Here is a 90,737-nt window from a genome sequence, read left to right as displayed (position 1 = left end):
TCGATGAATGACAACGAGTCTACACCACCGGGAACGATTCCGCCAAGACACGCCCCTCGGTCGGCCTCGCCGACGGCTCCCCTACCCCAGCATCGCGCGGACGATGTTGTTCGCCATCATATTGGCGCCGAGGTCGTTGGGATGCAGGCCGTCGGCGAGGAACGCATCGTCATGGCCGACCAGCGCGAGGCCGTCGACCACGTCGAACCGCCGGCGCATCGCCTGGTTGGCGATCGTCGCACGCACACGGTCCAGCAGCGCACGGTCCTCGTCGGTGGAGCATCCGGCGGAACGCCACAGCGGCGTGACCACCCTGACGGGCGTCCCCTCGCCGACGACGAGACGCAGCGTCGTCATGTATTGCGCGACCGTGGCCTCGAACCGTTCGAGCGTCATCTCCCCCTCGCGGATCTTCGTGTAGTCGTTGGTGCCGTAGGCCACCACGATCGAGTCGGCGCCGACGCCGGCCACGTCGTCGAGCGTGCGCGCGTCGAACACGTAGGAGCCCACGCCCCAGTTGAGCGGCCGGAACCCCAACGTGCGGGCGAGCAGGTACGCGTATCCCTGCGAGGGACGCAGCGAGGTCATGCCCTGAGTGATGGAGTCGCCGAGGAACAGCATGAGCGGCCGGCCGTCGTCCGCGGCGTTCACCGGCCGCGCGTCGGCGCCGAAGTCGCAGTGGGAGATGCGCACGTCGGTCGTATACGGCAGCACGAAGGTCAGCCGCGCGGCGCCGGGATTGCGCTTGGCATACGCCACCGTGCCACACGGCGATTCGTCGGGTTCGCGGATCGTGGCCATGAACACGTCGTTCTCGTAGACGTCGAACGTGACGAACGGACGGCAGAACCGGCCCGTGGCGTAGTCGAACCGCACCGTGTCGGCCGACGTGACGAAATCCATGGTGATGCCGGCGGTCGAATTGGCGCGGATGTCGGTCATCTCGCCGCGTTCGCGGTAGAGGTCGAGCAGCCGGTCGGGGAACCTCACCGGACGCAGCCCGTCCGGTTCGGTCTTCACGCCTACGCAGTTATGGAATACATCCTCGATGTTCATTCATGCTCCTTACGCGGAATCACGGCGTCAACGCCGCCTCACATCGACGCCGCCTCACGGGACCAGCGTATACGAGGCCGGACCGCGGCGACGACGCCTTGCCGGTCGTTGCCGGAATACAAAAAAATCCCGCCGAATCGGCGAGATCACAAGTCCATAATCATCAAATCCAAAGGTCGTGCATTTCAGGCATTCCCCCACCGGGGATATGTCGATGGCTGGTACGGACGCCATTGGCCGTATCGCATCCTGGTCGGCGAGCAAGTCGCGTCAGCGATCGTTCTCGACCTCGCGGGCCACCTCGTAGGCCGTGTGTGCCATCTCGTCAGACATGAAGGACATGCCGGCGAAACCGGCGAGGGCCATGCCGCGCATCAGGTTCTTCTTGAATCCCATCGTTCGTTCACCTCCTTTTTCCATCGTTTTTCGTTGACAGTTAGTAATATATGCGGTTTTTCCCGACAATATGGCGCAATAAATATCAAATGATGTTCGTTATCTATCGTTTGTTGACATCGCTGATATCAGGCCGGCAAACGGCCGAAACGACGATGGCGGCATGACCCCGTACGGGAATCATGCCGCCATCATGGCCACACGCCGGCCCACGTCGATCCGCCCGTCGGACGTAGGCGCGGGCGGTCATGCCGGCCGCGGAAACGGCCGGCGGACGTCGGCGGCCCGACGGGGCATCAGGCCTTGGTGGTCTCGGCCTCGAGCTTGGCGCGGTCCTCGGCGAGGATGCGTTCGGTCTCGGCGATCTCCTTCTTGCCCAGCGGGTACCAGAAGGCGAGGATCAGCGCGGCGACGCCGAGGCAGACGACGGGCAGCAGCGTGGTGAGCGCGTACACGCCCTCGACGGTGCCGGCGGACTGCGTCACGGCGTGGCCGGCGGCGGACCGGTAGCCGATGAATCCGAGCAGCAGGCCGCTGATGCCGTTCGATGCGGCCTGGCCCATCTTGCGGGCCCACGAGTTGAGTCCGTAGATGGTGCCGTCCTCGCGGATCTTGGTGATGGCCTGGTGGTGGTCGATGACGTCGGTGATGAACGCCCACACCATGAGGTTGAAGTAGCCCGCGCCGATGGCCCCGAAGAACATGAGCACGAGGTACACGCGCCAGTCGGTCAGGTGCGCGAAGTACATGATGCCGTAGATGACCACGGCGAAGGCGAGCGTGGCCACGGAGGTCTCGCGCTTGCCGAAGCGGCGGGCGATGCCGGTGGCGAACGGCGCGAGCACGAGCACGGTGATGAAGTTGAACATCACGGCGATGGCCATGCCGGTCTTGCTGTGGAAGTACGTGTCGAACAGGAAGGTCTGGTTGATGGACGCGAGCTGCTGGTTGATGACGACGAAGAAGTCGGCGACGATCAGGGCGAGCAGGGCGCGGTCCTGGAACATGGAGGTGACCATCTTCTTCGCGTCGAGCTTGCGGCCGGTCTGCACGTTGGTGCGCTCGGTGGTCAGGCGCACGGTGATCTCGTAGGAGAGGTACGCGAGCGCGCCGCAGACGATGGCGATGAGGAAGAAGCGCGGGGCGGAGACGGCGAGGTTGCCGTTCGCGTCGGTCTCGTACATGAACATCGGGATCATGTAGCCGGTGGCGACGTTGGCGACGGCGGCGCCGGTGGAGCGGTAGGTGGACAGCGACGCGCGCTCGTCGGACCTGGAGCTCAGCGCGGAGGCGAGGGCGCCGTACGGGATGTTCACGGTCGACAGGAACACGTTGAACAGCACGTAGGTGACGGCGATGTACGCCACCTTGGCCGGCAGCGCCCACGAGGCCACCATCGGCAGGAACAGCAGGATGGAGACGAGGATGAACGGGTAGCGGAAGCGGCGGATCCACGGGCGGAATCGGCCCTCGCCGGGCTTGGCGTGGCTTTCGTCGGCCTTGTTGCCCACGTAGACGTCGACGAACGCGTCGAACACCTTGGTGAGCATCATGGTCACGCCGACGATGGCGGCGGGGATGCCGAGGCCGTCGGTGTAGAACTTCAGCACGAAGCCGTTGACCAGGCTCAGGATGAAGCAGTTGCCGACGTCGCCGAACATGTAGCCGATCTTGTCCCTGATGCCGAACGGCGCGGCCGTCGCGGCCGGGCCGCCGTCGTGGTTCCGTGCGGACGGTGTGCGCGACACCACCCTTGGTGCTGTTGCCGAAGCCATGTCTTTCCCCTTTCGTCCCACGGCCGGAGTCTCCATAGACATTCGGTTTGGAACATAAAATGATTGATTCTGTTCGCTTTTGTTTGCACTGCGAACACGCTTACGTAATGTAATCGATATCAATTCGATAAACATCGGCAAGAAATATCAAAAGACGTCGAGCAGCTATGTAAAATTGCTTTCCTCGCCCAAACGTCGATTTTCGGCAATCCGGCATAGTCTTCATCGGGGAACCTATCGCCACTCGCACGACTTTGTTCAATTTTTCATAGTTCACAGTCAAAAACTGCAATTATTTCAATGGATGTCACAGAACCAAACACCATACGATGGAGGCATCCACCCAACCCGCATCAACGGCGATGACAGAAAAGAGGAACGCCACAGCAATGACCACCAACGACAAGACCACCAACGATCGGCCGAGCCGCGAACTCATCCAGAGCAAGATCGACCTCATGATCGAGAACCTCACCACGATCGACGATCCCGAAGGCAAGTTCCTCCTGCACTTCGGCGACATCGTGGTCGACGACAAGAGCTGGAAGGTCTGGAACTGGCCCCAGGGCGTCGGACTCTACGGCATCTACAAGAACTACAAGCTCACCGGCAACAAGAAGGCCCTCAAGGTCGTCACCGACTGGTTCGACAACGCGCTCGCCGAGGGCTCCCCCTCCAAGAACGTCAACTCCATGGCGCCGCTGCTCGCCATGGCCTGCCTCTACGAGGACACCGGCGACACCCGCTTCTACCCCTACCTCGACCAGTGGGCCAAGTGGGCCATGGAGGACATGCCCCGCACCACCGGCGGCGGCATGGCGCACGCCACCATCCAGGACCCGCACCTCGAACAGCTGTGGGACGACACCCTCATGATGACGGTCATGCCGCTCACCAAGATCGGCCGCCTGCTCGACCACCCCGACTACGTGGAGGAGGCCAAGTACCAGTTCCTCATCCACGCCGAATACCTCATGAACCGCGCCAACGGCCTGTGGTACCACGGCTGGAACTTCAACCGCCGCGACCACTACGCCGGAGCCCTGTGGGCGCGCGGCAACTGCTGGATCACCATCGGCATCCCCGAGTTCATCGAGACCGCCGGCCTCAAGAAGGGCGACCTCGTGCGCGAATGGCTCATCACCCTGCTCAACCGGCAGGTCGAGACGCTCGCCGAGCTCCAGGACGAGTCCGGCATGTGGCACACCCTGCTCGACGACCCGAACTCCTACGTGGAGTCCTCCGCCACCGCCGGCATCGCCTACGGCATCCTCAAGGCCGTGCACCGCCGCTACATCGACCCCAAGTACGCCGCCGTCGCCGAAAAGGCCATCAAGGCGCTGCTCGGCCAGATCGACGACAAGGGCGAGGTGCAGAACGTCTCCGTCGGCACCGGCCTCGAGGACAGCCTCGACTACTACCGCAACATCGACCGCACGGCCATGCCCTACGGACAGTCGCTCACCGTGCTCGCCTTCACCGAATACCTCGTCTCGTTCTGCTGAGCGCGACGACGGCGCGCATCCGGCACAGGACGCGACTATAGCTATAGACAGAACGCAACCAACCATCATCAACCCAACCGATAGAAAGAAGGAATCATGGCAGAAGGATTCTCCATGGACAGCTTCTCCCTCAAGGGCAAGCTCGCCCTCGTGACCGGCGCCACCTACGGCATCGGCTTCGCCATCGCCTCGGCGTTCGCCCAGGCCGGCGCCAAGATCGTGTTCAACGACCGCGACCAGGCCAAGATCGACCAGGCCGAAAAGGACTACGCCGCCCTCGGCTACGAGGCCCACGGCTACAAGTGCGACGTCACCGACGAGGACGCCGTGCAGGCCATGGTCAAGGACATCAACGAGAAGTACGGCGTCATCGACATCCTCGTCAACAACGCCGGCATCATCAAGCGCATCCCCATGACCGAGATGAGCGCCGCCGACTTCCGCCAGGTCGTCGACATCGACCTCAACGGACCGTTCATCGTCTCCAAGGCCGTCATCCCCGGCATGGTCGAGAAGGGCCACGGCAAGATCATCAACATCTGCTCCATGATGAGCGAGCTCGGCCGCGAAACCGTCTCCGCCTACGCCGCCGCCAAGGGCGGACTCAAGATGCTCACCCGCAACATCTGTTCCGAATACGGCGAGGCCAACATCCAGTGCAACGGCATCGGCCCCGGCTACATCGCCACCCCGCAGACCGCGCCGCTGCGCGAACGCCAGGCCGACGGCTCCCGCCACCCCTTCGACCAGTTCATCATCGCCAAGACCCCGGCCGCCCGCTGGGGCACCCCCGACGACCTCAAGGGACCGGCCGTGTTCCTCGCCTCCGACGCCAGCGACTTCGTCAACGGCCATGTGCTGTATGTTGACGGCGGCATCCTCGCCTACATCGGCAAGCAGCCGTGAAAATGACGGCGGGGCGTTTTCGCCCTTACGGCGGGCTCGACGTACCATTCGTACGCCTTCGCCCGGCGACGGCCGAAACCACACACGCCGGCATTTTCACTTCATAGCTGCCTGATGCATCCGCGTGCTTCGTCGCCCACGCCTTGAAGTCGCACGCATCAGGCAACAATCACCCTCAGGAGGTGGTTTCGGTCTTCGCCCGGCGACGGCCGAAACCACACGCCGCCGTTTTACCCATACATGCACCAGACATTCGACGGCTCCCCTCTTGGAAAGAGCTGCCAACGGAGCTGACTGGAGGGGAGGCAGGCACCGCCCCTCCAGTCATCCCACACCTCACGAAAGGAAAACACCAATGCGTATCGCACTCATCAACGAGAACTCGCAGGCCGCCAAGAACGGCCTCATCTACGGCGCCCTGAAGAAGGTCGCCGACGAGAAGGGCTTCGACGTCGACAACTACGGCATGTACGCCGCCGATGACGCCGCCCAGCTCACCTACGTGCAGAACGGCATCCTCGCCGCCGCCATCCTCAACACCGGCGCCGCCGACTTCGTCGTCACCGGCTGCGGCACCGGCGAGGGCGCCATGCTGGCCCTCAACTCCTTCCCCGGCGTCATCTGCGGCCACGTCGAGGACCCGCTCGACGCCTACACCTTCGCCCAGATCAATGACGGCAACGCCATGGCCATCCCGTTCGCGCTGAAGAACGGCTGGGGCCAGGAGCTGCACTCAAGTACATCTTCGAGCAGATGTGGCTTGAGGAGCCGGGTTCCGGCTACCCGAAGGAGCGCGTCGTCCCCGAGCAGCGCAACAAGAAGATCCTCGACGGCGTGCGCGCCGCCGCCTACAAGCCGCTGGTCGACATCTACAAGGCCCTCGATCCCGAACTCGTCAAGGGCGCCTTCGCCGGCGAGCACTTCAAGGAGCTCTTCACCGCCAACGCCGAGGACGGCGAGATCAAGGACTACGTCCTGGGCCTCCTCGACTAGTCCCCGGCTCCTGCACGATTCCGTGACCGTCGGCTCGGGCAAATCTCCTCCTCACGCCCAATCCGATGGTCACGGGACCATTCCTTTCCTTCTCCTCGGTTATTTTCCGCTCGCCGGTTCCTCCCCGGCGAGCGTTTTTCATATGCACGCGTTCACTCTTTCTCACGTGCCGCAAGGAATGTGATCCATCCCAGGTCGCCGGCGCACGAACGGGCCACGGAATCCAAAAACAGGCAAGGTTCCTCTTCCCTACCAAGTTGTTCCGGCACGCAGTGCATCAATATCAATCTCACACGTTCCGTACCGCAATCCTCGTGCCTTGAGAAAATCCATTCGTTGCAATTCCAATGATTCCTTGACTGCCGTGTCAAACAATCCTGCCACGGAATCACCATCCGCCCATATCATGTACTCCTTGTCATGAAATCGCGGCAGGGAACGCAATATTCATCAATTTCAACGTTCCATGTCCGTATCCCTGGCAGGGAATAAGGACAACGCGAATCTCACCATTCCATGCCTCACCATATCGGACCGTTCCTCTTGGCCAAGGTCGACAACGACATGGCCTCTACGGAAAAATCGAACCGCGCGCCACGCTTGGCGAGATATCGCGCCACCCTGAACGCCAGTGCGGCGCGGGCATCGGCATCACGCAGGTCGTCGGCCGTCACTATCACCACGATCCAACCGCGGCTACGCAACAGTTCGCGTTTCTCCTGGTCCCTGCGCCATTGCATCTTATCGGTACGATGTTGGTCACCGTCATACTCGACCGCCACTTTCTGCTCCGCCCATGCCAGGTCAACGGTCATCGGCACATTCGAACGGAACATCACCCCGGGAACTACGGCATTAATCTGCGGAACCGGCAAACCATGGCTCATCAACGTCAGATACGTCCTCGACTCCATCGGCGATCGAATGCCGCCAAGACAGAGCCTCAACGCCAGTCTGCAGTTCCGGATTCCGGTGAACCGCACGGGCAGTTCCAGAAAATCGGTCATTCTCGCATACACGTCCGCCGCGTCATCGCCACTGTTCCCCGAAAGCGCGGTGATGACGGAATTCGTCAACACGATCAGTTCCTCGAATGGAACATGCGGCGAAAGCTGAGCCCATACATGAACGGCATCCAGCGCATACACGTATTGGTTGACGCGCACGAACGCCCCGCGTTCATACCGTTTCCATACATGCGCCTGCAAATCCCTGCCACGGATGCGCTTCCCCTCCGGCCGCACCACGGTATGAAGAACCGAATCCCTCAGATCGCAACGAAACGGAACGGGGATTGACTGCAGCATAAGCGACGTCTGCATGCCGAACAGCACTCCTCTTCCGACCCGTTTGGCGGTCTCCGTGCATAATCGGACGATCTCCTTGCGGCGCATGGCCAGCGTCGTCTCCATGGATTGCGGGGACGGGAACCATCCCGATTGTGGCGTCTGCGATACTTCCATATGCAGAACATACGTCGCCGACGCGTGGAGCCGCCGGCTCGGAGAGGAATGTGGACGAATGGACCACCCTCGGCTGGGGTATGGGGACAACCTCCCCGTATGCGACTGGTTTTGTGGACAGAGAGCATCATAATCCACATGCACGGCGTTCCGTGCCATGATTACGTGGCAGGGAACGAGAGAATTCGCAAAATCCTGATTCCGCGGCAAGAATCACAGTCGCCGAGCCATCATCCGTATTGCAATTCCAACGATTCCGAGGTGACGACCGCTGGGACTGCCGGCAGGGAACGCGATATCCTCCAATATCTCCGTTCCCCGCCGGTCGGACACCGATACGACGGTGTCGCTCCCTACCGTCAGACGTAAACCATGCGTTCACAGGCTGCCGTATTTGCGCACGGTGCGGGCGATGGCCTCGTCGCGGGTCTCCTCGAGGATCACGGGGATGTACGGGCGGGCCGCGGAGACGGCCTCGAGGATGCCACGCACGTCCATCACGCCCTCGTCCACGTTGCAGCGGTGCAATCCGCCGCCGTCCGGGTCCACGGTGAAGTCGTCGATGTGCACGGCCACGATGCGGTCGCCGAACGCCTCGAGCGCCTTGCGGGTGATCTCCACCTGGTCGCCGTCGCGCACGGTCCGGCCGCTCGGCGTGGTATATGCGGTCGGGTGGTTCGCTCCGGGCTCCACGCCCACGATGGCGCCGAACCGCTCCCCCACGGCCACGAGCCGCCGCACCGACGCCAGCGAGCGCTGGTACATCTCCTCGGTGAAGTTCTCCTCGGTGAACCGGCCGGGGTCGGCGTCGACGGAGCCGGTCTCGCTGGCGACCACGGGCGCGCCGAAGAAGCGCGCGTTCGCCAGGTACGCCTCGAACCGGCGCAGCAGCGTCTCGCGCGTGGCGTCGTCGGGATGCGTCATGTTGATGTAGCAGCCGAGCACGGCGATGTCGACGCCGCACTCCCCCAGTACGCGGCGGAAGTAGGATCCCATGCCGGGGTTGATCCTCTCCGCGCCGGCGAGGTCGGGGAACTGGCGGGGCAACGCCAGCTGCACGTTGTGCACGCCGTATTCGGCGAGTCCTCGGGCGAGTTTCTCCGGTGTGTCGGCGTCGGTCACGTCATGTCCGCGCGCTCCGAAATTGATCATGGCACCTCCATTGTGTCCGTCTATCACTTGTTGAGTGTAGGGGGCGCCAACCATGCATATATATGAATGAGTGCGTATGTTTTGCTTAATTGCTATCCATTCTTGATTCCGCAGGTACCATGAAATCAACAACGGATATATACGGCGGCATCGCCGCAACAGCCGTCATCCCGCACCCCTCTCGCTACGGGATGACGGGCACAGACACAGGAGCATAAGTGCAATGACGCATCAGGATCAGCCGCGCGCTGTCATCGTGAATTCCATGATCTCCGACCGTTTCGAGATCTATCATGTCGATTCGCAGGTCGTGGAGCACGCCCAGCTGCATTACCACGACTTCCATGAGATCAACTGCGTGCTGCGGGGCACGGGCGTCTTCCATCTCGGCGGCAAGGAGTACACGACCGGGCCGGGCACGGTCACGTTCGCGCACAGCAACGACCTGCACAACATCGTGCGCCAGTCGAGCGACTACTATGAGCGCGCGTACATCTACGTGCGCGATGACTTCCTGGCCTCGCGGTCGACCTCGAACACGAATCTCGCCGCCTGCTTCTCCAACAACGGCAAGCCGGCGAGCCGTGTGATCACCATGGAGCCGGATGCGCTGCGCCGCGAGTTCGCCACGCTCGACGAGAAGCCGGGCAACGGCTACGGCGAGGACCTGGAGTACGAGCAGCGGTTCCTGAACTTCATGGTGACGCTGAACAAGGCGGTCGCCGATTCGAGCACCGACGTGGCGCCGGTGAACAAGCCGGTCTCCTCGCTCATCACGAACGTGATGGAGTACGTGAGCGAGAATCTTGACGGCGACTGCTCGCTGGACCATATCGCGGGCCGGTTCTTCATCAACAAGTACTATCTTTCCCGCCAGTTCAAGAAGAGCACGGGGCTGAACCTGCACGAGTTCATCCTCAAGCGCCGTCTGCTGCGGTCGAAGGAGCTGCTGCGCGAATACGGCAGCGCGCAGAACGTGTACCGACAGTGCGGCTTCGCCTCGTACACGCATTTCCTGCGCTGCTTCAAGCAGGAGTTCCATATGACGACGAAGGAGTTCCTGAGCCGCAACGACAGCACGGACGTCGTGTACTTCACCGCGCACGAATAGTCGGCCGGCCGGTAAGCCGAAAGGCCGGCGCCGCCGCGTACCGCCTTCGGCTCGCGGCGGCGTCGGCCTTCGCCGCAACATCGGCAAGCCCGGAGTCAATTCCCGACATGTTTTGCGTGTCATATGCCGCCGTCGTGCTGCCTACGATGCGTATGAATGATTACGCGCAGTCCAAAGGAGGACCGATGATCCGCAAGACGTTCAAGATGCATCTGTACCCCGGCATGGTGGAGGAGTACGCCAGGCGCCACAACGAGCTGTGGCCGGAGATGAAGGCGATGATCCATGAATACGGCGGTCACAACTACACGATTTCGTTCGACGCCGAGACGAACACGCTGTTCGGATACATCGAGGTGGAGGACGAGGCGCGCTGGGCCGAGTCGGCCGATACGCCCATCAACCGCAAGTGGTGGGATTTCATGGCGCCGGTCATGGAGACGAACCCCGACAACTCCCCCGTATGCGAGGACCTGCGCGAGGTGTTCCACCTCGACTAACGCCAGCGCAAACGCCTTGACTAGCGCCAGCACCGCTCGTATGGCACGCCGGTGAGTCGTTCGACCGTCTCTCGTACCTCGGGCTCGACATCATCCTTCGAGCCGCCGGACTTGAGACGGTCGATTTCGTGCAGCAGCATGAGATCGCCGCGCTGGTCGAGCGCGAAACGACGCGAGATGACGAATGCGATCAGGAATCCGATGGCGGACCATCCGAGGCAGACGAAGGCGATGCCCATCTGAGCGCCGGCGCTCTGGCCGCCCGCATGATTGGGCTGGAAGCCCGTGGCGGCGAGGAACGCGCCGCAGGCGATGGATGCCACGCCGGTGCAGATGAACCGCAGGAACGTGGTGATGCCCGAGAAGATCGACGCACGGTTGCGTTTGGTCACGATCATGTCGACGTCGGGGATGAACGGGAAGATGAGCCACGGCAGCGTGCCGGAAAGCGAACGGAACACGCACCAGACCAGGAACGCGGCGACGGCGAGCGCGGTCCACGCCGCGCCGGGGAGCACGCCGACCGTGCGCCATGCGAGGAACAGCAGCGCCAGTCCGGTGAGCGCGCCCGCATAGCATACGGCGTACAGGTTCTTCGGCCCGATATGGATGAACAGCCAGCCCCACAGGGGCTTGAACACTTCGGCCACGATGGCCAGCGACAGCAGCAGCGAGGCGAAGGCGGCCGTCCTGTTCCAGTCGTAGAGCACGAAGAACACGAACGTCTGGGTGAACATGTCCTGCAGTGTGAGGCAGATGAGATACAGCGTGATGTGGATGCGGAACGTGGCGATGCGGAACGTGGATGCGTATTCGCGAATCACGCGTCCGGCCGCGGAGAGCATCTCGCGTGGTGTGCGGCGGTGTGCGGCCGCGCGGCGCCGGGCGAGCTCGGCCTCGCCGAATCCGGCCTCCTCGGGCGTGAGCTCCCAGGTGAGACGGGAGCTGGCGAACGTGACGCAGGCGAACACCACGGTGACCACGGTGGCGAACAGCTGGTACGAGTAGGCGTTGGTCTCGCCGAGATGCGAGAGCACCCAGCTGGCGAACATGGGGATGACCGCCGTGGAGATGCCGCTGAGCAGCAACCGCACCGTGGAGAGCATGGATCGGCCGGCGAAGTCGGTGGTCATCTCGCCGGGCAGGGCCGCATAGCAGACGCCGAACATCTGCAGCAGCACGATGTAGAGCACGTAGAGCGCGAAGTACAGCGGCTGCGGCAGTCCCGGCACCCACATGAGCAGGGTGACCAGCACGAGCGGCGAGCACAGCATGATGAAGAAGCGGCGCCGACCGAACCGGCGGCCGAGACGGTACAGGTAGAATCGTTCGGACAATAGCCCGAACAGGATGGCACATACGGCGCTGACGACGGCCGCGCCGCCGATGATGCCCTGGGCGGTGGAGATGTCGAATCCGCAGAAGTGTGTCCAGAACACGGCGAGGTAGGTGCCGGCGAGCGTCGGCCCGCCGCCGCCGTAGACGTCGCCCATCGCATAGCTCAATGCGTTGCCGATGGTGATCTTGCCGTGCCTCTTGGATTGCGGCCTGCCCTGCTGCGGTTCTGATTGCATCCGGGTTGTCAACGCCCGTCCCTTTCTCGGCACACGCGCTTTAGTACGGCTGGTTGCCGTGGATGATGATGCCGCGCTCGTGCTTCAGGAAGTTGCGGGCGGACTCGCGGTCGATGTCGTGGCCGCGCTCCAGGCTGCGGTAGACCACGATGGTCTGCGCGCCGGGCGTGAGCTCCTTGAACGCCTTGTGGGAGTCCCAGCCGTCCTGCGCGACGCCGAGCGTCGGCTCCTGCACGTAGCCGTAGCCGGCGGCGTTGGCGTAGCCGTTGAACGGCAGACCCCAGGCGTGGTGTTCGTCGAGCAGCGCGCCGTAGGCGTCGGCGATCGGGAAGTCGGCGTCCTGCGCACCGGCCCTGCGTGCAAGGTCGTCGGCGGTGGCGCGGTCGTATCCGGAGTCCTCCGGCGGTGTGGGCAGCGGCATGTCAGTCCCCTATCATGGTTGGTTCAAACGTTTTTCCAACCATCATGTTTACACCCACTACCGGTCAATGGGCGGCCGGCGAGGAATGCGGATCACGCCACGTATGGCGCCGTGCTTTCGCGCACGACCAGCCGTGTGGGCGTGCTCTGCACGGAGGTGTCGGCCGTACCGGACGAGAACCGCTGAAGCAGCGTCTGCGCGGCCTGCGCGCCCACCAGTCTGGTCGACCGGTGGATGGTGGTCAGCGGCGGCACGGCGAGCCTGCCGGCCATATCGTCGTCGATGCCGATGACGGAGAAGTCACGCGGGCATTCGTAGCCGCTCTGACGCATCGCGCTGAGGAAACCCACGGCCATCAGGTCGTTGTAGGCGATCACGGCTCCCGTGGGGTTCTTCAGATACTCCTTCGCCGCCTGGAAGCCGCCCTCGACCGTCGGCACGCCCGGCCACTGACGCTTGATCTTCATGCCCTCCTCGGCGCAGGCGCGCGTCAGCGCGTTCCAGCACATGCCGGCCGACCATGAATGCGCCGGACCGTCGAGATACGTGACCCTGCCGAATCCCATCTCCTTGAGATGACGGACGGCCTGCCGCATGCCCGGCGCCACGTCGGTGATGACGCACGGCACACCGCGGATGATGCGGTTGGTGACCACGACCGGCTTGACCTGCGCGCATTTGCGGATCATGGAATCGGGCATGCGGCTGGAGGCGAGTACGACGCCGTCGGCATAGTAGACGGCACGGTCGAACGCCACACGTTCCATGGACGCCGACTCGCGCGATTCGCTCACCAGCAGGCCGACGCCATGGTTGGCGCATTCGCGCTGCACGCTGCGGATGATGTCGGTGAAGAACTGGTTGGTCATGTCGGGGACGATGATGGCGACCAGTCCCTTGTATCCCACGCTCGGACGGGATTCGATGGGCACGCCGTGGTAACCGAGCTCGTCGGCCACCTGGAAAATACGTTTCGTCGTTTCGGGGCTGACCCTGCCGGGCATGGAAAACGCCCTGGATACGGTCGAGGGAGACACCCCTGCGGCTTTCGCAACATCGCGAATCGTCACCTTGCTCATTACTTCTCCATCAAAACAAGACTTCTTCTCCTGCTGAGTTTACGCAACGGATGCCCGGAAACGGCTTATTTCGCGCAAGATATCGTTTTCTTTCGTCGTCTGCGACGCGGTGCGGCGTCTTCAATGGACATGTAAGCGCTCACATGTCGTATCGCATAGGGCCGCGTATATGCAGCCGCATATGAGAATGTCCCGAAGACGACATGACGTCTTCGGGACATTGACAAACCGATCACAGGAAAGAAGAGATGGAAACGAAGGCCGCTCCTTTATTGGGTATGGACATTACGGAATAGATATACGAATATGTGATTTCCCCTCGTTTTCGGAGGGAGCCATCGGCCAAGCCGACCGAGGGAATTCCGCCTGCAAACGGCAGAGGCACCTGCAGGCGGAATGCGACACGACGGGCGATTGCGACCAGACGATGCCGGACGCCGGACGTCCGACTATTCGGTGATGCCGTCCTTGAAGATGGCGATCTCGTGCATGCCGTATTCTTCGTTGCGCGTGCTGCGCTCGCCGTTGACGGTGGCCATCACGCTGGCGATGAAGTCGGGCAGGACGTCCTCCATGTGCTCGCTGAGCAGACGGCCGGCGTTGAAGTCGATCCAGCGCGAATGCTTGGTGGCGAGCGGCACGTTCGTGGCGACCTTGTACGTGGGCACGTAGGTGCCGTACGGGTTGCCGCGACCGGTGGTGAACAGCACGATGTTGCAGCCGGCGCTGGCCAGCGCGGACGAGGAGACCAGATCGTTGCCGGGAGCCTGCAGCAGGGTCAGGCCCGGTTCGGAGGCCTGGTGGCCGTAGGCGATCACGTCGGTGACCTCGCACTTGCCGCCCTTGCGGATGCAGCCGAGTGACTTGTCCTCGAGCGTGGTGATGCCGCCGGCCTTGTTGCCCGGCGACGGGTTCTCGCCGATCGGCTGGTTGTACTTGCGGAAGTAGTCCTTGAAGTTCTTGATCAGGTGGACGATGTCCTCGAAGGTCTTCTCGTCCTTGGCCTGGCTCATGAGCACCTGCTCGGCGCCGAACATCTCGGGCACCTCGGTGAGCACGACCTTGCCGCCCTGCGAGGCCAGCCACTCGGCGAACTTGCCGACGAGCGGGTTGGCGGTCACGCCGGACAGGCCGTCGGAGCCGCCGCACTTGACGCCCACGGTCAGCTCGCTGATCGGGATGGGCTCGCGGTGGTCGTTCAGCGCCGCCTCGTTGAGCTCCTCGAGCAGCTTGGCGGCGGTCTCGTACTCGTCGTCCTCAAGCTGGCAGATCATGAACTTCACGCGATGCGGGTCGTAGACGAGGCCGTCCTGCAGGTCCTTGACGACGGCGTCGCTCGGCTCGGCGTCCGTGCCGCAGCAGCCCATGAGCGGGGTCATCTCCGACTTGAACTGCGGAATCTGGTTGTTCTCGCAGCCGAGGCCCACCACGAGCACGCCGCCGGCGTTCGGATGCATGGCGATGTCCTGCAGGATGCGCTTGGTCATCTCATGGTCGCCGCCCAGCTGGGAGCAGCCGTACGGATGATGCGCGATGATGATGGAGTCGAAGGCGCCGCAGTCGGGATGCAGGGCCTCGAACTGCTTGGCGATGTTGTCGCACAGCGAGTTGATGCAGCCGACGGCCGGCACGATGTACAGGTCGTTGCGGATGCCGACCTTGCCGGTGGAACGGCGGTAGCCCTGGAACGTCAGGTCGCTGGGCTTGCTGCCCGGCTTGACGACGTCCGGCACCGGATCGTACGTGTACTGCAGGTCCGGGCCGAGGTTCGACTTCGTGTTGTGCGTATGCACCCACGAGCCCTTGGCGATGTCGCACCTGGCATGGCCGATGGAGTAGCCGTACTTGATGATCTGCTCGCCCTCGGGAATGTCCTCGATGGCGATCTTGTGGCCGCGTCCGACGTCCTCGAGCGCGACGACCGGTTCGGCAAGACCCTCGACCTTGACGGCCTCGCCCTTCTTCAGGTCGCGTGCGGCGACGGCGACCTTGTCATGCGGATCGAGATGAATCGTATCCATGATGAAAGCCCTTCCTATACACGAATGAATGCATGGGATGGCTCCCCTCAGTCATGCTGCGCATGACAGCTCCCCTCCGCGGGGAGGGGAGCCAATCACAGGCGGACCGAGGAGAGCTATTCACTCCCATGAGCAAATGACTCAGGCGAGCGCCTTGATGAGCGGACGCATGCCCTCGGCCTTGATGGCCTCGAGGTTGGCGGCCACGGCGTCGACCAGGCCCTCGACCTCGGTGAGGTCCTGACCCCACACGGAGGCGTCGGCGAGGATGGTGGCCGCGTAGTTCTCGCTCTTGGCGGCCTCCTCGAACTTGGCGACGACGGCCGGATCATCGGAGATGTTGACCTTGCCCTCGGCCAGACCGCCGTAGGTGTAGATGAGGCCGGAGAGGGCCAGCACCAGACGCTTGGGCAGGCCGTGGCCGCCTTCCACGTTGTTGAGCAGCACCGGCAGGCAGCGGGTGACGTACTTGGCGGCGGAGTTCAGGCCGATGGCGTCGAGCGCGTGCTTGACGAACGGGTTGGCGTAGCGCTCCAGCACGGCCTCGGCGAACTTGTTGAGCTCGTCCTCGGGCAGGGACAGCACCGGGATGATCTCCTCGTGCATCTCCTTCTCGATGAACGGACGCACGTCGGCGTCGTTCATGGCCTCGCCCACGGTGGCGACGCCGGCCAGACGGGCCACGGAGGCGAGCGTGGTGTGCGGGCAGTTCAGCAGGAACACCTTGCGCTCGCGGTACGGCTTGACGGATTCGGGGGTGACCAGGTCGATGCCGAGCTTCTTGGCCGGCAGGGCCTCGTCGATGGCCTCGGCGTCGCCGGAGACGACCCACAGCAGGAACGGCTCGGCCTTGACCATGTTGTTGTCGACGTAGCCGAGCTCGTTCCACAGCTCCTCGGCGCGGTCGCGCGGGTAGCCGGGGACGATGCGGTCGACGAGCGTGTTGAAGAACTTGTTGTCGTTCTCGAGCCAGGCCTTGAAGTCCTCGCCGTAGCCGAACTTGTCGGCCAGCTCGAGCAGGTACTTCTTGAGGGTGTCGCCGTTGTCGGCGATCAGCTCGCAGGGGATGATGAGGAAGCCGGGCAGGCCGTTGTCGAAGCGGCGCTTGAGCAGGTGGACGAGCTTGGCCGGGTAGCTCTTCGGCGGCACGGTCTCGGCGGTGTCGGAGTCGTCGAGGGCGATGCCGGCCTCGGTGGTGTTGGAGATGATGATCTTGGCTTCCGGCTCGTCGGCCAGGGCGAGGAACTCCTCCCAGTCACCGACGGCGGAGAGGGACTTGCCGATGGAGTCGATGAGCTCGCGGGACTGCACCTGCTCGCCGTTCTTGAGGCCTTCGAGGACGACGGTGTAGAGGTTGTCCTGGGCGGCGAGCTCCTTGGCACGGCCCTGGGAGATCGGCTGCACGATGGCGACGTTGCCGCCGAACAGGCCGTTGTTGTTGAGCTGCTGGATGGTCCAGTCGACGAATGCGCGCAGGAAGTTGCCCTCACCGAACTGAATGACCTTGATGGGACGCTTGGCGGCATCCGCAGTGGTCAGACCCTTCTCGATGGCGACTTCGGCATTGAGAACCGGAAGATTGTTGTCTGTCATTTTTCCCTGCTTTCTGCTCGGTGAAATGCGATGATCCAGCTTGGCGAAACGCCGTTACAGCTTCGTATTCCAGCACTTCGTTTGGCTGATTTCAGCGTATGTGCATGCGGCTTCGCGCAGGGAAATTGTTGCCAATCGTTGCCTTGTTTTGCCCATATCGCGTTGTCAAGTCTTGACATTGCCGCGATATGGGCGTAAGCAACGCCGAGATTCGTCGCCGAGGCAGGAAAACGCGGCATGGAGCATACGATTTCTGCATTCATTCGAGTCATTGTCACACGAATGCGACGCGGAGTACACGATTTGATATCCATCATGTGTTTATGTGTTCCGTTGCCGGAAAATCGTGGCACGGCATGCATAATGCCGCGCATTTGACGTCCCATGCCAGCGAATCGCCGCACGAAACCCATAAGCGCAGGATATCCACCATCCCGTGATAAAAATCGTGGCATGGATGCACATCACAGCGCCGCAGGTGCACATCGCAATGCCATGCATGATAACGGTGTTTGGCAACGTCTGCGGTTCCGCGGCGAGTTCCGTGATTATCAGCAACGCGTGCTCGACGCCTCTGAACGTCATGCCGCCGACGGGCATATCCATGTCGTCGCACCGCCCGGCAGCGGCAAGACCATTCTCGGCCTCGAGCTCATCCGCCGATACGGGAGCCGATACGAAGGCCGGTATGAAAGTCGATACGAAAGTTCTTCTGGCAACGAGAAGGACGTCAACGCGTTGGTGCTCTCCCCCACCGTCGCCATCGCCGACCAATGGCGCAGACGGTTCGTCGAGAATTTCCGGATTATCGATGATGCCAATGGCACTGACGGGAACGACAATCTCCTCCGTTCCCTGGTCTCCGACGATCTTCGTCATCCCAAGGCCCTGACCTCGGTGACGTATCAGGCGTTGCATGCGGCAGTCAGCGAACGCGGCGGCAAAGTCGACAGTATCAAAGCCGACAGCACCAGAGCCGACGACGGCAGCAGCGCCAACGGCATCGCTGACACTGCTGCCAACACCGACACCAAAAACACCGACGGCGCCAACGCAACTGCCAACACCAAAACCAAAGCCGCCGCCGAATCCCCGGAGGACCGAGAGCGCCGTCTGCTCGCCGCGTTGGTCGATCGTCTCGTGGCCGCCGGCGTGCGCATCATCTGCCTTGACGAGGCGCATCATCTGCGTCGCGAGTGGCAGCGAATCCTCGAATCATTCGTCGCGATGTTGCGTGCCGATCCGCGCGTCGGGAACGACATCCTCATCATCGCTCTGACGGCGACACCGCCATATGATGCGAACGCCAACGAATGGAAGCGTTATACCGCGCTGTGCGGCGACATTGACAAGGAGATCTTCACGCCGGAACTGGTCAAACACGGCGACCTGTGCCCGCATCAGGATTTCGTGATGCTCAGCTATCCGACACCGGCCGAGGCGGCGGAGATCCATCGGTTTCGCATCAAGGCCGGCGATGCCGTGCGGCGAATCGTCAACGACGATATGTTCGCACAGGCCATTGTCGCCGCAGGCATCGCGACCGACGGACGGCAGACGCAGATACCGCCCGCATTGTATGAGCATCCCGACGATTATCTGGCGTTGCTGGTGATGATGAGTCGCCGCGATGGCATGACACCGCCGAAACGGCTGATTCGTCTGGTCACGGCGAAACACATGCTGCCCGCGTACCGCATGTCGTATGCGCAGCGGGCGTTCCGATTCATCGTCGGCGCGCCCGAACTGTTCGGCAAGTCGTTGTCGGAACAGCTCAAGCGCGAACTGACCCGCCTTGGCATGACCGACCGTGGCCGCGTTTGCCTGTTGGACAACGACAAACTGACTCGGCGATTGATGTCATCCTCCGGAAAGCTCGAGTCGATAGGTCGCATCGTCCGGCATGAGAGCGCGGTGATGGGCGAACGGCTGCGCATGCTGGTGCTGACCGACTATATTCGCGCCGACGAGAAGCGCCGCATCGGCGACGACAGGCCGATCACATCGATGGGATTGGTGCCGATTTTCGAGACGATTCGCCGAACGATGAACCTCATGAGGGCAAGCGCCCGCGCAAAGGCAATGGCTCCGGACACGGCAACCCCAGATGCGAAGACTTCGAAGGAGCCGATTGCAGACGTAAGAATCGGCCCGACTGATCCGGCGAATGATTTCATATCTTTCATACCGCTGGTCGGCGCCGTCTCCGGCAGTCTGACCATCATGCCGACGAGTCTGACCGACGACATCGACCGTCTTGCCGCCGCACATCGAATAACACCCACATACCGCCCGCTGCCGGACGAACGGTATTGCGAGGTCGACCTGGGGCCATCGAATGGCGCGAAAATCGCCGTCGTCACCGAACTGGTCGAGGCCGGGCTGCTGCATGTGCTGATTGGTACGAAGTCGCTGCTGGGCGAGGGTTGGGATTCGCCGAGCGTCAATACGCTGGTGCTGGCGAGCACGGTCGGGTCGTTCATGCTGACGAATCAGATGCGTGGCCGTGCGATTCGCAGTCTGGCCGCCGACCCGCACAAGGTCGCGAACATCTGGCATCTGGCGGCCGTGGAACCCGAGCATCTGACGTTCAGCGACGTCGGCGAACAGACGATGCAATGGCTTGACCCGCCGGATGATTCGACGATTCGTGGCGATGATTTCGCGATGCTGCGTCGTCGGTTCGACTGTTTTCTCGGGCCGTCGTATATGTCGCGCAGTGTGGAAAGCGGCATCGACCGGCTGGGCGTGTTCACGCCGCCATACGACCGCGACGGCATCGCGCGCATCAATACGGTGATGCTGCGACGAAGCGCGAATCGTGCACGGACCGCCGAACTATGGCATGACGCAATCGATGATGCGGATGACCGGGTTTCGCAGGCCGTGCAATTGGACCGTCCAATCGTGCCGCCGAAGGCGTTGCTGTTGCTGCCGTTGGGGGAGATTCTGGCGTATGCCATGTTGTCGCAGGTTGTGGGGTTGATGGTGAACGTTGCGACGGGCATGGTGCGTTCCTCGGCCCGTTCCGGCGCGAATTTCGGATTCTGGCCGACGATGCTCGTATGCGGCGCGATGGCGCTGGTGCCGATAGGGCGGACGGTCATGCGTTGGCGGGCCGTCATGGTGCCGAGGCAATCGTTGTTCGCATTGTCGTGCGCGGTGCTTGACGCCCTGCGCGGCATCGGCGCGATATCGTCCGGCAATCGAGGAGTTCCTTACGACCGAGCTGCGTCCAACGACCGATTCGCATCGAACGGCCGATTCGATGAATCACCGGATTCTCGCATGTTCGTGACCATCGAGGATGTGCCGGCCCCCGGCACAGGCGGGGAATCGGCTCTGCGATGCATGCTGGTCGGCGGCACACGGCGCGAGCAGGTCGTGTTTGCCGAAACCATGGCGGAGCTGCTCTCCCCCATCGACAATCCGCACTACGTCATCGTCGGACGGGAGTGGGGCGTGCGCGAGTATGGCGTGAGCCTGCCCTGCCCAGCCATGTTCGCCCGACGTAGGCGGGATGTGGAAGTCCTGCGTGCCAGTCTGCAACGGCATTGGACCGGCTGCACGATGATCGACACCCATACCGAGGAGGGTCGGCGAATCCTGTTGCGCTGCCGCACGAGGTCGTTTCTCAATCGCGGCGGCAAGATGCCGAACACTGTGACGACGCTGGTGCGCTGATGTCTCGGCTCACACCTCGATGGCCCAGAAGAGGACGGCGTTGGCGGGGTCGAGGCTTGGCATGCGCAGTCCGTACGACGACAATTGCGCGCCGGAGAGCGTGATGCCGTCGGCGTTCCACCATCCGAGCGGCGTCTGGCCGTTGGATATCGCCGAAATGTCCACGTTCACGGGCACGGGCTGGAGCAGGTAGTTCTTCGCGGGGTCGAGGCCGGGTACATGCATCGGCGCGACGGGATACGTGGCCGACGTGGTCAGCTGCGCGAACCGGTAGATGGCGGCTGAACGGTCGGGCTTGACCACGCCGTCGAGCCGCACGGCCGGGTCTGCGCTGTCGGCGTGCACCATGGTGTCGATGGCGAACCATTCGCGGTGCTTCTTGAATTCGGCTATCCATTCGGCCAGCAGGTCGAGGTCCTGTTGCGGCTGGTCGAGCAGGTTCCATTCGACGCCGAGGTGGCCGAGGAACGCCATGGCCATGCGCATGGTCTGCGTTGTGGCGCGGCCTGTGGAGTGTGCGGGGCTGGCGCCCACGTGCGCGCCGATCATCTCGGGCGGCACGAGCAGCGACGTGTAGCGTTGGATGTCGGCGCGTTCGACCGGGTCCACGCAGTCGGACGCCCAGATGCGGTCCGCGTATTCGAGGATGCCGAGGTCCACGCGGCCGCCGCCCGACGAGCAGCTTTCGATCTCCAAACCGGGATGGCGTTCCTTGAGTGTGCGCCAGATGTCATATACCGCAAGGGTCTGCGCGTGCACGGCGGGACGATGGCCGTGCACCGGGCTTGCGGCTTCGGTGACGAGTTTGTTGTGGTCCCATTTGATGTAGTCGATGCCAAGCTCGTCAATCAGCGTATCGATGCTGCCGAGAATATAGTCGAACGCGGCCGGGTTGGTCAGGTCGAGCACCTGCTGGCTGCGGCCTTCCATGGGCAGACGGTTCGGCGTGGGCGCGAGGATCCAGTCGGGGTGTTCGCGGGCAACGTCGGAGTTGGGGTTGACCATCTCCGGTTCGAACCACAGGCCGAATTCCATGCCGAGGCCGTGCACATGGTCGGCGAGCGCCTTGAGACTTTTCTCGCCGTCGGGCCAGACCGATTTCGCGATATGCCAGTCGCCGAGGCCGGACGTGTCGTCGCGTCGGGAGCCGAACCAGCCGTCGTCGACGACGAATCGTTCCACGCCGATTTCCGCGGCCTTGTCGGCGAGCGCGGCCAGGGTGTCGTAGTTCTGGCCAAAGTACACGGCCTCCCAGGTGTTGAGGATCACCGGGCGTGGCTTGGCGCTGAGGTTCGGGTGCAGCGAACGCAGATGATGGTGGAATCGTGCGGCAATCTCGTTAAGCCCGTCGCCGTATGAGCCGTAGACCCATGGCGTGGTGTAGGTGTCGGGGTTGGTGCCGTCCGGATTGGCGGTGAGCGTGACTTCGCCGCCGGAGAGGAGCTCGCCGCCGCCGATAACGCCGGTGGTGTAGGGCAGGCGTTCGGCGGCGAGGGTGGAGTTGCCGCTCCATCCGACGTGCACGGCGTACGCTTCGCCGTGTTCGAAGCCGAAGCCGGGCGTACCGGCGGTGAGCAGCAGGGAGGCGTCGAAGTCGGGCCGGCCGGCGAGGGAGTTCTTCTCGAATCGGCCGATGGTGAACGGCTGGCGTTGCGGCGAGCGTTCGCGCAGGTGATGGCCGGTGGTGGTGAGGATTTCGGAGGCGGTTTCGGGGATGGGGAATCCGAGTTCGACGCCGCCGACCTCCAGCGGCGCGCGCCGACTGACGGCGGCGCAGCCGGCCGTATCTCGCCCGGCCGTATCACGCCCGCCGGCTTCGTGTTCGCAGACGCCGTCCTCGTCAGAGAGATTACGCACTTCGGCACGCTGTCGAACGAGTCCGCTGGGTTCGAGTTCGGCCCGCCAGACGACCTGCACGCCCTGTTCGACATCCTGCATGGTGACGTTCACCGCCGCGGTGTCGCCGTCTGCCGTTGCCGACAGGTCGGTGACGGCGAATCGGCAGAAAAGTTCCACGCCGTCTCGTCGGACGACGATTCGTGGTTTGCCCAGCCATGATTCGGCCTGCGTGGGCAGGATGCTCGGCCACGACGTCTCGCTCAATGCACCGGAGACACGCTGCGGTTTCAATGCGTCGTAGGCACCGAGCAGCACGGCCTTGCGTCCGACGCCCGGCAACGGTCGCCCCCAGTGCACGATGCGCGGCGGCTCCATGCTCTCCGCACTATCACCGGCTTCACCGATACTGCCGCCACTGATGTTGCCGGCATCGTCGCGACCGGCATCGTCATGCCGGCGATCGGGGAACACGAGCGCGAACGCCACGTTCGCCGCCGTCTGCTCCATGTAGATGACGTGCGCCCGCGTACCGTCCGATGACGTGCCGTCGTATCGTTCGACGATGGGCCTAGCTGGATTTGGCGTGAACTGCGGCATCGTTACCTCGTTTCGTGTCGCTGCAAGAGGATTCACGCCCATCATATTTCGTTTTCCATATCCGGTTTCTCTGGCACGCCGGACGACTTCACGGTACAGTGTCAATGACACGAATACGACGGATACGACCTGCAACGATTGCGACCTACGACGATTGGCGATCGGGATTGGCTATCGGCGGATGAAAGGACGATATGGCGGCTGCGAACCAGGTGGGAATGACCGATGTGATCGAACGGAACGTGCATGACCGGCTGAGCCGCGTCATCGATCCGGAGCTGGGCAAGTCCATCACCGACCTCGGCATGATCGTCGGGATCGAGGCGGTGCCGCGCGACGTCATCGATTCGGGCCGTTCCATCGTGGATGTGACGGTGAAGGTGGAGCTCACCGTGGAGGGCTGCCCGCTCACGCAGACCATCATCGACAAGATCAACGAGGCGGTGACGTCGTATCCGGCGGCGAAGCTGGTGCCGCACATCGACGTGGCGTCGATGAGCCAGTCGAAGCTGACCGGCCTGGTCAACGACCTGAAGGCCGAACGCAAGCAGAACCCGTTCACCAAGCCGGGCACGAAGACCCGCATCTTCGCCATCGCCTCCGGCAAGGGCGGCGTGGGCAAGTCGTCGGTGACGGCGAATCTGGCGGCCACGTTCGCGGCGCTCGGCTACGACACGGCGGCCATCGACGCGGACATCTACGGCTTCTCCCTGCCCACCCTGTTCGGCGCACACGACCATCCGACGAATCTCAACGGCATGCTCATGCCGGTTACGGCGTGGGGCGTGAAGCTCATCTCCATCGGCATGTTCGCCGGCGCCGACCGTGCGATCCTGTGGCGCGGCCCGAGGCTCCAGCGTTCGCTCGAACAGTTCCTCTCCGACGTGTGGTGGGGCGAGCCGGACGTGCTGCTGCTCGACCTGGCGCCCGGTACCGGAGACATGGCGATCTCGGTGGCGCAGGCGCTGCCGAACGCGGAGCTCGTGGTGGTGACCACGCCGCAGCCGAGCGCCTCCGACGTGGCGGTGCGCGCCGGCCTCGTGGCCCTGCAGGTGCCGATGAAGGTGCGCGGCGTCATCGAGAACATGAGCTACTACGAGCACAACGGCGAGAAGCTGCGCATCTTCGGCGAGGGCGGCGGCCGGCGCGTCTCCGAACAGCTCACCAAGGACCTGAAGCATGATGTGCCGCTGCTGGGCACGCTGCCGCTCGAACCCGAGGTGCGCATCGACGGCGAGGCCGGCCGCCCCGTGGTGCTGAACGACGACGGCACGCTCACCGACACCCCGCTCGCCGCCGAATTCAAATCCATCGCCGAACAGCTGATGCGCTAGTCTCCCTTCCGCGCCGGCGGTCGCAGATCAGGCGGCCGTTTCGGACTCCGTCCTCTCCCCCGGTTCGCCGGTCTCCAGCAGCCGGACGAACTGGGCCTCGTCGAGCATGGGAACGCCCAGCGTCTCGGCCTTGGCGGCCTTGGAGCCGGCGTTGGCGCCGACCACCACATACGTGGTCTTCTTGCTCACCGAGCCGGCCGCCTTGCCGCCATGCGCGATGATGGCCTCCTTCGCGGAGTCACGGCTGAAGCCCTCCAACGAGCCGGTGACGACGACGGTCATGCCGTCGAGCGTCTGCGGCGTATCATTCGTTTCGGCCACCATGCCCACGCCGGCGGCCTTCCACGCGTCGAGGATTCTTCCACGCCAGTCGCCGCTCTGACGGGCCGCCGCAAACCATTGCACGATGGATTCCGCGATCTCCGGTCCGATGCCGTCGATTTCGGCAAGCTCCTCCGCGCTCGCCGCCTCGATGGCGTCCAACGAGCCGAACTGGTTGGCGATGAGCCTGGCGGTGGGCGGGCCGAGACGGCGGATGGACAACGCCACGAGCACACGCCACAGGTCCGTGTGCTTGGCCTTCTCGATCTCGTCGAGCATCTTGCGCGTGTTCTCGCCGGGGCGCACGTACACCGGCTGTTCGCTTGTGCCGCCGCCACGAACCTTGCGGGTCCTATGGTCCACGATCACCGCGTCGGCGGGCACGGCGTAGTCCGGATAGTCGGCGCGAATCTCCTCTACCGGGGTCTTGTCGCCGGCCTTCTTCGCATCGGTGGGGGCTGTCCAGAACGCCGGCGTGCGATACCACAGGCCGGAGCCGCCGAGACGCTTGCGCACCTTGGTCTTGCGGCCGGTCTTCGCACTCACGCCCTCACGCACCTCGATGATGGGAATCTCACGCCACACGTACACGTCGCGCAACGTGTCGACGGCAAGGTCGAACACGCCGGCCTCGCTGGTCAATACCGGCTGCTGGCGTTCGGGCAGACGCAGTCCCGCCGGCGGCTCGTACGGCTGGGGCTCCTCCCCCGGTCCGACGAGAATCTCGTGACGGGTCGGGTCATACGTCTCCACCGTGTCGGGTCGGTTCTCCTCGGGATTGGTCAGGGCGATGGCGCTCTGGTCGCCGAGATGCTCGATGTCGAACGCCTTGCGCGAGGCGAGGTTGATGATGCGTTCGGTAAGCTGCGCCGGACACGCCATGTTGAGGCAGCGGATGTCCTTGTCGCCCTCCTTGGCGGGGGCGAGCCTCGACCCGCAGCTCGGGCAGTGTTCGGGCATCACGAACTCGCGCAGCTCGCTTTCGCGCCCCTTGCGGCGTTCCAGCACGGGCCCGACGAGTTCGGGGATCACGTCGCCGGCCTTGCGCACGATCACGGTGTCGCCGATGAGCACGCCCTTGCGCTTGACCTCGAACGGATTATGCAACGTGGTGCGTGCCACGGTGGAGCCGGCCACGTACACGGGCTTGAGCACGGCCACGGGGGTCACGCGGCCGGTGCGCCCCACCTGCACGGTGATGTCGAGCAGTTCGGTGTTGACCTCCTCGGGCGGGTACTTGTAGGCGATGGCCCAGCGCGGCGCACGCGAGGTGGCGCCGAGGCGCCGCTGCAATCCCAGGTCGTCGACCTTGACGACGATGCCGTCGAGCGCGTGCTCGATGTCGTCGCGGTGCTCGCCGTAGTAGTCGATCATGTCGAGAATCTGGTCGAACGACGTGACCTCGCGGTTGTGCGGCGAGACGGGCACGCCCCATTTCGTATACAGTTCGTATGCCTCGGACTGGTTGTGCACCACGTCGTGGGTGCCGCGCGGGTGGTCGGCACCCCAGTCGAGCGTGCCGATGCCGTGCGCGTAGAACGTGAGCCGCCGCGTGGCGGTGATGCGCGGGTCCTTCTGGCGAAGCGAGCCGGCGGCGGCGTTGCGCGGGTTGGCGAACGGCGGTCGCCCCGCCTCCTCCTGACGTTCGTTGAGCGCCTTGAAGTCGTCGAAGCGCATGAACACCTCGCCGCGCACCTCCACCATGTCGGGGATGTCGTCGGCGGGGCCGCCGAGGTTCTGCGGGATGTTGGCGATGGTGCGCGCGTTCATGGTGATGTCCTCGCCGGTCACGCCGTCGCCGCGCGTCAGACCCTGTTCGAGCACGCCGTTGCGGTAGATGATGTTCAGCGCGAGGCCGTCGATCTTGACCTCGCAGGTCATGGGCAGCGGCTCGCCTTCCGGCCAGTCGAGGTCGCGGATCACGGAATCGTACCAGTCGCGCAGCTCCTCGATGCTGAACACGTCGTCGAGGCTCATCATGCGCGAGGGATGCCGCACCGACGCGAAGTCGTTGGAGAACGTGCCGCCGACGCGATGGGTGGGCGACTGCGGCGAGTCGAGCGTGGGGAACGCGGCCTCGAGCCGCTGCAGGCAGCGCAGGCGCGCATCGTAGGCGGCGTCCGACGAGGTCGGCGCGTCATCGATGTAGTAGGCGATCTGGTCGGATTCCACCCATGCGGCCACCTTGGTCCACAGGCGTGCGGCGTCATCCGAACGCATGGCGGCAACGTCAAGGCCGTCGAGCCTCAGGGCGTCGGCGTCCGTGGCGCCCAATGCGGCCACCCACTGCGCGGAGCCGGGCTCGTAGGCGGCGATCGTCGTGTCTTCTGTCACGTCGCCGTCGCCGTCGAAATCCCAGGCCAACTGTTCGGTGGCGGCGTTGGTCTTGTGCTGTGCGTTTGCCATGGGCGTTGTCTTCTCTCCCTTGGTTATTCGGCGGGCTCAGTTATTCGGCGGGCTCAGTTGTTCAGCGAACGGAGGAACTGGATCTGTATGGCGTCGAGCCCGTCGTGCTCGTCCATGCGGGCCGCCGCCATCGACAGCGTACGGGCGGGCACGAACAGTGCGTTGTCCACGCACATGCGGGCCGCGTCGCGCACGATCGACAGCGTCTCCGGAGCAGGCCATACGGGCAGGTCGTGCTCGGCCAGCACCCGTTTGGCGTCGTCCACGTTCTGCGGCACGGGTATGCACTGCGAGCGGGCTCGGGCCATGAGCTCGTTGAATTCGCCTTCCAGTGCGGGAACGGCGCCGGAACTGATGTAGTCGCTCATCAGGTAGGCGGCCGCCGCCACGTCGAATTCGTCGCGCATCCATTCCGCGTAGGCGAGCCGGTAGTAGGCGAACGCGGCGTCGTCGCGGTCGAGCGCCACACGCAGCGCGTTGAGGCATGCGGCGCGCGCCGAATCCCAGTCCTGCGCCCGCGCGAGCTGGATGGAGAGCCTCAGATGCGACAGCGGATAGGCCGGCGCATACGACACCATGGCGTTGAGATGCGGCAGCGCCTGTTCCGGCCCCTCGAGCTGGGCGCGCACGTCGGCGAGCTCCATATGCGCGTAGAACAGGTTGTCGGGGATGAGCAGCGTGCGTTCGTCGGGCGTGGCGAACAGACGGTTGTAGACCACGCGTTCGGCGTACGAGTTGAAGTAGCGCGGCACGGCGCCGGAGCCGGCGAACTTCGAGTCCAGGTCGGCGACGGCGGCCTCGGCCACCTCCATGGCCTTCTGCGGCTGTCCGCCGAACAGCAGGTCGCGGGCCTTCACGCGTTCGGCGTCCAGCCGGTCGGTGAGCGTGAACTTGGCGTCGGGGGTGTCACGGCCGTCGATCAGCGCGCTGGTCACGTCGGAGGCGATGTCGAACAGTTCGGGGTCGGCGATGCGCTGGATCACCTCCATCGCATGCCGCGCCTTGTCCACCGAGGAGCCCGGATCGTCGGCGAGCCGGTGGAATTCGTTGACGGCGTGCTGCAGCACGTCGGCCCTTTGGATGGAGAGGCCGAGCGCGTCCTTGGCGCCCAGCACGGTCGACAACGGCCGGCTGAAGTGCTGGTCGCTCAGTTCGGGCTCCTCCTGGGAGCCGAGCGGCGAGTACTTGTTGTCGCGGATGTCGAACTCCGCGTTGATGGGCTGCAGCGCGCCGGCGCCGTCGATGTCCATCACGGCGCGGAAGTCGCGGTACACCTTGCGCGGTTCGCTCAGGCCGAGCAAGCGCACATGGTCGAGGAACGCCTCGCGGTCGAACGTCACGGTGACGAGGTTGCGCACGGTGGGGTTGCGTCGCAATGCGGCGATGGGGTCGTCCTGCGCCACGTCGCCGTCGGCGTCCATGGCGTCGCCGGCCGCCTCGCCGCCGTAGTCGCCGGTGAAATCATCGTCGTCATCACCGGCGATATCGCCGCCGTCGTTATCATCCGACGACAGCGAGAACGCCATTTCGTCGAGGTCCGTGCCTCGCATGAGGTCCTGGAACGCCTGGTCGACGGACTCGCCGTCGGCGGCGTCCGTCGTCTCGTCGGGATTCGACGACACGTCCGTGGCGGCCGGCATCTGGGCCGATGGGTTGCCATGGAAGTCGCCGTCCTTGGGGTCGGCCTTCGTGCCGCCGCCCATGCTTCCGGTGCGCATGCGTTCGAACGTGGTCAGGGCCTCGTTCATCATGGCTGAGATGGCGGAGTTCTGCTCGGCGACCGCCTCCTCGAGGCCGATGGAGTCGATGTGCAGCGAGACGTGGCTTACGTGCGAGTCGACGCCGAAGGCGAGCGCGGCGAGCATGAGGCCGACGCGCAGGTTGTAGTCCACGCCGAATGACGCGCGTTCAGCGTCGGTGAGCGTGACCCATTCGCGTCGCGTCTCGTCGTAGCGGGTCGACGGCATCATCGAGGTGCCGGCGGTGGTGAAGCCGATGGCCACGTTGCCTTCCGCGAGGTTGGAGCGGAATTCCACGTCGAAGCGGTATGGCAGGCGCAGCTTCCTCACCAGCGAGGAGAACGTCTGGCGGTACACCCATTCGGATCCGTTGGCGTCGCGCGGCGCACGGCGCAGACGGCCGCCATGCACGGGACCTGCCGCATCGTCGGGGCCATTGCCTTCGGCCGCCCCGCCGGCGGTTTCCTGCGCGGCCTCGCGGGCGGCGTCCACCATGGCCATGAGCGCCGACGTGCCGTCGCCGTGCACGGGGTCGAACGAGTCGCCGGGCTCCTCCTCCAACGGCAGTGCGGTGAGGGCGGGGTTGAGCAGCAGCGCGCGGTCGAGCTGGGCGGCCTGCGCGCGCGTGACGGTGTCCTCCGTGGGGTACACGCCGATGCGCGAGTTGCGTTCGAGCCACATGCTTACGGCGGCGAAGCGGTTGAGGTTGCCTTCGATGCGCAGCGAGGCTAGCGCGGGCCGGAATTCGAGGCTGGAGTCCCAGCCGAAGAAGTAGGCTCCGGAGTAGGGCGACGAGTAGAGGTGCAGCGGTTCGGCTCCGTGCACGGCCTCGAGTCCTTCGATGGTGTCGAGCGCGCCGGCCTCGTTCATCAGGTCGGCGAAGTGGTCTTCGAGTCCGGAGGCGCGCATGCCGTGGGCGCGCGCCTGCATCGTGTCCTTGATGCTGCGGCGGATGGCGCCGATGGGGGCTTCGCGGCGAAGACGGCGGAAGATGTTGCCGGCGCCGAATCCGACGACGAATCCGTCGAGCGTGGGCAGCAGGTATGCGGCGAAGAACGCGATGGCGATGGCGTCGCGGAATTCGAGGTCGGCTCGCAGCTCCACCGGCAGGTCGGCACGCATCTGTTCGAGCGTATAGCGGTTGTCGGCCTTGAGCCAGGAGGCGAGCCACGTCATTTCGCCGGTTTCGTCGCGTCCGACGATGCCGCCCTGCAGGGCGTGGAAGAGTTCGCCGTCGCCGTCGGCCGAACCCATCGGACCCTGGCCGTCGAGTCGGCTGCGCGGCACTTCGATCTCGCTTTCCTTGGCGAAGAGGAACACCGGTTCGGCGCGCTGCACGTCGGGGCGGATCTGCGTGCCGGCGAATACGCGGCCCTGACGGTCGACGAAGGCGATGGGTGCGCAATGGTTGCGGTCGGTGAACACGGCGAGCGAGTAGCCGTCGCCGCCGGTTTCGGGGAACTGCACCCAGCCGACGGAGAAGTGCGGGGGAAGTCCCGGCAGTTTCGGCAGCACGCGGCGTCGCACGAGCGGCTTCAATGCGACCGTATGGTCGAGGAACGTGTCGAACGCCGCGCGTCCCGCCGACTTCGGCGTCGCGGGGTTCGACGCCGCCGCGGCACTGCCAGCGTCGCCGACACGATCGGTACCGGCATGGTCGGCGTCGACATGACCGACGTCGACGTGGCCGAATCCGGCGGCATCCTTGATCCTCCCTGTCGTACGGTCGACGAGGGAACGCAGCAGACGCGCATAACGGGAACGTTTGCGGTCATGACGATGGGAGGAGGATGACATAGACATACCGCCCATTGTCACAATCAATCACGACATGCCCCGCCGTTTTCATGCCACAAGAGAACACATGGAGGAACACGCTGCGGAACGTGCGGAGGAATGCCCTCATCATCGTTCGCGCGGCCGGCCGCAGGCCGTCGTTGCCCCGCGAAGCGGACGGGATATGGACCCCGCCTTCGCCCGTGCCTTTACAATAAGGTAACGTGAATGCCCGAATCGCTTCCGTGCGGCCTTGGCTGCGCTCCCTGCCCGTCAACCACCGATACGGTTGCGTGGCGGCGGCAATCATCCTTGTTCTCGAAATCGTCTGCTTCAATCTGCCGTTCTGGACCGCCATCAGCGCCCCGGCTCCGGTGGAGTCTCCGCATATGACGCTGGGCGAGGGACTGGCCCGCAGCGGCGCCGGCGTGCTGCGCGTCGACGACCCCACCAAAGCGTACATCGAGGTCAGCGGACTGACCGATTCCGCAGGGGCCGCCGGCGAGACCGTGCGATACGTCCGGTTCGCCTCGGGTTCCGCCACGAACCGGGACGCCGCATTGGACGACGACCGGCACCCGTTCGACTGGGCGCTGCATGTGCGCATCGACGCGCGCACGGCCGACGGCGTATGGCATACCGGCACGGATGATTCGTTCCACCGTCATGTGAGGCCCAGCACCTATCTGCGCAACCGTGCGAGCGACGGGCCGGTCGGGGCCGTGCGCGTGTGGATTCAGGAGACGCAGGGCGCGCAGTTCGCGTTCGACACCCTGGAGGTCAACGCGCATCCGCCGCTGCGCATCAGCCCGGTGCGTGTGCTGGCCATGAGCGCCGTGGCCGTGGTGTTCGCCATGCTCCGGCCCCGTTCGAGGCTCTACCGCATCGCATTGAACACGCATAGTCGCAGGCAGCGCATCGCCTTCGCCGCAATCATCGTGCCGTTCGCCGCGATGTTCGTCTTCACGGTGTGGAATGCGATATGGTCCGGTTCCTCCGACGTGTTCCACCAGCCGTATTCATATGTGTATGACTTCAATCAGTATGCGCAGGTCGCCGATTCGCTGCTGCACGGCCGGCCATGGCTCGACCTTCCCGTGCCGCAGGCACTGCTCGACGCCGCCAACCCGTATGACGTGGCCACGCGCGACCGGCTGCTCTCGCAGGGCGTGGGCGACATCTACTGGGATCATGTGTTCTTCGACGGCCATTGGTACACGTATTTCGGCGTGGTGCCGTCGGTGCTGCTGTTCCTGCCGTACCAGGCCATCACGTCGCTGTGGATCGAGGGCGGCGCATGGCTGCCGACGCCGGTGGCCACGGCCGTCTTCCTGTTCGGGTTCCTCATCTTCAGCCTGCTGCTGGTGATCCGCATCATCGACCGGTTCTTCCCCACCATCAGCGTCGGCGTGGTCATCCTGCTGCTGGTCGTGTTCGCCTGCGGGTCGAACGCGTGGTTCCTGTGGCTGCGCCCCACGTTCTACGAGCTGGCGCCGTCCTCGGCGCTGATGTTCACCGCCCTGGGATTGTGGCTGTGGCTGAGCGCACGACGCGTGCGCATGCCCGGCAACGACGGCAACGGCAACGGCGATAACGACGACAAGCCACGCTGGCGCACCTGGACCATCAACGATCCGGCCCTGACCGCCGATCCCGAGGCGGACGGGATTCGCATCGACCTTCGTCGTGTGGCGTTCGGGTCGCTGTGCATCGCGCTGACGTTGGGCTGTCGCGCCACGTTCATCTTCTCGGCGCTGTTGTTCCTGCCGATCTTCGCCGACGAGATTCGCGCCGGCCGCATGCTGCGCTTCCTCGGGGTGCTGCTCCCCCGCCGCATGCGTCTGCTGCCGTGGCCCCGCCGCGGCCTGTGGACCACATGGCGGTCCGACCTTGCGGCGATGCTGCCTGCGGCGGCCGTGTTCGCCGCGTTGTTCGCCTACAATCTCTGGCGTTTCGGCTCCCCGCTGGATTTCGGCAACGACTACCAGCTCACCGTCACCGACCTGACGCGCTATCATGAGCCGCTTTCCGTGCTGCCGCAGGTGCTGGGCTATTACCTGTTCCAGCCGCCGCGGCTCATCGACTCGTTCCCGTGGCTGGACGTGCCCTTCACGCATGTGGAGCCGTGGCAGTACACGGAACGCATGATATGCGGCTTCCTGTGGTTCATGCCCGCCTGCCTGCTGATCGCCGCCCTGCCAGCGATGCGCCGGACGCTGATGCGCCATCGCATCTGGGGCCTGGCCTGCTCGTTGCTGGCATTGGGCGTGCTGGAGCTGGTGTTCGTCGCCTACAAGGGCGGTCTCGACTGGCGGTATGTGAGCGATTTCGGCTGGCTGTTCTCTCTGGTCGCGGCGATGACGATTCCGGCGATATTCGAATGGTCGGCGAACCGCCGGTTCCTGTTCTCCGTCGGCCAGGCGCGGCTCGCGCGCATCGCGGTGTGCGTGGTGGTGGCGCTGGTGTTCGCCACCATGCTCATGACCATCGCCGGCACGTTCGTGCCGAGCAAGATCAGTCCCCTGATACGAACGAACCCCACGGCGTATTACGCCGTGAGGTCCTGGTTCGTGTGGTAGCGGCCGCCGCCTCTCCGGCGGCCTTTGCTACTTGTCCGCTACTTCTCCATCTGCGTGCTGGCGAAGTAGGCGGCGCCCACGATGCCGGCGGCGTTGAGCAGCGTGGCCGGCACCATCGGGGTCTCGACCTCGATGTAGGGGAAGAACTTCTCGTGCTTCTTGCTCACGCCGCCGCCGACGACGAAGATGTCGGGGCTGAAGTAGTGCTCGAGCAGACGGTAGTACTTGGTGAGGCGGGCGCCCCACTTCTTCCACGAAAGCTCCTTGCGCGAACGCGCGGAGTCGGCGGCGTACTTCTCGGCGTCCTTGCCGTCGAGGATGAGGTGGCCGAGCTCGGTGTTCGGTACGAGCACGCCGTTCATGATGAGCGCGGTGCCGATGCCGGTGCCGAGCGTGGTGGCGATGACAAGGCCCTTGTTGCCCTTGGCGGCGCCGTACTGGGCTTCGGCGAGGCCGGCGGCGTCGGCGTCGTTGACCACATGCACCTCGCGGCCGGTCTTCTCGCTGAGCAGCCTGTTGATGTCGACACCCACCCAGGACTGGTCGAGGTTGGCCATGAAGTTCAGCGGGCGGCCGGGCTTGACGGGCGCGGGGAACGCCACACCGATGGGGGTGCCGTCCTCGACCTCGTAGTGGTCGAGGATCTCCTTGACGATCGCCGCCACGGCGTCCGGCGTGGAAACCTCGGGCGTGGGGATGCGCAGGCGTTCCGCCGCGAACTTGCCCTCCTTGAGGTCGACGGGCGCGCCCTTGATGCCGGAACCGCCGATGTCGATGCCGAAGGCCTGTGCGGTTTCAATCATGGTTTTCCTCCTCGGTCTGAATGTCGACGCCGACGGGTTCGCGGGCGTCCGGCTGCTGCCATAGCAGCCGTTCCGTTATCATTCCGTTCCAACACTACCGCGTTTTTTCGCCGTCGCCGGCAGCTTCCGGCTGTTTTCGCTCTGGTGAGCGTGCACACGGCGAAGATTCTCGTGCATGAGCACCATGAGCACGAGAATGACGCCGAGGTAGACGGGGAACAGGCCGATGGAGACGTGGTTGGCGATGAGGCCGAACAGCGGCGGCGCGGAGAGGCTGCCGAGATAGGCGGTGGCCATCTGCACGCCGATGATGGCCTGCGATTTGTCGGCGCCGAAGTACGTGGGCGTGGAATGGATCATGCACGGGTAGGTGGGCGCGCATCCGAGGCCGATGAGGATGAGGCCGACGAGCGGCGTCATGGTGCCGCCGAACGGCAGGGCGATGACGATGACGCCGAGTGCGATGATGGCCTGGCCGATGCGGATCATGGTCGGGTCGTCGAACCGCATGGTCATGAAGCCGCTGATGGCGCGTCCGGCGGTGATGCCCAGGTAGAACAGGCTCGCCCATGCGGCGGCCCGGTCGGCGTCGACGCCGCGGTTCAGCACCATGTAGCTCGCCGCCCAGAGTCCCGTGGTCAGTTCGAGGCCGCAGTAGCAGAAGAACATGATGAGGATGGATTTCGCGCCGGGGATGGCGAGCACGCCGAACAGGCCGAGCGGCTTGCGTTCGGCATCGGCAGCGGCGGTCTCGCCGGCCCCGTCGCCGGCGGCATCGGCAGCGGCGGCCGAGACCCCCGAACGCGCCTTCCACAGCGGCAGGCTGAGCACGATCAGCGCGGTGAGCACGATCTGCAGGATGGAGATCCACCGGTAGCCGTTGTTCCACCCGAAGTCTCGGGTGAGGGCGAATCCCATGATGTACGGGCCGGCGGTGGCGCCGAGGCCCCACATGCAGTGCAGCCAGCTCATGTGACGGCTCGCGTAGTGCAGGGCCACGTAGTTGTTGAGCGCGGCGTCCACGCCGCCGGCGCCGAGACCGTAGGGTATGGCCCACAGGCACAGCATCCAGAACTGCGAGGAGAACGAGAATCCGCCGAGCGAGACGGCCGTCATGGCCACGCTGATGGCGGTGATCCTGCCGGCGCCGAGCTTCAGGGTGAGCCGGTCGCTCATCAGCGACGACACGATGGTGCCGGCGCTGATGATCATGGACACGACGCCGGCGTATGAGACCGGCACGGCGAACTGGTGGTACATGACCGGCCATGCCGAGCCGAGCACGGCGTCGGGCAGGCCGAGACTGATGAAGGCCACGTAGATGACGGCGAGCAGCAGATTGCCCATGGGCGTTTCTCCTCAGGTCGCGATAATGAATATGTACGTATGTACACATCATGGTGCCACAAGGATTAGACCGTTCTATTCCGCGTTCTCGCCGGTCCCGTCATCCCACGTCGCCCCCTCCATGTCATGAACGATCCTGGTGAGTCTCTCGACCTCCTTCTCCAATCGCGCGATGCGACGCCCGTTGATGATGATCATCATCTCGGAGAGCACGCTGTCGGATTCGCTGCGCGGCATGTCGTCCAGAAACTTCAGGAAGTCGGTGACGTCCGCGCCGCCGGCCCCCTCGGAGCCGTCCGCGTCATCGCCCCACACGGGCTTTCCCCCTCTGGCCAGGATGGCATCGGCGGTGTCGCGCCACCGCCGGGTGCACCGCTCGATGCGCTTGTGTCCGATGACCTCGGGACCGAGGCCGACGGAACGGAATATCACGGTCGGCGACTCGCCGCGTCTGTCACGCAGCAGGAACTCCCTGCGGAACGCGTCGGTGTATTGGATGCGCGTGGCGTTGACCTTGCGGACCACGGGAAGCTGCTGCAGCATCGCAATCTGCATCGGCGTGAATTCTTGTGTCATGGTTATGCCTCCTTTGCAGGGCAGTTCCGCCGGCCCCGCCACCAGCGCGCGCCGCCGATGGCCAGCAGCGTGGCCGCGGCCGCGATGCCGCCGAACCGGAACCAGGTGTCGGGCGAGGTGGGCGAGAACGACACGACGGGCTCCTTCCTCTGGCTGGGATGGTAGGCGGTGCGCTCGCCGGTGACGAGCAGACGGTGCGTGTTGATGCCGTAGGGCGTGCAGGTGACGAGCGTGACGAGGTCGCGCCCCTTGATGGCGCGAATCGAAGAGAGTTCGTCGGGCTTCACCACCCGGATGTCCACGACCTTATAGGCGTGGGTCTCGTCGAGCACGCCGATGAGGAAGACGTCGCCCTTCTTCAGCTCGTCGAGCCGGGTGAACAGTTCCGCGTCGGGCAGCCCGCGATGCCCGGTGAGCACGCTGCGGTTGCCTTTGCCGCCGATGGGCAGTGCGGTCTGCCGCATGTGGCCGATGCCTTTGGCGAGGGTCTCGTCGTCGGTGCCGTGGTAGATGGGCAGGTTGAGTTTGAGTTTGGGGATGCTGATGGTGCCCATCACGCCGTCGCCGTTGATGTTGAGCACGTCGGTGTAGTTCTGCGGCAACGCGTAGCCGCTGCCGGGCACGAACGGATCGTGCAGCGGCTCGCCGGAAAGATTGTCGTTGTATTCGCGCGCCAGCTTGAGCTGCTTCGCTTTTTCGGCGGCCGACATGGTGGAGGCCGTGCCACTGTAGTCGGCGATGACCTGGTCATGCTGCCGCGTGGAGAGCAGGTCGGCGAGGATCGGGTAGGAGAACACGCCGATGCCGGCGAGGATGAGCAGCATCGCCGCCACGGTGATGAGGCGGTCGGACGCCCTGCTTCGGGACGTCTTGTGTTTCGCCATGTCCTCCGACTCCTTGGTTGTTCGAATATGTGGTTGCCCGGGCATGTGGTTGCCCAGGTATTGGGTTGCCCGAGTATGTGATTTGGATAGCGTAAATCCCCGCAGAATGCGTATCGCCATTCCGCGGGGATCGTCATGGGGCGCCGCCGATGCAATGGACGGCCGGCCGAAGCCTGAGATGCCGGACGACGGCCGGCCGGTCATCGCATCGAGGCGGATGCGTCAGGCGCGGCGCCTGCGCAGCACGGTCACGCCGCCCGCGATGAGCAGCACGCCGGCCACGGTCATCAGCACCATGCCGACGCTACCGGTCTGCGGCAGCATGCCCTTGGTGTTCTTGACCTCGGTGGAGACGAAGCCGATCTCGTCGGTCGGGGCCGACACCGCGCCGGTGTATTCGCCGGAGGCGTCGTCCTTCACCGGGGTGATGGTGACGTCCTGCTTGCCTTCGAGCTTGACGTAGCCGGCCGGGGCCTTGGTCTCCTCGAGCTGGTACTTGCCGTCGTCAAGGCCGGTGACCTTCAGGTAGCCGTCCTTGACCGGCAGGCTGGTCACGGTGCCGGTCTCGCCGGCCTTGGCCAGACGGTATTCGCCGTCTGCGGTCTTGACGAACTGCAGCGGGGTGGAGGCGCCGTCCTTGTAGACGGCGAACTCGGCGCCTTCGGGGAGGTTGTCGGTCTTCTCCACGCCGTTCTCGATGAACACCTTGTGGACCTTGATGCCGAAGGTGTAGACCTTGACCTCGTCCGGCACCGTGCGGTGCGAGTCCTGCTCGTACGGGTTGTTGGTGTACTGGAGCTTCACGCTGTTCTTGATGGGCGAGGCGACGACGGCGTGCTCGTTCACCGTGGCGGTGTATTCCACGTGGATCTTGCTGTACTGGCGGATCTTCTCGTAGTCGAACTTCAGCACCCAGGTGGCGGCCTTGCCGTCGAGGTCCTTGGCATCGGTGGTGGTCAGCGTGTAGTACTCGTTGCTTGCGCCTTCGCCGAGCGGGGTTTCCTTGCCGTTGGAGTCGACGCCGTAGACCTTGAACTTGTGGCTGCCGGAGTTCGTGTAGTTCGGGGTGAGGGCCTTGTCCATCGTATCGGCGATGACGTAGTTCTTCTCGATGGCGTCCTTCGGGAAGACGGGCACATCGGAGCGCACGTTGTAGGTCACGACGCTGCCGATGCCGACGGTGTCGGAGCCGGTGTTCTTCTCGCCCTCGCCGGTCTTGTGGCCGGAGGTGTCTTCGTTGACGGACTTGTCGATGGTGGCCTTGTCGCGCTTGGAGTCGATCTCGGCGTTGGCGATGGTCCAGGGGCCGGTTCCCTCCTGGCTGAAACCGATGGTCACGACGACCGGACGGTATGAATAGTCGGCGACGGTTCCGACGCCTTCGGTGTTGCCGCTCGTGTTCGTGATCTTCACCAGGTAGCCGCCGACTTCCAGGCCGTCGAGCGTGACCGTGGTCGCGTCCGCGGTGCCGCCGACCGTGACCGCCTTCGACGAGGTCAGCCTGACCTCGCCCCTGCCGACTGCGGCGGACAGCTTGTCGTAGAACTTCGCGATCTTGGAGGAGTACGAGCCGTCCGCCTTCGGCGCGCCGCTGGTGTCGCTCGGCAGTGCCGCGTACTGGTCGGTGACGGCGTTGTTGTCGCCGATGTAGTCGACGCCGTTTTCGGTGTCATAGTCCTTGACCCACTGGACGACGGCGGCATTCCACTCGTACTGCGGCGTGGTGGGCACGTAGGACGGATTGTCGGCGGTGCCCAGGTTCTTGTAGTTGACGTCGATGACCTTGTATGCGGTGACGGTTGCGCCGCCCTGCACGTTCTTGACGGTGATGGAGCCCTGGTTCGTCTCGGCGCCGTTCGGCGTCGCGTCCGCGGCCATGGCCGGGGCGGCGAGGCCGAGGGAGCCGAGCGTCGCGACGGCTGCCGCGACGGCGACGGCCCTCAGGCCGCCTTTCTTGAGATGGAACATGATTCTTCCTTTCTTTTCTCGGAAATGCTGATTTCGGATTAATGGATGGCCAAGCCCATGACGCTTCGCGGCGCCGTGGGCGCGACCATCCGAAAACTGGTTGCCGCCGGCTTGACTGTCGCCGACTACCGGTCAGGCGGTTACGGCGCGCGCCTTCCTGCGACGCGAGTCGATGAGCACCACCGTTGCGCCGGCGAGCAGCAGTCCGCCGCCGAGCGAGGCGAACAGCACGAGGCCGCGTCCACCGGTGGAGGGCACGTTCAACGGCTTGTAGTTGTAGAGCTCGAGTCCGCCGCCTGTCGGGGTTCCGAAGCCGGCGGGCTCGTTGCCTTCCTTGTCGGCGATGGCTTCCGGCATGGAGACCACGCCGTTCTTGACGGTGACCTTCCACTGGCCGCTCGGAAGGGTGAACCCGTTCGGGGCCTTGGTTTCCACGAGTCGGTATTCGCCGTCGTCGAGGCTGGAGAACCTCACCCTGCCGTCCGCGTCGCTGGTCTGCGCGCCGAATTCGGACCATGCCTTGTCGGCGCCGATGTTGGACCTGCCCTGCCAGTCGACCAGCTCGCGGACGTCGCACGGCTTGTCGGCGGCGTTGCAGCGGTACAGCGTGAACCCGGCACCCTGCAGGTGCTGCGCGTGGTCGCTGCCGTTGGCCTTGGTGAATTCGAACGACGGCTTGAGCACGTTCGTGAACTCGACGCCCGAATTGGTGATGTGCAGGTCGATGGCGTCCTTGCCACTTGTCGCGGACCCCTTCGACGTGCCGTCGACGAACACCTCCGTCTTCAGTCCGGCATTGCCGTTGTTGTCGGCAGGCGAGACGTTCGACACGTCGATGCGCACGGGAATCTTGGCATCGCTGTACGTGATGTTCTTGTCGTCGCCCTTCTGTTCCGTGGCGGTGAAGTTGAACGAGGCGACGCCCGAGGCGTTCTTCGTGGCCTTCTCATAGATGTCGGAGGTAATCTGCGGAAGCGTCCACGTGGCCTTGCCGTCCGCGCCCACCTTGGCGGTAAGCGTGCTCTTGGAAAGCAGCTGCGCGTTGTCGTTCTGCTTCGGCGTCAGGTCGAACGCGAACCTGCCGGCCGTGATCTGCTGGTCCTTGCCGTTCGACGTGAAGTGCTTCCGCGCCTGCAGGGTGACGTTCACCGGCTGCGGCTTCGCGGACTTCTTGTTGGTGATGGTCGTCTGCACGGTAACCGGAATGGCCTTGTGGTACACCTTCACGCCGGTGTCCACAGCGATGAGCGCGTTCGACGCATCCAGCTTGTTATTGGCAATCAGATCGTTCACCTTGGTCTGCGCGGCGGCGAGGTCGGCGACGTTCTCCGAGGAGGACGCCTTGTCCATGTCGGTGGTGGTCACCTTCACCGTGTCGGAGGAGGAGCCCAGCAGCGTCGTGGATTTGGGGGCGGTCGCATTGGTGAAGGTGACGCTCTTGCCCTCGCCACCATTGCTGTCATCGTTCTTCACAAACACGCCACTACCGGCGATGTCCTTCCCCTGCTGGTCCTTCAGCAAAGCGGATGTTTCCTCGGTGCCGGCGGTGACACGCACGTTGTTGAGGGAAGTAGATGCCCAAGTAGTAGCTCCCGCGAATTGATCGGCAACGGCGGTAACCGTCTCCCCATCCTTGGCCACCGTGGCGCTCTCGCCCACGCCACCGGACACCTTCGCGGCATTGGTTCCTTCGCCGGAGACCAGCACCTCGATGGGTCGAGGATTTGATTCGGTCTGATACCCCTCCGGAGCCTTAACCTCCTTGAGGTAGTACGTTCCTGGCAGCAGATTATCGAGAACGATGATGCCGTCCTTGCCGTCCTTGGTTTCGGATGTATACGTGCCGGTGTCCGTCATCTTCAAGGACGATTTGCCGTCCTTGGTCTCGAACTGCGGTTTACCGGCAGCGGTCAGCTTGGCCTGCTGGGCACGGTGCTTGAAATCCTTGTCCGTATAGAGTTCGAACTCGGCACCATTCAGTCCCTTCGATGAATCGTTTTCATCGACCTTCTGCACGCGAGCACCGGAAATCACCACCTGTGAGCCGACCAGCGTCACACGGTTCAAGTAATCAGCACTCGTACGATAGTAGTAGTCGGGAGAATTCCTCTGCCTTGCAGCATTCGCGAAGTACCAATACATCTCGTTGAAAATGAGCTGCGACCAATAAGCCCTGCTCTGTTTAACATCGTTAGGAATCGATACGGAAAGACGATTTCCCGAAGCCGTATACCCGCCGCTGGTCGACGTATCCGCACAAATCTTATATTGGAAGGGATCACAACCAAAATCATCGTTTTGCATCATGCTCACATCAGTTGGATGTATTACACCGTTTTTCGCTGCGATAGATGCGGCATCGGCTGCGGGCGTTAAATCCACCGAGGAACCACCACGCCCAGTTAATGCCGTGTCAATGACTACTGGAGTGGTCTTGGCACCGCCCGGTTTACGCAGAATCGGTATCAACAGACTGATGTAATTCGTGCTCTGGAAATTATGCAAGTTAACGCCGATAGTTCTAGAAAGGTTCCATGTATACGGGTTCTTGGGAAACTCAGTAATAGCAATTTTCTTTACAATGACCGCCGGCCCCATTGGGTCGCTTTCTTTGGGATGAATTTCATCCTTGGCCGGTTCATAGGCATCTTCTATAAAGTCCAATCCTCTATGAGAGCCAACGTCCTCTACATACAGACTGGACACATACCGTAGCTGGCCGATGCCGGTCAGTACCGCGTTATCCTCCAAACGCTTGGTAAGCGTAATCGACGTATTTCGGGAACCGAAATCACCATTGGAATCATACGCACCATAAGTCCTAATCACTGCTTCCGCATCGCGCAGCGTCTGATTGTATTTGTCGTTGTAGTAATAATCCTTGCGCGAGAAGTCCTGCCCCGACTTGCAGATCGCGTCGTATACAGCATCGGCGAACACCTTGGAGCCGGTGAAGTTCTTGTCGATGTAGTCGCGCACCTCGGCCCACGTCACCGACGTGCCGTCCCTTTTGACCGGCAGCGTGGTGGTGGAACATGCCGGGTCGTCGTCCGCCGCGTATGCGGCGTTCATCGGCAGCGCCATCGTCGCCAGCGTCACCACCGCCAGCAGCGCGCCCAGCATCGCGCGCCATATGTATGTCACTCCTCTTGCCGTCTGGTGCTTTCCGGTTCCGCCCATGGCTTTGCTCCTTCTCCTTTAATGGCACCCACCCCAGGGCGGCTCTTCACCGCCCATAGGGGGCCATTACGAGGCATGCCGACAGCGGATACCACAAGCTACGTCCCATCAGTGTCAAGTAGAAAAGACCTGTATGTCCCAACACCGGCACACCTTCTGTTGACCCTCGTCAACATATACCCCCCCCCCGTTGACTTACGGGGACAGCCAGCCACTCCACCCCACGCAAAAAGCCGGAATCAAGCCCTCGTTCCAGCCGATTCACGACGCCAGGCAATATACCCGTCTTATGAGTCGTATCTTGCCGCCCGGCACACATCACAACTACAATCGTGAGAAAATCTTTATTGCGAAGGATTTATGAAAGGAGGAACCGATGAAATCATTGGATGTGGCGAATTATTTCATTGCCAATTACGGCGATAAAGAGGAATTGACGAATCTGAAGTTGAATAAGCTGGTGTATTTCGCACAGGCCCTTCATCTGAAGCGATTCGGTTCTCCCCTTTTCGACGATGAGATTCAGGCTTGGGACTACGGCCCCGTCGAGCCTCTTGTATATAGGACGTTCCGAACATTCGGCAGCGCCCGAATCTTCCGGGCAAGCGGCGATTTTCAGACATCCGAGCAGCTGGCCTCAGTAGCGAAGGATGTAATGGGTTCTTTCGGCAGACTGACCGCGTTCGACCTCGTCCGGCGCACCCATCGCAAGGGCAGCGCTTGGGATTCGGCCTACGTCGCCCACGAAAACAATGCCATCACGAATCAGATGATCCTGGATTCCAAGGACTGGCAAACGGACGGAATCCTGTCCAACACCCTGGCCGAAGGCATCGAGCGAGTCAATCGTTCCTGGCCGAACGCCCTCCGCATGCTCGAGAACTCATGATGGAAGACGAACACATCGATTGGAGGAGCGTCGCTCCTCCAATCGTCTTTGAATCACAGGCCGTGATGGAAGCCTTTGCCGAAATGGTGTATGACATCCACGCCAAGACCGTGCAACATGCCGGATTCGACCTGTCCCCTACCGATGAAGACCGGTATAAGCAAGAAAAACTCGAGCAAATCGAATCCGTGCTTTATCCCATATTCGGCATTATCTACGGACAGCCGGCCTCCTTTTCGTAGGCATCCCGGATACGGACGACACGAAATCCAACGGAATATATCAGTGGATTCAGGACGTGGTAACCAAAAATCGCGGGCAAAGCGAACTGGTGGACTTCCTTCGCGGCCATGCGCAAATAATCTGATTGTTCACACGAAATCAGCGCCTTATGGGGTTGCACATCGCCATTGATGTGACCCCCATAAGACGCGTCAGTTCGCCAACAGGCCGTTATTCCCTACAGCCCTCCCCTGCCGTTTTTCCAGGGGCTGTGGAGCTTGCGGTCGATGCCGCGCACACGCCACAGGCGGTTCTTGGTGTCGACGTCGCTGAGCAGGTATCCGGCCACGAACGGCTTGCGGAACTGCTCGAACTCGAGGCCGGTATTCATCTCGTGGTAGGCGCGCATGCAGGCCACGGTGGCGAACTCCTCGGCGAGCAATTCACCGCGTCGGTCGGCACTCAGCGAGTCGTCGCATTCGATGAGCCACTGACGAATGGAGAACATGCCGCGGATGCGCCGTTCGTCGATGAGCTTCATCATCGATTCGATGATACGCAGCCTGTTCGCCCAGATCATGTCGCGCAATACGTCGGCGTCGAATCCCACGTACGTGTTGCCGGAGGCGTCGGCGGCGTCCTCGAGCTCGATGGCGGCCTGCTCCTCGAGCCATTGGAAGCCCACGGTGCGGTAGGCGGCGAGCGCCAGTGCGGCGCGCCATGCCATGGCGTCGGGATGGTTCTGCGCCACCTTGGTGGCGGTCATGCGGTGCGGCGCCTCGAGCGTGGAGTCGGTGAACTCCTCCACGGTGCGTTTGCCCGGCCGGTAGATGGTGTGCGCGCTGCGGCGAAGCCTCACCACGCTCGCTTCGGCGGCGAGATGGCAGATCTCGGCGAATTTGGCGGGGTCGAGGCTGGCGCCGCCGACGAGGAATCCGTCGACGCCGTAGCGGCGGATGATCTCGGCCGCGTTGCCGGGGTTGACGGATCCGCCGTAGAGGATGCGCACCTTGGCGGCCACGTCGGCGCCGAATGTGGCGTTGATGAAGTCGCGGATGTCGGCGAGCGCGGATTCGATGACGGACGGGTCGGGCGTCATGCCGGTGCCGATGCTCCATACGGGTTCGTAGGCCACGATGACGCGGCTCATGTCCTCGCCGGAGAGCAGGCGCACGGCGGAGACGAGCTGGTTGAGCGCGTAGTCGATGCCGATGCCGTCCTCGCGACCGAGCTTGGTTTCGCCGATGCAGACGATGGGCGTCATGCCGCGGTCGAGCACGACGCGCATCTTCCGGTCGATCTTGTCGTCGTCCTCGGGGTGGTAGCGGCGCTGTTCGGAGTGGCCGAGCAGCACGTAGCGGCAGCCGAGGGCGGCGAGCATCTGGGCGCTGATGTCGCCGGTGTAGGCGCCGGCGTCGAGCTCGCTCACGTTCTGCGCGCCGAAGAAGAGCTCGGGGTCGAGCGTGGTGTCGCGGGCCATGTCGCGGATGGCCAGCAGGCTGGTGAATGAGGGCAGCACGCCGATCTCGACGTGGTTGACCACCACGTCGGCGTCTTCCATGCGATGCTGCCATGCGGTGTTCGAGCTTGCGTATTCGAGCAGCCACTGCCTCGCCTGCACGTGGTCGAGGTTCATCTTCCAGTTGCCGATGACCATCGGACGGCGCTTGACGGTGTCGTTGTACTTCATTGACGTTTCCTTACTTCCGTGTCGCGCTGCGGATTACGCGGGGCGGCTACGCGCCCCAGTGTTCGATGACCGGCTGGCCCTTGTGGTCGCCCAGCACGATGTATCGCGCCGTGCCGAGTTCGAACTTGCGGCCTTCGACGGGCGGCAGGTCCACCCAGGCCATGGCCACGAGCCGCAGGATGTGGGAGTGGGCCACGAGGAGCACGTCCTTGCCTTCTTCGGAGTAGGCGCGCACCTTCTCGACCACGCGGCGGGCGCGGGCGAACGCCTCGTCGAGGGTTTCGCCTTCGGTCAGGTGCACCTGCACCTGCTGGCCGTCGGGCAGGGTCTCCACGCGTTCGGCGCCGAGGGCTTCGGGAACGGCCTGCGGGCCGTCGAGCCAGAGGTTCCATGCGCGGCCGAGGGCCTCGCCGATCTGGCCGCGGGTGCGGCCTTCCGCGCGGCCGTAGTCCCATTCCATGAGGTCGTCGCACGGCTTGGCGTCGAATCCGGCGAGCTTCGCGGTTTCGCTGGCTCGGACGAGCGGCGAGCACCAGACGGCCGCGAAGGCTTCGGGATGGGCCTCGCGCACGCGCTCCCCCGCCGCCACGGCCTGCTGTTTGCCGACCTCGGTCAGCGGCACATCGGTCCTGCCGGTGTGCTGGCCGGACATGGCCCAGTAGGTCTGGCCATGACGGAGAAGATAGACGTTGCCTGGTTTCATTTCGTATTACGCTTTCCGTACCACTGTGTACTGTGTGTTGCTTCGTTGCTGGTTGTGTTCCGCGTGGCCGCGCGGGTCGTCGCGCGGCCACGGTTCCGCACGGATGGATGTCTGCATCCGGATGCGGGAGAATCGGGGTGCCGTGCGCCCGGTCTTTGGTTTCGGGCGTCGGCGTGTCGGTGCGTCGGTGCGTCGGTCTGCGATGCCGGCGCACCGGCGGCGCTACGCGAGCACCGGTGCGAGCACCGACTTGTAGTCGACGGCCTTGGCGTGGCCGGCGCTGCCGAGCAGTTCGGCCACCTGCACGACCTTGGCGGTCATGGCCTTGCGGCCGGCGGCGTTCCACTTGCGCGGGTCGAAGAACTTCTTGCCCACACGGTGGGAGCGCTGCTTGCCGTCGGCGGCGACGAAGAACGCGTCGATGCCGTTGGTGAACTCGTACTGGGTATCGGTGTCGACGTTCATCTTCACGACGCCGTCCCTGACCGCCGCCTTCACGTCCTCGTCGGAGGAGCCGGAGCCGCCGTGGAACACGTACATGTTGCGCACGCCGGTCTTCTCGGCGATCTCGCTGAGCAGTTCGGGCTTGAGGTCGGGGATGACGGCGGTGCCGTGCGCGTTGCCGAAGGCGACGGCGAGCAGGTAGTCGTCCTCGTCGAGTCCGGCGTCGGTGAACGTCTTCTGAATCACGGCCACGTCCTCGGGCGTGGAGTAGACGGCCTGGTCGGCGACGCCGTCCTCCATGCCGCCCCACTTGCCGCCGGCCTCGACCTCGAGCACGCCGTCGACGGCCTGCACGAGCGGCAGCAGCTCCCTGATGGTGGCGGCGTTGTCGTGGATCTCGTCATGGGAGCCGTCGAACATGAACGAGTCGAAGATCTTCTCCTCGCCGGCGTCCTTGAGCCTCTTGAGCTCGACGAGCAGCGGCTTGAGCCAGGTGTCCACGTAGTCGGCGTGGCAATGGTCGGTGTGCAGCATGATGGGCACGTGATGGCTCTTGCGCAGGTCGCGCATCATGCGGCCGATGATGATGGAGCCCTCGACCGGGTCGCCCACCGGGCTGGCCTGCTTGGCGCCGCCGATGCTCACCTGCACGAAGCCGGCGCTGTTCGCCTGCTCGAGGCCCTCCATGGCGGCGATGGCGGTGTCGAGATTGCTGATGTTGATGGCGGGGTAGGCGAATCCCCCGTCGTGCGCCTCGTCAAGCAGCTGCTTCACTTCGGCGGAGGTCATTGCAAAGGTGCTTCGGGTGGTTTCGCTCATATCCTCGCTCATATCCGTCCCCTTTGGAACATGTTCAGTGTGCGGCGAAGCGTCCGTTTGCCTCGCCACAACCAATGGTCGCACTTCCGATGTTCGATTTGCAAGCAGCGGAGCGTGCAATCCGTGGCAACGCGCAAAGGTCACATAATCAGCACGCAAGAGCGCACAAAAGCGTTCACTGCGGTCGGTTTGAACGGTGCAAAACAACAGAAGAGATAACAAAAGCGCACGACACGCGAACAAGAATGAATTTTCATGTTCGGTGTCGTGCGCTATGGCAAGAAAACGCACATCAAAATGCAACATTCGTCAGTTGCGTTCCGACGGCGACGGCCGTCAGGCGCGGCGTTCGCGGGCGACGGCCGGCTTGGCGGCCTTGCCCGCCTTGAGGTCGCGGACCTCGACGTCCGGCACCTTCTCGGCGCGGGTCAGGCCGCTGAGCGACGTGATGCGCAGCGCTGCCACGAATCCGACGACGGCCAGCGCCACCGCGAACGCGAAGCCGAAGCGGGAGCCGGTGACGAACGCCTGAGCGTGGCCGGCGCCCGCACGCACGGCGGAGGACTGGCCGGCGCCGAGCAGCACGGTGGCTACGGCGGTGGCGATGGCGCCCCACACCTGCTGCATCGTGTTGAGGATGGTGCTGCCGTCGGTCGCCAGCTGCGGCGGCAGGGCGGCGAGCGCGGTGGACTGGGCGGGGCTCATGGTGAGCGGCACGCCAATCATGAGCACCACGTGCGCGGCGATGATGTAGGGCACGGAGCTGTCGGTGCCGGCGGCCATGAGCAGCCCCAGGCCGACGACGGAGACGACAAGGCCGGAGCGTACGAGGATCTTCGGGCCGATGACGTCGTAGAGACGGCCCGAAAGCAGCGACACCACGGCGTTGACGACGCCGCCGGGCAGCATGACGAGGCCGGCCATGGCGGCGGGGATGCCCATGCCATCCTGGATCTCCTGCGGCATGAGGTACATGGCGCACAGGGTGATGCCGAAGTTCATCATGACCACGATGGCGCCGGTGGTGAACTGCGGGATGGCGAAGGCGCGCAGGTTGATGACCGGCACGTCCATCCTCAGCTGGCGGCGGCCATAGAGCGCCACGGCGACGACGCCGACCACGAGGATGGCCACGACCGCCGGGGAGAGGCCGAATTCGCTGACGAGGCTCACGCCGAGCACAAGGCCGCCGAAGCCGACGACGGACGTGGCGCAGCTGAACGCGTCGATGCGCGGGCGGGTGAGCTCATACGGGTTGACCATGAACGCGATGGCGCACAGCAGGGCCACGGCCGCCACGATGGCGAAGAAGTGGAAGATCCAGCGCCAGCTGAGCACGCCGATGAAGAAGCCTGAGAGGGTCGGGCCGACGGCCGGCGCGAACATGATGATGAGCGTGGTGAGGCCCATGGCGGCGCCGATCTTGTTCTTGGGGAACACCTCGAGCAGCACGGAGAACATCATCGGCAGCACCAGGCCGGTGGAGACGCCCTGGACCATGCGGCCGGCGAGCAGCAGCGCGAACGTGGGCGCGAAGCCCGACATCAGCGAGCCGACGAGGAACGCGCCCAACGCCACGATGAGCAGCGTCCTGGCGCGGAACCACTTGAGCAGGAGACCGACGAACGGCAACACCACGCCGATGACGAGCATGTAGCCGACGACCAGCCACTGCGCGGTGCCGGCGCTCACGCCGAACGCCTCCATGAGGCTGGGCAGCGCGATGTTCATCGACGTTTCGCTGAGCATGCCCAGGAACGCGCCCAAGTACAGTCCGAGCATCACCAGCGCGGGGTGCCTCACGTCCACGCGGGCCTTCATGCGGTTCATATCATCATGCCGGGTTTCGGCCATAATCCGTTTCTTCCTTCTGATCGCACCGCCTTCCGGACATGGCTTCGCCCGCGCAGGGAGGCTTTGGGGGCCGGGGCATGGGAGCCCAGGCGCCGGCGGGCCTCTCGCGCGGCAGTCATGTTCGGGATTGTGCGGTTATCGTCCGCAGGCCTTGCCGACCGCGGCTTTCACTGCGTCGATGGTGGCGATCATGGAGTCGATGTCCTCCTCGCTCACGGTTGCCATGAGTTCGGTCTCGACGCGCTGGCGCACGCCGACGACGTATCGGCGTATATACCCCTCCCCGGTCGGCGTGGCACGGATGAGCACCACGCGACGGTCGGACGGGTCGGCCGTCTTGTCGAGCAGACCGAGGTCGGTCATCTCGCGCACGGCGCGCGTGACGTTGGGCATGCGCATGTCGAGCGCGTCGCCGATGTCGGAGACGCGGGCGCATCCGTCGTCGCCGCGGGTGCGGCTGAGTGCGTCGAGCACCCGCAGATGCACCGGCCGGACGCCCTTGGGCAGTTCGGGGACCAGCGTCCGTACGGAGCCGGCCTCGTCCATGGCGTGCAGAATCCTGTCGAGCAGGTTGATATCCATGCCTTCCACCATATACGACTTATTTACTTATGATAGATATTTATATCTGATAACTATCTGCGATAAATATTCTACGGCAGCGTTGGACCATGCGACACGCGGAAGAAAAGCGATGCGCCGCTATTCGCCGAGCATCTCGCCTATGGTGGAGAGCACGGCGCGGATTCCCGCCTCGAACACGTCGGGCTCAGGCAGCAGCGACACCGCCAGATACCCGTTGGAGGTCATGTCGAAGAAGAACCCCGGCTGCGCGGTGGCCCGATGGTCGCGGATCAGCGAGAGCACGAGCTCGCTTTCGTCGATGCTCGAGGGGAAGCGCAGCAGCACGTTCCAGCCGCCTTCGGCGCGCAGCACGCTCGTCACGCCCAACGGGTCGGCATCGAGCAGCTCATGCAGCCGCGCGAGATTGCCGCGCGTACGCTCGCGCACGCGGGCGGTCTGGCCGGCCGCGGCGGCGAGCAGGTCGGGGATGCGTTCGGCGATGATGTCGCTCATCGGCAGGAAGTCGTCGGCGATCACGTCGAGCCTCGCCTGCGCCTCGGCCACGTCGGACCCGGGACCGGAGACCTCTATCCATCCGACCTTGGCGTGCGGCGCGGCGAGCATCTTCGAGAACCCGTCGAGCGCGAACGTGAGCACGCCGGACTCCCCCGCGAGCCGCGCGTTGCCGTCGAACGGTTCGAGGGCGTAGCCGAAGAACACCTCGTCGGCGATGATGGCCACGTCGTGTTCGCGGCACATCGCCACCAGCCGGCGACGCTCCTCCGGCTTCACGTATGATCCGGTCGGGTTGTTCGGGTTGATGAGCACCATGGCGCGGATGCGCGCGCCCTCGTCGGAGTCGAGGATCTCCTCGATGCGCGAAAGGTCGAAGAACCACGAGCCGTCGAACATCAGCGAGTATTCGATGGTCTCCACGTTCTCCAGCCGCGCAATGGATTCGATGAGCGGATATCCGGGCTTGGGGGCGAGCACGGCGTCGCCGGGGTCGCACAACAGCTTCATCAGCCACGAATACGCCTCCGACGTGGAGCTGAGCAGGTACAGCCGCTCCGGGTCGACGGCGCGGGCCTCTTCGACAGGTCGGTCGATTCCGCCGGCCGCGAGGAATTCGGCGAGCGCCCGTCGGGCGGCGAGCGGCCCGCGCGGATTCGCCTCGTACACGCCCGGCACCAACGCCGGCGCCAGTCCGTGACGGGTCGGGTTCGAGTCGTTGAGCTTCGTCAGCGCGACGCCGTCGCGCCGGCACCGCGCCTCCGCCATCGAAATCGCATTCGGCCGAGACCCATCCACCCTAGAGGAAAAATGCATGATGCGGCTCCGCCGTCCTACTTCTGCGACGGCTTCAGCGGCGGCATGGGCTGCCAATCGGGGTCGTGCAGCAGCTTGTGCGAATCCCACCAACCGCGGAAGATCTGCTTGAGTCCGCTGCCGATGTGTCCGCGGTCGACGGCCACGAGACGGATGATTTCCTTGGCGATGGTCGCGACGGTGCCGACGCCGAACCAGAAACCACGGTAGTCGCCGTGGGCCATGAAGTAGCGGGCCATGTATCCGCGGTTGCGCAGGATGTGGTAGCGGTTCATGTCGGAGGTGGAGTTGAGCTGGCGCAGGCCGGCGATGTCCCAGTTGCCTATCTCGCGTGTGCGACGCATCACACGGTCGGGGATGACGATGGGGTTGGTCACCTTGCTGGCGAGGTAGCCGTACATGGTGTCGTCCCAGTAGATGAAGAAACGCGGATCGGGGAAGCCGATCTTCTCCACGATGTTGCGGCGGAACAGGCCGCCTTCGAAGCACATGGTGTTCATCACACGGTATCCGGCCGGGCCGAACGCCGCCGGCGCGATGGGGTTCGGGATGCCCAGCGGCACGATGAAATGGTACTGCCAGTAGAACGGGCCGCCATCGTAGTCGTATCGGCTGCCCTGGATCACATCGTGGTCGGGCATCCACTTGGCGAGCTTGGCCAGGCCGTCGGGTTCGATGGCGACGTCGTCGTCCATGACCCAGAACCATTCGGCGCCGAGCTCATAGGCCTTCTTCACGCCGGCCGAGAAGCCGCCGGCTCCGCCGAGGTTGTCGGTCTGCGGTGCGTAGACCACGCGTTCGAGGTTGCCGTCGGTGTCGGCGATGGTCTTGCCCCACTGGGCGGTCACCTTGTCGGAGAATTCCCGGACCATGGACTTCGTCTCGTCGGAATGCTCGTTGTCCACGATCACGATGCGCCACGGCGCGATGGTCGATGCGAGGAAGGACGAGAACAGGGTCTTCAGCAGCTCCTGTCGCTTGTAGGTCACCACGACGATGGCAAGCTTGCTCGTTACGTTTTTCATGGTTTTCTCGGCAGTCATACGCCCCATTGTGGCACTTGGCGGCGAAAAACGTTGGAGGCCGACGCCCCGATAGCGGGCCATACAATCCTCGTATAGCGAAGAGCGGCCGTTTTCGGCACGATTCCGCGCCGTACGGGCATCCGCCGTGATACAGTCGGAGACGCAAGTTTCAGGGCAGGGTGCAATTCCCTACTGGCGGTGATGGCATGCGGCGGTTCGCGCCGGCCACAGCCCGCGACCCGCGAAGGCGGCTGATCCGGTGGGATTCCGGAGCCAACGGTATAGTCCGGATGAAAGAAACGAGGGGCTCCCATGAGCATTTCTTCATCTTCCGCATCGTCCAATCGGGCATCGTCCAATCGTTCCCATGCCACCGGCGTCGCCGATTCCGGCCGCTGGTCCACCAGGCGCATCGCGGTCTACGCGCTGTTCGTGGCGCTGACCATGGTGACGAGCTTCATCGAGCTGCCCATCTTCCCGGCGGCCCCGTGGCTCAAGTACGATCCGTCCGGCATCGTCTGCCTGATCGCCGGCTTCGCGTTCGGCCCTTCCGCCGCGGCGATCGTCAGCGTGCTTGGCTTCGCGCCGCATCTGTTCGGCGACCCGTGGGGCACGCTGATGGCCGTCGGCGTGGCACTGGCGCTGAGCGTGCCGGCCTCGCTGGTGTACCGCCGCTGGCGCTCGCGCAAGGGCGCTGTGGCCGGCATCCTGCTGGGCGCCGTGCTGGCGCTGGCCGTGGCGATCGGCGGCAACCTGGTGATCACGCCCATCTACGCGCATATGACGGTGGCGCAGGTGGCCGCCATGATCGTGCCGATCCTGCTGCCGTTCAACCTGCTGAAGTTCGCCATCCACGGCGTGGTGACGTTCCTCGTCTACAAGCCCATCGCCAACCTGCTGCGCAAGTAGAATCGACGGTATCGAACGATACCTGACGATCCGTCTGGATGATGTTCGTCGGAACATTCCGGGTCCCCGGATGTTCCGACGAATTTTGTATATACCGATATAAGAAAGGCCCCGATTCTCCTGTGAATGGCACCGACTCCCCCATCGTCGCGCTCGACGACGTCCGATTCAGCTATGACGACGGCGCCTCCTGGGCGGTCGATGGCGTCGGTCTGACGATTCACGCCGGCGAGCGCATCGCCGTCGTCGGCGCCAACGGTTCGGGAAAGTCGACGTTGGGCCGCATCATCGCCGCGCTTGCCGCGCCGGATTCCGGCACCGTGACCTTGTTCGGCCGCGTCGTGTTCGATGGCGAGGCGCATGCCGACCGGTATCGCGAGGCCCGGCATGGCATCGGCGCGGTGTTCCAGAATCCGGAGGATCAGATCGTCACGACGATAGTCGACGACGACGTGGCGTTCGGGCCGGAGAATCTCGGCGTTCCGCATGAACGTATCGGCGAGCGTGTCGATACGGCGTTGTGTCAGGTGGATATGGGTGGTTTCGGCGCCGCCGATCCGACGCGGATGTCCGGCGGTCAGCAGCAACGGGTGGCCATCGCCGGTATGCTGGCCATGCGGCCGCGCATGCTGGTGCTGGACGAGCCGACCGCGATGCTTGACGAATCGGGCCGTGCGGAGATCATGACCGTGCTGCACGATCTGCATGCGCAGGGCACGGCGATCGTGCATATCACGCATTCGGCCGCCGAGGCGGTCGCCTCCGACAGGGTCATCGTGATGCGCGATGGCCGAATCGTGGAGGACGCATTCTCTTCCGGCTTCCTCCGGCAGAACCCCGAGATCGGCGGCACGGCATCTTCGTCCCATGGCTCCCCCTGGCAGGGAGAGCTGGCCGACGAACGTCGGACTGAGGGGGACGACTCCCCGCGCACCGATACCGTCTCAGGCATTCGCGGTATCGCAAACATCTCCCCCATCATTGCGATGTCGCATGTCTCGTTCGCCTACGACCATGACCATCCGGTGCTGCGCGACGTGAACCTTACGATTGGCGCCGGCGAGACCGTGGCCGTCATGGGCCGCAACGGCGGCGGCAAGTCCACGCTCACCCGCCTCCTGTGCGCGTTGGAGACGCCGTCCGGCGGCGACATCACCGTGGATGGCATCGCCGTGGCCAGGAACGCAGGCAGACGATGCAGGCCCTTGGGCAAGCGCGACCGTCGTCGGCTGCGAGGCGTCGTCGGCTATGTGATGCAGCATCCCGAGCGCCAGCTGTTCGCCGAGACCGTGGCCGAGGATGTGGCATATGGACCAAGCAATCTCGGTCTTTCCGGCGACGAGCTTGCCGCACGCGTGGAGCAGACGCTCGACGCGCTGCATATCGGTCACCTTGCCGACCGTTCGCCGTTCGGTCTTTCCGGCGGCCAGCAGCGCATGGTGGCCATCGCCGGGATTCTGGCCTGCCGGCCGAGGATTCTCATCATGGACGAACCGACGAGCAGTCTTGACGTGGATGCGACGGCGCGCATCCATCGTCTGCTCGACGATCTGAAGGCGCAGGGTGTGACGGTGATCATCGTCACGCACGACGGGGCGGAGGCGGCGTTGGCCGACCGTGTGGTCGAACTGGTCGATGGCGAGGTCGCCGATCACTCCCCTTCCGGCTCCCCCTGGCAGGGGGAGCCGTCCGGCGAACGTCGGGCCGAGGGGGTCGAGCCACCGGACGCCGACGGCCGGGACAACAACACGTCCTTCGTTGCGCGGCTTGACCCCCGTGTGAAGATGGTGCTGACGCTGGTGCTGATGTTCACGGCGTTCGCCATCGGAACGCCCGTGCAGCTCGGCATCGCCGCCGTCGCGGTCGGCGTCGTGCTGGCGGCGTCGCGGCTTAATCCCGTCGCCGTATTGCATTCGGTACGGCTGTTTCTGGCGTTGTTCGTCATCATGAGCGCGTTGAACATCTTCTTCGTACGCACCGGCACGCCGCTGGCGTATCTCGGTCCCGTTCCCATCACCGACGACGGCGTCTGGACGGCAGTCGTCTACGCCGGGCGTCTTGCGCTGGTGGTGGTGCTGGGAGCCGTGCTGCTGCTCACGACCACGCCGACGCGGCTGACCGACGCGTTCGAGGCGCTGCTCAGGCCATTGCACAGGTTCGGCGTGCATACCGGCGAGATCGCACTGGTGATGAGTCTGGCGCTGCGGTTCATCCCCACGCTGACGGGTGAGACGAAGGCCATCGTCGACGCACAGTCGGCGCGCGGCGGCAGCATCGAATCCGGCGCCCCGTTGCAGCGGCTTCGTGCGCTGACGGCCATCATCGTGCCGGTGTTCGCCGGCGCGCTGCGCCATGCCGAGAATCTTGGTCTGGCGCTTGACGCCCGCTGCTATGAGGGCGGCGCCGGCCGCACGCATTACCGTCTGCTGCGGCTGTCGTGGCGCGACGGCGTCTTCACCGTGTTCTGCGCGGCGTATCTTGCCGTGCTGTTCGTGGCGCCGCTGGTATAATCCGTTCCCGCATATACAAAATAAGCTCCCCTGATCAGGGGAGCTTATTTTTTTTTACCGAGACTTACTCCTCGGCGGGCTTGTCGCCTTCGACGGCAGCGCCCACCGGCTCCGGCTCGGCCGATTCGGCCTTGTCGGCGTCGGCGTCATCGGCCTTGGCAGGTTCGGCGTCGAGGATCGGCTTGCCGGTGAACGTGAACTCGCCCAGCAGGCCTTCGCCCTGGGAGTCCACCTCCACGGCCTCGTTGTCGCCGAGTTCGCCGAGCAGGATCTTCTCGGAGATGGCGTCCTCGATGTCGCGCTGGATGACGCGGCGCAGCGGACGTGCGCCGAGCAGCGGGTCGAAGCCCTTCTCGGCAAGCAGGTCCTTGGCCTTGTCGGTCAGCTCGATGGACATGTGACGCTCGAACAGACGGTCGTTGAGGCGCTTGATATCGAGGTCGACGATCTGGCGCACCTGCGGCTCGGTGAGCTGCTTGAACACGATGATGTCGTCCAGACGGTTGAGGAACTCGGGGCGGAACTGCTGCTTGAGTTCGGAGCTCACCTGGTCCTTCATGCGCTGGTAGCTGGTCTCGGTGTTGCCGCCCACGTTGAAGCCGGTGTTGGCGGCCTTGGCGATGTCGCGGGTGCCGAGGTTGGTGGTCAGGATGATGATGGTGTTCTTGAAGTCCACCTTGCGTCCCTGGCCGTCGGTCAGATGGCCGTCGTCCAGCACCTGCAGCAGCGTGTTGAAGATGTCCGGATGGGCCTTCTCGATCTCGTCGAACAGCACCACGGAGAACGGCTTGCGGCGCACCTTCTCGGTGAGCTCGCCGCCCTCCTCGTAGCCGACGTATCCCGGAGGCGCGCCGAAGAGTCGCGAGGCGGCGTACTTCTCGGAGAACTCCGACATGTCGACGCGGATGAGCGCGTCCTCGTCGTCGAACAGGAACTCGGCGAGCGTCTTGGCCAGCTCGGTCTTGCCCACGCCGGTGGGACCGGCGAAGATGAACGAGCCTGCGGGGCGCTTCGGATCCTTGAGGCCCACACGGGCGCGGCGAATCGAGCGGGACAGCGCGGTGACCGCGTCATCCTGGCCGATGATGCGCTTGTGCAGCTCCTTCTCCATGTTGAGCAGCTTCTTGGATTCGGCCTGCGTGAGCTTGAACACGGGGATGCCGGTGGTGGAGGAGATCACCTGGGCGATCACGTCCTCGTCCACGGTCATCGACACGTCGGACTCGCCTTCGCGCCAGGCCTTCTCCTTCTCCTTGCGCTCGGACTCGAGCTTCTCCTGACGGTCGCGCAGTTCGGCGGCCTTCTCGAAGTCCTGGTCCTTGATGGCCTTGTCCTTCTCGGCGCTGACCTTCGCCACCTTGGCGTCGATCTCCTTGAGCTCGGGCGGCGCGGTGAGGCGCTTGATGCGCAGGCGGGCGCCGGCCTCGTCGATAAGGTCGATGGCCTTGTCGGGCAGGTGACGGTCCTGGATGTAGCGGGACGACAGCTCGGCGGCGGACTGCAGCGCGCCGTCGGTGATGGTCACGTGGTGGTGGTTCTCGTAGCGCTCGCGCAGACCCTTGAGAATCTCGATGGTCTCGGCGATCGTCGGCTCATGCACCTGGATGGGCTGGAAACGACGTTCGAGGGCTGCGTCCTTCTCGATGTACTTGCGGTACTCCTCGGTGGTGGTGGCGCCGATGGTCTGGAGCTCGCCACGGGCCAGCATAGGCTTGAGCATGTCGGAGGCTCCGAGCGCGCCGTCGGCGGAACCGGCGCCGACGATGGTATGGATCTCGTCGATGAACAGCACGATGTCGCCGCGGGTCTTGATCTCCTTGAGCACCTTCTTGAGGCGTTCCTCGAAGTCGCCGCGGTAGCGGGAGCCCGCCACCATGGAGCCGAGGTCGAGCGAGTAGATCTGCTTGCCCTTGAGCGTCTCCGGCACGTCGCCCGCGTTGATCTTCTGGGCCAGGCCCTCGACGACGGCGGTCTTGCCGACGCCGGGCTCGCCGATCAGCACCGGGTTGTTCTTCGTACGGCGGGAAAGCACGACCATCACGCGTTCGATCTCGCCCGAACGGCCGATGACCGGGTCGAGCTTGCCTTCGGCGGCCTCGACGGTCAGGTTGCGACCGAACTGGTCGAGGATGGCGGAACCGGTCTGGCTGCTCTTGTTCTGCACGCCACCGGCGTTGGCGAGATCGCCCTTGCCGCCGTCCGCTCCCTCGTGGTTGCCGCGGATGAGGTCGATGGTGGCGGTGCGCAACTCGCCCAGGTCGACGTCCATCTTGATGAGCACCTGGGTGCCCACGCCTTCGCCCTCGCGGATCAGGCCGAGCAGGATGTGCTCGGTGCCGATGTAGCTATGGCCCAGCTGCAGCGCCTCGCGCAGGCTGAGCTCCAGCACCTGCTTGGCGTGCGGCGTGAACGGAATGTGCCCGTTCGGAGCGGCGTTGCCTTTGCCGATCATCTCTTCGACCTGCTTGCGCGTGGCGTCGAGTTCGACTCCCTTGGAGGCCAGCGCCTTGGCGGCGTTGCCTTCGCCCTCGCGGATCAGGCCGAGCAGCAGGTGTTCAGTACCGATGTAGTTGTGCTGCAGCGCGCGTGCCTCTTCCTGAGCGAGCACGATGACGCGACGAGCACGGTCGGTAAACCGTTCGAACATGCTTGTCCTCCCTAATAAAACTCTGTATCACTCTACCGATTTGCTGTGACGAACATTCCTCGGCGCCCATATATTGCGCTGTGAACGGAAATTGATATACCCCACATTCCCGCTGCGGTCGGCTATGCTGGAATCGTTACGACCATCAGGAGGTGTGTCATGACCGCTGAACACATTCATGCCAACGAGGGCAGGGTGCAGACCGGCGATGCCGCAGACGGCCGGCTGAAGGACATCGTCGTCGGCGTCGACGGCTCCGAGGAATCATTCGCGGCACTCAAGTGGGCACTGATCGAGGCCGGCAAGACCGGCCAGCAGGTGAACGCCGTATTCGGCTGGACCCATTCGTGGGATGTCGGCTCGGAACCCGACAGCGACGAGGCCTGGAAGACCGTCCGCAAGCAGATCACCAGGACGCTGCGCTCGTGGGTCGACGAGGCCTCGGAAGGCATCGACTTCAATCCGGAGAACCTCAAGCTCACGTCGGTGAAGGCGTCCGGCTCTGCGGCGCTGCTGCAGATCGGCTCGTACGCCGAGCAGATCGTGGTGGGACGCCGCTCGCTGGGACGGGTGGCCCGGTGGTTCCTCGGTTCCATGTCGTCCTCGCTGGCCGAGGAGGCCAAGGTGCCGGTGACCGTCGTGCGTGCCGGGGCCAAGGGCTCCGAAACCTCCATGCAGGATGCCATCGCCCGAACACTGAATCCCGATGCCGTCGATGACACCGTCAGGGGGCCGGAACGTCATCTGCCGGTCGTCGTGGGCATCGACGGTTCCAAGGGGGCGCAGCGCGCCCTGCGGTTCGCCGCCCATGCGGCGGCCATCGACGGCCGTCCGCTTCATGTGCTGTTCTGCTGGCAGATGAAGGACCTCGGCAGGATGCCCGGTTTCGAGACGACGGTGCCGTCGGTGGCCGAGGGCCAGCAGCGCGCCGAGGAGATTCTGCGCAAGACGCTCGCCGAGGCGGATATCCCCGAATCCATCGACGTGCGTCCCAGCGCCTTCCATATCTCGGCGGGCAAGGGTCTGGTGAGCGCATCCCGTTACGCGCATCAGATCGTGGTCGGCACGCGAGGTCTTTCCGGCCTTGACGCGCATTTCCTCGGGTCGGTCTCCTCGCAGGTGCTCAACGACGCCGAATGCACCGTCACCGTGGTGCACTGACTGGCATTCGGCGGCATACGGCGCCCGAGGCCGGATGCCGCCGTCCGAGAACCGGCGAATGCATGCGGTGAACATACGAACGGGCCGTCGTCCATGGATTCGATCCCATGGACGACGGCCCGTTTTTCGACGGTTCGGAGCCGGCGTATGGCCGTTCCTACGCCTGTTCGCGTTCGGGCATCTGGGAATGGAACAATACGACGTCGCCGGCCTTGACGCCGAGATAATGGCCGGCGTCGTCGAAACGAGGCTTTCCGGCTGATTCCATGGCCTCCACGTCGCCGCGTTCCTCACGCGGCGCCTGTCGCACGATGTCGATGTGCATGTCGTCGAACGCCGGCTTGGACTGGATCCACAGGCTGCTCGGCTCCGGCGGCTCGATCTCCGAATGCTCGCCGCAGCCATGATCGCGCGAGACCACGCGTCCGTCGTCGGGACTCCACTTGTTCGCGCACACGCCGAACATCAGGTTCAGTTCGCCGGCAAGCGGCACGAAGAAGCCGCAGGTCTGGCAGGCCAGGCCATCGGCGGTCTTGGTGGAGAGGGACTTGGGTCCGTGCGGTCCGGAATACCAGCGCTGCGCCGCCTGGGCACGGCCCAACGGCGTGAGCACGCGGCGACGGGACAGCTCGAACTCCTTAGCGATGGCCGCCGTCTGCGCCAGCTCGTCCTTCACGGCGGATTTCGCGGCGTCGGTGTCCGCCGTCGTATCGGCGTCGCCGTTGCCTTCGGAGTCGGTCTTCTCCGACGACTGCCCGGCGTCATCCGTCGGCTCCTCCGACTTGACGTCATCCTCATCTTGCGGTGTCTCTGCCGGCTCCGAAGTCGAGGTCGGATCCTCCGTCGGCTCGGCGGAGGCGGCCGCGGGCTTCGCGCCGTGTTCCCCGATGCTCTCCTCGACGGCCTTCAGCGCCTCCTCCCCGTCTTCGAGACGCGGGTCGTCGGGCTCGGTTCCCAGTGCGTCGGTCACCGCCAGGTCGGTCGGCAGCAGACGGTCCTTCCAGGGAATCCACTTCGGCGGCATGAGCGAATCCTCACCGGGGACCAGCGATGACTCGTTCACCGTCCATGCGTCCCGCTCGACGTCGTGGTACAGCGTGACCGACCACTGCCAGCCTTCGTATCCGACGATATTGGACGCGAACCTGAAGTCGCTGACGCCGTCCCCGAGCTCCGTGGAACCCAGGAAATCGCCGACGTGCGACGTCTCGTCCGCCACCTCGCAGGCCACGGCCCGGGCGAGGGAACGGGGATCTTCAGCGGTTGCGTTCATCGCGGCACCTTCATTCACGTTATCGGTCACGGCTGGTCATCAATCCTGGACGTCGAAGTTGTCGGCCACGGCGCGCAGCAGCGTGGCGAGCTTCTTCGATTCGGCGGGCGAGGGGTAGCGGTGGCGACGCAGGCCGTTGCCCGCGGCGTCCAGCAGCTTGATGAGGTCCTCGACGATGGCGGCCATGTCGTCCGGCTTGGGACGGGCGGCCTTGACCATGGACGGCATGGGGCCGACCAGGGTCACGCCCATGGCCTGCGGGCCCTTGCGGCCGTCGACCACCGAGAACTCCACCTTGGTGCCCTTGCGCAGGTTGGTGGTGCCGGCAGGAAGGGCCGAAGACGGCAGGAACACGTCCTTGCCGTCGTCATCGGTGATGAAACCGTAGCCTTTTTTCGCGTCGAACCAACGAATCTTTCCGCTGGGCATATCTACTCACACCTCACTGATACAAACAAACTTCTCTACCCGTATCGGGGCGGAAGCGTCTCCGCCCCGCAATGCCAAAGGATTATTATATCCTACGCCTTCGCCGGCGCTACGCCGTCGGATGACGCGGGCGCCTGAGGCGCCTCGTCGGGCATGGGAATGATCACGGTGAAGGTGAGGCCGCCGTTGAACGTCTCCGAGGCGCAGATCAGTCCGTGATGGGCCTTGACCGCGGACTGCGCGATGGCCATGCCGAGGCCGGTGCCGCCCTTTTCGCGGGCGCGCGAGGGATCGGCGGTGTAGAAGCGCTCGAAGATCTTCTGCCTGGCCTTGCCCGGCATGCCCGGGCCATGGTCGATGACCTGCAGCACGGCGTAGCGTCGGCCGGAACCCGTGGATGCGGCCACCTGCGCCGCCTGGATGAACTGGTCCAGCGACACGTCGGTGGAGGGCATCTTGCCCAGGTCGACCAGATGCAGCGACGCCGGCACCACCGAGATGCCCATCTCCACGGGCGAATCCGCCGGCGTGTAGCGGTGGATGTTGCCCACGATGTTCGTGATGACCTGACGCAGACGGGCCGGGTCTCCCTGCAGCGTGACGTTCTCGACCTTGCCGGGCACGAACGCCAGATGCGCGGGCATGGGCCGCTCCCCGTCGCCGGCCACCAGAGGCGCGTCCCCGCCCGCGACGGTGATGCCGCCGAGCCGGATGGAACGCCCCGGGTCGAGTGCATGGAGGTCCTCGGCGGATTCCGCCACGATCTCGTGAAGCTTCGCCTTCTGGTTGATGTTCACGCCGCGGCCCTCGTCCATGCAGGCAAGCGAGAGCAGGTCCTCCACGAGGCTCGCCATGCGGGTGCTCGACTTCTCGATGTGGTCGATGGCCTGGTCGGCGCGTTCGAGCGCGCCGGGGTATTCGCGCTGCATCTTGTACAGCTCGGCGTAGCCGTGGATGGCGGCGAGCGGCGTGCGCAGCTCGTGGCTGGCGTCGGAGACGAACCGCTTCATCTTCTCGGTGGTCTCCTGCTGCTCGTGGAAGCTGTGCTCGATGCGTGAGAGCATCTGGTTGAGCGACGAGGAGAGCGAGCCGACCTCCGTGTTCTCGGGGGCGGGCGGAACGCGTTGGGACAGGTCGCCGTTGGCGATCTTCGCGGCGGTCTTCTCGATGCGTTTGAGCGGCAGCAACGTCCGGTCTATCGCAAGCGTGGCCATGACGGTGGCGAACACCATGATGGCGATGCCCACGACGAGGAAGTATTTGGTGATGATGGACAGCGTGTCCTGCATGTCGTGCAATGACAGCGCGATGAACGCCACGCCCGTGGTGGCCGGCGTGGTGCCGTTGCCGTTCATCTTCCATTTGACGGCGATCACGCGCCACGGCGCGGAGGCCATCTGCAGGGATGTGCGGCTCACGTCGCTTCCCGACGACAGCTGCACGCGCGCCGCCGTGGTGTACGGCTTGTTGAATTCGACGCCGCCGCTGCTGCCCGAGACCGGCAGCACCGGCTCGGAGATGACGTTGTCGGAGAGCTTGGGCACGACCGGCGTGGACGTGATGTTGAAGTTGGAGTCGCGAATCTGCACGTAGTAGTCGATGAGGCCCAGCGTGCCGAAGTTGTCGGACTGCTGCAGCTCGCTGATGCTGTTGAGCACCAGCGTCGACTGCCGGGAAAGCTGCGTGTCGGTCTTGTCGATGATGTATGCGCTCACCAGCTGCCGCACGGCGAACGCGATGATGCCCCCGCTGACCAGCAGCAGCACGAGGATGATGGATATCAGCTTCGTGGAGAGGGACACGGCGTCCAGACGGTGCGTCAGCCAGTTGCCCTTCTTCGTCTGCCGAACGTTCCCGGCCACCTGGCCCGCGCCGGCGCATCCCGGCTGGCCGGCACCCGGATGGACAGGGGTGCCGGGCTGTGCCATACCGCCCACGAGGGTCACGCCCCCGGAGCCGACTTCGGCGAACGGATCATGTAGCCGATGCCACGCTTGGTCTGGATGAGCGGATCGACCTTGCGGGTCTCGCCGTTCTCATCGGTGTAGGTGATGCCGTCCACCTTCTTGCGCAGATAGGAGATGTAGGATTCCACGATCGCGGCGTCGCCGCCCCAGTCGTACTGCCACACGTGGTCGAGGATCTGAGCCTTGGACAGCACCCTGCCCTCGTTGTCCATGAGGTAGCGCAGCAGCTTGTATTCGGTGGGGCTCAGCTCGATGACCTGGCCGGCGCGGGTGACGTCGTGCGAGTCCTCGTTGATTTCAAGGTCGGCGACGCGGATGATGGGATCGTCCTCGACCTGTTCGCGCGTGCGACGCAGGATCGCGCGGATTCGGGCGACGACCTCCTCAAGGCTGAACGGCTTGGTCACGTAGTCGTCGCCGCCGACGGTCAGGCCCATGACCTTGTCCTGGGTGTCGTCGCGGGCGGTCAGGAACAGCACCGGCGCATCGATGCCCTCCTGGCGGATGCGGCGGGTGACGGTGAAGCCGTCGATGTCCGGCAGCATGACGTCAAGCACGATAAGATCCGGTTCGGTCTTTTCGATGACCTCGATGGCCTCGGAGCCGGAAGCTGCGGTATGCACTTCAAAACCGGAGAAATGAAGCGAAGCCACCAGCAGCTCACGGATGGACGGCTCGTCGTCGACAACAACAATGGATGCTTCAATGGATTTGCTCATGGTTTAAGCATGACCCTCGGTACTGGATGTTTCCTGAATGTCCGCTGAATCGTTCGTTGAATCATTGGACGAGGTGGCATCGGGACCGCCGGCCGAACCGTTGGCCGGATCATTTGCCGGACCCGCATTGCGGCGCGCGGAGCGACGACGCTCTCGACGGGCGAGCTGCCTGTCGACCCGCGCCTTGCGGCGACGGTGGATGACGACGAACGCCGTGGCGGCCGCGGCAAGCGCCACGAGCGCAATCACGAAGACGATGATGCCCACGGTGCTGAACCGCGAAGACGAGGACGACTTCTTCAATGCGGATATCTGCGTGGCCAGCGCAATCGCCGAGCCGGACCAGTCGGGAGTGTCCTCGTTCAGCGGCGCCCATGCGGCCTTCGACAGCGAGTCGACCGACTCCTTGCTGCTCAGCCAGTCGTCGGAATTGGCCGAGACCGCCACGACGAGGTTGCCGTCCTCGGAGGCGACGGCCAGCAGCACCGTGTTCGGCGCGGGATTCGTGGCCTTGAGCACCTCCTTGGCCCATTCGTTCGGGTCCTTGCCTTCCACGAACTTCGGCAGGAACATGAGTTTGACGGTGACGCCGTCCTCCTTCTTCACCCGGTCAAGGGCATCGGAGACCTTGCCGAGATTGTCGCCGAGCAGGTTCTCGGTGTCGGTGATGTTATCGGTGACGGTCACCGCATCGCCCGAGGACGAGGACGATGAAGACGAGGAGCCGGACGACGTGGCGGACGCCGACGGCGTGGACGACGAGTCGGCGGCATAACCGGCAGGGACCGCGGCCCCGCCGGCCATGGCCGCGATGATGAGCGACGCCACGAGCATCCACACCCGCGCGGCGTGGGCCGCATTCATCCACATTCTCCTCGCGAGGGTGCCCCGTCCGTCAACATTCCCCATAACACTTGGCTCCATCTGATTGCTTTCCATACCCTCAACTGTAACGGCTCCGCGATAGCGCGGAAACCGTGGACCACGACATCACCCTACCAGCGAAAGGAACGCCCATGCCGCAATACCAAGTGGATTCCGAACAGATACAGTCGTCAAGCGCCGCCGTCTCCGCCTCCATCAGCCAGATACGGGAGGCCGTGAACGGCATGTACGCCAATCTCAACCAGCTGCAGAGCGTATGGACGGGAGGCGCGTCATCGCAGTTCGCGTCGGTTGCCGCGCAGTGGCGGGGAGCCCAGCAGCAGATGGAGGCCTCGCTGGAGTCCATCCAGAACGCCCTGGCCCAGGCGTCCACGGTCTATTCCGACGCCGAGGCCCAGGCGGCGAGACTGTTCGCCGGCTGACGGAGGCCCCGCAATCCCCCGCAATCGGGGCCCGTCACCGGATTCCATACGCAATTCCATGTGAAGCATCGTGCGATATACGACGAAATACGAAAAGGGCTCCGACCCATACGGGTCGGAGCCCTTCACCGGTTCAGAACCGGTCAGTGCATACGAGCACTATCGGCGATGTCCTGCTCGGGGTTCATCCGCCGATCAGTAGCCCATGTCGGCACCGGCGGCCGGAGCGGCGGCCGGCGGCTCCGGCTTGTTGGCCACGACGGCTTCGGTGGTCAGGAACAGGCCGGCGATGGAGGCGGCGTTCTGCAGGGCGGAACGGGTCACCTTGACCGGGTCGGCGACGCCGGCGGCCAGCAGGTCCTCGTAGGTGTTGGTCGCGGCGTTCAGGCCCTGGCCGTCAGGCAGCGAACGGACCTTGTCGATCACCACGTCGCCGGACAGGCCGGAGTTCTCGGCGATCTGCTTGATCGGGGCCTCGATGGCGCGGAAGACGATGGAGGCACCGGTGGCCTCGTCGCCTTCGAGCTTGACGTCGCCCTCGGCCTTGGCGGCGGCCTGGATCAGGGCCACGCCACCACCGGGCAGCAGGCCTTCCTCAATGGCGGCCTTGGCGTTGCGCACGGCATCCTCGATGCGGTGCTTGCGCTCCTTGGCCTCCACCTCGGTGGCTGCGCCGACCTTGATGACGGCGACGCCGCCGGCGAGCTTGGCGAGGCGCTCCTGCAGCTTCTCACGATCGTAATCGGAGTCGGTGGCCTCGATCTCGGCACGGATCTGGGCGACGCGGGCGGCCACGTCCTCCTTGGAGCCGGCGCCGGAGACGATGGTGGTCTCGTCCTTGGAGACGATGACCTTGGCGGCGGAGCCGAGCACGGTGGCGTCGATGGAGTCGAGCTTGAGGCCCAGCTCCTCGGAGACGACCTGGGCGCCGGTCAGGATGGCCATATCCTGCAGCATGGCCTTGCGGCGGTCGCCGAAGCCCGGAGCCTTGACGGCGCAGGAGTTGAAGGTGCCACGAATCTTGTTCAGGATCAGGGTCGGCAGGGCCTCGCCGTCAACGTCCTCGGCGATGATCAGCAGCGGCTTGCCGGACTTCATCACCAGATCGGCGATGTGGATGACGTCCTGCTGGCTGGAGACCTTGCCGGAGGTGAGCAGGATGTACGGGTTCTCGAGAACGGCGGTCTGCTCGTCGGCGTTGGTCACGAAGTACGGGGCGATGTAGCCCTTGTCGAAGCGCATGCCCTCGGTGAACTCGAGGTCCAGGCCGAAGCGGTTGTTGTCCTCGACGGTCACGACGCCGTCCTGGCCGACCTTGTCCAGGGCCTCGGCGATCTTCTCGCCGACCTCGGGATCGGCGGCGGAGATCGTGGCGGTGGCGGCGATCTGGTCCTTGGTCTCGACGTCCTTGGCGGCGGCGACGAGCTCCTTGACGATGGCGTCGGTGGCCTTCTCGATGCCGCGACGCAGGGCGATCGGGTTGGAGCCGGCGGCCACGTTCTTCAGGCCCTCGTGAACCACGGACTGGGCGAGCACGGTGGCGGTGGTGGTGCCGTCGCCGGCGACGTCGTCGGTCTTCTTGGCGACTTCCTTGACCAGCTCGGCGCCGATGCGCTCGAACGGATCATCGAGTTCGATTTCCTTGGCGATGGAGACACCGTCGTTGGTGATGGTCGGGGCGCCGTAGGTCTTGTCGAGCACAACGTTGCGGCCCTTCGGACCCAGCGTAACCTTGACGGTGTTGGCCAGCTTGTCGAGGCCGGCGAGCATTCCCTGGCGAGCTTCCTCGTCGTAAGAGATGATCTTTGCCATGGTTGTCATTTCCTCCAAATGGCTTGTGTTACGTATTCACCGTCCACGGATCGCGAGGAACCCGGCCGTCAGCTGCCGCGTTATCACTCTCACGCTTCGAGTGCTAACTGCGAGATTAGCACTCTCGGAGGCAGAGTGCCAACTGTTCGCCGAGCGAATACGCGCGGAATGCGTGAAAAAGGCATGAAAAAGCCCCGACGCGCCTCACACCACACCGCGCATCGGGGCCACTACATCATGGAACCGTTCAGAGTTTGGTCACCTTGGTGGCCTGCATCCCCTTCGGTCCCTTCTCCGCTTCGTATTCGACCTTGTCCCCCTCATCCAGGGTTCGATACCCTTGAGCGTTGATTGCCGAATAATGAACGAAAACGTCTTCTCCGCCTTCCTCGGGAGTGATGAAACCATACCCCTTGGTCGCGTTGAAGAACTTTACCGTACCCGTTGCCATAACAACTTCCCTTATAGTAGCTGTACCAACACCGCCCCACGCATGACAAAACCGCACATCATGGAGTTCGACGGTCGCGCACTTCGCCGCGCGCTAGCTACCCATTCTAGGCCGTCATCGCCCGTATCCGATAATCGCAAAGGTTAATTTTCGTTACATCATCCCTGACGAACCGCGCGAAAGCGGCGTTCGGGACGGGTCCGGGACCTCTCTTCACCGCATGGGGACGTCACTGCATGAGGACGACGGCGACTCCGGTGCCAAGGCCATCGACCCGGGCCACCTGGGAGATGCCGAGCTGGGATGCGATGTCCCGGGCCGTGGCCTCGTCGTCGGCGGAGGAATACCACACGGTGCTTGTCGACGGCAACGTATTGCGGTTGCTGGGGTTCCGCGCCGAGACCGACGCGTAGCCGGCGTTGCGCAGGGTCGTGGCGCTCGACGCCGCCAGACCGGAGCGGCGGGTGCCGTTGTACACGGTGACGGACGTGGACTTGTTCACGGTCGCCGTGGGGGTCGGGGTCGTCGTGCTCGGCGTCGCCGTGGGCGTGGCCGTCTCGGTGGCGGTCGGCGTCTGGCTCGCCGTCGTCGCCGCCTTGGTGGCGGACTTCGTGGACGTCTTCGCGGACGCCGACTTGGACGACTTGGACGACGCCGCGGAGGAGACGGACGTCGACGTGCTCTGCGACGCCTCCGACGACGAGCCGGAGTTGGCGTGGGAGAGCCACGCGAAGACCCCGAACGCCAGCGCCGCGGCGACCAGCAGCACGATCACATACGGCAGCGCACGGGACGCAAGACTGCGGGGCCCGCGGTGAAGACCGACCGGCCCCTGCGAGGGATTGTCGAACTCATCGGCCGGATAGACACCGTGTTGCTTATCGGACATGCGAACTCCTCTTGCATCTGCGACAACCGCTCGTTTCAACAACCACAGTGTACCAGCGCCATGGTCGAATCCCCCGTCGGATGTATGTCTGTCCCCATCGTAGTTCAAGGGACGTCCGATATCGGCGGGCATGTCCTACAGTGGGGTCCATGACGATCAAGAATCTCGACGAGCTCGTCGAAACCGGCTGGGCCCATGCACTTGCCGACGTGGAGCCGCAGGTCCACGCCATGGGGGATTTCCTGCGCGGCGAGCTGGCGCAGGGACGCCGGTATCTGCCGGCGAGCCACAACATCCTGCGCGCGTTCACCATTCCCTTCGATTCCATCAAGGTGCTCATCGTGGGCCAGGACCCATACCCCACCCCGGGGCATCCCGTGGGACTGAGCTTTTCGGTCGACCCCAGGGTCAGCCCGATTCCGGGAAGCCTGCGCAACATCTACACGGAGCTGATGGACGACGTCCATGTGCCCCGGCCGGCGAACGGCGACCTGACCCCCTGGACGCAGCGCGGCGTCATGCTGCTCAACAGGTGCCTCACCGTGCAGGTCGGCAAGCCCGCCAGCCACCGCGGCAAGGGCTGGGAACAGGTCACCGACGCCGCCATCCAAGCCCTGGACTCCCGCACCGACGACGAGGGCAATCTCCGACCGCTGGTCGCGATTCTGTGGGGACGTCAGGCGCAGACGCTCGAACCTCTGCTGAAGCACGCCGTCATCATCAAGTCGCCGCATCCGAGCCCGCTGTCGGCGCGATACGGATTCTTCGGATCCAAGCCGTTCTCCCGAGCCAACGAGGCATTGGTCTCCATGGGGGCCGAACCCGTGGACTGGTCGCTGCCCGCCGCCGGGGCATAACCGTCCCCGTCGCGGCCACGGACATGACGGCAGTCCACAGCGTCGGATGCGGACGGGGGCGGGCCCCGGGTTCGCCGCACGCTTATGCCATGTGAAAAGTCACGCGGCACGTTACAGTGGACTGCATGGCTTTATTCCCACCCCGACCTTCACAGCAACCGGCCGACCTGCCGATGACCCCGATCACGACGCCGGGCGGCGGCACGGTTTCGCGCGACGACCTGCAGCACGTGCAGGACCTGACCAACCGCATCCGCCAGCACTTCACCCAGGGCCTCGTGGCCCAGGAGACGCTGCGCGAATCCCTGATCGTCACCCTGGTCGCCGGCGGGCACATGCTCATCGAATCCGTCCCCGGCCTGGCGAAGACCACGGCCGCGCAGATTCTGGCCACCTCCGTCTCGGGCACGTTCAAGCGCATCCAGTGCACGCCCGACCTCATGCCCTCCGATCTGGTGGGCACGCAGATCTTCGACTTCTCCACCCAGAAGATGAGCACGCAGATCGGCCCGATCCACGCCAACCTCGTGCTGCTCGACGAAATCAACCGTTCCTCGGCCAAGACCCAGTCGGCCATGCTCGAGGCCATGGCCGAAGGCGCCACCACCATCGGCGGCGAGCGCATCCTCCTGCCGAGGCCGTTCATGGTCATCGCCACGCAGAACCCCATCGAGGAGGAGGGCACCTACAACCTGCCCGAGGCCCAGATGGACCGCTTCTACATGAAGACGGTGCTGTCCTACCCCACCGAGGACGACGAGATCGCCATGCTGGACCTGCTCACCCGCCGCGGCACCGACCAGCAGGACGTCATGGTCGACCCCACGGCGATCTCCATCGCCGACGTGGAGTTCCTGCGTGCGAGCGCCCGCAGGGTCCATGTGTCCCAGCCGATCATGAAGTACGCCGTCGAGCTTGCGCAGACCAGCCGCGGCGGCGGTCCCCGTCCCATCAAGGGCCTGTCCAGTCTGGTCCGCCTTGGCGCCAGCCCCCGTGCATCCATCGCGCTGGTGCGCATCGGCCAGGCCCACGCCCTGATGTCGGGCCGCGACTATGTGGTGCCGGAGGACATCAAGGTATTCGCGCACGAGGTGTTCCGCCACCGCATACTGCTAACGTTCGAGGCGCTGGCCGAGGGCGTGAACGCCGATCAGGTCATCGACTCGATGCTTGAGGCGGTTCCCGTACCATGATCGCACCGCCCAGGTCAGGCGACCCGATTCGTCGCAAGATCGAATCGCTGGGGACCCGGCTCAGCCTGCCCACCGTCATCAAGGCGCTGGGCGTGCTGGAGGGCGAGCATCCTGCGGCCCGGCGGGGAACCGGCTACGACTATCTCGACATCCGCCCGTACGAGCCCGGCGAGGAGGCCCGCCTCATCGATTGGAAGGCGAGCGCCCGCGCAGGCCGTCCGATGATCATCGACAAGGAGCGGGAAAGCAATGGCAACGTCTGGCTGCTGCTCGACGTCGGCCGGGAGATGACGGGCGCGTGTCCGAGCGGGGAGCGTGCCATCGACGTGGCCGCCAACGCGCTGCGCATGTTCGCCATGCTGTCGCTGCGACGCAGCGACGACCTGTCCATCGTGCTTGGCGACGACTCGCATATCACGCGGGTGCCGTTCAATGGCGGTTTCGCCAAGTTCGAGCATGTGTTCGACGGTCTGCTCGACCGCGATTTCGTTCGTCCCCGTAATTTCGATGCGCTTATCGACTATGCGGGCCGGATACGCAACCGCCGGTCGCTGGTAGTGCTGGCCACGGACGAGGCCGTGTGGACCGGTGAGCGCGCCCGCAGGCTGCGGACGCTGGCGCAGACCCATCCCATCATCACGGTGAATGTGTCGACCATCAACCCGTTCGCCTTTACCGACCGCTTCGACCATGTCGTCGATGCGCGTGACGGCCGCCGCGTTCCCGCGTTCATGAGGACGCGGAAGGTCGCGTCCAGCGTGGACGTCCATCGCGAGTTCCAGGCCGCGGCCGCCGCACGCGAGGTCGTGAAAAACGGTTCGACGATGATACGCGGCGCCTCGAGCGACGCCATGTTCGATGAGTTCGTGTCCCTCGTCTCCACGACGTTGGCGCGGGGCGGGTTCCGTCAGGCACCGCCCGCGGGCGCCGGCGACGTGACGGCCATGGATACGTCAGGAGGATTGTCGTGATGTCTCGACTTGGTTCGTTGACGCTCGCGGCGCAGAAGTTCGCGCCGGTGAGTCCGACGGATGTCAGGCCCTTCGTCGTCGCGGCCGTGGCGTTGGCGGTCGTGGCGGTGCTGCTGTGCATCGTGGTGGCGCTGCTGGGCCGCCCGCGCCGCGTCGCGCCCGCGCCGGGCGGCGTGCACCGTCGGTCGACGGGAAACGACGAATGGCTGCGCCTGATTAACGACGTCCGCGACCGCTTCCATGCCGGTGCGATCGACGAGGACGATGCATTCAGTGAGCTGGCCGGCATCGCGCGCCGGTTCGCGTCGTCCCGTCTTGGCAGGGACGTCACCAGCCATACGCTTGCGGAACTGCGCACGTTGCCGCGCTCCCGCGGCAACGGCCAGGGTCTCGACCTGCTGCGTCAGACCATCTCGGCGCTGTATCCGCCGGAATTCGCCGGACCGTTCACCCACGTCCATGCGGACGCGTCGGTCGACGATGCCGCCGGATGGGTCGCCAGGCTTGTGGAAAGGTGGCGCGCATGACGTCATCATGGATAACGTTCCAGTGGCCGTGGGTCCTGATCGGCCTCGTCGTCATGGCGGTGGGCGCACTGCTCCTCCTGGGGCTTGCCCGTCGCGACGCCCCGCGCCGTGATGGCGGCGACGCCGATGCGCAGGTGTGGAACCTCGACGATGACATGGAGACCGAATACGTCGCCGCGCAGTGGCGACGATGGCGGCTGCTCAACCGCGTCGCCGTGACGTTGCTGACGCTGGGCCTGATCGCCGCCGTCACGCTGGCGGCGAGGCCGTCGCGCATCGATTCGGAATCCAGCAGCAATTCCACCCGCGACATCATCCTGTGCCTTGACGTCTCCGGCTCCACGCTGCCGTACGACCGCGAGGTCATCGCCACGTATCTCGACCTCATCCAGCATTTCCAGGGGGAGCGCATCGGTCTGAGCATCTTTAACTCGACGTCGCGCACGGTGTTCCCGCTGACCGACGACTACGACCTGGTCGAGAAGCAGCTGTCCTACGCGAACACGATCCTCAAGGGCGTGGTCGACCAGGAGAGCATCGACAAGATGAGCGACGAGCAGTACCAGCAGGTCTCCGATTGGCTCGAGGGCACGCAGAACCGCAAGAACGTGACCTCGCTCATCGGTGACGGACTGGTCAGCTGCGCCGCCATGCTGCCGGAGTTCACCGCCGCGGGCGGTTCCGCGAACACGAACCGCAACGCGTCCATCGTGCTGGCGACAGACAACGTGCTTTCCGGCACGCCGACGTATCAGCTGGGCAAGGCGCTCGACCTGACGAAGCGTTCGGGAATCGTGGTGGACGGCCTGTATTCGGGACCGGTTTCAACGAACGGCGAGCAGACCACGCTGGAGATGAAGAGCCAGATCGAATCCCACGGCGGAACGTTCCTCACCCAGGGCGGCGATTCGTCGGTGTCGGCCCTGGTGCGGACCATCGAGAACCAACGCCATGCCGACGACGAGAAACGGAACCAATCGAATCTCGTGGACGCCCCGCAGTACTGGCTCCCCGTCATCGTGGTGCTGTTCCTCGGATTCCTGCTGACGGCGGGGAGGCTGCAACGATGAATCTGAACGGACTGACGCTCTCCCCCGTGTTCGGGTGGATCATCTCGCCCCTGCTGGCCGTGCTCGTCATCGCGGCCGCCGTGGGGCATGTGATGTGGATGGCAGGCCGCCGGCACGTGGATGCCACGAAGGCGACGTACGTACGTCGAATGCTTGCCGCGGTCACGATTGCCGTCATGCTTGTCACGCCGGGCACGGTACGGGTCACGCAGAGCAAGGCCGTCAACGCGACCGACGTGTTCATCGCCGTGGACATCACCGGATCGATGGCGGTCTCCGACGCCCATTACGGATCGTCGGAGACGATCACGCGCATCGAGGCGGCGCGCAGGGCCGTCGCCGACATCACCCGGCTGTATCCCGACGCGAGCTTCGCCGCCGTCGGCTTCGGCACCTCCGGAACGCTCGACGTCCCGCTGACCCCGGACGCGCGGGCCATTACGAACTGGGCTGACGCACTGACCCTGGAACCGACGTCGTCCTCGGCCGGCTCGAACCTCGACAAGGCCATCGATCCGCTGCTGACGACGATGAAAAGCGCCCACGACCAGCACCCCGACGACACGATGCTGGTCTACTACATCTCCGACGGGGAACAGACCAGCACCAAGACCCGACGGACGTTCTCCTCGCTGCGCGCCTATGCCGACGACGCCGTGACGGTGGGTGTGGGCTCGGCCAAAGGCGGCAGGATACCGCAGATCGACAACACCGGCGCCATTCAGGCCAATCGGTTCGTCACCGATCCGACGACCAGGCAGCCGGGGGTGTCGATGCTCGACGAGAAGAGCCTCAAGGCCATCGCCGACGAGATGAGCGGCTCATACGTGCATGTGGACGCCAGTCGGACGCTCGGCGCGCAGGACGCGGACACGACGTCGAAGGACTATCGCATGGCGAACACGCATCAGGACCGTGAACGTGTCGTTCCCCTGGTGTGGCCGTTCGCGATGCTGCTGACGCTGCTGCTCGCATGGGAGGCCGTGGACTGGGCCCGAACCTCAAGGAGGCTGCTGTGAATCGGAACGCCAAGAACCCGGGCGCCAAAGATAGCGCCAAAGATACGGGAAGGGGCGCGAGACGCACCGCCGGCGCCGCACGCGCGCCGTTGGCCGTGCGCGCGGCACTGGGGATCCTGGCCGTGCTCATGCTGGCCGGCGCCGCGGTAGCGGCGCTCAACATCAGTTCGCTGTCCACGAACAACACGGCCGTAGCCGGCCTCAACGCCGCCATCGCCGACTATGCCAAGGACTCCCCCGATCTCGGCGCGTTGCGGAAGGCACAGCAGCAGAACGACGCGCAGTTCGCCGACGCGCAGGGTCTTTCGGCCGTGCAGCTGCCGCAGGTGAGGCGGACCATCGCCGACAACGCCGCGCAATCGGCACGTCTGACGAAGCAGATCGAGGACGACCTCAACAAGCAGAAGAGCCGCGAGACCAACACGTCGACGAGCGACGGCACGGCCGCAAAGGCCACGCAGGGCAAGTCGGGCAAGGCCTCGTCGCAGGACACCGCCGAGGCCGAGAAGATCGACCGCCTGCTCAAGCAGAACTCGCAGGGCTCGAAGGCCAACGTGAGCAACACGCCCAGCGACACTTCCAAGACGGAGGGCGGCACCAACCGCAACGCCAAACCCTGGTGATAAACGCCGGCGACACGGCCATCCGCCGATGGGTGGAAGACGGCGGTCCGCCGCAGGACGCAAGACGTCGAACCGATGTTGACGAACGGCCCACCCATCCACATTTTCGGTGCATGGGTGGGCCGTTCGTCAACATTGCCGGCGGAAGTTCACGTGTGCGGGACGCCCATGGTTCAATCGCGGTATGACGCAGAACACCTCCACACCATCGTTCGGACAGCACCCCTTCGGCCAGGCGCCGTCAAGCAGTCCGCTCGCGCAGGCGATCCGCGCATCCTCCGGTCAGACGACGGCCGCGCAATGCGGCTGCGCCGCAGTGCTCGAGGACTCGCGCGCACAGGCCCTCACCCTGGCCGCATCGTCGGCGACCATCGCCCGGCAGGCCATTGACGCACTGGCCGCAGCCGCGACGCTCACCTGGCAGGGCGAAGCCGGCGAACGCTTCCACGCCACGGTGGGCAAGGCCTCCCTTTTGGCGCAGGATCTCGACTCGGGCTCCCAGGGCACGGCCCGGTTCCTCGACAGCGCGGAGGCCGTATTATGAGCGCGCATGTGAAATCCCGCGTGTATGGCGGAACGGGAACGACGACGAGCGCCGATCTCGACAGGTTCGGCGAGGTCGCGAAGGCCTTGGGGTCGGCGGCGCTGGCGGTGGAACGCATCGACGGCCACTGGCAGTCGCTGCCCATCCAGCTGCAGCATCGACGCTCCGCCGCCCCGTTCTGTCCGAAGCTGGGCGGGGCTCCCACGTCCGGCGCCGTCATGGCCGACGGCTCGTGCGTGGCGGGAGACGCCGGCACCGCCGATACCGCCGTGCACGTATCACTGGACTATGCCACGACCACACGTCATGCGAACGAGCGGGCGGTCGAGGCCGCAAAGCTCTCGAAGACCCTGGAGGATCTGTCCGACCGCATCATCCGCGCGTATTCGCTGTATTCCAATGCAGAACATGCCGCGGCCCGGATCGTGGGCGAGATGCTGCAGCTCGGCGCGCTCACGGAGCCGGGGTATGCCGCAGGCATATTCGCGGCGTTGGCAGGGGCGAGCGTGCTGAAGGGGTCGCTGGAGGAGGGCCGGTTCAATCCGATATACGCGGTGACCGATTCGTGGTGGGCCCAGGAGGGACTGCTCGCGGCGTTGGGAACGGGCATCACCAACGGCACGAACGGCAAGGCGAAGCTGCATGGCGCCGTATCCACGAACGAGGTCAACGAGGCCGCAGGCAAGATATCCGAGTATCTCGCTCCCCTGAACAACGCCGCGTTCGGCGACAAGCTGACGGTGACCCAGATACGGCCGCTGCACGGCATCGGCGAGACGCGGACCATCGCGGATTCGTTGACGAACGTGCACGACATGAGGCTCAAGAAGGTGGACTACGGTTCCATAGCCATCCAGCGCTATCTGCGCGATGACGGCACGACCGCCTGGATGGTGACGGTTCCCGGCACCGACGGCCATTTCGATTCGCCGTTCAGCTGGCAGACGAACGTGGAGCTGATGAGCTCCGATGCCGAGCAGCGCAAGGCCGCCGACAGCGCACGCATGGTCGACGAGGCCATGAGCCGCGCCGGCATCGGGCCCGACGACCCGGTGGCCATCGTCGGCCATTCACAGGGCGGCATCGTGGCGGCGACGATGGCGGCCGACTTCTCCGACAAGTACAACATCCAGCACATCGTCACCGCCGGGTCGCCCGTCGCGAACCATCCGATCGGCGCGAACACCTGGGTGACGAGCATCGAGGTGAACGACGAGCTGGTGTCGAACCTCGACGGCGCGCAGAACCCGATGTCGCCCACCTGGCTCACCGTACGCGGCATGAGCCAGCCCCTCGGCGTCGAACGGGGAACCGCCGTGGAGAACACCGGGGCCGGCAAGTCCATCACGCACGACATGAACTACATGAAGGCGACGTGGCATGACGCCGAGAAGCTCGGCTCCACGGCGCTGCAGGGCCATGAGCGGCATTTCCGGGAGGTCATCGGCGGCGAGCTGAAGGAGACCACCTACTGGCGTGGCCACATATCCAAGTAGGGTACGGCTTCACGTATTGTGTTGTGCATGAAGTTGACTGACATCTCCCCCGCAATCGCACTGAGCCCGCTGGATGGGCGCTACCACAAGCAGACCGCCGAACTGACCGAGTACATGAGCGAGCCGGCGCTCAACCGCGAACGCCTGCACGTGGAGGTCGAGTGGATGATCCTGCTGGCCAACGGCATGGGCGACGGCCCGATCGTCGGCGGCGTGAAGCCGTTCACCGACGCCGAGATCGCGTACCTGCGCGCCATTCCGGAGAACTTCGGCGCCGAGGGCATCGCCCAGATGGCCGCGCACGAGGCCATCACCCACCACGACGTGAAGGCCGTGGAATACTACATCGACGACCAGCTCGACAAGGCCCCCGAGTCGCTGGGCGCCGACACGCAGCTGCCGCACATCAAGCAGCTGGTGCACTTCGCCTGCACCTCCGAGGACATCAACAACCTCTCGTACGCACTGTGCATCAAGCAGGCCGTCGAGAACGTGTGGACGCCCGCCGCGGAGAAGATCGTCGACCACCTCGCCGAGAAGGCCGAGGCCTTCAAGGACAAGGCCATGCTGAGCCTGACGCACGGCCAGCCGGCCACGCCCACCACGCTGGGCAAGGAGCTGGCGGTGTACGTGTACCGTCTGCGCCGCCAGATGAGGAAGATCGCCGACCAGGAGTATCTGGGCAAGATCAACGGCGCGACCGGCACGTTCGGCGCGCATCTGGCCGCCTACCCGGACGTGGACTGGGTGGCCGTCTCCCGCGAGTTCGTCACCAACCGCATGGGTCTGACCTGGAACCCGCTGACCACGCAGATCGAAAGCCACGACTGGCAGGCCGAGCTCTACTCCACGATCAGCCACGTGAACCGCATCCTGCACAACCTGTGCGTGGACGTGTGGATGTACATCTCTCGCGGCGTGTTCGCCCAGGTCCCGGTCAAGGGCGCCACCGGCTCCTCCACCATGCCGCACAAGGTGAACCCGATCCGCTTCGAGAACGCCGAGGCGAACTTCGAGATCTCCTGCTCACTGCTGGAGACCCTCGCCGCCACGCTGGTCGAAAGCCGCTGGCAGCGCGACCTGACCGATTCCACCACGCAGCGCAACGTGGGCGTGGGCCTCGGCTACTCGCTGCTCGCCCTGAACAACCTGCTGGGCGGCCTGAACTCCATCCATCCGAACGACATCGTCATCGAGCGCGAGCTCGACGAGAACTGGGAGGTGCTCGGCGAGCCGATCCAGACCGCCATGCGCGCCGCCGCGCTCGAGGGCCGCGAAGGCATGGACAAGCCGTACGAGAAGGTCAAGGAGCTCATGCGCGGCCACTCCATCTCCAAGCAGGACGTGGAGAGCTTCATCGCCACGCTCGACTTCGACGAGGAGACCGCGAAGCGTCTGAGCTCGCTGACCCCGGCCACCTACACCGGTATCGCCGACAAGCTCGTCGATTTCGACTGATGTCCGTTCGCGACGATCCAACCGATATTTCCGAAGACGTCGTCCCCTCCGCCAACGCATCCGCCGAGGCCGCAGGGGACGACGTCTCCATTTGCGACGTCCCTCCCACCAGGGTCCATGATTTCTCGGATCTGGTGAGCGCTGCCGGCGCCGTCGCCATCGCCGTGCTGGTGATGCTGGCCTCCGTGTACCTCACCGGCATATCCAGTGGCGTGGAATCCGACGTGCATCACGCCGGTACCGCGGTGGGCTGGCTGGTCGAGCTGCCGCTGTCGCTGCTGCAGCAGGTCGTCACCGTGCTGGTGGTGGGCTCCGTGCTCGTGCAGCTGCTCATCGCCAGGGAATGGGTGCAGGCCATCGTCTCCATCGTATCGATGTTCCTCGGCTACGGGCTGGCCGGCGGTCTCAGCCTCGTCATCGACATGTTCGGCTCCGACCAGCTGGTGACCGCATTGGATTCCACCAGCGTGCTGGGGCATGGTCCGCTGCTGCCCGACATGTTCGCCGGTCTTGCCGCGTTCCTTACCGCGGCGGGCCCGCATCGGCTGCGCGGCACGGTGAAATGGGGATGGAACAGCCTGTTCTCATTGGCCATCCTGCTGGTGGTCATCTCCATCGACCCCATCGCCGGCGTGGCCGTGGCCATGGCCAGCGGCCGGCTCATCGGCCTGCTGGTGCGGTTCGCCATGGGCACGCAGAACAAGGGCGCGTGGGGCATGCAGATCGTTCAGGCCTTGTCCTCCATAGGACTGGACGTGTCGGAGCTGACTCGCCAGGAGGGCATTCACGGTCCTGCCGGCGCCAAACGCCCGTCGCTGGTCGATGACCTGGCGCCGTTGTCGCGCATCTACAAGGCGACGACCCGTGACGGCGGCACCTGCATCGTATCCGTCCGTGACGAGCAGACGCGTACCGTCGGCTATCTCTCCCAGTTGTGGCAGTGGCTGCGCATGGCCAGCGGCGTCGACCTGCGAACCGACCGGTCGATGAGCGCGACCACGCATCATCACGTCGACCTGCTGCTGACCCTGCGCAACATCGGGCTGGAGACCCCGGAGGTGTATGGCCGCGCCGAGGTGGGTGAATCGTCCATCGTCGTCTTCTCCGGCACGCATCCCTATTCGTCCGTTGATTGGAACGAGGTCGACGACGACGACCTGACGTCGGTGATGGAGTATCTCGGCACGGCGAACGCGCGCGGCATCACGCATCGCGCGATCACTCCCCTGTCGTTCGCCCGCTCCGGTTCGGGCCGTCTGGTGCTTGCCGGATGGCAGAACGGCGACGATGCAAGTTCCGCGGCCAATGTCGCCATCGACCGCATCCAGCTGCTGACGGCGTTGAGCTGCCGCACCAGCATAGCCCGCGTCATCGCATGCGCGGAGCGTTGCTGGGGCAGGCAGGCACTGGTGGCGCTGGTGCCGTTCGTGCAGAACGTGGCGATTCCCCAGGAGACGAAGTCCGACGAGTTCTGGTCGCGCCAGACCATGCGCGAGCTGCGTGGCGGTCTGAGCGCGCTGGCGCCGGCCGAGGAGGCCGAGGCACTCCCCCAGGTCACGCTCTCCCGGTTCAACGCCCGCTCGGTCATCATGATCGCCCTGATCATCGTGGCGGTGGTCGTGGTGTTCACCCAGCTCAACATGCACGAGGTCATCACGGCGGTCTCCCGCGCGAACCCGTGGATGGCGGCGCTGGGCTATCTCTTCGGCCTGCTGTCGTGGGTCGGCTCCGCCGTGGCGCTGTACGTGTATGTGGACAGGGACCGTTGCCACCCGTCCGGCGTGCTCGCCGTGCAGGCGGCCTCCGGCTTCACCACCATTTCGATGCCCGCAGGCGTCGGCCCCGCATTCGTCATGCTGCAGTATCTGCGCAAGAGCGGCTACCGCAATTCGGCGGCGACGGCGATCACCAGCGCCATCATCGTGATCCAGGCGATCGCCATCACGTCGCTGCTGCTGGTCATCGGCGTCTTCACCGGCCGCAATTCGCTTTCGGGCATGATCCCCACCAACACGCTGGTCACGGTGATTGGTCTGGCGGCCGCGGTGGTCTCGCTGGTCATGATCATCCCGTTCACCAGAAGGCTCGTCCTCGACAAGGTGATGCCGGTGGTGCTCTCCTATGCCCGCCAGCTCGTCGACCTGCTGTCGCAGCCGCGCAGACTGGCGATCGCCACGCTCGGATGGCTGTTCCAGACCTCCATGCTGGGCATGAGCTTCTGGGCGTCGCTCATGGCGTTCGCCCAGTACACGAATCCGCTGGAGACCGTGTTCATCTACGTGCTGACCAATACGCTGGCCTCGGCGGTTCCGACACCGGGCGGCCTCGGCGCCATAGAGGCGGCGCTGACCCTGGGCTTCACCTCGGTCGGCATCCCCTCGGCGGTGGCGCTGTCGTCCACGATGCTGTTCCGTCTGCTCACGTATTGGCTGCGCATCCCCATCGGCGGCATGGCCATGAAATGGATGAATTCCCATGATTTGCTATGAGTCGCGGACGTATCGGGCACAGAATCTTCACGCAAACACCAAAAGGTCGGGTTTTTCGCGAAGAATGCGTAAATTGCCTCAGCGATACGTTACAATCGGTTGTGTTCCAAGGGTTTTCCCGATTTAGAGGGTAGGCCCACTGACAGAAGGAAATTGTGCATTATGGCATACAACAAGTCTGACCTGGTGTCCAAGATCGCTCAGAAGTCCAACCTGACCAAGGCCCAGTCCGAGGCAGCTGTGAACGCCTTCCAGGAAGTGCTCGTCGAGTCCCTGAAGTCCGGCGAAGGCCTGAAGCTCACCGGCGTCTTCTCCGCCGAGCGCGTGAAGCGCGCCGCCCGCACCGGTCGCAACCCGCGCACGGGCGAGACCATCAAGATTCCGGCCGGCTACGGTGTGAAGCTCTCCGCCGGCTCCCTGCTGAAGAAGGCCGTCGCCGAGTAAGCCATAGCCGCCAGCAACGCGAAAAGACTTGTAGAAGAGCCCCGCAGTCATCATGGCTGCGGGGCTCTTCTTTGCTTTACATCTCGTCCGACCGCGAACTCCGGCTCCGTCACAGGGAGCGCAACGTGTCGAGAACGGCGTCGTAGGCGTCATCCGGCTTGGGGTCGAACGGGTCGAGCATCTCGGCCTCGAGCTTCACCGGACTGATCAGCGACACATGCGTCCAGTCGCATGACCAGTGCGCGTCGGTGCGCAGCGCCTCGCGCACGAACCGTCCGCGCAGGGCGGCGCGGGTGTCGGCCGGCGGCTGCTCGACGGCCTGTTCGATATGCGTCTCGTCGACCATGGTGCGGATGAGGCCGCCACGCTCGAGACGGGGGAAGATCGTGCCGTTGACGATGTCGTGGTAGTCGAAGTCGACCTGCCTGATCCGCGCGTCCGACAGATTCGGGTCGCGCCGTTTCATCGCCTGGATGAGCTGGAGCTTGGCCGCCCAGTCAACCCAGGAGGCCAGTCGCCGCCAATCACCGGATTCGACGGCGTCCAGCGCCTGACGCCACAATGCCATCGCCCGCTCGTAATCCGGCAGGATGACGGCCATCGCGCCGGCATGACGGTCGATGAATCCGCTGACGATGTCGTAATAGCGTCGCTGCATGGCGAGCGCACTGGCGGTCGTGCCGTCGGCGAGCGCCACCGGCGCCGTGCCGGTACGGTCGCGGCTGACCGTGCGGATGGCCTCGCTCGGGTCGGCGAGTGTCATCGACGCGCATTCGCTGACGGCGCCCCTCCGCCATGCCTCCTCGATGACGCACAGCACCAGATGGGTGACGGCCATCTTCATCCATGTCGCCGTCTGGGAGCGGTTCGAGTCGCCGACGATCACATGCAGACGGCGGAACAGGTCGGAATCGGCGTGTGGTTCGTCGCGGGTGTTCACCATCGGCCGTGAGCGTGTGGTGGAGCTTGAGACCGCGTCGTCGAGGAACTCCGCACGCTGGGAGATCTCGAACCCGTCCTCAACGGTCGGGTCGGCGGTGAACCGTCCGGCGCCGGTGAACAGCTGGCGGGTCACGAGGAACGGCACCAGCTCGTGTTCGATGGCGCTGAGCGGCACCTGTCGGCGCAGCAGGTAGTTCTCATGGCATCCGAAGGAGTGGCCGGCGGAGTCCACGTTGTTCTTGAACAGGTGGATGCGAGCCCGCTGGCCGTACCCCTCGTGCAGGCTCTCCTGAGCCTGCAGGGCGAGACGGCGCATCACCCGTTCGCCGGCGAGGTCCTGCGCCAGCGCATCCATCGGACGGATGGCCTCGGCCGTGGCGTATTCGGGGTGGCTGCCCACGTCGAGGTAGAGGCGGGAGCCGTTCACCAGATACGTGTTCGTGGAACGGGAGCGGGAGACCACGGGACGGAACATCGTCATGGCCACCTGCCCGGGGTCCACGGGCTTGTCCGATTCGGTCACGGCGACGCCGTATTCGGTCTCCACGCCGAATATGCGGGTGAAGTCGTGGGCGTGCTCCGCGCCGGCGTGGCCGCGCCCGGCGCCGGTGTCACGGCTGTCGCGTAGCTGCGGCACTCACTCGCCGCCTTTCTGCACGAAGCTGGACACGTATTCCTCGGCGTTGGTCTCCAGCGTGGATTCGATGTCGTCGAGCAGGGAGTCCAGGCTCGACGCCTGCTCGGCGAAATCGCCCTCCTGACGGGTGACGTCCTGCTGGTCCGTTTCCTGCTGGGTGAGGTCGGACGACTGTGCCGACCGCTGTTCCTGTGGCATGATGCGACGCTCCTTTATCTGGTCCTATTATGTCCGGCCTATTAGTCCGGCCGGTTTTGAATCCGGTCTACTGGTGGTTCCCGGAATTCATGCGGGACGGTGCTTCGATTGCACGATAGCGCATCACCGCAGGTATGGGCGCAGTTCGTCCATGATGGGCCCGTTCGACGCCACGACGTCGTTCGACGCGCCCCACACGATGTCGCTGCCGTCCCAACGTTCGAGCCGCCCCTGGGCCTCGCGCAGGATGACGGCGCCGGCGGAGACCCCCGGCACGTCCCACGAGTGCAGCGAGGGCTCGAAGTAGGCGTCGTAGGTGCCGTCGGCGACCTTGCACAGGTCCATGGAGACCGGTCCGACGCGCTTGATGTCGGCGGGTTTGCCGGCGAGCGCGGCGGCGGTGTTGAGCGCGCGCTTCGACTCGTCGGGGAAATACGACATGCCGAAGCTCACCACGGACTCCCTGAGCGTCGCCGTGGTGGACGGCATGATCTTCTCGCGTTTCTCCCCCAGCGCCGTGGACCGGATGCGGATGGCGCCGTAACCCTTCGCCGCCATGTAGGTCAGGCCCTGCACCGGCGCGTGCACCACGCCGAGGATGGGCACGTTGGTGCCGTCCTCGTCCACCTCGAACAGGGAGACGGTGACCGTCCACTCCGGCATGTTCCTCATGTAGTTGATGGCGCCGTCGATGCGGCCGATGCACCAGTACCGTTCGCCGGGCTTGCGGTCGGAGCCGGCCTCCTCCCAGCATTCGTAGGGGTGGATGGCGTTGATGCGTTCGTGGCAGAACCGCACCAGACGATCGTCCACGGTCGTGTACTGGCGCTTGCGGGAGCGGTCCTTGCGTGCGTCCTCTATGAAATCATGGGGCTTCATCTGGTCCTGGTAGGCAAGGGTTCCGGCCTCGCTCACCACCGCGGAGACCTTCACCGCGAGTTCGCGCAAATCCATGCAGTATGCTCCTCGTTCGTATCGTCGGTTTCGTTCGTTCGTATTCGTGTCCGCGTATCGTGTTCCGTCTCCATGGTACGGTCCCTCGGCCTCATTCCAAACCGGCGACCAGGTCGTCCACGCTGCGCGCGGATTCGAGCGCGGCGCGGAACCGTTCGGCCGTGTGCCCGCGCGGGTCGGCGATGTCGATGTCGCGCAGCGTCCCGTCGGCCATGCGCACGGTGACGCTTTTCCACGCGGCGGCGACCACGTCGTCGGGGAAGCGGTCGATGAGCGCGGCGCGGAACCATGCGCGGGTATGCTCCGGCGGCGTGACGCCGGCCGATCGCACCGTCTCGTCGTCCGTCAGGCTGCAGGCGTGCGATCGCACGGCTTCGAAGATGGACGCCTTGGGCTCCAGAGCGGCCCATGCGATGTCCATGGCGGCGAGCCGCGGATCGTTCCAATCCGTGCCGCGCTTGGTACGCAGGCGCTCCATCAGCTGCCATTTGAGCAGCCATTCCAGGCGGCTGGCGGCCGAGGCCATGCCCAGGCGTTCGGCATCGTCCGCATGGGCCACGCGGATCACGTCCTCCAATGCGGTGCCCCACATGGCCATGATGCGCTTGGTTGAATCGTCGGGCCACAGCGGCTCGCCCTCGATGTCGGTGCCGTAGGCTGCGGCGGCCGCCTCGTATACGGCGGAGCGCAGCATCACCTGCATCTGCCAGGCCGTTATGGAACCGCCGTCCTCGAGCGACAGTGGGGCGCGCAGCGTCAGGTCGTGGGACACGGTGTGGATGGCGTCGACGGGGTCGGCGAGCGCGAGACGCCGCAGCAGGCCGTCCAGGTCGTAGCCGACGGCCGGGGCCTGTTCGGCCAGCCATGCCAGCATGCTGGTCGTGCCGAGTTTGAGCGCGTCGGGCACGTCCATGCGGTTGGCGTCGCCGACGATCACATGCAGGCGCCGGTATTCGTCGGTGCTGTGCGATTCGTCGCGGGTGTTGACGATCGGCCGGTCGAACGTGGTCTGCAGCCCCACCCTGGCGTGCATGTAGTCGGCGCGCTGGCTGAGCTGGAATCCCGTGCCCTCGCTGCGTTCGCCCAGTCCCACCCTGCCGGAGCCGCAGTAGATCTGCCGGGTGACGAAGTGCGCCGCCATCAGCGCCGACAGGGTGTCGAACGGCACGGCCCGTGAGATCTGGTAGCTTTCGTGAGATCCCCAGCTGGCGCCCTTGCCGTCCACGTTGTTGCGGTACAGCATGATGCGTTTGCCGGTGGCGGCGCTGGCCTTGCGGGCCGCCTGCGCCATGAGCGGGTCGCCGGCATGGTCGTAGCGCACGGCCTCGAACGGATCGCAGGTCTCGGGCGACGAGTATTCGGGGTGCGCGTGGTCGACGTAGATGCGGCCTCCGTTCGGCGCGATGGTGTTGGTGACCTGCAGCTGCGGCGCGTCGGTGAGCATGTCGGGGCGCGCGGCGGCGCGTTCGAGCCGGTATCCGCGCGCGTCGTTGACGGGGTCCTCGGGACGATAGTCCCATCGGATGTGCCGCGTCCGCTCGTCGGCGGCAGCGGCCACGACGTCGAAGGACAATTGCACCGGGTTGGCGCGGGGGTTGTCCCTGTCGACGACGGCGTATTCGGTTTCGGTGCCCATTGGTCGGAGAACGCTCATATAGTCAAACCTCTTTAGTCGAAAAATCTCGTCGGCCCCGCCGGCGCGGCGCCGGGCCGGCGGCCTATCGGCGCCGCGCCGGCACCACGGCGGTGGCGCGGTTCACGTCGATGCCGTTGAGCATGGTCCATTGTCTTGGATTCGCCCCGGTGATGGAGTCCATGGATTCGCGGCATTCCTCGTCGACGGCGCGGCCGAGCGCCGCCGCGTCGAGTTCGGCCTCGCGGCCGGAGACCAGCGACGACTTGACCGCGGCGGTCTTCGCCCGGTCGACGATGTTCTTCAGCATCGCACCGGAGATCAGGTCGCCGAAATACACGCCGGTCCATTCGCCGCGATCGTCCTCGACATCGCATACGTGCCGGCTGTCGTCGCGGCGGAAGATGTCTCCCACCATCACGGCGATCAGGTCGTCGGCGGTCGTTCCCGCCACCAGCGGTAGGTCGTCGGTCAGATAGTGCCGCAGGATGGACGCGGCCTGTGCCCGGCCCGGCCTGTCGATGCGGATCTTCACGTCGAGGCGTCCCGGACGCAGCACGGCCGGATCGATCATGTCGACGCGGTTGGATGCGCCGATGACCATCACGTTGTGCAGGGTCTCGATGCCGTCGAGTTCGGCGAGGAACTGCGGCACGATGGTCGTCTCCACGTCGGAGGAGACGCCCGAGCCTCGCGTGCGCAGCAGGGAGTCCATCTCGTCGATGAACACGATGACCGGCACGCCGCTGGCGGCGCGTTTGCGCGCCCGGTCGAAGATGGAGCGGATGATGCGCTCGGATTCGCCGACGAACTTGCTGAGGATCTCCGGTCCCTTGACCGAAAGGAAGACGCCGGACTTCGAGCCGCTGCCCTGGGCGAGGGAGTTCGCCACGGCCTTGGCGATCAGCGTCTTGCCGTTGCCGGGAGGACCGTAGAGCAGCACGCCCCGCGGCGGATTCAGGTCGTAGCGTTCGAACAGGTCACGGTGCAGGAACGGCAGCTCCACGGCGTCGCGGATCTGGTCGATCTGCGCATCAAGCCCGCCGATGTCGGCGAAGGAGACGTCCGGCACCTCCTCGAGCACGAGGTCGCGTTCGTCCTGCCTGGGCAGCGATTCGACGGCTATGGTCCCGGAGGGGTCGGTCAGCAGGCGGTCGCCGCGCTCCAGGTCGGCGTTCGCCAATGCCCCGGCCCGTATGACCACGCTGGCCTGGCCGTTCTGGTCGCACACCACGAGACGGCCTGACGGCAGGATCTCCGTCAGCTTGCGCACGGTGCCGGCGAGGGCCACGTCGCGGGTGGCGACGATCACCATGTTCTCGTTGAGCAGCACCGTCTGCCCGCAGGAGAGACGGTCGACGTTCACCAGGCCGGAGACCGGCACGACCATGCGGCGCGAGCCCATCACCACTTCCGCGGCGGCATGACGCACGCCGTCGTCATCGACGCGGCTGGAGTCGACGCGCACGAACACGGCGAAGTTCTCGGGTGGGCGGGCGAGGCTCACCAGCTGGGATTTCGCCTGCCTCAGCTCCTTGCCGGCGCGGTTCAGCGCCTGCGCGAGCGCATGGTTCTTCGCCTGCAGCACGTCGGCGTGTTCGGCCATCCGCCGGTACCGCTCCTCCAGTCCTTCGTCGTCGTGCTCCCCCGCCGGCATCCGCTCCGCCGTTGCGTCAGTCATCTGTCGCCGCCTTTCCGCGCGTTTCCTATCAGATTATGCACCCATCGCACCAGCAGCGCCACCACGGCGAGCGCCACCACCGCCACGATCACGTCCTCGAACACACCAAGCGCGCCCAGCATGGAGCACCAGTTCTCGCCCAGCAGATATCCGGAGCCGATGAGTATGGTGTTCCACACCGACGAGCCCAACAGCGTCCAGCCGGTGAACCGCGCGAAGTTCATGGCGTTGAATCCCGCGGGAATGGAGATCAGCGAACGCACCACGGGAATCACGCGGCCGATGAGCACCGACCAGGAGCCGAATCTGGCGAACCATCGGTCGGCCTTCTCGATGTCGGCGCGGGAGACGCCGGGGACGCGGTCGGCGATCGCCAGCAGTCGTTCGAGGCCTATCCAGCGTGAGACCCCGTACAGCACCCATGCGCCGACCAGCGAGCCGATGGTCGCCCAGATGATGGCCTCCAGCAGCGACAGACGCCCGGTGGATGCGGTGAATCCGGCCAATGGCAGGATGATCTCGCTGGGAATCGGGGGGAACACGGATTCCAGGGCGATGGCCAGTCCGACGCCGGGGCCGCCGAGGACGGACATCAGGGAGACCAGCCAGTCCGTCATGGCGCCGACGAGACCGGGCTGGGCGGAGGGGCACACCGGGGCCGCTGCGGCCGCGGTGACGGTATTCGCGAATGTCATGGTTCACGATTCTCCCAGCATCGCCGCACCCCGGCCCGCTTCGATGCCCGCCGCACACACAATCTTTCAATCTTCCCGACGGCGCCCCGGCCCCAGCCGCCCTTCCGCCGGCCGTCGTCCGCATCGCCTTTGTCCAACGCCGACCGACAATAAGAAGAATGTGCGCACAAGTTTTCTCTCAATCTGACATCCCGGCCAGGCAGGACCGTCGGCTCGTCGTCATGGACGTGGACTCCACGCTGATCGACGAGGAGGTCATCGACATGCTTGGCGAGGAGGCCGGCATCGGCGAGCGCGTGGCCGCCATCACCGAACGCGCCATGCGCGGCGAGCTGGATTTCGATGCGGCCCTGCACGAACGCGTGGCCCTGCTCGAGGGCATGGATGCGTCGGTGCTGGACACGGTCTACCGACGCTGCCATTTCACCCGCGGCGCGCTCGACCTCGTCCGCACCGCCCATGAGCGCGGATGGAAGGTCGGCGTGGTCTCCGGCGGCTTCCATGAGATCGCCGACCGGCTCGTCGCCGACGCCGGCATCGACTTCTGCACCGCGAACAGCCTGGAGATCCACGACGGCGTGCTAACCGGACGTCTGGTCGGCGACATCGTCACCAAGCAGACCAAGCTCCACTCCCTGCGTCTGTGGGCCGAACGCATGGGCATCGACATGGCGCACACCGTGGCCATCGGCGACGGCGCCAACGACATCCCCATGATCCAGGCCGCCGGCGTCGGCATCGCGTTCTGCGCCAAGCCGAAGACGCAGCAGGCCGCACCGCATGTGCTCAACGAACGCGATCTGATGCGCGTCCTCGACATCGTCGACGGACAGTAGACCTCCCGGCCTTCCACGTCCTCTGCGGCAACGGCATGCGTTGTCGCAGAGGCGAGATAGCGTATCGACGTGCATAACGACGGACTACGGCTGTTCGGCGGTGGCTCACGCAATTCGCAGGATTCCTCCCCGACGGCCCTGAACAAGGCGCTCATCGAAAAGGTTGCATCGCATCCGGGACGCCTGTCGCTCGCATATTTTATCGTGCTAATCCTGCTGGTCACGCTGCTGCTGACCATGCCGGTCTCGTCGCGCAGCGGCGAGTTCACCGATTTCAACACCGCGTTCTTCACTGCGGTCTCGGCGTTGTCGACATGCGGCATCGCCATCGTCAACACGGCCGCCTACTGGACGTATTTCGGCCAGGCCGTCATTCTCATCGCCATCCAGTTGGGTGGTCTCGGCGTCATGACCTTCGCCTCCCTGATCACCATGACCATCAGCCGCCGCATCCGCGTATCGCAGAAGCTGCTGACGGCCGACGAACTGGGCGCCTCGAAGCTCAGCGAGGTGCAGTCGGTCATCGCCGTGGTGCTGGTGTGCACGTTCAGCGTGGAGACGGTGGCGTTCCTCATGCTGCTGCCCGGTCTGCTGCACATCAACTCGGGCAGTCTGGGCAATTCGCTGTGGGAGGCCCTGTTCTTCGCCGTGGCGTCATACAACAACGCCGGATTCACCCCCGATTCCGCAGGCCTCTATATCAACAGCTGGTCGGTGGGCCTGCCGATCCTGCTCAGCGCATTCGTCGGCACGCTCGGATTCCCCGTCATCCTCAACATCTTCCGCTGCACGAAACGCCTCGAGGGTCCGAGGCGTTGGAACCTGCACACCAAGCTCACCATGGTGACCACGATGTCGATGGTCACCATGTCGCTCGTATGGTTCCTGCTGGTGGAGTGGAATAACCAGACGCTGTTCTGGAACTCCGACATCTCGTCGAAGCTGTGGCATTCCCTCGTCGCCGCGGTCATGCCCCGGTCGGCCGGATTCGACATCTCATGGATGCCCCATGTGACCGAACAGACGAAACTGTTCATGTCGATGGTCATGTTCGTCGGCGGCGGCAGCGCCTCGACGGCCGGCGGCATCCGCGTCACCACGCTCGCCGTGCTGGTGCTGGTGTGCCGGGCCGCCATCCTGCGGCGCAAGGACGACGCCGTGTTCGGCAAGCGCCTGCACACCCAGACGGTCATCATGTCCATCGCCATCACCGCCACCTGCGGCGCGATGGTCTACATCGCCTCGTTGATCCTGCTGACGATCACCCAGCGTTCGCTCACCGACATCCTCTTCGAGGTGTGTTCGGCGTTCGGTCTGGGCGGCTACACGCTCGGCGTGGCCGACCCGTCGAATCCGGGCACATTGTATGTGCTGGCCGTGCTGATGTTCATCGGCCGTCTGGGCCCGATGACCGTCGCCTATGCGATATCCAAGCCGCAGCCGCCGCAGGCGGTCCGATACCCGGCGGAAAGCATCATCGTCGGATGACCGGGATGGATGGTTCACTATGATGTCACTGTTACAGGATTTGTTCACTCGCCCGAGGAGGAATGAGCAGATGGGTTCGAGCAACGAGAACCGGTCGGTTCTGGTCGTGGGGCTGGGACGTTTCGGCACGGCCGCCGCACGTACGCTGGGCGAGCTCGGCGAGGACGTGCTCGCCGTCGACAAGGATCCGATGATCATCGCCCGCTGGGCGGGCAAGGTGCCGGTCATGGAGGCCGATCTATCCGATCCGCTGGCCGTGGAGCAGATCAACGCCTCGAATTTCGACGCCGCGCTGGTCGCCATCGGCGACAGCGTCGAGGCGTCGATCCTCACCACCGGCAATCTGCTTGACGCCGGCATCCCCGACGTATGGGCGAAGTCGATCTCGCACCAGCACACGCGCATCCTGCAGCGCATCGGCGCCAGCCACGTGTTCCGTCCGGAGACCGACGGCGGCAAGCGTGTCGGTCATCTGCTGGCCAGCCGCTATCTCGACTACATCGAGATCGAAGGCCCGTATTCCGTGGTGAAGGTGCTGACGCCGCCGGCGGTGTGCGGCCAGACCATCGCCGAGGCCGACGTGCATGGCCGCTACGGCGTGAGCGTCATCGGCGTGAAGAACCCCGGCGAGGAGTTCCAATACGGTTCGAACGACATCGTGATGCGTCACAACGGCGAGATCATCATCCTTGGGTCGCAGAAGCAGATCGACAAGTTCATCGAAAGCTGACGCCGGCGGCCGATGCCGCGATATGACGCGACGAGGGGCGGGCCCGGAAACCATCCGGGCC

71 protein-coding genes, 1 pseudogene and 1 riboswitch are annotated in these 90,737 nt (G+C 64.7%); of the genes and pseudogenes, 30 read left to right on the top strand and 42 right to left on the bottom strand.

The annotated features are described in order from the left end of the window. Positions 1-81: 81 nt before the first annotated feature. The 3 genes from GFD18_RS07725 to GFD18_RS07720 all read right to left on the bottom strand — a co-directional run bounded on the left by GFD18_RS07725 (position 82) and on the right by GFD18_RS07720 (position 3,227). Positions 82-1,056: an SGNH/GDSL hydrolase family protein gene (locus tag GFD18_RS07725; RefSeq protein ID WP_163199110.1), complete on the bottom strand. Its 975-nt coding sequence runs from the start codon at positions 1,054-1,056 to the stop codon at positions 82-84. A 270-nt stretch (positions 1,057-1,326) separates the two neighbouring features. Then, positions 1,327-1,452 (bottom strand): hypothetical protein, encoded by a 126-nt coding sequence (locus tag GFD18_RS11285; protein ID WP_263863975.1) that lies wholly within the window; start codon positions 1,450-1,452, stop codon positions 1,327-1,329. Positions 1,453-1,748: 296 nt separating this feature from the next. Then, the gene (locus tag GFD18_RS07720; protein WP_163199108.1) at positions 1,749-3,227 is read right to left on the bottom strand and encodes an MFS transporter; all 1,479 of its coding nucleotides are present in this window, start codon (positions 3,225-3,227) and stop codon (positions 1,749-1,751) included. A 389-nt stretch (positions 3,228-3,616) separates the two neighbouring features. On the opposite strand from GFD18_RS07720, the gene bglB reads away from it, so the two are divergent. The 4 genes and pseudogenes from bglB (at position 3,617) to GFD18_RS11335 (ending at position 6,631) form a co-directional block, all read left to right on the top strand. Then, the gene (bglB, locus tag GFD18_RS07715; RefSeq protein ID WP_163199106.1) at positions 3,617-4,732 is read left to right on the top strand and encodes a beta-galactosidase BglB; all 1,116 of its coding nucleotides are present in this window, start codon (positions 3,617-3,619) and stop codon (positions 4,730-4,732) included. A gap of 96 nt (positions 4,733-4,828) precedes the next feature. Beyond that, entirely contained in the window at positions 4,829-5,638 is an 810-nt protein-coding gene (locus GFD18_RS07710; RefSeq protein WP_163199104.1) for a gluconate 5-dehydrogenase, read from the top strand. Between the two features lie 355 nt (positions 5,639-5,993). After that, positions 5,994-6,311, top strand: a pseudogene (locus tag GFD18_RS11340) (RpiB/LacA/LacB family sugar-phosphate isomerase); the annotation flags it as partial. A gap of 80 nt (positions 6,312-6,391) precedes the next feature. Beyond that, positions 6,392-6,631, top strand: a complete 240-nt coding sequence (locus GFD18_RS11335; protein WP_275575983.1) for an RpiB/LacA/LacB family sugar-phosphate isomerase — start codon at positions 6,392-6,394, stop codon at positions 6,629-6,631. A 521-nt stretch (positions 6,632-7,152) separates the two neighbouring features. On the opposite strand, the gene GFD18_RS07700 is transcribed toward GFD18_RS11335, so the two are convergent. Both GFD18_RS07700 and GFD18_RS07695 read right to left on the bottom strand, forming a co-directional pair. After that, positions 7,153-8,094: a DUF559 domain-containing protein gene (locus tag GFD18_RS07700; RefSeq protein WP_225432975.1), complete on the bottom strand. Its 942-nt coding sequence runs from the start codon at positions 8,092-8,094 to the stop codon at positions 7,153-7,155. Positions 8,095-8,472: 378 nt separating this feature from the next. Then, complete coding sequence (locus GFD18_RS07695) at positions 8,473-9,246, bottom strand: sugar phosphate isomerase/epimerase family protein (RefSeq protein WP_163199102.1); 774 nt, start codon at positions 9,244-9,246, stop codon at positions 8,473-8,475. A gap of 223 nt (positions 9,247-9,469) precedes the next feature. Between GFD18_RS07695 and GFD18_RS07690 the strand changes: the two genes are divergently transcribed. Continuing rightward, on the top strand, positions 9,470-10,357 hold the full coding sequence (locus GFD18_RS07690) for an AraC family transcriptional regulator (RefSeq protein WP_163199101.1): 888 nt from the start codon (positions 9,470-9,472) through the stop codon (positions 10,355-10,357). 185 nt (positions 10,358-10,542) lie between these two features. Then, positions 10,543-10,857, top strand: a complete 315-nt coding sequence (rhaM, locus tag GFD18_RS07685; RefSeq protein WP_163199099.1) for an L-rhamnose mutarotase — start codon at positions 10,543-10,545, stop codon at positions 10,855-10,857. A 20-nt stretch (positions 10,858-10,877) separates the two neighbouring features. Here the strand turns inward: rhaM and GFD18_RS07680 are convergent, their stop codons facing one another. The 6 genes from GFD18_RS07680 to GFD18_RS07655 all read right to left on the bottom strand — a co-directional run bounded on the left by GFD18_RS07680 (position 10,878) and on the right by GFD18_RS07655 (position 17,862). Further along, a complete protein-coding gene (locus GFD18_RS07680) occupies positions 10,878-12,443 on the bottom strand; it encodes an MFS transporter (RefSeq protein ID WP_163199097.1) in 1,566 nt (521 codons plus the stop codon). A 28-nt stretch (positions 12,444-12,471) separates the two neighbouring features. Next, positions 12,472-12,852 (bottom strand): glycerophosphodiester phosphodiesterase, encoded by a 381-nt coding sequence (locus GFD18_RS07675; protein ID WP_100511514.1) that lies wholly within the window; start codon positions 12,850-12,852, stop codon positions 12,472-12,474. Positions 12,853-12,944: 92 nt separating this feature from the next. Next, a complete protein-coding gene (locus tag GFD18_RS07670; RefSeq protein WP_163199095.1) occupies positions 12,945-13,931 on the bottom strand; it encodes a LacI family DNA-binding transcriptional regulator in 987 nt (328 codons plus the stop codon). Positions 13,932-14,380: 449 nt separating this feature from the next. Then, a complete protein-coding gene (locus tag GFD18_RS07665) occupies positions 14,381-15,952 on the bottom strand; it encodes a UxaA family hydrolase (RefSeq protein WP_163199094.1) in 1,572 nt (523 codons plus the stop codon). Between the two features lie 141 nt (positions 15,953-16,093). Further along, a complete protein-coding gene (locus GFD18_RS07660; RefSeq protein WP_163199091.1) occupies positions 16,094-17,545 on the bottom strand; it encodes a tagaturonate reductase in 1,452 nt (483 codons plus the stop codon). Beyond that, a complete protein-coding gene (locus GFD18_RS07655; protein WP_163228269.1) occupies positions 17,542-17,862 on the bottom strand; it encodes a hypothetical protein in 321 nt (106 codons plus the stop codon). Before GFD18_RS07655 ends, GFD18_RS07660 begins: the two co-directional genes overlap by 4 nt. Before the next feature lie 178 nt (positions 17,863-18,040). On the opposite strand from GFD18_RS07655, the gene GFD18_RS07650 reads away from it, so the two are divergent. Continuing rightward, positions 18,041-21,229 (top strand): DEAD/DEAH box helicase family protein, encoded by a 3,189-nt coding sequence (locus GFD18_RS07650; RefSeq protein ID WP_163199088.1) that lies wholly within the window; start codon positions 18,041-18,043, stop codon positions 21,227-21,229. A gap of 9 nt (positions 21,230-21,238) precedes the next feature. Here GFD18_RS07650 and GFD18_RS07645 read toward each other — a convergent pair whose 3' ends face one another. Further along, positions 21,239-23,665, bottom strand: a complete 2,427-nt coding sequence (locus GFD18_RS07645; protein WP_191997354.1) for an alpha-galactosidase — start codon at positions 23,663-23,665, stop codon at positions 21,239-21,241. Positions 23,666-23,883: 218 nt separating this feature from the next. On the opposite strand from GFD18_RS07645, the gene GFD18_RS07640 reads away from it, so the two are divergent. Beyond that, a complete protein-coding gene (locus GFD18_RS07640) occupies positions 23,884-24,999 on the top strand; it encodes an Mrp/NBP35 family ATP-binding protein (protein WP_163199477.1) in 1,116 nt (371 codons plus the stop codon). A 27-nt stretch (positions 25,000-25,026) separates the two neighbouring features. Here the strand turns inward: GFD18_RS07640 and ligA are convergent, their stop codons facing one another. After that, the gene (gene ligA / locus GFD18_RS07635; RefSeq protein WP_163199086.1) at positions 25,027-27,726 is read right to left on the bottom strand and encodes an NAD-dependent DNA ligase LigA; all 2,700 of its coding nucleotides are present in this window, start codon (positions 27,724-27,726) and stop codon (positions 25,027-25,029) included. Positions 27,727-27,779: 53 nt separating this feature from the next. Continuing rightward, entirely contained in the window at positions 27,780-31,268 is a 3,489-nt protein-coding gene (locus GFD18_RS07630) for a tetratricopeptide repeat protein (RefSeq protein ID WP_225432974.1), read from the bottom strand. Between the two features lie 197 nt (positions 31,269-31,465). Between GFD18_RS07630 and GFD18_RS07625 the strand changes: the two genes are divergently transcribed. After that, entirely contained in the window at positions 31,466-33,820 is a 2,355-nt protein-coding gene (locus GFD18_RS07625; RefSeq protein WP_163199084.1) for a hypothetical protein, read from the top strand. 38 nt (positions 33,821-33,858) lie between these two features. On the opposite strand, the gene ppgK is transcribed toward GFD18_RS07625, so the two are convergent. The 6 genes from ppgK to GFD18_RS07595 all read right to left on the bottom strand — a co-directional run bounded on the left by ppgK (position 33,859) and on the right by GFD18_RS07595 (position 41,456). Further along, positions 33,859-34,623, bottom strand: a complete 765-nt coding sequence (gene ppgK / locus GFD18_RS07620; protein ID WP_163199082.1) for a polyphosphate--glucose phosphotransferase — start codon at positions 34,621-34,623, stop codon at positions 33,859-33,861. Between the two features lie 78 nt (positions 34,624-34,701). Further along, complete coding sequence (locus GFD18_RS07615; protein ID WP_163199080.1) at positions 34,702-35,970, bottom strand: MFS transporter; 1,269 nt, start codon at positions 35,968-35,970, stop codon at positions 34,702-34,704. Between the two features lie 75 nt (positions 35,971-36,045). Continuing rightward, positions 36,046-36,546 carry a hypothetical protein gene (locus GFD18_RS07610; protein ID WP_100511525.1) on the bottom strand — a complete coding sequence of 167 codons (501 nt, stop codon included), beginning with the start codon at positions 36,544-36,546 and terminating at the stop codon, positions 36,046-36,048. A 2-nt stretch (positions 36,547-36,548) separates the two neighbouring features. Continuing rightward, complete coding sequence (locus GFD18_RS07605; RefSeq protein ID WP_163199078.1) at positions 36,549-37,430, bottom strand: class C sortase; 882 nt, start codon at positions 37,428-37,430, stop codon at positions 36,549-36,551. A gap of 222 nt (positions 37,431-37,652) precedes the next feature. Further along, on the bottom strand, positions 37,653-39,398 hold the full coding sequence (locus GFD18_RS07600; RefSeq protein ID WP_100511527.1) for a SpaH/EbpB family LPXTG-anchored major pilin: 1,746 nt from the start codon (positions 39,396-39,398) through the stop codon (positions 37,653-37,655). Positions 39,399-39,530: 132 nt separating this feature from the next. Next, a complete protein-coding gene (locus GFD18_RS07595; RefSeq protein WP_243386997.1) occupies positions 39,531-41,456 on the bottom strand; it encodes a SpaA isopeptide-forming pilin-related protein in 1,926 nt (641 codons plus the stop codon). A 1,498-nt stretch (positions 41,457-42,954) separates the two neighbouring features. Here GFD18_RS07595 and GFD18_RS07590 point away from each other — a divergent pair. Both GFD18_RS07590 and GFD18_RS07585 read left to right on the top strand, forming a co-directional pair. Next, positions 42,955-43,467: a Panacea domain-containing protein gene (locus tag GFD18_RS07590; protein WP_100511530.1), complete on the top strand. Its 513-nt coding sequence runs from the start codon at positions 42,955-42,957 to the stop codon at positions 43,465-43,467. Beyond that, positions 43,464-43,709, top strand: a complete 246-nt coding sequence (locus tag GFD18_RS07585) for a hypothetical protein (protein WP_163199076.1) — start codon at positions 43,464-43,466, stop codon at positions 43,707-43,709. The genes GFD18_RS07590 and GFD18_RS07585 overlap by 4 nt, the downstream gene beginning before the upstream one ends. 218 nt (positions 43,710-43,927) lie before the next feature. On the opposite strand, the gene tpiA is transcribed toward GFD18_RS07585, so the two are convergent. The 7 genes from tpiA to GFD18_RS07550 all read right to left on the bottom strand — a co-directional run bounded on the left by tpiA (position 43,928) and on the right by GFD18_RS07550 (position 52,144). Further along, positions 43,928-45,379, bottom strand: coding sequence for a triose-phosphate isomerase (tpiA, locus tag GFD18_RS07580; RefSeq protein WP_163199074.1), 1,452 nt, complete (start codon positions 45,377-45,379; stop codon positions 43,928-43,930). 46 nt (positions 45,380-45,425) lie between these two features. Continuing rightward, positions 45,426-46,082, bottom strand: a complete 657-nt coding sequence (locus GFD18_RS07575) for a histidine phosphatase family protein (protein ID WP_163199072.1) — start codon at positions 46,080-46,082, stop codon at positions 45,426-45,428. A 222-nt stretch (positions 46,083-46,304) separates the two neighbouring features. Continuing rightward, complete coding sequence (locus GFD18_RS07570; RefSeq protein WP_163199070.1) at positions 46,305-47,357, bottom strand: class II fructose-bisphosphate aldolase; 1,053 nt, start codon at positions 47,355-47,357, stop codon at positions 46,305-46,307. A 324-nt stretch (positions 47,358-47,681) separates the two neighbouring features. Further along, a complete protein-coding gene (locus GFD18_RS07565) occupies positions 47,682-49,199 on the bottom strand; it encodes an MDR family MFS transporter (protein ID WP_163199069.1) in 1,518 nt (505 codons plus the stop codon). 135 nt (positions 49,200-49,334) lie between these two features. Continuing rightward, positions 49,335-49,781 carry a MarR family winged helix-turn-helix transcriptional regulator gene (locus GFD18_RS07560; RefSeq protein ID WP_163199067.1) on the bottom strand — a complete coding sequence of 149 codons (447 nt, stop codon included), beginning with the start codon at positions 49,779-49,781 and terminating at the stop codon, positions 49,335-49,337. Between the two features lie 120 nt (positions 49,782-49,901). Further along, positions 49,902-51,092, bottom strand: coding sequence for a pyridoxal phosphate-dependent aminotransferase (locus GFD18_RS07555; protein ID WP_163199065.1), 1,191 nt, complete (start codon positions 51,090-51,092; stop codon positions 49,902-49,904). A 17-nt stretch (positions 51,093-51,109) separates the two neighbouring features. Beyond that, a complete protein-coding gene (locus GFD18_RS07550) occupies positions 51,110-52,144 on the bottom strand; it encodes a glycosyltransferase family 2 protein (protein ID WP_191997353.1) in 1,035 nt (344 codons plus the stop codon). 134 nt (positions 52,145-52,278) lie between these two features. After that, positions 52,279-52,423: riboswitch (FMN riboswitch) on the top strand. Positions 52,424-52,429: 6 nt separating this feature from the next. Between GFD18_RS07550 and GFD18_RS07545 the strand changes: the two genes are divergently transcribed. Continuing rightward, positions 52,430-53,026 carry an ECF transporter S component gene (locus GFD18_RS07545; RefSeq protein ID WP_163199061.1) on the top strand — a complete coding sequence of 199 codons (597 nt, stop codon included), beginning with the start codon at positions 52,430-52,432 and terminating at the stop codon, positions 53,024-53,026. 122 nt (positions 53,027-53,148) lie between these two features. Then, positions 53,149-55,536, top strand: a complete 2,388-nt coding sequence (locus tag GFD18_RS07540) for an energy-coupling factor transporter ATPase (protein WP_318644508.1) — start codon at positions 53,149-53,151, stop codon at positions 55,534-55,536. Between the two features lie 64 nt (positions 55,537-55,600). Here the strand turns inward: GFD18_RS07540 and GFD18_RS07535 are convergent, their stop codons facing one another. After that, entirely contained in the window at positions 55,601-58,183 is a 2,583-nt protein-coding gene (locus GFD18_RS07535) for an ATP-dependent Clp protease ATP-binding subunit (protein WP_163199057.1), read from the bottom strand. 159 nt (positions 58,184-58,342) lie between these two features. On the opposite strand from GFD18_RS07535, the gene GFD18_RS07530 reads away from it, so the two are divergent. Next, positions 58,343-59,344, top strand: coding sequence for a universal stress protein (locus GFD18_RS07530; protein ID WP_163199055.1), 1,002 nt, complete (start codon positions 58,343-58,345; stop codon positions 59,342-59,344). Between the two features lie 157 nt (positions 59,345-59,501). Here the strand turns inward: GFD18_RS07530 and GFD18_RS07525 are convergent, their stop codons facing one another. The 5 genes from GFD18_RS07525 to GFD18_RS07505 form a co-directional block, all read right to left on the bottom strand. Beyond that, on the bottom strand, positions 59,502-60,617 hold the full coding sequence (locus GFD18_RS07525) for a DUF3027 domain-containing protein (protein ID WP_163199054.1): 1,116 nt from the start codon (positions 60,615-60,617) through the stop codon (positions 59,502-59,504). Positions 60,618-60,656: 39 nt separating this feature from the next. Then, a complete protein-coding gene (locus tag GFD18_RS07520; RefSeq protein WP_163199052.1) occupies positions 60,657-61,046 on the bottom strand; it encodes a cold-shock protein in 390 nt (129 codons plus the stop codon). Positions 61,047-61,138: 92 nt separating this feature from the next. Next, positions 61,139-62,974 carry a sensor histidine kinase gene (locus GFD18_RS07515; RefSeq protein WP_163228268.1) on the bottom strand — a complete coding sequence of 612 codons (1,836 nt, stop codon included), beginning with the start codon at positions 62,972-62,974 and terminating at the stop codon, positions 61,139-61,141. Between the two features lie 14 nt (positions 62,975-62,988). Then, the gene (locus GFD18_RS07510) at positions 62,989-63,732 is read right to left on the bottom strand and encodes a response regulator transcription factor (RefSeq protein WP_100511545.1); all 744 of its coding nucleotides are present in this window, start codon (positions 63,730-63,732) and stop codon (positions 62,989-62,991) included. Positions 63,733-63,735: 3 nt separating this feature from the next. Next, entirely contained in the window at positions 63,736-64,596 is an 861-nt protein-coding gene (locus GFD18_RS07505; protein WP_163199048.1) for a TPM domain-containing protein, read from the bottom strand. Positions 64,597-64,748: 152 nt separating this feature from the next. Between GFD18_RS07505 and GFD18_RS07500 the strand changes: the two genes are divergently transcribed. Continuing rightward, positions 64,749-65,039, top strand: coding sequence for a WXG100 family type VII secretion target (locus tag GFD18_RS07500; protein ID WP_163199046.1), 291 nt, complete (start codon positions 64,749-64,751; stop codon positions 65,037-65,039). Between the two features lie 195 nt (positions 65,040-65,234). On the opposite strand, the gene groL is transcribed toward GFD18_RS07500, so the two are convergent. From groL to GFD18_RS07485, 3 genes are all read right to left on the bottom strand, one after another. After that, positions 65,235-66,851 carry a chaperonin GroEL gene (groL, locus tag GFD18_RS07495; protein WP_100511548.1) on the bottom strand — a complete coding sequence of 539 codons (1,617 nt, stop codon included), beginning with the start codon at positions 66,849-66,851 and terminating at the stop codon, positions 65,235-65,237. Between the two features lie 247 nt (positions 66,852-67,098). Then, entirely contained in the window at positions 67,099-67,302 is a 204-nt protein-coding gene (locus tag GFD18_RS07490; RefSeq protein ID WP_163199044.1) for a cold-shock protein, read from the bottom strand. 229 nt (positions 67,303-67,531) lie between these two features. Next, complete coding sequence (locus GFD18_RS07485; RefSeq protein ID WP_163199042.1) at positions 67,532-68,191, bottom strand: LytR C-terminal domain-containing protein; 660 nt, start codon at positions 68,189-68,191, stop codon at positions 67,532-67,534. Positions 68,192-68,340: 149 nt separating this feature from the next. On the opposite strand from GFD18_RS07485, the gene GFD18_RS07480 reads away from it, so the two are divergent. The 12 genes from GFD18_RS07480 (at position 68,341) to GFD18_RS07425 (ending at position 80,882) form a co-directional block, all read left to right on the top strand. After that, on the top strand, positions 68,341-69,048 hold the full coding sequence (locus tag GFD18_RS07480) for a uracil-DNA glycosylase (RefSeq protein WP_163199039.1): 708 nt from the start codon (positions 68,341-68,343) through the stop codon (positions 69,046-69,048). 125 nt (positions 69,049-69,173) lie between these two features. Beyond that, positions 69,174-70,241, top strand: coding sequence for an AAA family ATPase (locus GFD18_RS07475; RefSeq protein ID WP_163199038.1), 1,068 nt, complete (start codon positions 69,174-69,176; stop codon positions 70,239-70,241). Further along, complete coding sequence (locus GFD18_RS07470; RefSeq protein ID WP_163199036.1) at positions 70,238-71,212, top strand: DUF58 domain-containing protein; 975 nt, start codon at positions 70,238-70,240, stop codon at positions 71,210-71,212. The genes GFD18_RS07475 and GFD18_RS07470 overlap by 4 nt, the downstream gene beginning before the upstream one ends. Then, positions 71,209-71,739: a hypothetical protein gene (locus GFD18_RS07465; protein WP_163199034.1), complete on the top strand. Its 531-nt coding sequence runs from the start codon at positions 71,209-71,211 to the stop codon at positions 71,737-71,739. Before GFD18_RS07470 ends, GFD18_RS07465 begins: the two co-directional genes overlap by 4 nt. Further along, on the top strand, positions 71,736-72,809 hold the full coding sequence (locus GFD18_RS07460) for a VWA domain-containing protein (RefSeq protein WP_163199032.1): 1,074 nt from the start codon (positions 71,736-71,738) through the stop codon (positions 72,807-72,809). Before GFD18_RS07465 ends, GFD18_RS07460 begins: the two co-directional genes overlap by 4 nt. Before the next feature lie 2 nt (positions 72,810-72,811). Then, a complete protein-coding gene (locus tag GFD18_RS07455) occupies positions 72,812-73,828 on the top strand; it encodes a vWA domain-containing protein (protein ID WP_163199473.1) in 1,017 nt (338 codons plus the stop codon). Beyond that, on the top strand, positions 73,825-74,451 hold the full coding sequence (locus GFD18_RS07450) for a DUF6466 family protein (protein WP_163199031.1): 627 nt from the start codon (positions 73,825-73,827) through the stop codon (positions 74,449-74,451). Before GFD18_RS07455 ends, GFD18_RS07450 begins: the two co-directional genes overlap by 4 nt. A 184-nt stretch (positions 74,452-74,635) precedes the next feature. Next, positions 74,636-74,995, top strand: a complete 360-nt coding sequence (locus GFD18_RS07445) for a hypothetical protein (RefSeq protein ID WP_163199029.1) — start codon at positions 74,636-74,638, stop codon at positions 74,993-74,995. Beyond that, on the top strand, positions 74,992-76,491 hold the full coding sequence (locus GFD18_RS07440) for an esterase/lipase family protein (RefSeq protein ID WP_225432973.1): 1,500 nt from the start codon (positions 74,992-74,994) through the stop codon (positions 76,489-76,491). The genes GFD18_RS07445 and GFD18_RS07440 overlap by 4 nt, the downstream gene beginning before the upstream one ends. Positions 76,492-76,518: 27 nt before the next feature. Then, complete coding sequence (gene purB, locus GFD18_RS07435; protein ID WP_163199027.1) at positions 76,519-77,949, top strand: adenylosuccinate lyase; 1,431 nt, start codon at positions 76,519-76,521, stop codon at positions 77,947-77,949. A 134-nt stretch (positions 77,950-78,083) separates the two neighbouring features. Continuing rightward, positions 78,084-80,438 (top strand): lysylphosphatidylglycerol synthase transmembrane domain-containing protein, encoded by a 2,355-nt coding sequence (locus GFD18_RS07430; RefSeq protein WP_318644507.1) that lies wholly within the window; start codon positions 78,084-78,086, stop codon positions 80,436-80,438. 162 nt (positions 80,439-80,600) lie between these two features. Further along, positions 80,601-80,882, top strand: coding sequence for an HU family DNA-binding protein (locus GFD18_RS07425; protein WP_093959424.1), 282 nt, complete (start codon positions 80,601-80,603; stop codon positions 80,880-80,882). 109 nt (positions 80,883-80,991) lie between these two features. Here the strand turns inward: GFD18_RS07425 and pafA are convergent, their stop codons facing one another. From pafA to GFD18_RS07395, 6 genes are all read right to left on the bottom strand, one after another. After that, positions 80,992-82,461 (bottom strand): Pup--protein ligase, encoded by a 1,470-nt coding sequence (gene pafA, locus GFD18_RS07420; protein WP_163199023.1) that lies wholly within the window; start codon positions 82,459-82,461, stop codon positions 80,992-80,994. Continuing rightward, positions 82,462-82,659 carry a ubiquitin-like protein Pup gene (locus GFD18_RS07415; RefSeq protein ID WP_100511562.1) on the bottom strand — a complete coding sequence of 66 codons (198 nt, stop codon included), beginning with the start codon at positions 82,657-82,659 and terminating at the stop codon, positions 82,462-82,464. A gap of 123 nt (positions 82,660-82,782) precedes the next feature. Then, a complete protein-coding gene (locus tag GFD18_RS07410; RefSeq protein WP_163199021.1) occupies positions 82,783-83,613 on the bottom strand; it encodes an inositol monophosphatase family protein in 831 nt (276 codons plus the stop codon). Positions 83,614-83,704: 91 nt separating this feature from the next. After that, positions 83,705-85,267, bottom strand: a complete 1,563-nt coding sequence (dop, locus tag GFD18_RS07405) for a depupylase/deamidase Dop (RefSeq protein WP_163199019.1) — start codon at positions 85,265-85,267, stop codon at positions 83,705-83,707. A 64-nt stretch (positions 85,268-85,331) separates the two neighbouring features. After that, positions 85,332-86,852 (bottom strand): proteasome ATPase, encoded by a 1,521-nt coding sequence (gene arc, locus GFD18_RS07400; protein WP_225432977.1) that lies wholly within the window; start codon positions 86,850-86,852, stop codon positions 85,332-85,334. Positions 86,853-86,923: 71 nt separating this feature from the next. Beyond that, positions 86,924-87,622: a DedA family protein gene (locus GFD18_RS07395; RefSeq protein ID WP_225432971.1), complete on the bottom strand. Its 699-nt coding sequence runs from the start codon at positions 87,620-87,622 to the stop codon at positions 86,924-86,926. Between the two features lie 158 nt (positions 87,623-87,780). Between GFD18_RS07395 and serB the strand changes: the two genes are divergently transcribed. The 3 genes from serB (at position 87,781) to GFD18_RS07380 (ending at position 90,676) form a co-directional block, all read left to right on the top strand. Continuing rightward, positions 87,781-88,458 carry a phosphoserine phosphatase SerB gene (serB, locus tag GFD18_RS07390; protein WP_163199017.1) on the top strand — a complete coding sequence of 226 codons (678 nt, stop codon included), beginning with the start codon at positions 87,781-87,783 and terminating at the stop codon, positions 88,456-88,458. A 69-nt stretch (positions 88,459-88,527) separates the two neighbouring features. Beyond that, positions 88,528-89,946 (top strand): potassium transporter TrkG, encoded by a 1,419-nt coding sequence (locus GFD18_RS07385; protein ID WP_318644502.1) that lies wholly within the window; start codon positions 88,528-88,530, stop codon positions 89,944-89,946. 70 nt (positions 89,947-90,016) lie between these two features. Then, positions 90,017-90,676, top strand: a complete 660-nt coding sequence (locus GFD18_RS07380) for a potassium channel family protein (RefSeq protein ID WP_225432970.1) — start codon at positions 90,017-90,019, stop codon at positions 90,674-90,676. Positions 90,677-90,737 lie beyond the last annotated feature (61 nt).

The organism is Bifidobacterium saimiriisciurei (assembly GCF_010667655.1).
GTDB lineage: Bacteria > Actinomycetota > Actinomycetes > Actinomycetales > Bifidobacteriaceae > Galliscardovia > Galliscardovia saimiriisciurei.
The sequence above is the reverse complement of the archived record's forward strand: the minus strand, read 5'-3'. Positions and strand labels throughout refer to the sequence as shown.

Coding starts and splice junctions, on each gene's coding strand:
- GFD18_RS07725 (WP_163199110.1), bottom strand. CDS start 1,056: ATGAACATCGAGGATGTATTCCATAACTGCGTAGGCGTGAAGACCGAA.
- GFD18_RS11285 (WP_263863975.1), bottom strand. CDS start 1,452: ATGGGATTCAAGAAGAACCTGATGCGCGGCATGGCCCTCGCCGGTTTC.
- GFD18_RS07720 (WP_163199108.1), bottom strand. CDS start 3,227: ATGGCTTCGGCAACAGCACCAAGGGTGGTGTCGCGCACACCGTCCGCA.
- bglB (WP_163199106.1), top strand. CDS start 3,617: ATGACCACCAACGACAAGACCACCAACGATCGGCCGAGCCGCGAACTC.
- GFD18_RS07710 (WP_163199104.1), top strand. CDS start 4,829: ATGGCAGAAGGATTCTCCATGGACAGCTTCTCCCTCAAGGGCAAGCTC.
- GFD18_RS11335 (WP_275575983.1), top strand. CDS start 6,392: ATGTGGCTTGAGGAGCCGGGTTCCGGCTACCCGAAGGAGCGCGTCGTC.
- GFD18_RS07700 (WP_225432975.1), bottom strand. CDS start 8,094: ATGGAAGTATCGCAGACGCCACAATCGGGATGGTTCCCGTCCCCGCAA.
- GFD18_RS07695 (WP_163199102.1), bottom strand. CDS start 9,246: ATGATCAATTTCGGAGCGCGCGGACATGACGTGACCGACGCCGACACA.
- GFD18_RS07690 (WP_163199101.1), top strand. CDS start 9,470: ATGACGCATCAGGATCAGCCGCGCGCTGTCATCGTGAATTCCATGATC.
- rhaM (WP_163199099.1), top strand. CDS start 10,543: ATGATCCGCAAGACGTTCAAGATGCATCTGTACCCCGGCATGGTGGAG.
- GFD18_RS07675 (WP_100511514.1), bottom strand. CDS start 12,852: ATGCCGCTGCCCACACCGCCGGAGGACTCCGGATACGACCGCGCCACC.
- GFD18_RS07670 (WP_163199095.1), bottom strand. CDS start 13,931: ATGAGCAAGGTGACGATTCGCGATGTTGCGAAAGCCGCAGGGGTGTCT.
- GFD18_RS07665 (WP_163199094.1), bottom strand. CDS start 15,952: ATGGATACGATTCATCTCGATCCGCATGACAAGGTCGCCGTCGCCGCA.
- GFD18_RS07660 (WP_163199091.1), bottom strand. CDS start 17,545: ATGACAGACAACAATCTTCCGGTTCTCAATGCCGAAGTCGCCATCGAG.
- GFD18_RS07655 (WP_163228269.1), bottom strand. CDS start 17,862: ATGATGGATATCAAATCGTGTACTCCGCGTCGCATTCGTGTGACAATG.
- GFD18_RS07650 (WP_163199088.1), top strand. CDS start 18,041: ATGCATGATAACGGTGTTTGGCAACGTCTGCGGTTCCGCGGCGAGTTC.
- GFD18_RS07645 (WP_191997354.1), bottom strand. CDS start 23,665: ATGCCGCAGTTCACGCCAAATCCAGCTAGGCCCATCGTCGAACGATAC.
- GFD18_RS07640 (WP_163199477.1), top strand. CDS start 23,884: ATGACCGATGTGATCGAACGGAACGTGCATGACCGGCTGAGCCGCGTC.
- ligA (WP_163199086.1), bottom strand. CDS start 27,726: ATGGCAAACGCACAGCACAAGACCAACGCCGCCACCGAACAGTTGGCC.
- GFD18_RS07630 (WP_225432974.1), bottom strand. CDS start 31,268: ATGTCTATGTCATCCTCCTCCCATCGTCATGACCGCAAACGTTCCCGT.
- ppgK (WP_163199082.1), bottom strand. CDS start 34,623: ATGATTGAAACCGCACAGGCCTTCGGCATCGACATCGGCGGTTCCGGC.
- GFD18_RS07615 (WP_163199080.1), bottom strand. CDS start 35,970: ATGGGCAATCTGCTGCTCGCCGTCATCTACGTGGCCTTCATCAGTCTC.
- GFD18_RS07610 (WP_100511525.1), bottom strand. CDS start 36,546: ATGACACAAGAATTCACGCCGATGCAGATTGCGATGCTGCAGCAGCTT.
- GFD18_RS07605 (WP_163199078.1), bottom strand. CDS start 37,430: ATGGCGAAACACAAGACGTCCCGAAGCAGGGCGTCCGACCGCCTCATC.
- GFD18_RS07600 (WP_100511527.1), bottom strand. CDS start 39,398: ATGTTCCATCTCAAGAAAGGCGGCCTGAGGGCCGTCGCCGTCGCGGCA.
- GFD18_RS07590 (WP_100511530.1), top strand. CDS start 42,955: ATGAAATCATTGGATGTGGCGAATTATTTCATTGCCAATTACGGCGAT.
- GFD18_RS07585 (WP_163199076.1), top strand. CDS start 43,464: ATGATGGAAGACGAACACATCGATTGGAGGAGCGTCGCTCCTCCAATC.
- tpiA (WP_163199074.1), bottom strand. CDS start 45,379: ATGAAGTACAACGACACCGTCAAGCGCCGTCCGATGGTCATCGGCAAC.
- GFD18_RS07575 (WP_163199072.1), bottom strand. CDS start 46,082: ATGAAACCAGGCAACGTCTATCTTCTCCGTCATGGCCAGACCTACTGG.
- GFD18_RS07570 (WP_163199070.1), bottom strand. CDS start 47,357: ATGAGCGAGGATATGAGCGAAACCACCCGAAGCACCTTTGCAATGACC.
- GFD18_RS07565 (WP_163199069.1), bottom strand. CDS start 49,199: ATGGCCGAAACCCGGCATGATGATATGAACCGCATGAAGGCCCGCGTG.
- GFD18_RS07560 (WP_163199067.1), bottom strand. CDS start 49,781: ATGGATATCAACCTGCTCGACAGGATTCTGCACGCCATGGACGAGGCC.
- GFD18_RS07555 (WP_163199065.1), bottom strand. CDS start 51,092: ATGCATTTTTCCTCTAGGGTGGATGGGTCTCGGCCGAATGCGATTTCG.
- GFD18_RS07550 (WP_191997353.1), bottom strand. CDS start 52,144: ATGGGGCGTATGACTGCCGAGAAAACCATGAAAAACGTAACGAGCAAG.
- GFD18_RS07545 (WP_163199061.1), top strand. CDS start 52,430: ATGAGCATTTCTTCATCTTCCGCATCGTCCAATCGGGCATCGTCCAAT.
- GFD18_RS07535 (WP_163199057.1), bottom strand. CDS start 58,183: ATGTTCGAACGGTTTACCGACCGTGCTCGTCGCGTCATCGTGCTCGCT.
- GFD18_RS07530 (WP_163199055.1), top strand. CDS start 58,343: ATGACCGCTGAACACATTCATGCCAACGAGGGCAGGGTGCAGACCGGC.
- GFD18_RS07525 (WP_163199054.1), bottom strand. CDS start 60,617: ATGAACGCAACCGCTGAAGATCCCCGTTCCCTCGCCCGGGCCGTGGCC.
- GFD18_RS07520 (WP_163199052.1), bottom strand. CDS start 61,046: ATGCCCAGCGGAAAGATTCGTTGGTTCGACGCGAAAAAAGGCTACGGT.
- GFD18_RS07515 (WP_163228268.1), bottom strand. CDS start 62,974: ATGGCACAGCCCGGCACCCCTGTCCATCCGGGTGCCGGCCAGCCGGGA.
- GFD18_RS07510 (WP_100511545.1), bottom strand. CDS start 63,732: ATGAGCAAATCCATTGAAGCATCCATTGTTGTTGTCGACGACGAGCCG.
- GFD18_RS07505 (WP_163199048.1), bottom strand. CDS start 64,596: ATGAATGCGGCCCACGCCGCGCGGGTGTGGATGCTCGTGGCGTCGCTC.
- GFD18_RS07500 (WP_163199046.1), top strand. CDS start 64,749: ATGCCGCAATACCAAGTGGATTCCGAACAGATACAGTCGTCAAGCGCC.
- groL (WP_100511548.1), bottom strand. CDS start 66,851: ATGGCAAAGATCATCTCTTACGACGAGGAAGCTCGCCAGGGAATGCTC.
- GFD18_RS07490 (WP_163199044.1), bottom strand. CDS start 67,302: ATGGCAACGGGTACGGTAAAGTTCTTCAACGCGACCAAGGGGTATGGT.
- GFD18_RS07485 (WP_163199042.1), bottom strand. CDS start 68,191: ATGTCCGATAAGCAACACGGTGTCTATCCGGCCGATGAGTTCGACAAT.
- GFD18_RS07480 (WP_163199039.1), top strand. CDS start 68,341: ATGACGATCAAGAATCTCGACGAGCTCGTCGAAACCGGCTGGGCCCAT.
- GFD18_RS07475 (WP_163199038.1), top strand. CDS start 69,174: ATGGCTTTATTCCCACCCCGACCTTCACAGCAACCGGCCGACCTGCCG.
- GFD18_RS07470 (WP_163199036.1), top strand. CDS start 70,238: ATGATCGCACCGCCCAGGTCAGGCGACCCGATTCGTCGCAAGATCGAA.
- GFD18_RS07460 (WP_163199032.1), top strand. CDS start 71,736: ATGACGTCATCATGGATAACGTTCCAGTGGCCGTGGGTCCTGATCGGC.
- GFD18_RS07445 (WP_163199029.1), top strand. CDS start 74,636: ATGACGCAGAACACCTCCACACCATCGTTCGGACAGCACCCCTTCGGC.
- GFD18_RS07440 (WP_225432973.1), top strand. CDS start 74,992: ATGAGCGCGCATGTGAAATCCCGCGTGTATGGCGGAACGGGAACGACG.
- purB (WP_163199027.1), top strand. CDS start 76,519: ATGAAGTTGACTGACATCTCCCCCGCAATCGCACTGAGCCCGCTGGAT.
- GFD18_RS07425 (WP_093959424.1), top strand. CDS start 80,601: ATGGCATACAACAAGTCTGACCTGGTGTCCAAGATCGCTCAGAAGTCC.
- GFD18_RS07415 (WP_100511562.1), bottom strand. CDS start 82,659: ATGCCACAGGAACAGCGGTCGGCACAGTCGTCCGACCTCACCCAGCAG.
- GFD18_RS07410 (WP_163199021.1), bottom strand. CDS start 83,613: ATGGATTTGCGCGAACTCGCGGTGAAGGTCTCCGCGGTGGTGAGCGAG.
- dop (WP_163199019.1), bottom strand. CDS start 85,267: ATGAGCGTTCTCCGACCAATGGGCACCGAAACCGAATACGCCGTCGTC.
- arc (WP_225432977.1), bottom strand. CDS start 86,852: ATGGCCGAACACGCCGACGTGCTGCAGGCGAAGAACCATGCGCTCGCG.
- GFD18_RS07395 (WP_225432971.1), bottom strand. CDS start 87,622: ATGACATTCGCGAATACCGTCACCGCGGCCGCAGCGGCCCCGGTGTGC.
- serB (WP_163199017.1), top strand. CDS start 87,781: ATGTGCGCACAAGTTTTCTCTCAATCTGACATCCCGGCCAGGCAGGAC.
- GFD18_RS07380 (WP_225432970.1), top strand. CDS start 90,017: ATGGGTTCGAGCAACGAGAACCGGTCGGTTCTGGTCGTGGGGCTGGGA.